The following is a 115,343-nucleotide window of genomic DNA, read 5'->3' on the forward strand; positions in this document are numbered from 1 at the left end:
AGGTTATAGGCGATAGCAGACCCCTGCCCCCTCTCTTCTGCCTGCAGTCCCGGATAAGCCCCGGGAGTGTCAAGCAAAGTCACAACGGGCATCGAAAACTTCTCGGCAATTTTCATCAACCTGATCGCCTTTCTGAATCCTTCTGGGCTTAACATGCCAAAATTGCGCTTAACCCGGCTTTCGGTATCAAACCCCTTTTCCTGGCCTATGATCACAAAGCTATTGCCCCCGATCTTGGCAATGCCTCCGACAACTGATTGATCGTCGCCATACAGACGGTCGCCGTGCAGTTCATGGAAGGTTTCCGTGATGTTGCTGATGCAATCGATGGAGTGGGGTCTTTGGGGATGCCTGGCTATCAGGACACGCTCCCAGGGAGTCAAATCCGAGTAAACTTTTTTCTTCAGAGTGAGAAGTTTTTGCTCCATCTTCTGTATTTCGGCATTGAAAAGCGGATTGCTTTGATTTTGCTTTTTGAGGTAGTCGATTGCCTTCACATATTCGCTAATCTGCTTTTCATGTGGAAGTATGTCCATCTAATACGCCTGCCTTACCCTTTTATAATAAAATTATTTAGCTTCTTTTCCCGGAAGCTTGGCATCAAAAAAATCTTTGACCAACACCGCATAGGTGGGTTTGGTGATTACGATAGCAAAAAGCTCCTCGACATCGTCCGACGCAAGCCGCACGCAGCCGTCGCTTTCATATTTGCCAATGCACTTTCTATCTTCAGCGAAAACCCCTTTTTCATTGACAGCCCAGGGCGCCCCATGGATTCCAAAGCCTTTGGCCGGCGCTGTTGCCCCGTCTATCTCCTTTTCAAACGGGATCCAGCGTGTGCCAAAGACACGCATCATTTCAATTTTATCACCGTTAAATGTACCTTGCTGCTTCGGTTTGTAGATCGCGACTTTTTCTCCGAGCTTATACGTTCCAAGCGGTGTTAAAAGTCCTGAAGGGTTTTGAGGAGCCACTCTGCCAAGCCCTACATCGTAGTTTTTGATCAGCACCCTCTCATCCAGACCCTTGTCGTAGTAATATAGCCACATTTTCGATCGCGACGTGTCGATCACAAGATAGAATGCGATATCTTTGTCTTTCCTAAACACATTAAAGCGGTCGCCGATTGCCACATCTTGTTTAAAATAGTCCGTTTTACCGTTTAAACTCCGGGCTATGAAGTGGCGGCTGGTCTTATAGTGAGAAGCGTAGTCTGAAATCCACGCAGGCCTGCCCTGCAGCCAATCAACCCGGCTCTTGTAAACGACCGTTTCTACGATCGGTAACTTAGGATCCCCTTTGCGGAAGAGCTCTTCAATCCGGTTTGCTGTCGGAAGCTGTTCGTCCGAACGCCTGGTCTCTTCCTTGATGGTTTCGGGTTTTACAATCTCCGAAGTCGGTGTTTCCTCTCCTGCACCTGAGAGGGAACGCACTTGCTCGCCCAGCTCGATCTCCATAACTTTTGCCGCTTGCAATTCTTGATCGGACTTGTCCTTGGCCTTCTTAAAAACAGCCACGACAGCAATGACTCCAAGCAAGGACACAGCTAAGAAAAAAAACAACTTAGGTAAATTCATGGATCAAAAGACCTATTTAATCGGCGTTATCGCTACCTGCTCTTTACGCTGACGAGAGCTATCACAGCCCTGGCAAGCGAAACAAGGTTCACCGAACCTCTCTTTGAAATGCCATCCCGCGCAAGCCAGCAGGTTTTAGAGACTTTCCACCGAGTGAAATTAGTAAGCTTTACTGCTGAATTAGGCTATAAGCTTCGAGAGAATTTTCAGAATATTAATCCACATTCTGAAAATTCTCTCGAAGCTTATCACCAAATTCGTCAAACGAATCATACGATTTCAGTAGGTGGGCAGTCTCTTAAAACTGCCTACTCTAATGCAGATGCCTCGACTCCCTGGGAGTTGCACCTATCTACTCCGGGCCCAGTATAGACTAAAAGAATAATTCGTCAGCGAAATTTTGCCAAGGACTTCGAGCTGCCCGCGTTGTTTCTTATACGCCTTAAACGGTGAGTCTTCGGATAAAACGCGCCTTTTGTACAAAGGGATTTTTAAATGAGGGAGAGACAGAATAAAAGCGCTAGGAATGGAAACGAGAGAAATGGCTCTTATTTAGGCGCTAAAACTTAAAAAAATTTACTTTATCTAGCGCCAGCACCCAGCCCTATACGCTACAGGCGCAAGGGTAGACAACCATAATTTGGTTGTCTGCCAAATTTTGACAGGCTTTCGGTATAAAGCAATACCCCTTTGCGATCGCTTGACCGCAGGATGTTACTTACTAGCGCTCTGTTTGATACGTTTTAGCCCGCTGCGAAAAGTAAAAGCCCCCGTGGCTGGAACACCGTGCGCGACATAGTATTAAATCAATACAATACCACTTACGATGTTTCACCCACGGGGCTTTTACTTACCTTCTATGACTAAAACTTATCAAACAGAGCACTAGTCTACCCCATCAAAATTTATAGGGTTGGGTACTAGTGGGCTCTACTGATATCAGCTTTGGCTTAGCGCTTGGAATGTGCCGGCTCGGTCTCGATCAGCTTGCGCATCTTCTTGCCGGGAGTGAATTTGACCGCTTGTCTTTCAGGGATGATGATGGGCACTGCAGCATTTTTGGGGTTTCTGCCGATTTTTTGCTTACGCTTGACAACTTCAAAAACTCCAAAGTCTCTGAATTCGAGACGATCTCCGTGAGAGAGACTATTTGTCATTTTATCTAAAAAAGCCTGGATCACATGACGCACATCGCTCGGATGAATCCCCTTCTCCTGCGCTATAGCATTGATCAGTTTTTTCTTAGTCATCGTACTCTTGTTGTCTATTGTCATGGTGTTAGAACTCCTTATCTTGAAGTTTTCAACTTCGTTGCTTGTTTTATTTGAAAATTGATTCGTAAATCTGCCGTGGATCAGGGAAGGCTACAGCCTGTCCCACTCCGGGGACCTTCGCTCAGTCATGAAGCAAAAGGACTCACTTTCCCGCTGGTACTTAGTTACCCTATAATAAACATCAACATTTTCGTTTCAAGCACATTGTTAAATTTGATGTTGAAAAACGGGTGTTTTCGCAGGATTTTGTCCGTTTATGTTTTCATTCGGACCAAGAGTTTTTGCTTTTTTCCTACCTGGATTAAGATGAAGCGCTCCCCGATAAGGTCTGATGCGCTGATCGAAAAATCAACATTGTCAATTTTTTGATTGTTCACGGAAACGCCGCCGCCCTGGATCAGACGTCTGGCAGCACCTTTGCTCTCTTGCAAGCCGGATTGAACGAGTAGATCGATCAATTTTTTCCCAAGCGTTTCCTCCAAGGCAGCTTCCATTGTCGGCATGTCGCCGGAGACTGCTTCCAAAGTTTCAAGAGAGATTTCGGAACCTTTTGCGTATGCCCCCTCGGTGGCGTGGAGGGCTTTCTTCACCCCCTCTTCACCGTGTACGAAACGGGTCACTTCAGCAGCTAAAATTTTCTGAGCGGTGTTCGGCACGTAGTCTTGTGCCCTCATGCTCTCCTCGATGCGCCCTATCTCTGCTACATCTAAAAACGTCAGCATCTTTAAAAGCCGAATAACATCTAAGTCGGGAACGCGGTAGAGATATTGATAAAATTCAAATTCGGAGAGTTTATCCTTCGAAAGCCAGATGGCCCCCTTTTCCGATTTACCGAATTTTTTTCCATCGGAACGGGTAAGCAGAGGAAAAGTCAGACCGGAGACCTGTTTACCCATTTCTTTACGGACAAGTTCTGTACCCTGAGTGATATTTCCCCACTGATCGCTGCCGCCGATCTGGATGGAGACACCCAACGTCTTGGCGAGATGGAGAAAATCGTAGGCCTGCAAAATCTGGTAGCTAAACTCCGTGTAGCTGATCCCTTCTTCGGAATTTAAACGCGCTTTTACAGATTCTTTGGCCAGCATGGAGCTTAAACGAAAATTTTTGCCTACATCGCGCAGGAAGTCTAGAAATGAAAATCCCTGGAACCAGTCGAGATTATTAACTATGATCGGCTTATTAGGAGCGTTGAAATCCAGCAACTTTTCCAAGACAGCTGTGATACCTTTCAGGTTCTCGACGACTTTTTCTTTAGTGAGAAGGTTCCTCTCTTCACTTTTCCCGGAAGGATCACCGATCATCCCAGTTGCTCCTCCGACCAAGACGACCGGAGTGTGGCCCATCTTCTGGAACCAGGCGAGGCCGATCACGGCAACTAAGTTTCCAAGATGGAGAGAGTCGCTTGTGGGATCAAAGCCGCAATACACCTTGCAGGGTGTCTTTACCAGATTTTTAACTTCTTCATGGGTGATAGCGTCGACAAAGCCGCGCTCTTGCAGAAGGTCGATTACAGATTTCATAGCTCATTTCAGTGTTGTCGGGTAAAAGTGCTCCTTATCCTTCTACAGATAGTGTAAGAATGACTCGGAGCGGGGTCTATTCTCGGCTTTAAGTGATTTTCTGTCAAATAAGTACGTTGGAAAATTTCACTGCTTTGCCTAATCGGAAGATTCAGGCCGCGGCCGGTCGCTTGACTATACATAAAACCGCTTCAACTTCAAAATAAATTTATAATATAGTAAAATGGAAGGAGCGGCCCTTGATGTCAAGGAGCGGCGCCCAGTGTGGGAATCGATCTTTTTGTATGGAGATATTATATGGTAGAGAGAGCAAAGGAGAGCAAGGCTGTCCAAAAGGTGAGACGCAAGCTCGAAAAGATCATTGAAACGGAAACCAAGTCCATCACACTGGATTCGCTGAGGGAAATGAGCAGAAATATCCAGAAGTGGATTACGCGCCACCAGGATCAGCGCATCAATCTTCAGGAAAAAAACATTAAAATGTTCGATGAAAATCAGAGCCCGGCTCAAGTTAAGAGCAAGTTTGTCCAGCAGCTGTTGTCACAGCTCCAGGACGATTTTAAAAAGCCCGGCACCTCTCCCCTGCTAAAAGACAGAGTCAAACAATCCAAACCGCCCATCAGCGAGCAAGATCTGTGATGAGAGGCTAAAAAGGGTTATCCTCTTCAACAAAAACACACGGAATTCCTAAGGTCGACTCTAAATGCTTCAGGAGCGCCTTTGGACCGACCCGCTCAGAGGCGTGGTGTCCCATGGCAAAAAAGTTGATTCCGCCTTCCCTAGCCTCATTCCAGGCGGGAAGATCGAAGCTTCCTGTGATAAATGCGTCTATGGATGTTCCCACAGCTTCGTGGAGCATCTTATAGGCGCCTCCTGAGATAATGGCAATCTCCTCTACTGTATCCCTCCCCCCAAACGCCGTATGGGCGGGATGCTGATAGTACTCTTCCAAAGACTTTTTAAACTGGGCGACACTCTCCGGCTTTCTTTTACCTCTGACGCCAATGAACATCTTGTCGTAGCAGCCAAACGGAGTGAGGTCAAACATACCCAAGTCGAGAGCTGCTTTCCAGTTGTTTCCGATACTTGCGTGGGCATCCATCGGCAGGTGATAGGCCAACAAAGAGATCTCATTTTTAAGCAACAGGGAAAGCTTCTCTTTTTTGGAGCCCGTGACCGGATAGGGATCGCGATTCCAAAAGAGGCCATGGTGAACAATCAGCGCCTGGCATTGATGACGCACAGCCTGCTGAATAGTCTCCAAAGTGGCAGAAACTGCAACAGCCACCCTTTCAATATAAGGGCAGCCTTCGACTTGAAGACCGTTCGGACAGGAGTCTTGAAACTGCTGGACGGCATAGAGTTCATTGAGGTGGCAAAGCAGCATCTGCCTGGTTATCATCGCGTTCTCCCTTCAGGCTCAAAAAGCCTTTCATACCGCTAAAATCGTATGATTTGCGTGCTGAATTTTCTTTAAAACGCAGATCCTGTTAATGGATTGGCACCCTGTTGATTTTAAGGATCAATATCAGCTCTCGAATCGGCGAAACCCACATCCATTAACAGTCTCGTAGCTAAACTACCAGCATAGTAATCCACTATTCTGAATTTTTTCGAGGATTATACCGAATGTGTCTCAAAATTTGGTTTTTAGCAAATAAAAAGCCCCATGCCAAATTTTGAGACACATTCGGGATAGCCCAATTTCTATTGGTTTTATTTCCGTCAGTTAGTTCAATGAATCCATGCACATAGCATTCAAACAGCGGAGAGTCCCACCATGGATCAAAAACCAATGGAGATAGCCAAAAGAGCAGCTGGCATCAAGGCCGCAGAATTCATCGAGCCGCACATGACTGTAGGACTTGGAACCGGCTCAACGACAAAGTACTTCATCGAGGCCCTCGCTGAACGATTCAAAAACGGACTCTCATTTCGTTGCGCAGCCACTTCTACCGCTTCCGAAAGTCTCGCAAAATCCCTGGGACTCCCCCTTGTGCCGATTGCGTCGGTGTCGTACTTCGACATCGATGTCGATGGCGCTGATCTGATTGACGATGAGAAGAATATGATCAAGGGAGGCGGTGGCGCGCTGCTTCGTGAGAAGATAATCGCAGGATCCAGCAGGGAAATGATAGTCCTTATCGACTCGACCAAAAGGAAAAAACATTTGGGGGGCTCTTTTTTGCCTGTTGAAATCCTTCCGTTTGGCTCCAATCTCACGATCAATAAGATCGAATCGATGAACCTGCGAGGGGCGATCCGGTTGAGGGAGGGGCGTGTTTACACAACCGATAATGGAAATTTCATCTACGATATTCAGCTTGAAGACCAACTTAGCGATCCCTGGGGCTTGGAACTCTCCCTCCTTAACATTCCCGGCGTGATTGAGACCGGGCTCTTTCTCGGCTACGCCGGAAGGGTCATCATGGGCGAGGAAAATGGCAGTGTCCACATCTACTGATACCGATATACCGAAACCGTCTCAAAACCCCAAAGTTCAAGAGGCTGTCGACATAACTTCGAAGTCACCCACTCACAACTCGCGATAACGAGAGACGAGAAGAGACGCCTCCCCTCCTTTTAGCCATGACAAAAATTTTGCATCCTGTCAATCTTCAGATATCCAGAACCAAGACTTTGTCTTCATGAGGCCCAGATGCTCAGCGAACTAGTCCAGCTCTCCTTTGATAAAATCATGCAAACACGCTCCTACACGGTCGTCATCTTAGGAGCTGAAGGGAAACGATTCGCCATCTACACAGACCCCAGTATCGGTAAAGCTTTGCAAATGTATTTAACCGGCCAGGAAAAGGCAAGGCCCCTCACCCACGATCTGATCGACACCATCTTTCAGGCACTTAAAATTCGCATCAAACAAGTTGTGATATCCGACTTGCAAGACACCGTCTATTTTGCGCGCCTCTATCTGGAGATGCGCCACGAAGATCTCCGCCATATCGTGGAAGTTGACTCAAGGCCGTCAGATTGCATCATCTTAGCCCTCATGAACAATGCGCCCGTGTTTTGCACACGAGACGTTTTAGATAGAACCATTCCGATCGAGGAATAGCTCGCGGCGTCAGTGGTTAAACTGAAATGCTTCATACCGAAAGCACCTCAGAATTTGACATGAGAGCCCTAAGAAAGCCAAACACATTTTAAGACACTTTCGGTATGACTGGGGATTTGTGGGCAATCTCTTAGTAATTGATATGAAATTGCTCACGCGCAAGAGTTTGCAAAGCTAAGACAGCCTCTTCGGCATCATCGCCTTGGGCATTCACCTCTATACGGGCCCCCTTCTCAGCAGCCAGCATCAGAATACCCATAAGTGAACGTCCATTCACCTTGGTCGTTTTATATTTCAGAATAACATCACTTTTAAAGCGGGTGAGACACTTGACTATCTCCGTGGAGGGTCTCGTGTGCAGTCCCCTGGCATTTTGGACTGTGAAAGATCCTTTATATTTTTTTATCATCGGAGATTCCTTCATCATAACCAAACAAAATTCATTGACTGCCTCGCACACGATGGGCGAAAACCATTTTAAATCATTACTTTTCAATCTACCAGAATTATAGAATAACTTACAAAAAAAACAACCCTCCGATTTTTCTTTATAATCTCAAAACCCAGCGACCATAATAAACCGATAGAATTGAAACCCAATAAACTGTCCACAAACTGAAATCGTATGATTTGTTTAAAGAAACTATCTCAAAATTTGGCATAGGGTCTTTATCAAACCTGTCACGCGTGAGGAAAATGCATCATAACTCACTGATTGATTGATGATGTGCTCACCACAAATTGATCTGAGAAGGCAAAGAGCGACATCTGCCTAACCGGTCGCTACTCACTTTCTCATCAATTCCCCGGGATCGCGTTCCGGAGGTGACTGGAATTGAAAGTTGCTTTCGTTAAAAATTGCCCCATTTTCTATACTGAACCGTACTTAAATACTGTCCAAAAATGCAAATCAGTATGTGGACAGCCTCTTAAATGCAACCCATAAAGGAACCTGTCATGATCTTGAAAAGAGAGGAAACGTCTCCTGCTGATCTTTGGAATGTCGAAGCACTCTACAGCTCCATCGAAGAGTGGAACAGAGAGTTCGACGAAGTCGCTGGAAACAAAAAGCATCCCCCGTTCAAGGAGCTCTCCGCTCTAAGCGGAACCCTTGGGAACTCCGCTGAGGCACTGCATCAATTTCTCATCGATTATTTTTCCGTGGATCGAAAACTCAGAAAACTCTACACCTACGCACACCTGCGCCACGATGAAGATGTCGCTCACGAGGAGCATAAAAAGATCGAATCGATGGCCAAAGACCTCTATCACGCCTTCTCTGAAGCAACCTCGTTTTTTGAAGCGGAAATACTTTCCATACCAGAGGAGAGATTTCAACAACTTAAAAACTCCCCTCTCCTAACCGATTACCGCTTCTTCCTGGAAAAGCTCTATCGCATGAGAGCCCATACACTATCGCCCAAAGAAGAAAAACTGCTCGCGATCGCCGAAAAACCCATGGAGCTGTCACACCGGGCATTTTCATCCCTCACCAACGCAGACTTTCATTTCGGCAAAGTCGAAGATTCCAAGGGCGAGCTGCATGAACTGACACACGGTTCATACCACCTCTATATCAGATCTCAAGACAGAACTTTGCGTATGAACGCATTCAAGGCAATGCATGGTCATTTTGGCAAGTTCAACAACACCCTATCCGAGTTGATCAAAGGAGCGGTTCAGAAACATGAGTTCACAGCCAAGACCAGAAATTTCCCCTCGTGTCTGGATGCTGCGCTCTACCCGCACAACATCGACACCTCAGTCTATTACTCTTTGATCGAGGCGGTCAACAATCGCTTACCTGACCTGCACCGTTACATTGCACTAAGGGAAAAGATCCTCAATGTCGGCCCCTTGCACCTCTATGACATGTACGTCCCCTTGGTGAAGAGCGTCAACATCAGCTTCAATTATGAAGAGGCGGAGGATCTGGTTATCGACTCAGTCAAACCCTTAGGCGCCTCCTACCAGGATCGGCTTTTGAAAGGGCTGAAAAACGACAGATGGGTAGACCGTTTTGAGAATAAAAACAAAAGGTCGGGCGCATACTCCTCCGGCTGCTATGACAGCCAGCCCTATATCCTGATGAACTACAAGGAGAGCATTCGGGACCTTTTCACCCTGGCGCATGAAGCCGGACACAGCATGCACAGCTACTTGGCCAACTCGCATCAGAAGTACCACGATGCGCCCTATCCGATTTTCCTGGCAGAGGTAGCCTCGACTTTCAATGAGGAGCTCCTGGCCCACAGCCTCCTCAAAAAACTCTCATCCAAAGAACAGAAGATCTTTCTGCTGAACGAGAAAATTGAGGACATCAGGGCAACGCTGTTTAGGCAGACCATGTTTGCCGAGTTTGAACTCATGATTCATGAAAAGGCTGAAAAGGGCATCCCCCTCACCCCGGGACTGCTCAACTACGAGTACATGGAGCTGAATAAGAAGTATTTTGGAGAGCGCGTTATCTTTGACGATGAGGCCAAGTACGAATGGTCCCGCATCCCCCACTTCTACGCCAATTTCTACGTCTATCAGTACGCCACGGGAATTTCAGCCGCCCTGACGCTTGCCGAACGCGTCATGGAAGGGGGCAGAAAAGAGCAGGAAGAGTACCTCGGTTTCTTGCAAAGCGGCTCCAGCAAGTACCCGTTGGATACACTTTTCCTCGCCGGAGTCGATATGCGGACTAGTGCCCCGATCGAAAAGGCGATCGACCACTTCACTCACCTCGTTGATGAGATGGAAGCCCTTATCACTCAAGAAAATGCACCGAGAGAAAGGGAGGTTTCCACTAAAAATTAGCAATTACAACCCAACTCTGCTAATTTTGATTGCAAAAAAACTATCCCGTGAGTACATTTTACCTTCAACAACTAACAGCATCAGAGCATCAAAGATCATCCAAAAAGGAGAAGAATAAACATGGCACAAGCGCAAACAGCAAAAAAAACCACCACGCGTCTTACTCCTCTCGGCAACAGAGTTCTCGTGAGGAGGCTTGAAGCGGAAGAAAAACTACCAGGCGGCATCATCCTCCCCGACACAGCAAAGAAAAAGCAGGAAAGGGCAGAAGTCATCGCTGTCGGCACAGGTAAAAAAGACAAGAGCGGCAACCTGATCCCGGTCGAAGTGAAAGTCGGCGACGTCATCCTGATGGAAAAATATTCCGGACAGGAGATCACTTTAGACGACGAAGAGTACGTAATCGTCCGCGCGGACGACATCATTGCCGTAATCCAAAAGTAACTGAACGATAAGGAGCTACTATAATGGCAGCAAAAGACATCAAGTTTAAGGAAGAAGCCCGGCAGAAAATTTTAAAGGGCGTACGTACGCTCGCCGAAGCAGTTAAAGTAACTCTCGGCCCCAAAGGCCGCAACGTCATCATCGACAAATCCTATGGCGCCCCCCACATCACAAAAGACGGTGTCACGGTAGCCAAAGAAATCGAGCTGGACGACAAGACAGAGAACATGGGCGCACAGATGGTCAAAGAAGTGGCCAGCAAAACCGCAGACAAGGCCGGAGACGGCACGACCACAGCGACAGTGCTCGCAGAGGCAATCTACAGCGAAGGTTTAAGAAACATCGCTGCCGGTGCAAACCCCATGGACCTGAAGCGCGGTATGGAAGAAGCTCTGAAAAATGTAAGAGAGCAGCTTGCCAAGATGAGCAAAAAGGTGCAGAACAAAAACGAGATCACGCAAGTGGCTACTATCTCTGCCAACAACGACAAAGAGATCGGCGACATCATCGCCGGTGCGATGGAAAAAGTCGGGAAAGACGGGACTATCACTGTTGAAGAAGCAAAAGGCTTTGAGACAACTTTGGATGTAGTTGAAGGGATGCACTTCGATCGCGGCTACCTCTCCGCCTACTTCATGACCAATCCTGAGACCCAGGAAGCTGTCATGGAAGATGCCTATCTGCTCATCTTCGACAAAAAGATCTCCGCCGTCAAGGACATGATCCCCATCCTGCAAGCCGTCGCCGAAACAGGCAAACCCCTCCTCATCATCGCAGAAGATGTCGAAGGCGAAGCCCTGGCAACTTTAGTAGTCAACAGACTGCGCGCAGGGCTTAAAGTCTGCGCCGTTAAATCCCCCGGCTTCGGCGACAGAAGAAAAGCAATGCTGGAAGACCTGGCAATCATCACCGGTGGCGAAGTCATCAGCGAAGAGCTCGGTCAGAAGCTGGATTCTGTCACGCTAAAGCAACTCGGCAGGGTGAAAAAAGCGGTCGTCAGCAAGGAAGAGACAGTCTTAGTAGACGGCAAAGGCGACAAGAAAAAGATCCAGGAGCGTGCAGGACAGATCCGCCGCCAGATCGAAGAATCTGAGTCCGACTATGACAGAGAGAAACTGCAGGAGCGCCTTGCGAAACTCGTGGGCGGCGTTGCAGTGATCCGAGTCGGCGCTGCGACAGAAGTCGAAATGAAAGAGAAGAAGGACCGTGTGGATGACGCTCAGCATGCAACGAAAGCAGCTGTCGAAGAAGGCATACTCCCCGGCGGAGGAACTGCCTTCATCCGTTGCATCCCGGGTGTACAGGCTCTTGCCAAGAAGCTCGAAGGAGACCAAAGGACAGGCGCACTCATCATTGCCAGAGCATTGTCCTCCCCTCTTCGCCAAATCGCGGAAAACGCAGGCAAAGAAGGCTCCATCATCTTGCAGGAAGTAGAGAAACTCACAGACGGCCATGGCTACAACGCCCTGACCGATGAGTTTGTCGACATGTACAAGGCCGGTATTTTGGATCCCACCAAAGTAGCCCGTTGCGCGCTTGAAAACGCTGTCTCTATCTCTGGTATGCTCCTGACAACAGAAGCGATCGTTGTCGAGATTCCGGAAGAGAAGTCGCAAGCGCCGATGCACGCTGGCATGGACTACTAATTAAAAGCGTCTTAAATCAGCTTTTAAAAAGCCCTCCCGGAAACGGGAGGGCTTTTTTTTGAGTTCGTTATCCGCCCTTAAGCAACCGGCATCAATGGCTCAGCCGATCTGATTAACACTCCTTCACTATTCCCCTAGCGTTGCCGCCCCACTATCCAAACTGCGCCAAAGATCCTCTCGTCATTTTCAAACCTACCGAAAGCTCAGCGAACCGATATCGGATAAAAGCGATATTGCACAGCCTCGTAAACATTCGCACCCGCTCAATCACCTTTTGTCGATAAGTCGGGGAAAAATGGGTGATAGGCCGACACTCATGCTGATCCGGACGATTGAATGCGCTTTCAGGGACGAAATAGCATTTTTAACGCCCTATGCCAACGATAGTTGCGATTCTGCTTCGATAGCTCAAGGCTGAATGATCATAGGTAACCTAATATTAGAAACATGGGGCAACATTCACTCATTTTGCCGCGAGACCTTCGGTTAGCAAAACAAAATTTTCAAGTCACTTTAGTATAGACGCACCCAATACGTGGATTCTCTCGAAAATTGGTTAAAGCACGTCTGACAAGCTTTTCCTTTAGCAAAAAAAATACATTTTTTTTGCACTATGTGTTGCAAATTAATCGACACACGCTTAAGATTAATTTTCCTTTTCCGGAATAGCTCAGCGGTAGAGCAGCGGACTGTTAATCCGTTGGTCGTAGGTTCGAATCCTACTTCCGGAGTTGAAAAACAAGGCAGTTATGACACCCGTCGTAACTGTCTTTTTTTTTGCATCAATTCAATCAGAGATTTTTATGCCAAAACGTAAGCCTAAGACTATATGGATCGATGCCGATGCCTGCCCCAAACCCGTCAAGGAGATCATTTACAAGACGAGTGTGCGTTTAAATATAAGCGTGGTGCTGGTTGCCAACGATTATCAAAACATCCCCACCAGCGATCTTATACGGTTGACTGTGGTGAGCAATGGCTTCGATGCGGCCGATAAGCATATAATTGACAACGTCGAACCCCACGACATCGTGATCACAGCCGATATTCCGCTGGCCGCAGAGGTTCTCAAAAAAAAAGCTGTCGCCCTTGACCCCAGAGGACAAATTTATCATGAAAACACCATTGCCTCCATCCTGTCGGTACGTGATTTTTTAAAAGAGATGCGCGATGCCGGTACGTTAACCGGTGGTCCGGCGGCTTTTGGTCCCAAAGATATTAAACAATTTGCCGACTCACTAAACAGGTTAACTTCATAAACCCTGGCGATCGAATAACACGCCCTTCATGTCAGTTTGCACTGACAACCTGATCGACACACAATCTTTTAAAATAGCAGGCGGGTTTCAAACTCTCAATAGGAAGCCAGCTCCGCCCTGTCAACTTTTTAGAAACTGCCGAAAAACTGAATTCAGTATCAAAGCACTCCGATTTCAATTTCTGAACACTCTCTAAGTACAACATTTCCGATTAGCGGGCGTCATCCAAAAGTTCGTTGTTTATGGCCTTTATATTGGAAAAGCAGCATCGAAACCTAAACACATTACAATGAGGGCAATGAATCAACTGAGACGCGCGCCGGAAGACTGTCCACTAACTGCAATGAAAAGGTTTTGCAAGTGCGGATCCATCTCGCTACGTTTCCAATAAAGGATGGTTCACTCCTGCAATAGCCTATTAAACAGTCTCAGGAGCTTTGCCGGCTTCGGCGAGCCACCGGAGGAGAAAGCGCTTTTTTGCCCATTCGACCGCCAGGGCATATAAGATGATCAAAACGAATACAAAGATATTCAACCGCATTGGCAGAGGAGTAAAACCCAAATAGGGGGCCAAAAGAGTATAAGGAAGGATAAATGTGAACGCGATCACGGAGAACACCGCAAGCATCAGCCCTCGACTCGGATGGCTCTGATAAAACGGTCTGAATGTACGGGCTATCAAAACGATGAGGGCCGCCGACACAACCGACTCGACAAACCATCCCGTTCTAAACTCTTCTACCGACGCGTTAAGCCAAATCAGCATTCCGAACGTGGCATAGTCGAAAAGGGAACTGATCAATCCAAAAGTGATCATAAATTTTCGAATAAATGCGATATCACATTTCAAAGGACTCTGTACCCGTTCTTCATCAACATGATCCGTAGCGATCATCATTTCAGGCAGATCTTCCATCAGATTAGTCAAAAGGATCTGCTTGGGAAGCAAGGGTAAGAAATCGATGAAAAGCGACACCCCCGCCATACTGAACATATTCCCGAAATTAGCGCTCGCAGCCATGAAAATATATTTGAGTGTGTTCGCAAACGTCACTCGGCCGGATTTAACTCCTTTTTGTAACACGGATAAATCCTTTTCAAGCAGAACAATATCCGCCACATCTTTTGCCACATCCGCCCCGGTATCGACAGCGATACTCACATCTGCGGAATGCAAAGCCGTTACATCATTGATCCCATCACCCAGATATCCCACGACATGGCCTGCGTTCTTTAATGCCAGCACAATCTGCTCTTTTTGGTTCGGCTCAATTTCAGCAAAGATGCACTTTTGTTTAACCTGTCCAACAAGGGCCCTATCGCTCATCTTGAGCATCTCCGTGCCGGTAAGAATGCTCCCTTCGGGTATTTTGAGCACCCGGGCCAAATGGATTGCTGCCTGCTTACTGTCCCCTGTAATGATCCTTAAGCCTATCCCGAGCTTTCGTAATTCCTCGATGTTCTCGTACACGTGAGGCTTTGGCGTGTCGGAAAAGATCAAGAATCCGGCAAAGGTCATTCCGCAATCATCTTCGGTGTCTATAGTGCGAAGATCCTTTTCCAGGCGATAGGAGATCCCGATAATTCTAAAGCCTTTACCGCTGTATTCCTCATACAGCCTTTTAAGCTCATTGGAGCACATAGTGATATCGACTTCTTTTCCTTCCGCTGTTTCAGCCTTTGTGCATAAGCTTAAAACTTGCTCGAAGGCACCTTTCGTAACTATCCATGACTCAGATCCGTTTTTCAACAGGATCGATAAGCGCTTTCGATGGAACGAATAGGGAATTTCATCGAGCTTTATCCATTGGTTGATATCAGGACTTGAAAATTGGAGAATCGCCTTGTCAATCGGATTTGAGTATCCGGTTTGAAAGTGGGCGTTAAGATAAGCCAAAAGCGATACCTTCTGACTGCTTGAGCCGGAGAGATCATAGGCTCCATTCAACTTAATATCACCACTCGTCAACGTGCCGGTTTTGTCGCAGCATAAAATGTCCATACTGCCCAAATCCTCGATAGAGGACAGTCGTTTGACGATCACCTTGCTTTTGGCCATTCTCTCGGCGCCTTTAGCAAGGTTGATGGAAATGATTGCCGGTAAAAGCTGCGGGGTAAGCCCGACAGCCAAAGCAAGGGAGAAAAGCAGGGACTCCATTAGAGGCCTCTGCTGATAAATGTTTAATGCGAAGATAGAGATTAGGATGACAACAGTTACTTTAAGCAGTAAGAAGCTAAACTGGCGAATCCCCCTCTCAAACTCAGTCTCGGGAGGTTGTTTTGATAGCCGACCGGAAATTTCACCGAATTCTGTTTCAAGGCCTGTTCGCACAACAAGTACCTTTGCGGTGCCGCTCACTACATGAGTACCCATGAATAGCGCATTGCTTCTCTTGGAAATCGTGATATCTGCCGCCAAAACCCCAGGACTCTTTTCCGACAAAAACGTCTCGCCCGTAAGCGCTGCCTCGTCAACGAACAGATCTTTACACTCCAATATATAGCAGTCGCCGGGAATCATATCTCCCGCTCCAAGTTGTATCAGATCTCCCGGCACTACATGATCGACAGGAACCTCTCTAACTTCGGAATCTCTGATTACCGTAGTCTTAATTTTGATCATATGGAGAAGCTTCTCCATCGCACCCAAAGCTCGCTTTTCCTGAAAAAAACTTAGCACGCAGCTTATGGCAATGATAGCTAATATGATCAACGCATCGGAACTATCGTAGAGGATTAGTGATAGGATGACGCACGTAAGGAGTATAAAAATCAGAGGATTGTCAAGCTGCTTAAGAAAAAGCCAGAAGTTTCCGGTCCGCGTTTTTTTCTGGATAACATTCTTTCCGAAACGCCTCAATCTCCTTTGCGCCTCTATATCAGAAAGCCCATCTTTAGGATTTGCCTTTGAAAAAGCGATGACTTGGTCGGGGGAAAACGACCAAAACGCACCCGCCGATTTACTGTCCAAAGAGCTTCTCATCATGGTTGATTAAGCGGGTTTATTAACGAGGCAAACTCTATATGCCGGAAGTGCATCAAATTCCCCCAATTTAGTGGAAGCTTTGGTGTATATATAATATTTTTTATTTTTTCTTTTTACAATCTTTCTCCTCACGTTGACAAACAGGTCGATTCGGCATCTTTAAAAGTCTGCACTATGTTGGAGGTAAGTTATTTGCATAACATCTTTCGTACCATTACTCCCTTGTTGCCACTCTGAATATTGGCGTGCGACCAACCGAGGCTCATTAATGGAGCCACATCGTCAATATCGCTTGATCTCGACTTGATTAATTTCCAACAAGATGAATAATGATATTTTTAATCTTCTAACACGAAACGGGGCTATGGGAGACGAACTCAAAGTTATCTGGCTGCTCGCTGTCGGACTAGGTTCGGCATGTCTATTTGGCTACATCGCGCAAAAGGTGAAGCAGTCGCCCACCATCGGATATTTGCTGGCAGGATTCATCATCGGGCCAAACTCTCCGGGCTTTTCTGCAGACTCTTACATCACCGATCAGCTGGCAACTATTGGCGTCACACTGCTTATGTTTGCAGTGGGGCTGAATTTTAACTGGAAAGATTTGCTCGCGGTGAAGGAGCTGGCTGTTCCGGGCGCCTTAATACTTTCCTGCATTTCCATCGCTGCCGGTGTCTTTTGCACCTACTACCTGGGGGGCACGCTACTGGCCGGATTAGTCATTGGCATTGCCATTTGCGTATCGAGTACAGTGGTGATCGTGCGCGTCTTATCCGATCGGGGGCTTCTCCATACAAAGCAAGGCCATATCGTTGTCGGTTGGACGATTGTTGAGGATTTAATCTCTGTATTCGGGCTGCTGCTGCTGCCTGCCTTCGCTTCGGCAAGCATGACATCTGCCGGCTCCGACGCCTCAATAATCTCTGCAATTCTTTTGGTGCTGGTGAAGATCGCCGCTCTTTGCGCCATCGTCTACTTATTCGGAGAGAAACTCATTGAGAAACTTTTAAAGATTGTGGCCCGAACAAGATCGCACGAACTGTTCACACTGGCGATTTTATCCTGCACCTTCATGATCGCCATTGGTAGCTCCTATCTTTTCGGAGTCTCTTTGGCTCTGGGAGCTTTCATCGCCGGTGTGATTGTTGGCAAGACAGACATGAGTTACCAGGCAGCAGCAAACGCTTTACCGATGCGGGACACTTTTGCGGTGATATTCTTCCTCTCTGTCGGTATGTTATTTAATCCGGTCGCAGTGATTGATAACTTACCGCTGTTCTTCGGCATACTCATCATACTGCTGGGACTGCGCCCCGTCGTTGCATTTATGATCGTTAAAATTGCCAAATACCCTTCTACGGTGGCATTAACGGTCGCGTTGGCCATTTCACAGATCGGTGAATATTCATTCATACTAGCTGAAGAAGGGAGCGTGCTGAAGATACTCCCCGACAATGGATATGACATCATTGTCGCTTGCGCATTCATTACGATCACACTCAACCCTATTTTGTTTAAATTATTCAACGTGACAGGAGGCAGAGACTCTCGTTACAGCAATGTGCCGGTAGAACTATCTTTGCAGAAACTGGGCGATAACCCCGAAGGCAAACTATCGTTCCTTCCAAGGGCAATTGTTGTCGGGTTCGGACCGGTAGGTCAAACAGCCGCCAGAGAGATTTTAAAAAGAGGATACCACGTCACCGTGGTAGACCAGAATATAGATGCCATATCCACTCTTAAAGGTGGGGAAGTAGAAACCATCTATGGAGATGCGGCTCAGTTTCATATTATGGAAAAAGCTCAGCCTGAAAATGCCCGTCTGCTGGTTATCGCTACGCCGGAATTCTCAGTAACTAAAGCCGTTGTGCAAACAGTGCAAAGCACAAATCCCCACCTTAAAATCATCGCTAGATCGCGCTACAGGGCAAATTTAGCCGATCTGTCCTTAGGAGATATTCCTATCATTTGCGACGAAGATGCATCTTCAGAAAAAATGATCTCTATTCTCCATGCCGAATTAGACAAAATGGGAAAACTTTCCTAAAAGAACTGTCCACAAACCAAATTCAGGACCAAAGCATACTGATTTGAGTTTGTGGACAGTCTCTAAGAGCACACATTAAAACTCAAATGCGCATGCTTTACCCTCGATAGCGTCTCAAAATTGATTTTTCGGCAAACAGCGAGCGCCTCACGATCGAGATACTTTCGGTATATGAGAGCCCGTCATAAATGAGAAACCGTCTGATAATTTTGAGACGTTTCCGGTATAATCGGCGCAAACCGGATATGAGACTGTATATGCGCAAAATTTTACTCTTCCTAACTCTCGCAACCTCCTCCCTGACCGCTGACGACCTTTTGATTCAAATACACCAAGAAACCGCAGACTTCATCGGCCATAAAATCTGGAAAAATGAGTGCGGCGGAAAAGTAGAGGGACTCACCTCCTGGAACAAAGGAGAAACGTTTGCATCGCTAGGAATCGGACATTTCATTTGGCATACTCAGGGGAAAAGCGAACGCTTCGAGGAAACTTTCCCACTCCTGGTAAAATATTTGGAAACCGAAAAGGTTACGCTGCCTTTATGGCTGAACAGCTCTTTACCATGCCCCTGGAACAGCAGGTTAGAATTTTATGATGACATTGATAGTGACCGAATGAAAGAGTTAAGAACTCTTTTACTTGAAACCAAACAGTATCAGGCGATCTTCATAGCAACCCGATTCCAAGCCCACCTGAGAGAAATTGCCGACAGCGTAAGCCCCGAACAACAGGACAAGGTTCGTAAGACGCTTACCGAACTCATCAAGACAAAAGAGGGCCTCTACTCCCTGATCGATTATTTCAATTTCAAAGGGTCGGGACTTTCGCCTGATGAAAGATACAACGGAAGAGGATGGGGTCTTTTACAAGTCATTTTGAACATGGATATTTCAGAACCTGATCTTTTGGGGGAGTTCGTCAAATCAGCTAAAGCGACCCTGAGGGCAAGAGTAGAAAACTCACCGCCGGAAAGAAATGAAAACAAATGGTTAAAGGGCTGGTTTAACCGGTTAGACACCTATCTAAAGAGCTGATCGTAAAATTTTGTAATCAGCCAGCGAGCTGAAGAGTGTCTATATGGGGTAAAGAGGAGATTTCTACATCCCTTCGTTGAAAGGCCCTACCCTCTTCCCGCCATCTCGAGATCCTTGATAATGATTCTTTTCATTTTAAGCATAGCCGGTGTGGTCTTTCTGGGATTTTTCTCCATGAGCTCTCTCATGTTAGCGGGGACGATCTGCCACGAGACTCCAAACTTATCTTTCAGCCATCCGCACCGCTCCGCTTGAGGATCAAATGAAAGCTTTGCCCAATGGTAGTCAATCTCTTGCTGGTTTCTGCAGTGAACTATGAATGAAATGGCTTCGTTGAATCCAAACTTATGTTCTTGAGCCGAGTCCATGGCTGCAAACCATTGATTCTCCAGCATGAAGTCGCAATATTTGACAGAGCCCTCCACATCAGGTTCAGAACCCTCGGAATAGTGAACAACCACCCCCTGCTTCGATCGGCTGAACACAGACCTGTAGAATGCCATGGCTTCTTCCGCCCTGCCGCACACCTCCCCTACAAACAAAAAAGTTGGAACAATAAAAGGACGCCCCTCTCCTTTTGCGTCGGTTAAAATGAGCTGCCAAGAAACTCCAAATTGATCTTCAACCCATCCATACCTATCACTGAAGGGATATTTACCAAGAGGCATCAGAGTCTTCCCTCCCTCAGATAAACTTTCCCAGAGAGTATCGAGGTTCTTTTTGGCGCTTTTGCTTTTGGATGGGTCGATGTTTACCATGAAGGAGATGGAAGGGTTGAATTTAAAGAGCGGACCGGCTGAGAGGGACATGAACTCATATCCTTTAATCTTAAAAGACACGATTTCACAGTCCCCCGAAGGGGTGTTTTTAATCACGGTTTGGTAGTTAATTTCACATTCAGGAAATACCGCCGTATAAAACTTGGCAGCTTCTACAGCCTCCTTGTCAAACCAAAGATGCGGTACAATTTTCTGCATATAATCGCCCTCACAAGATTTCTTAGCGGAAATATCGCCAAGAGGCTGTCCACAAAATGAAATCGTATGATTTTTAGCTGAATTGATTTCGAAGCGTATAACCCTATGGAGCGGCAAAGCATACGATTTCAATTTGTGGACTGTCTCTTATATACCGAAAGTGCCTTGAACAAAACCCCCAAGATTAAACCTTTATAAAATGCCTAATAGTAAGGCGAATAAAGTCCTGGATCTCTCGGTCGCGAGAGATGGTCTCGTGGCCCAACCCTAAAATTCGGGTCGCCTTCAGCATACATTTCCGGAGTATTGGATTAATATGTTAAAGCAATATTTTCAATAATTATAAGCAAATTCAGTGTACCAACTGTACTAATACAATTTTGTAGAAACGGACTGGGGAGCTGCTAATTTCAACCGAGATCGCATATGGGTTGCCGAAAGTGATTGAAAATTTGAGAGCGCTGCTTTCGATGCCTAAGAAAAAACAGCCTGAAGTGAAATATCTGATAACGAAAGGAATATTCTCCGCCCTCAAGGGGGAGTTTAAGCCAGTCAAGGCTCAAGAAGAACTTATCAAAGTTGCATTTAACCCCTTCTTCAAAGCAACAACTTCTTTTAAACCAATATGCGAGTCCTTAAACGAGAGAAACGCTTTCGTACTTGCAGGATCAAATTTTTCCCAAAACTTCTTTTTTCCGTTTAGATGATAGATAGTATTGGCCAAGCTATAAACTCTCCTGGAGAAATACCTGGATAACCCTCCAAGCCCCTGGATCTCACCGAGCTGAGTGGCCGGAACGGTACCAAAAGTCACATAGCGGCAGCCCTCTTTAGATAAGGCTTCCAGAGCCGTCACGACAAGCAATTCAGGGACCCCATGAGGCGCGTCGGGAACAAACATCAGATGATTCATCAGCCATCCCTGGTGACGTTCCAGGCGGCTTAAGATCACAACACCGACAATCCTTCCATTTTTTTCGGCATAAAACCACCTTTTTCCCTCCCGATGTTCAAAAGAACGCACATGCGAAAAATGAATCTGCGGCCCTTTTCTGGCCTTAAGCCAGCGCTCTCCCGCCTCGTTAATCCCCTCTTCTATCCGTGGATCGAAGGTTGTATACTCTTTAACGCTGACATCTTCGTGAAGGGCATGGCGCACTTTGCGCCGGACAAGACATGCGCGCACCCCCTCCTTTTTTCGGGGGTCGTCATGCGGGTCAATGATCAGCTCTTCGCCATATTCAATCATGGTTTTGCAGTATCCGTGATTAAACAGCCAGCGCGCAAATGTTTCACCGATGACGAGATAGATGACCCTTAGATTTTCTTTTGCACAGTGGTCATGAAACGCTTTGATCAGGCTTTCTGTCTGATCCGGGGGGCAGGCCGGGTCGCCATAGACAATCGCGCACCCATTTTCCTGCCGATACCCGATCAATCCCTCGGCTTCAGAAACCCGGAAAATGCGGCTTGACGGATCCAATATCGCATCGGTTGTCGATCCAGCCCACTTTCTGACACACGCCAAATCGGATTCAGAAACCTGCATTTAAAACCCTCTTTACTTAGACGTAGCAAACTTTTGCTACTACAATAAGAGAGCTATCACTGATTAGCGCTTGTGTCAACTAAAAAATTGGAGTTATTGGCAAGGGGCATATAGCTCGCCCTATTGCAGCAGTCGCCGAACACATAGGTGATTCCCACACAGACATTCGCAGCATAATTTCGGCTTTGGCTATCCCCCGATGATGTGCGTGCACGCATGTAGGAGCCATGTCCATCGAAATAAAGGCGGTCTGCCAGCGGAGCTCTCAAGGCAAACCCGGCGACAAACTGCCCCGCCGTCCGATTTGAAAAGCGTAAGCTGTCCTGATAGGGAGCGCCGAGCCATAAAGTGGACTCTGCATAATTTGAAAAGTAGTGTGTCCAATAGCCGCTGAGTTGGCTGATGGCACGATACGATACGGAAACCCCTTCAATATGTTTTCTAGCTTTGTCCATGTGAGCTGTTCCCCAAAGCCCCACTTCATCTTGGCAAAACTGATATCCACCCTGAAAGCGTATCTGACCGAAGCTTAGAGAGACATCGTACACGCTGAAATGCTTAACGAATTGATGGTCATAAGCCACGCCGAAATTCCACTGACAATAGGAGGAGGAGATTCCTGCGGTAAGAAACGCTTGCTGCTCAAGGGCCTTTGGGTTTTTAAATGCCAGATTGCCTCTGCCATCCCAATTGTAGAGGCCAAAGCTGCCTCCAAGTTGCCCACAGGCATAGCCAAACAAATCCATCCCGGCATTCACACCGGCGACAGCGCCCTGATTTCCGTTCCAACTACCTTCGGGAATCCCCCTGAAATAGTCATAGGATCCGTTGACTTCGACAGTTAATGATGAGAGCGATGAGGTTGCCAGCCCCAGTGCGATCAAACTTGTTGCAAAGAGTTTTTTCATTAAGTATGCTCCGCTTTTCCCTTTTTTTAAAAAAATTAATGTAGTTATGTTCGCACTAATTTTCAAACTTTTGTTTGCCCCCCTTGCCGCAAACGAGCCGATGCTCAGTAACATCGAACAGATCACATTCCATGAGATGGGGTTTGAAAGGGCGGGTGAAGCCTATTTCGCTCCCGACGGTGAAATGATCTCATTCCAGGCTGTCCCTGCAGGTGAAGAAAACTACCAGATCTATACGATGAATCTTAAAAGCCGCGAAATCAAGCGCGTCAGCCAAAATATGGGCGCCTGCACCTGCTCCTTTTTTAAACCGGATGGAACGAAGCTGATCTATGCCGGGAGCCCCCTCCAAGCGGAAAAACCGACTCCCGGCACATACAAGTGGGACTTGACCCCTTACATGAATATTTATGAAGTAAACATAGACGGCTCCGATCCGGTCGCATTAACAACCGGTCCTGCATATCATGCTGAATGCGCCTATTCGCCGGATGGAGAGCTGATTGTTTACGCCAGCGATGAAGACGGCAGCATGAACATCTACACGATGCGAAGCGATGGCAAAGAGAAACGTCAGTTGACCCATACCGCAGATTGCTATAATGGCGGCCCTTTTTTTTCGCCCGACGGCAATAAAATCGTCTTCCGTGCTGATCGAGAAGAAGCGCACATGCTGCAGGTTTACATGATGGACAAAGACGGCGGCAATCTTGTTCAGCTCACGGATAATGGCGCTGTCAACTGGGCCCCGTTTTGGCATCCATCTGGAAAAGCGATTGCCTACACCACTTCCATTCACGGCCATCGCAATTATGAAATCTATCTTCTGAATATTGAAACCGGAGCTCAATGCCGCGTCACCTGTCATGAAGGTTTCGATGGGTTACCCACCTTCAATAGGGAGGGGACAAAACTCTTGTGGACATCGAAGCGCGGCAAAGATAAAGCTTCTCACATTTTCATCGCTGATTTTGCGTACACGCCCTAATCCGGAGTAATTATGAAGCGTTTTTTCTGCCATCTCTTTTTTTCCCTCACCATCTTTTCTCTCCATGCTGATAACCAAACGACTGACCTCAGCCCGGTTGGAAACGAGACTTCTCTGCCTTTCAGCGTGGAAATTGAACTGGCTTCGTTTTCGCTCCCGACGGGCATTCAGGCGTTCGCAAGCGCTGTCTACAAGGATCAGTGGATCTTTGTGGCGGGCAGAACCAATGGATTGCACGCATTTGACGATGTCGGCAATAACTTCCCTCCCAATTTTCAGAATAAGATAATCTATGTTATCGATCCCTCAACGGGCGGGGTCTTATCCCGCTCTCTTGAAGATCCGACTGCCCGCTTGACACAAGAACAGATAGACATCCTCTCTGTAACCAAAAGTCAGTTTTTCCAAAAGGGCGATAAACTCTATATCGTGGGCGGTTACGGCATCAACACCACCTCCGGAGAGATGGAGACAAAAACAGCACTGACGGAAATCGACTTAAAAAAACTGGTCAAATGGGTTAAGTCCGGCAAACCTTCCCTTAGATCCTGCATCCGGCAGGCATTTCACCCCTATCTTCAGGTGACCGGGGGAGCTCTTTATCAGGATAGTGACCACAATCCGTTCCTTCTGGCACTGGGCCAAAATTTTGCCGGCCTCTACCATGATTCCAGCAACGGTGTATATACACAGCAAATCCGCGCTTTTAATCTGGTGGATAAAAACAATAAGCTGTCGATCATCCCCAAAGAGCTAAGCACAACCAACCCCGACTATCGCCGCAGGGATTTAAATGTTGTTCCGGTAATAATCAACAACAAGCCCGGCTATATAGCTCTCTCCGGAGTCTTCACGCTAACGGATGGTGTCTGGACAGTGCCGATCTTTATTTCGCCCGACGGAAAAAGCAGTGAGCCCGATCCACTGTCTGCCGGTACTTTCAAACAAGCCATGAACAACTACAACTGCCCCGTCATCGGGCTTTATTCGGCCCACTCGAAAGATATGTACATGCTACTCCCCGGTGGAATCAGTTATGGCTTTTTTTCAGGCGGCGTGTTTCAGACTGACAACGAATTCCCCTTTATCAACCAGGTGACAACCATCAAGATAGACAAGAAAAAACGTTGCAGCCAATACCTGATGAACAACGAATACCCCTATATTGTCTCCACCGGAACCAATCCGGGAAACCAACTTCTCTTCGGCGCGGAGGCGCAGTTTTTTCCGGCGGATGTGGACCTGTTCAGAAACGGAGTAATTCGTCTCGATAAAATTAAATCACCCACCGTCATCGGCTACATCGCAGGCGGAATCATGAGTACTCTGCCTAATACGAACACTCGCTTTGATACCACGGCTTCGCCTTACGTGTTCTTGGTGCGCCTGATACCAAGGCAATAGAGTTTACAAAGATATACCGAAAGTATCTCAAAAATTGAGATTTTAGCTTTGAGAAAGCCTCGGGATTGAAAGGGTGAGGCAGCAGCAATGTGGCCGCTGCCTCTACCCTGACTAGTTAGGGCGTGCAAGGACACTGAATCCTTGACTTAGGGCGTGCAGGATCAAAGGCCCAGTGCGCGACGCTGAAACCTTGGCTTATTGCCCAAGATCTAAACGCATCGGGGTCATAGGCATGCGCATCAAAATCATCGATGCCCACCGAAATGCGTGCCCGGTTGAACCCGTAGTTCGTGATCAGCCAGTTCGCCCAACCGCCATTGCCATCGCTTCCTGTGATCCACCCGATCTCCTCACTCATGGAGTTGTAGTAGGACATGATGTAGAATCTGTCCACTGCGCAGTTGCCGGGAGAGATCATCGCCGCATCCAATACGTTCTTTACCGCCTGTTGCCAGGGGTAGTTCGGACCGAATCCGGCGTTACTGCACAGGCTGGTTTGCAAGCTCGGATCAAGCAGTTTAAACTCTTTGATCAAAGCTCCCACCAGCGCTTCTTGCTCCGCAGACACAAAAGCCTCATAATCAAAGTCCACGCCTGCCAGCCCGAGATTATGGCAGAAATCAACCATCCCCTGGGCAAAGGCCTTAATATTGGCCGGAGTCAATATATCCCACGTCCTGTCATACATGCCTCCAGCACCGCCAATCGACACTTTTGCCTGGATCGACGGGTTTTGTGCTGCCAGATATTGCGTGAAGGATTTTATTTGCGATTCGGTAAAAGTGCCGAAACCACCCATCGTAGGTTTACCGTCCTGTCCATACCTTAACTCTCCCACAAAAATGTTAATCATGTTGACATCTTGCGGAATCACAAAAGGAGGGCCGTTAAACCAGCTGGTCCAGTCGATGTACCACACGGAATATTCGATGGCATCCCTGGGAGGTATCGGGTTGTCGTTGGTCACTGTGATGCTGACGACATTGCTATAGGGACTGTTTCCCGTGGCGTTGGAGGCGAGGGCACGATAATAATAAGTCCCCGAGGCGATGTTGGTGAACAGCTCCGATAAGATGTTCCCTTGGGCAACCACCCTGGGATGGAGAAAATCTCCTACGGTATCTTCTTCCAAAGTGTAGGAGGAAGCATTGACTACACTTTCCCATGATACGCTATAGCTACTTTGCGACGACGCGATTAGCGTGATTATTGGGGCCGATGGAACCGGAAGCGGCACTGTCGAATTTCCATTTCCTGAGGCTTGTAAATTGTCAATTCGTGGTTTTGCGCCCTTGGGCATCGTGATGATCATACCGAATGAAACACCGGCATTGGGTTGAATCGTTTCATTGGAAGCGAGGTTTTTTACAGTGATATTTTGTCCGCTTGCGGAGAAAATTCCTGAGTTGACATGACTGCTCAGCGAAAAGCCGGATGGCAACGAAAATGTCGCCGTCCACCCTTTGACGGGAACCGTTGTGCGGTTGGTCAGTGTCACGGTTGCCTGGAATGCCGTTGCCCATACGGTATCCACTTTATATACAGCACTTAAGGCCACGGGTGAGCCTGTCGCCGCTATCGTGATGCTCTCGATGTTACTGTATGGGCTTCTTCCGGAGCTGTTCGCCGCGGCTACACGATAGAAGTAAGTACCCGGGGGCTGATCGGTAAAATTCACTGTATTTGCACTGCTGACAGGGGTAACGATCGGGTTTGTAAAATTGATGGTGCTATCCATTTCGAGGAAATAGGTGGAGGATCCTGTCACAGCACTCCAAGTGACTGTGTAGTCGGTCGCCGAGCTGCTGGAAATGGGGTATAAAGCAGGAGCCGCAAGCCCTTCGCCTTGAGGAGGTGACGCTGTGCTGTACCCTGTGGCGACTAAATTTTCGATCGATGTTTTCCCAGATTGAGGCATATTAATGATGGCATTGAATGTAACGCTGCCAAAAGCTGCGATTGTGCCATTCGAAGAGGCATTTGTAACTGAAACCTCTTGCCCGCTGGTCGTAAATACTCCTCCCGAAGTGTGGGCACTGAGAACGTTCTGCTGTGGCAGGAAAAAACCTGCCTGCCAGCTTTGCACCTGCTGGTTTGTCGGGTTTGTCAATTTGACAGTGACTTGATAGGCCGTTGCCCACATTGTATCAACGCGGTATTCGGCATTTAAGGGCACGTCCGCTGCAGCGGCCTTTGATTCAAATAGCAATCCGGCAAAACAAAAAAACAAGAGCAACAATTTACCCATCCTTTTCTCCTTAAAATGGCGTTTTGGGAAGCCTATCAAACCGTCAAACGATTTATCGAAAATGTCTCAAAATCTAGAGGGCTTTGAGAAGGCCCCCCTGCCAAATTTTGATAAGCCTTCGGTATACAGGCCCTTCGGGGTAACTTTCCCCTCTTTGCAAGGCGTCATGAATTTTCACAATCTCCACTACCTAAAAAAAAACATTCGCGGAATACCAACAAGTCTTTTGTTATGTCACCTTGAGTACAAATGAATCTAGGTAACTTATATTAGGGATGATATCAAAGAGCTAGTCAGCTAAAAGAAACGGATTTTTGAAACTAGGGATATGCTGAAAAAAGAATTAAACCTAGGGGGTATTAACTAATTTTCAGCCGCTTGCAAATACCCCAAAGATAGCTAATCCACTTGCCAGGTATGCTTTGCGTTCTTTGGATCATAGGAGAGTCTTCGGTGAGGCAGGATGTGAAATGCTGAAGCACAATCTGATTGATATTATCGCGCGTTGCGCCGTCCCAATAATACTGATATTCAGATTCCTGCAAATCCATGTAAGCATAATAGAGAAGATACGAGTCTTGTAACTCCTGCAAAAAGCCGCCTTCAAAATAGAGAATTCGGAGAAGGTTGAGCGCGGAACCAACATCTTTCTCCCCTTTGATAGTCGCTTTCATCGTTTCTTTAGCGTAACCCCAAAGCGCCTCGGAAAGCTGTATATCCCCCAAATTCAGCGAGGAAAGGGCTTTATCGCGTAATTCAGCCATTTCGAAATGATTGTAGGGTGGAGACATACAGGCAAGTACGCAGAAAGCCTCTCCGTCGTGGCCTTGATCCAGCATACCGAGAGCCCAATCCACACACTCTTGACCACAGGTCCTCATGAGGGCTTTATCGGCTAGGATACGTGCGGTTGTGGGTGGAAGATCATCAACATCCGGCTGCATAAGAAATAAACACCAAAATCCAATTAAAAACTACAAATCAAAATGGTATCACAAACTAAATAAATAATAAATAAAGACTTAAAACAACCACTAGAAATAAACTAAATAACTTAATACACCTCAACTTTACTTTCCTGTTGGCAATCTCATTAAATATGCCCTCTCTGCAAAAGAGCGTTGAGAGGTCTGTCGAATCATCAGAAAAGTAACTCATGGGCCGTCCAAGAACTCTCAACGGCAGTGTCATTTCAACCGATAATAAAGTGTGCCAAGACTCGTGCCTAGGGGACACAAAACTCAGTTTTATTTATTAACCAGCTAAACCTAAGTATCTTATCCAAAAAAAACAGAAAGTAAACTATTTACTACAATCCTCATTGTAAATATAATTATAAAAAACAAGAATTCACGATAGGAATTACTTGTTTAAATCCGATTGTTTTTTAATCGCACTTTCTTGCATCAACTTGCAAGTAACACTCTATTGCTCCAGCGGACCTAAAACAGAGGGGAGATTTCGCTCCTCTTTTTCTTTGGGAATGCACTCTGGCGCTCAGTAGCCTTTTCAAGTCACTGTCGCGCCCTGTGTAATGTCACAAAGAAAAACCAAAAAACCAACCACCGCTCAGATAGCTGGCTGGAGCACTAGCGAAAGGCGAAATTTTGCAAAATTCTACAGTTTTTGCAATCAACAGTTTAATGCAGGTTTAATAAAGGTAGGTCATGGGGGTCAATTTTTTTACAAACCATCCCTTTTCCGTTGAATTTCACTCAAATGAATATAAATTAGAGAAAAGTGATATTGGCAAAATCATCGTAGCCACAGCGATTGGTTCCCTTCTATTTCTTGTGGGGGGCGTGTTCGCCTTCTTTGCTGCCTCGTACTATTTCAGGTCGAAAAAAATAGAGCAGCTAACTCAAGAAAGCAATCCACAAACAAAAAAGATAGCCGATCTCAAAAACAGGGTTTTACCGTCTGCTACGCAGGGCAATTTTGCAGTCAGCGCATGGACAGCCTCTCACGAATCATTAAAGAGCCTATTTGTAAAAAAGTGCGAAGCTGAGATGGGAGCTCATTTAAGCCCCGGTCAAAAGCATACGCTATCTTTATTCTTTGAAAAGGCTATAAGCACCGCAGAGCCGCAAGACGCTCTTAATGATCTGATCGCCAGCCAGATCAACCAAGCAGGCGGCTGGGGCGAAGAAAAAGCAGGGCATATTCGTTACCATCTGCTTCCCCTAATGCCCGCCACACAATCCCAGCTAGCCTTGAAGGCACAGTTTGTCAGCACTATGGATAGCACGATGGGCGGTAAATTGGACTACATCCAAACACACACTTTGTGCTCACTGTTTGATCAGGCTGTCGAGACAGCCCAGCCACGCGCGACTCTTGAGGAGTTAATCAATAAAAAAACCCAAAAGAATGACGGGTGGGGTGAACAAAAAGCGCTGCACATCTCTGCAAATCTTCTGCCCCTGATGCCTCAGCTTGGGGCGGGTTCGCAGATTTCTCCTGCTAAAGCCATAGCAGGAAAATACATCCATGAAATCGGAGCTAGGCTTGTTTGTTTTTATAAAACCGGTCCCACAGAATTTTTAGGGAACTTTGCACTATGCCCCAATGGTGTCAAAGTGTTTGGAGAAACCTTCAAATGCACCGAGGCGGCGTTTCAGTGGCGAAAATATTACCTTGCTGCTGTCAACAACAATCGTCAAGACCTGCTTAACGACCCTTTAATGAGACAATTTTTTTCCTGTGACGGTGAGAAGGCGTTTCAGATCAACAAGCAGCTGACAAACAAATATCCCAATGTATTTGCTTCGCAGTGGAAGAATGGAGTGCGAGATCAAGTGATGTGGCATGTGCTGCAGGCGAAATTTCAACAGAACCCGTCCCTCTTCAACCTTTTAAAAGACACTAAAGGAGCTTACCTGCTGGAGCACAACGAAGCGAAACGAGACGATTACTGGTCTGATAACAGCGATGGATCGGGGAAGAATATGCTAGGAAAAATGCTGATGGCGATCAGGGATGGAAAAGACGGTCCGCCTCCGAATGATTCGAGTGACCAGCAGAAAGTGAAGGCTTACGCCCTTTATGCCAATCAACCTGGTGCCCTAGGCTATAACATCTTTTGACTCCTCCCCCAAGTGAGTTAAGCCACTGCCTGCAACTTTAAACTGCGCTCACCCCTCTTCAAGATGCTTAGCAGCTAGCGACTGTCCACAAACTGAAAGCATATGATTGGTTTGTGGACAGGCTCTAAGAGCCTGGACCGACAGCCTGCCTTCGGCGGGCCGAATCGATGTTTCATAATGACCACCACTGAGGCAACTTGGAGGTCTAGTACGTGCGGTATGCTCCCATGGGGCAGCTATCCGCACTCGGTAAGACACCGAGCAAGTCTCAAATGAGCCATATCACTCGCCTGAAAAGGGGCCGGTCACCTCATCTTCAAGCTTTTTACACTTATTCACTCCCCCAAGCTCTCCTAAATCCAACCTATTTATTTTAGAACACTTGTGCAATAGACGCCTCGTGCACCCTATAAAACCAAAGAAACCACTTTAGATTAAATCAATCTAAAAACAAATCTCATAGTTAATATAAAATCACCGAAAAATCACAGTTGGTTGTATCATTAAATAAAAGAACCAAAGAGGTTTTTTATGTCTATCAGCGTTGGAACCTTTAACATGCTAGACCCCCAATTTGCACTCAATCACAACCAGAAGGAGGGACTCACTAAGACCGGGCAAAGCAACTGGCCGACAAGGAAGCAAGGGATCGTCAAACTGCTCAATGAATCCAAATTAGATGTGATCTGTTTGCAGGAAATCAGCCCAAAGTCTCTCAATGACATCAAAACGGATCTAAACGGCCAGTATGTCATCAAATACATCAAGCACGCAGAAAGATCCGATGGCGTAGCCATTCTTTATAAAAAAACATTTAAGGAAGTTAATTCGCAGACTCTGAGTTTGCATGGGCTGAATTCTGGATACGTTGATTTGAAAGACCAGCTATCAGGTCGAGTGATCCGGGTAGCCAATTGTCATCTCTTAGGCGGCAACAAGCAGAATCAGGGAAAAGAGCAAATCGAGAAACTCTTAGAGCGAGTTGACACCGATCCCTCTAAAGAAGGGGCGATTGCAGCCCGTATTATCACAGGCGATTTTAATGCCGACGAGAAGCAATTGAATAACCCGAACTCGAAATTCGACGCCTTGAAAAAGGCTAGCTATCAGTTTGATGGAGACTTAAGTGCCACTGAAATCGCCAATAACCGCCATATCGACTGGATCTGGATCCGCGGAGACTCCCGCCTCTCTCACCTCGATGTACCACAGCCCCAATTGGTCAGCGACCATGCGCTGCTTGCCACAAAAATCACCTTCAAAGCGTCAGCTATGACAGATCACGTGCCTTCCAAGGTAAAAGCTAAGCCCACCCTCTTTCAAAACGTGGGCCGTCAAGACAAAGCCACCTCTCCCAAAACGGTATCCCATGCTAAGCCTTTGCAATTCCAGAAGCCATCGCAAGCAAAAAAAGCGCTCCGGCCCAAACCCAATAGGGGCAACAAGGCTGTATCCTTCGGAGACCGCATCAAGGCATTCTTTGGAGGAATTATCAACTTCTTTGCTAAACTGTTCAGGCTGCGCTCTTAGAGACAGTTAAATTCCTAAAAGCAAGAGCGCACAACCCCACCATCCACACGAAGGGAAGCTCCCGTGATCGCAGAAGCCAGGGGGCTGCAGGCGAAAACCACTAACGCCGCCACCTCTTCGACTTTTGCAAAGCGCTGGATCAAGGAACTGGGACGCACCTTATTGATAAACTCTTTCTCCACCGCCTCAAACGACTTGCCGCCGGAGAGCTGCACAACAAAGTCTTCCACACCCTCCGACCGTGTCGGTCCCGGTAAGATGGCATTTACGGTAACTCCTGTTCCCATGCAGCGCTCTGCCAAACCGCGAGAGAGAGCCAGCTGCGCTGTCTTCGTCATGCCATAGTGGATCATCTCTACCGGGATCTGCACACCGCTTTCACTGCTGATGAACACGATGCGCCCCCATCCTTTCCTGATCATGCCACCAAGATATCCGCGGCTTAAACGGGCACCGCTGAGCACATTGATTTCAAAGTAGCGCCTCCAGTCATCGTCGGTGATCTCTTCGAAGGGTTTGGGTTCGTAAATGCCCAAATTATTAATTAAAATATCGACTTCAGGATATCGCTTAAAAAGTCTCTCCGCTCCCTCTTCATCAGCAAGATCCCCCGCAAAGCCCTCAATCTGGGCATGGGGAGTCTCTTTCTTGATCCGCAGGGCAGCTGCTGCAACAGCCTCCTCTTTACGTCCATTGACAATGACTTTAGCCCCTTCTTTGGCAAGCTGCTCGGCGATAGCAAAACCGATCCCCTTGGTCGAACCAGTCACCAAAGCTATCTTGTTCTCAAGGTCAAGTTGCATACAGTCTCCTTTGAATATATCACTTGTCGCAATGTATCCATAGCATATGCAAGGGAGAGTGTCTACGATTTGCAGGAGGCTTTTTAAACTTTGGTATGTTTACCGAAAATGTCTCATTAATTGGGTTTCGGAAAAGAACCTCTCAGGCAAAAGATTACCACTCACCTGATAGAAGAGACGTGATCCACTCGACAGCAACGCTTTTTTATATTGAAAAAGCACAGAAAATCCCTTATCACAATTTTAACCTTACCCAGGAGTTTGGAATGAAAATTTCTAGCCTATGGATGGCCGCCTTAGCGGCAAGTTTTACTTTTGCCTCGCCAGGGGAAGCATGCACAGGAATTAAGCTAACCACCCAAGACGGCTCTTTAGTACACGGACGCACCCTGGAGTTCGGGATTGATGTCGACATCTCGGTTGCTGTTGTCCCTCGAGGATATCCGTTTAAAGGAACTACTCCCAAAGGCGAGGGCATGTCTTACAAATCAAAATATGGCGCCGTTGGAGCAATCGCTTTTGGCAATCCGGCCCTGATGGATGGGATCAATGAAAAGGGACTCGCTGTCGGCACATTCTATTTTCCCGGCTACGCCGAGTATACCGAAACCGATAAGGAAAACCAGGAGCGCTCACTCTCGCCTGCCGAATTTTCCAACTGGATCCTGACCCAGTTTGAAAGCATTGAGGAAGTGAAGGCCGCACTTCCTAGCGTCGTGATAGCACCGACAGTAATTCCGGCATGGGGTAGCCAGCCACCTCCATTCCACTACATTGTCTACGACAAATCCGGCAACAGCTTAGTCATCGAGCCCGTTGGCGGCAACCTACTCACCTACGACAATAAATTAGGTACGTTAACCAACTCGCCCGAATTTGACTGGCATATGAGCAATCTAAGAAACTACATCAATTTAACTCCCTTCAATGTGCAGCCGATCACGCTCAACGGAGTAACGCTCAAGCCCTTCGGTGAAGGATCGGGCATGGTAGGGATGCCCGGGGATTTTACTCCCCCCTCACGCTTTGTACGCGCTGCCATCTACTCGACAACAGCTATTCCCTCAAAAAATGCCGAAGAAGGAATTCTTCAGGTCTTTCATATCCTCAATCAATTCGATATCCCGATTGGGGTGGCGAGGACTAAGGAAAATAACGTTGTCTACACCGATCAGACGCTAATGACAGCGGCAAGAGATCCCCAGACTCTCAAGTACTACTACAAAAGCTACAGGGATCAGTCTGTTAAAATGGTTGATCTAAAGAAATTCGATCTCGACGCTAAGGAGATCAAATCTCTGAAAGTCAGCGGCAATAGCATCGCTTCCGATGTATCGTCCAACCTGAAATAACACTCATGAAGGCGCTCTCAAACTCATGAGAGCGCCCATTCTCCTGATTGCTGCGCTGTCACTGTTCGATGGAGTAATGACGCCTCCTCTTGTGGCCAATAGCTTTCTAAGCGGTGAAGTCCTTTGTAAAGTAAAGAGACTGCCCATACCTATAAGAGGCTTAAATATAGAACTGCAAGGGCTACAGCGGCTGGCACCGCCTGATAATAGAGAATCTCCTTTTTTGCTGTTATCGCTCCAAAGAAGCCTGCTATCAAAACGCAACTTAAAAAAAACACCTTTAGATAAACCTGGAAGAGCGGATCAGAGCTTAGGAGGGACCAAAACAGTCCGGCCGCTAAAAATCCGTTGTAGAGCCCCTGATTCTTGGCTAAGACAGCCGTCACAGCTGCATTCTCTTTACTCATCCGGAACACAGCCCTCCCGAAGGGCGTCTCCCAAAGAAACATCTCCAGTACAAGAATATAGCAGTGCAGCAAGGCCACAAAGGCGGTTAAGAGAAAACTTGCGACAACCCAAAACTCGTGCATCATATGGCAACCCTACCCGACACGAGACCCAGAAGAGAAAGCAGAAGTAAAATCAGGAAGATAAAAAAGAGAATCTTGGCTATTTGGGCCGCCATCCCCTCCACACCGCGGAAACCAAGGAGCCCCGCGACAATGGCAATAATCAAAAAAATGACAACCCAGCTAAGCATCGTAAAACCTCCTTTGGATCGTTATATAGCGACCGTATCTTAAAAATTTGGAGCGATGTCTCTTTCAAAAGCCAAATTTTGAGATGCGTCCAGTACCCTAGGCAAACAGCGGCCTGGAATTTTGGCGAGAAGCAGGCCAAATCCGAGCTGCTGTCGATGAAGCCTGTCGTATCCCTTTTGCTTTAATCTGTCAAGGAGGCCAGTTCGAGCATCAAAACCTGGGATTATAAAAATTAAACTTGACTTTTGACGCTTGTGTTTTATGGTAGAGTTTTTCGTTCTCCACCAAGCGCTTAAAGAAAAAGGCGAAAAGCGATGGCAAAGCCCAAAAAACCCGTCTTTTACATGCTGCTCTTTTCAGGGATCATTCTTTTTATCACCCTGCTCATGCAGCCATTGCAAATACTTCATTTTAAAGACTTTATAACAGTACTATTCCCCAAGGGGCTTATCGCGTTAGAAGAGCGTAACTTATTGCTCATCATCCAGGCCCTGATGCTACTCATCATCATCCCAGTCTACATCCTCACCTTCGTCTTCTCCTGGCGCTACCGTGCAAAAAGCAGTAAAGAAATTTATGATCCCGATCTTGTGGATCACAAAGGTGCCGAAATCGTGTGGTGGACGCTTCCGCTTATAATGACTGCCATCATAGCCGTCCTCACGTTTATCAAGACCTACGAGCTAGACCCCTACAAACCCATTGCGTCTGATAAAAAAGAGATCAGAATCCAAGTGGTGGCTCTGCAGTGGAAATGGCTGTTCATCTACCCAGAAGAGAAAATTGCCAGCGTAAATTTCGTGCAGTTTCCAAAAGACACACCGGTTCGATTCGAAATCACGGCCGATGCCCCCATGAACTCATTCTGGATCCCGCAACTGGGCGGCCAAATCTATGCCATGCCCAGCATGATGACAAAGCTGCACCTGATCGCAAACGAAGAGGGTGACTTTAGAGGATCTTCGGCCAACATCAGCGGAGAGGGCTTTTCCGCCATGAATTTTGTCTCACGAGCCTCTTCCGATGAGGCTTACGGTCAATGGATCGAAAAAGCGAAAAGCTCCGGAAACGCTTTGAATATGGAGGAATACCAAAAGCTTGCCAAGCCAAGCATTGGTTATCCTGAAACAGTCTACCGTCTGGACGATGAAAATCTTTTCCATGAAATCATGATGAAGTTCATGAAACCCCCGAGCAGGAAGTGACGTATGCTGGGTAATTTAACCCTTGAAGCCTTTAAACACGACGAGACACAAAATGCCGCAGTCATCTCCATGGTGCTCGGCGGAATCGGTCTGATCGCACTCATCACCTATCTTAAGAGATGGAAATGGCTATGGAACGAGTGGCTCACAAGCGTTGACCACAAACGGATAGGGGTGATGTATATTGCCGTCGCCCTGATCATGTTCTTCAAAGGATTTGGCGATGCCATGATGATGCGCATTCAGCAGGTAACAGCAGTCGGTGATGCGACAGGCTTTTTAACCGCAGGCCACTTTCAGGAAGTATTCTCCGCTCACGGAACAACGATGATTTTTTTCGTGGCGATGGGCTTTGTTTTCGGCATCATGAATTTGATCGTTCCCCTGCAAATCGGCGCCCGGGATGTCGCTTTCCCTTTTCTTAACTCGGTCAGCTTTTGGCTATTTACAGCCGGCGCTATGCTGACGCTGGTTTCACTGGCAATCGGCAGCTTCTCAACATCGGGATGGCTTGCCTATCCTCCCCTGTCGGGATTGGAATATAGCCCCGGAGAAGGGGTGGATTACTGGATTTGGATGGTGCAGATATCGGGTATTGGCAGCACATTCACCGGCATCAATTTTATTGTGACGATTCTTAAGATGCGCTGCCCAGGCATGACCCTGATGAAAATGCCCATTTTCGTCTGGAGCTGCCTTTGCTCCATGATGTTGGTCATATTCGCCTTTCCCATACTCACGGCGACCCTTGCCATGCTGACACTGGACCGTTACCTCGGCATGCACTTTTTTACGGCGGGGGCCGGGGGCAATCCCATGATGTACATCAACCTCATCTGGGCATGGGGCCACCCCGAAGTGTACATCCTCATCCTGCCGGTATTCGGCATCTTTTCCGAAGTCGTCCCCACTTTTTCTGAAAAGCGTTTGTTCGGATATGTCTCGATGGTGTGGGCGCTCGCTCTCATTACCATATTGTCATTCATCGTGTGGCTGCATCACTTCTTCACAATGGGAGCGAGCGCGAGCGTCAATGCGTTCTTTGGTATCATGACCATGCTCATTGCCATACCGACGGGAGTGAAGATATTTAACTGGCTCTTTACTAAATTCAGAGGGCGGGTTCACTTTACCTCGCCGATGCTTTGGTTCTTCGCATTTGTCCTCAACTTCAGTATAGGCGGTATGACAGGCATCCTCCTTTCTTCTCCTCCTGTAGACTATCAGGTGCACAATAGCTTGTTCCTGATTGCACACTTCCACGGCATGGTGATCGGAGGGGTGGTCTTCGGACTCTTTTCCGGCTTTACCTACTGGTTTCCCAAATTCACCGGCTTCTTTCTCGATGAGAGACTGAACCGCTGGGCCTTCTGGTGCTGGTTCGGAGGGTTCTTACTAGCGTTCATGCCTCTTTATATGCTGGGATTCATGGGCGCAACCCGGCGCCTTGACCGCTACGACCCTTCGACAGGATGGCAACCTCTTTTCATCTTAGCGTTCATCGGTGCTCTGATAATCCTTATCGGAGCCACTATTCAGTTCGTTGGGCTTTTCTGGAGCATCTACAAAAGAAAGGAACTTAGAGACCCGACCGGAGGCGATCCCTGGAATGCGAGAACTCTTGAGTGGTCTATTCCCTCGCCCCCTCCATTCTATAACTTTGCAATCATTCCCACCGTCTCTGATGTCGACCCCTTCTGGGCGATAAAGAGGGGGCACGCTCCTAAGCAGGTTTTGGAATATGAAGATATCCACCTCCCCAAAAACACCGGGGTCGGTGTCTATATCGGCTCTTTAGCGCTCGTTTTAGGTTTTGCCATGACTTGGGATATCTTCTGGCTGGCCGGTATTGCGTTTCTTGGAATTTTAACCCTTATCATCACACGGCTCTCGTCAGAAGATGAGCATCAGCTGATCCCTGCGGCGGAGATCAAACGTTTGGAAGAAGAAAGAATAAAGAGGAAAGCCGAAGCATGAGCGACTCCATGACCGTCCACTACCATCACGATCCCCATGCCGACACCAGCGTTCCGGATCCCCACCAGGACGCCTACTCGAGAACTGTCCTCGGATTTTGGATCTACCTCATGACGGATTGCCTGCTGTTTGGCTCTCTTTTTGCGACGTATGCAGTCTTACACGAAAGCACCTTTGGCGGCCCGTCCTCAAGAGATCTCTTCAGCCTGCAGACAGCTTTCATTGAAACCATGATCCTGCTTCTCAGTAGCGTGACATGTGGTTTTGCGACTTTAGCCTCCTTAAGGGGAAGTAAAAAGGAAGTGATCAAGTGGCTTGCCGTCACCTTCCTCTTTGGCGCCTCCTTTATCGTGATGGAGTTTCAGGAATTCTCGCATCTTATCCATGAAGGCCACAGTTTTACCGAAAGCGCTTTTCTTTCGGCATTTTTCACACTTGTCGGGACTCACGGATTGCACGTTTCATTCGGCCTTCTGTGGCTATCGGTCATGATCGGCCAGCTTTATGTGAAGGGAGTGACGACGACCACATTCAGGCGCCTTGTCCTCTTTGGCATGTTCTGGCATTTCCTTGATCTGATCTGGATCTTTATTTTCACGTTTGTCTACCTGATGGGGGTGATCTGATATGAGCTCTGAACCGACCCTGAAAGAGATCCAAAAAGAGTGGCATGGCAGCTACCGCGCCTATGCAATCGGATTTATGTCATCGATCATTTTGACAATTCTCTCCTTTTCGATGGTATTGCTGAAGCTTTTGGAAGGAAAAGCCCTGATGGTTGTCATCACCGGTTTAGCCCTTATCCAGGCCGTGTTTCAACTTCGATTTTTCCTGCACCTTGGCGAAGAGCCGAAACCTAAGTGGGAAAGCCTGACATTCTATCTCATGCTCATCATTTTACTGATCGTAGCCATCGGCTCTCTATGGATCATGTTCGACTTGAACGACAGAATGATGCCGGCGATGGGCAAAGAGATGGGGCATGATTAACTACACCCTTCTGACAAAACCCGGAATTATCCTCGGCAACCTGATCACCGTCGCCGCGGGCTTTTACCTGGGATCTAGAGGTCATTTTGATCTTGAGCTTTTTCTTTTCACGATGCTTGGCCTGGCCCTGATCATCGCATCCGCCTGCGTCTTTAACAATTATATCGACCGCAGCTTAGACAGCAAAATGGAGAGAACCAAAGGAAGGGCCCTTGCCGCCGGACTGATCTCCGGCAAGGCTGCGCTCTCTTTTGGGGCAGCCCTGGGACTTGCCGGCTCGCTGGTGCTCGTCTACAAAACAAACTTTCTCACCTTCGCTGTATCGATCACGGGTTTTTTGGTCTATGTGCTTCTCTACAGCATATGGAAACCGCGCACAGTCTATGCCACGGCGATAGGCAGCATAGCGGGCGCTGTACCGCCTGTTGCGGGCTACGTCTCTGCCAGTGGGCAAATAGACATAGGCGCATCGATCCTATTTTTGGCGCTTATCTTTTGGCAAATGCCCCATTTCCATGCGATTGCACTCTATCGATTGAAAGATTATAAGAAAGCGGAAATTCCAGTTCTGCCTGTTGTCAAAGGCGTAGAGCGCACCAAAATCCATATGCTGCTTTTCATCCTTCTCTTCATTCCTACGGCGCTGGCGCTGACTTTATTCGGCTATACCGGGTGGCTATTTTTTGGCGTCACTTTGGTCATGGGGCTCGCCTGGCTTGCCCTCTGCCTGGCCGGCTTTTTTGACACCCGCGAGGGCTTATTTGGAAAACGGATGTTTATCGTCTCACTACTTGTGATCAACGCCCTTTGCCTGATGATTCCGATCGATATGCAGTCCTGAAAAGGTGCGTATCGCTTCAGAAAAATCTTCACTATCAGCTTACTTGAAGACGCGCCTACGTCTCCTTCGTTTGCAGAAGCAAGACTTCTCCCCTCTTTGAGGCGCGGGATGAGTACTGATCGTCGCCTTACAGGGAGCTTGCCAATCGATAGAAGCGGACATCGGTCGTTCTGAAAAGCTCGGCGCAATATCTGAGCTGCCGCTCGACAATCAATCCGGCTTTCTCTGGTTGAAGGCAACTCAAGCCGTCGTTGGGATCATAGAAAAGATGAAGTCCTCTCTCTTTGATGTAGACTAGGCTATGCCCCCGAGATTCCAATTTTTCATTGACCGCTGGCTTCAGTATCCGAACCCAATAGACCCCCTCGTCGAATCCGCTGAGATCGTGGGCTAAGTGGCCATATGGACACCCCTTTCTAGAAGAGGGTTGTTTTTTCAACCGGTAGCAATTAGAGCTCCAGGCCACCTCCAACCCTCTCCATTTTACCAACGACTCGACTTTGCTTCCGGAGGGATCCGGCGGCACTTCTTTTATCTCGATTGTATTGAGGGCCGCTTGAATCGCTCGATATTCAACGGAACTTCTCTCAAAGAGGTGGCTCTTTTTTGACAGCTTCGAGAGCAGGCGCTCTCGTGCCACTCCCTCATTTGCTGAAGCGGCTTTTGTTTTTGCTCGCAGGTAAATTTTGATTAACTTCAGTGCCATGGCGCTGCAAGTCCCTCCTTCGACTGAGCCATTCAGCTTCGATGGATTGAAGTAAATGCCGGGCGCGCTCTTGGCATTTAACCGCCGAACATACCTCTTAGCTTTCAGGAGCTGATACTTTCCATTGCACCGGCTCTGAGACCCTGTGAAAATGCACGGGTCGGAGGGCTGCCAGGCGCGATAGATCGCCTGGAAAATGGCTTCGACTAAAGAGACAATCAGACCAACCACCGGGATGAGTTCAATCGCCGCTATAAAGCGATGGCCGAAGGCGTATTTCGGCTCAAGGTTAGCTCTCTCAAGATGGCGGAGACCATACTCTGATATGAGCAGCGAACGGACGACTTGACCACCCGTTAATGCATAATCATCAAGTAAATATTTATTCATGACGTAAAGTGTATCATGAATAAACAATTGCAATAAACAGTTAACTGAAGCGAGAGTTTTCCAACTATTTCGCCCTACGCTTAACTGCGTATCCATATTGAATAGGCCAGGTCGGTTCCTTACCAAGCTCGTGCTGCGCTTTAATTGCCCAATAAGGATCGCGAAGCAACTCCCGCCCCAAAAACACAAGATCGGCATCCCCGCCCGTAATGATCTCATTAGCATGGCTCGCCTCGGTGATCAATCCGACAGCAGCAGTGAAAATTTTCGCCTCTTCCCGAATCTGCCTAGCGAAGGGAACCTGATACCCCTTACCCACCGGAATGCGTGCTTTGGGAACCATTCCCCCGGAAGATACATCGATCAAGTCAACCCCCGCTTTTTTTAAGTGTCTGGAAAGGAAGACTGCCTGTTCAATGTCAAATCCTCCTTCAACCCAGTCGGTCGCAGAGATGCGAGCGAAAAGAGGCATCCCTTCGGGCATCTCATCGCGCATGGTCTCTGCCACTTTCAACGGCAACCTAATTCTGTTTTCCAAACTTCCACCCCATTGATCTTTGCGGCGATTGCACAAGGGTGAGAGAAACTCATGCAGCAAGTAGCCATGGGCGGCATGCATCTCGATCACTTCAAAACCGGCTTTGACGGCCCTTTTGACCGCTTCTTTAAATCCGAGCCGCACTTTCTCAATTCCCTTGTCATCAAGCTCCTCGGGAACTGGATCGCTCTCGGCGAATGGCAAAGGACTCGGTGCGACGACGCTCCACCCCCCTTCAGCAGCCTCCCTCAAGACGGCGCCCCCTTTCCATGGGGCATCCGTGCTCCCTTTTCTACCGGAGTGGGCCAGCTGAATTCCGGCAATAGCTCCCTGAGATTTAATGAAGCTAGCAATGCGGGCTAAGGGTTCGATATGTTCATCGCCCCAGATGCCCATATCGCCGGGAGTGATGCGCCCTTCCCGAAGAACGGCTGTCGCTTCCACCATGATCAGGGAAACCCCGCCGACCGCGCGGCTGCCGAGATGGACTAGATGCCAGTCGCTCGCGAGCCCTTCATGGGAAGAGTATTGACACATCGGCGACATCGCGATCCGATTGGAGAAAGAAACGCTTCGAATCTTTAAGGGGCTGAGCAGATCGACTTCCGGAAATTCCCGGTCATGATCGGTATCCGCAGTACACCCATGTTCTTGTGTGTCCACTCTTAATCTCCGTAATTTACAAGAGTTATATTTTTTTGAATTAGGCGCTGCCTCATTATTCTTCCTTTATTCTCCTCAAGACGCAAACTGCCGTATCCAAGCAGATTTATCCAGGGGGCTGCCCGTCAGTTCCCTGACGAGGCTATCCCATCCTATCCGGTTTCCGGGTGAAAAGATCTTGTCGCGTAACAACTTGCCTGTTTCCGGAGAGGCAAAAGAAGGGCAGCGCTCTTCTATCGCCGAAGCCAAAACCTCACCAAGGAGGTAACTGAAATAGTAAACCGGCGCTAAGCCAATGTGGAATTTAGCCGCGAAATCGCACCCATGCCGGCTCCCTTTGCACTTAACCTTTTGGAACCGCTCTACTATCTCCCACCAAAGCTTTTGTAAATCTTGCTCAGGGTTTCGATAGAGTTCCCTTTCAAAATAGGTCATCACCAGCGCCCAGCGGCTGAATATAAGCTGCCGTCTTTTAAGGCTCTCTTCAGCCTTTTGCTTCAGGGCATCATCGCCTTCCCCCACCAAGAGATCCAGAGACTGTTTTCTGTAGGCTTGTCTGCCCGCTAAGAGCGCCATCGCCTCGGTAGTCAGCATGTGGGGCGGTTCCTTCAAAAGCCAGGGTAGATCTTCTGCAAACCCCATCTCATAAACGGCGTGGCCCAGCTCATGAAGAACCGTTTCGAGCCATTTGAGGGTGGGTGTTACATTATTCAGAGTCCTGACATCCCCTTCCCTGTCGATGTGTATGCAAAAGGCATGCTGGTTTTTTCCCGCCCGCTCGTAATTGTCGCTCCGCTTCAAAATTTCGGACACATCAAGACCCATTTTGGCATAGAAATTCTCAGACGCTTTGAGAATATCGACGCCTTCGACCAGAGAGTCCAGCTCTTTTGTGCCAACCGGATCCTCTTGGCAAAAAGGTTCTGCCCAGCACCAAGGGCCGAGATCCACATCGGACGCGTTGAATCGGCTCTTGGCATCCGAGTGGATCTGGTCGAGCACTTTCTGATAGGCCGATTCCGACTGCTTTGCGCACTGATCCAAAAAGGAAAAAAGCCAATCGGTCTCAACCTCCTGCAACGACAGCTGCATCTCAAAAAAATCAGGATATCCCAGGCTCTTGGCTGCTTCGTTGCGGAGCCTGACCAGATTTAAAATGGCGGGAGCGAGCTCTTTACCGATCTCTTTGGATGCCTCCCAAGCTTCCCTTCTTTTGACAAGGGAAGTCTCGGTCTTAAGAATTTCCCGGATATCGTTTTCCGTCCGGGGACTGCCCTCCAGAAGAGGCCTGAAATTGGAGTACTTGACGGCTAACGCAGCCTCTTGCCGGGCTATTTTTTCCACCAAAGACCTATCGATCTGGTTTGGGATAAACTGCCTCAAAAGGACGTTGACCTGCCTTTTTAGCAAAGGATCTGCGATGGCTGTGTCTTTATCCCACTCTGCCAGCTTGTGATACGCTTCCTTGTCATTGAAGAGAAGGCGCAGCTCCGTTTCGAGCTCTGCTTTCAGATGAGCGGCGTCTTTGCTGCCGGTGGTTTCTAAAATCCAGGAGGCCAAATTGACCTGACGGCTTTTAGCCTTTACTTCGGGAATGAACGTGTGAAGAAACTGATTTGCCGGCATTTTCGTTTGTCCTCAAGTTTTGTATACACCGAAAGGGCCTCAAAATTTGACATGGGGCTTTGGGACACTTTCGGTAGAAATAGTCACCGGATAAAACAGAACATCCAAAAAAATTGGAGCCGGCGGTATAAAAAAACATACTTACACGGAAATTATCCCTAAACCAAATTTTTCAACACTTTCGGGACACGTCAAGACAACAAAAAAATGTTTGATTTAAATAATTAGAAGTGTGAAAATTTTTTCCGAGTGGGATTAAAACTGAAATTCCTCTTAAGTAAGGCATAAAAACGAGCAATGTTCCAACAAGCTATTTTATCACTCCTTTCCTTCGGTTACACTACAGGTACCGGCTCCAGCCGGTAACATTTCCCCCTGCACTCATTTTTATACGCCCCTTAATCAACAGAAAATCCTCAACGGAGAACTTCCATGTTCAGTAAAATGCCTGTCCTGCTGATAGGACTCATCCTTTTTTCGGGAGTGATAGAACCCTTTCTCCCCCTCTCATCCTTAGAAACGCTCTATGCGGTGAGCTTAACGATCAAATCCTTAATCGCATTCGCCCTACCCTTCATTATCTTCGGACTTCTGTTCAAGACTGCCATCCAACTGTCTAAAAAAGCGTCCTATATGGTGCTTGGCCTCGTTGCGCTGGTGTGTCTCTCAAACTATCTTTCGACAACGATCAGCTATGGCGTGGGCTCGCTGATCTACCACCTCGACTTTTCCATTCAATTCCCAAGCGAAGCCAACTCCCTGAAGGCTGCCTGGGACTTCTCACTGCCGAAACTGATTCCCAATGACGCCGCCATGTTCGTCGGGATGTTTTCAGGTCTGATTCTGGCACGTGTAGCTTCTGTGCAGGCGGAAAAACTGGCAGGAATCTTGGACCAGGCAGTATCGGTTCTTTTGAAAGCCATACTCTATGTCATCCCCTTTTTCATTTTCGGCTTCATACTCAAAATGCAGCACGATAAAATCCTTCTGCATATCCTGCGCAATTTCACAGTCATCTTCGCTGCGGTGGCGATCGCTGTCTTCAGCTACATCACGCTCCTCTATTTTGCCGCGGGAAGGTTTCAGAAAGAGAGGCTAGTCACAAGCATTAAAAACATGCTTCCTGCCGCTATCGCCGGATTCGGCAGCATGTCAAGCGCCGCAGTTATGCCCCTGACATTGATCGCCGCGGAGAAAAACTCCAAAAATCCAACAATCGCGCGTTCGATCATTCCCGCCACAGTGAACATTCACTTGATCGGCGACTGCTTTGCTATCCCCATTTTTGCCTTTGCCGTCATGAAAAATTTTGGCATGGCAGAACCCGCTCTTATGACTTACGCGGTTTTTGCAGCCTACTTTGTGCTGGCCAAATTCTCCGTCGCCGCAGTTCCCGGAGGTGGTATACTCGTCATGCTGCCTATTTTGGAAAGTCAGCTTGGGTTTACCGGCGAAATGCTCTCTTTGATTACAGCGCTCTACATCCTATTTGATCCGGTCATCACATCCGCCAACGTCCTCGGCAACGGTGCCTTTGCGATGGGATTGTCCGAAGTAATCGAAGCGGAAGAGACGCCACTGGCGAATATCGCCTAAACTTCCGAAGAGGCAAGTGGAGTGCCTGGCCTCAAAATACAAACAGCCGCAGTTTGATCTGCTTGATATTTTGAGGACAGGCTCTCAGATTCTTCCTGAAAACCTTGGCAACAGGTTACACTAAAGCCCCCGATCACGTTTATCGCCCCTCTCTAATCACTTGAGATTTTAACGGGCGAAGCTTAAAATACCTCTTCCGAAATCAACTATTTTCAAGGAATTATGAGCATCTGGAAGGGCGATAGAATCAGGCTGCGTTCGATAGAACCCTCGGACTGGGAAACCTTCCACGCTCTCAGCGAAGATACGGAGACAGCCCGCTTCTACGATAAGATCCTTATCCCCACATCGAAAGAAAAAATGAAGAAGTGGTGCGAGGAAATGTCTTGCGCACCGCACGACAATGACGAAATCGTATTGGTGATCGAAACCCTCGACGGCCAGATGGCAGGGTTGATGGACATATTTGACTGCGACCGCCGCTACGGTATCTTCAAGTATGGGATCGGCATCCACAAGAATTTTCAACGCAAGGGCTATGCCTCAATGGCCGTACGCCTGCTTCTCCGTTACTACTTTTTTGAGTTGCGCTACCAGAAGGTGAACGTCCATATCTACTCGTTCAACGAGCCTTCGATAGAGCTGCACAGGCGTCTTGGCTTTGTGCAGGAGGGGTGCCTGCGCAACATGGCATTCACCAAAGGCGGGTTCCACGATGAGCTGGTTTTCGGTTTGCTGCGCAGCGAATTTGAAATGCTTCACCACCCCAAGCCTTAGAGGCCATCTCTCAATAAGCTTTTCCCGCTGGGGCGAGAGAAGAATCCTGGATATGAACAGGTGTCCTGACGACCAGATCGCAACGCGGGAATGGAATTTCTATCCCATGCTTCGTTAGCGCGGTCTCAATTTCCCAAAGATAACTCGACTGCAAAGACCCATGCGCTCCCTTGGCCGTGAACATGTTCACCCACACGACAAGTTCGAAATCGAGCGAACTCTCCCCCAATCCTTTGAGCCACACCCTGGGACCCTCCAGATGGGGGTGGTTGGTGATCGTCGCGGAGATTTTTCCGGCAGCTTCCTTCGCAACCTTCTCGACAAAGTCTTTATCTGTTCCGTAAGCGACACCAAAGGGGATGTGGAGCCGCTTGTAGGGGTCGTGCATTGTCCAGTTCATGAACTTATTCGATATCAGCTCGGAATTGGGAATGACAATCTCTATGCCGTCGGAGGTTCTCACAATGGTGTTTTGAACCGAGATATCCATCACCTGTCCCCACTCCCCAGACTGCAGTTGGATGTAGTCTTGCACCTTGACGCTTCTGGAAAAAAGAAGAATCAAACTACTCGCGAAGTTATTGACAATGGTCTGAAGTCCAAACCCGATACCGACGCTAAGAGCCCCCAGAACCCAAAAGACGGAACTGATCTCAAGGCCCGCAGACAAAAGCGCCAACACCCCTCCGATAACAAGTAATAGGTAATGGAGCAACCTGTCGAGGATGAAGAGGCTGGACTGAGCCACGCTTCCTTTATCCCAAAGAGCTCTTCGAATTCCAAACCGAATAAGAAAGGAAAAAAGGTAAGCTCCCCCCAATATCATGAGACCTTCCAGGAGTCCCATGAGAGTTACTGGGACTCCGGCAACCTTGAACAAACTCTCGTGAAGCCACCCCTGCAAGGTCGAGCAGCAGCCGCTCCAGATCCCCCCGATATACCCTTTCGTAATCTCCCAGTAGGACATGGAACGTTCCAGGTGCGCTTCCGCCCACCCGGCAAGGGAAAGGGTAAAAAACTGCTTTCTCTTCAAGAGATCCAGGTCGTTCAAGCTGGTTTGAACTTCGCTATAGCGTTGTCTGGCAAGCGCAATAAGAGGACTCGATGCCTTGGCTCCCTCTTCTTTTTCATCCAGCAAAAGCCCCAAGTGCCCTACCCTATCCAGCTCCTGCTCGGTCTTGGCTTCATAGATGCCTGCCTGATAACCGATATCCTGAATGTCGCGGATCCACCCTTGAATTTCCTCGAGAGTCAAAGACGAGGCCTTGCCGTCTGCTTCCGCGACAATTGCCCTCTTGGCTTCGAGCTCCAAGATGGCTAGCCGGATCGAGGCTTGCGAGATCTGCGACCTGATCGATTTTTGGGTGTAGAGGAAGCTCTCTGAAATTTCCTTTTCACTCGCCCCAAACATTCCCGACGCACTGAGCTCAGCATGCAAAGACCCCAGCTCCGCCATGCTAAGGACCTCTTTTTGCCCCTCGATCTGTTTGCTCAGCGCCGCTTCGCTGATCACACTTAAATCCAGGTGGTTGAAGGCGTAACCTGCCTCCTCGCTCAGATGGGCAATCTCTGCGGATTCTTCCGCAATTTTCTCTTTGGTAAGACGCTCTTTTTCCTCCATGACTGCCAGAGAGGACATGTGGGCGAAAATCTGCAATCCCAAGAGCAGCTTATCGGATGTATTGGCGCTCTCTTTCAGGTAGGCAGCCATCTGGGAGTCAATATGCCGCCGCATCTTTTTCAAAAGAGAGGTCAGCGAGACCCTCTCTTTTTCAAGCTCGCTCAGCTCATCCTGCAGTGCTACCTCCTGATTGAGTAAGCTTTCAATATTTTCAAACGTGTAGCGGTTTTTGTAGAGCCTTGCTTTGTGGGAAGAGCCTTTTTCGCTCCTGAGTTTGGGTAACGCTTCTAAATTGATCGCTATTTTATTGACGTAGACAAGCATCTGATTTTGTAGATTCGGAGCGAGCGACGCATACATCGCAGTAAGCGCTGCCTCTGTCATCTCAATTTTCCTGAGCAGGGTGACCGGATCCGGTTCATGGTAGTAATCAAAAAAATCCGTAGTCAAGTCCAGTGGGTTTGGCGGATTAGCTATCTCTACTTTGTCTTCGGCGAGGCTCGCGCAAGCGGGGAATTTACCCACGATTGTAATAATGAGCAAAACGAGGGAAAGAATTTGAGATGTCATCGCAATCTTTACTTTTAACTAATTTACTTAAGTCTGCCTGCGTATAAAACATAGGCTGGCAAACTAGATTTATCAATAATTTTACAGATCGGTAATTTTGAGATATACCGAAACAACTTGAAGAATTGGTCTTTGGCTTCGTCGGGTTTATACCGAAATTGTCTCAAAATTTGGCATGGGGGCTTTGAGAAAGCCTCGGGATTGAAAGGATACAAGCCACCTCATATTTCTAATATTAGGTGGCTTACGATCATTCAATCGCGGAGCTTTCTCTTTGCCAAAATCCAAATTTTTAGACAATTTCGGTATACTTCCGGTTTATTTTTTTTTGGCCTGCGCCTGGCTGAACGCTCTTGCCGGAAACGTTTTTCGGTTGACTTCTGTTAAAAAAATATTTTATCCATTTCCCTAGATTGCCTTTTTCATATCATTCTTTTCAACAGGCAATACCGCAGAGGAAGGTTTCTGAAAGCTACGGAAACTCATCACTTTTGCACTTCGTCACAGTAAGGAAGCAAAACGACCGGAAGGAGGCTGACGCATGACAAAATCTTTGGAGACCGTCGAACACGCCCTAATAGCTCTTCGCAAGGGCAAACCCATTATTTTAGTCGATGATGAATCAAGGGAAAACGAGAGCGATTTTGTACTCGCCGCCGAAAGGGCCACACCCGAAACGATCAACCTTCTCGCCTCTTGCGGCCGCGGGCTGATCTGCCTGGCGCTCGAATCAAAGCGGGTCGAGTCGCTGGGGTTGCCGATGATGGCAGAGACAAACCGATCCCCTTTCAATACTGCCTATACAATCTCCATCGATGCAAAAGAGGGCATTTCAACCGGCAGCTCTGTCCAAGACAGAGCAAGAACCATTCAGGTTGCTATCGATCCTGCCAAAAAAGGGTCGGATCTAATCACTCCCGGCCATGTCTTTCCGGTGAAGGCTAAGCCCGGCGGGGTGCTGGAAAGACCCGGACACACTGAAGGAGCTGTTGACTTAGCAAGACTGGCAGGCCTAAATCCTTCGGCTGTCTTGTGCGAAATATTAAGCGATGACGGCTCGATGGCAAGAGGGGAGGATCTTAAAAAGTTGCAGGCGAGGCTGAACATCCCGCTTTTGACCATCAAAGACCTCATCCACTACCGGCTCTATTATGAAAAGATCGTGCAGCCGATTTCCAAAATTCCTTTCGTGAGCCAGTATGGCTCCTTCACCCTGCACACGTTTGTCAACTCCATCACAGGGAAAAGATTCTCCGCTTTGATCAAGGGGAAGGTAAGAAACGAGTCCCTCGTCCGCCTCCATGAAGGATGCATGCCGTCAGAGTCTTTTGGCTTCATGGGTTGCGACTGCGCGTCAAAACTTGAATTTTCCCTTAACTCCATTGAGGAGAGCGGAAGCGGAATTTTCATGCACTTCCATGACGACTCACAACTGATGCGCCACTTTGAAAAGAAGATTGCCTCCGACCACACAGGTGCTCTCTCAGAAGATGCCTGCCGCTATACGGCAGATGCTGCGCAAATCTTAAAGTCGCTCGACATTTTTGCGATCCGCCTGATCACCAACGATCCCAAAAAATGCGAGAAGCTCTCGTCGTTCGGCATCCAGGTGGTCGAGCGGGTGCCCATACCCGATTCCCTAAACAGTAAAGTTAGTCACGCCCTCTTCGGCAGAAACCACCCTCTGGAGGCGTTAAGCGATTGCCGCTGAGATTGGCATTAAGCTAAGGATGAGGGGGAATCTCTTAAGCATCATATCTAAAAACTTTCAATCTGCGCCCTAGCTCCAGCATCGAAGATGGCACTATCTTATAGCTGTTGTTCTGGAGTGTGGCTCGCTCCAGACTATTCCAGAATTTACCAAAATCCTCAGAAAGGCTCTCTATATTGTTATTTTCAAGTCTTATGTTTTTAAGACGGGGCCAGCGCGTGCTAAAATGGGCAGGCAATGTCTTTATGTCATTCCCTGAAAGGGTAAGGGATTCGAGCTGCTGCCAATTGTCCCCAAATCCTTCAGGGAGCCTCTCAAGGGAGGTGTTTGCCATCGAAAAGCTTTTGATCTTGTCCCAGACCCGCAGCAGCTTCGCTGAAATCCGATGCAGGGGGTTATGATCCAACTTTAAGTCTTCAAGGGACGTAAAGAGTGCCATTTCGGGAGGCAGTTTCGAGATGTTTTTATCCCTCAAGTCCAGACTTTTCACCTTGGAAAGCTCGTTTTGGTGCTTTTTCATCCCCTCGCGGACAAGCAATGCCTGCTCACGTAGCGGAACATCAGGCAATTGCTGGTCGCTAACCAGATTGCTCTCAAGCAAAATATTCCAAAGAGCCACAAGACTCTTCCAACCTTCGAAACAGCTCCAAAATTGCAAGACTTTAAGCGGACGGGATGCGGCAGAGACGAGCATCTTCTGATCCATTGGGGATAATGAGTGTGTTCCCTCCTCGACTGAGCACCTGCTCATCACCGAGCGCTTAATGATCTCAATTCGCCTGGCGGCATTTGCATCCGTCTCTTTAGCCATGAGAGCGTCAGCCGCAGCAACGTCACGGTCGATTCCCCATTTTTTTGACGATCGGCGGATTTTCTCCAGGGAAAAATAACTATCTCTTTCAAAAGCAAGCCAGCGTTTGCACACGAGCGACGTACTCGATTCCGGGACAAACAGGAGAATATTCTGCACAATTTCAACGGGTAGTAGTTGGATCAAACCTTGATCGCCTCCAGCTTCCTCGCCCGTTGCTGGCGATTGAGTCAAGGATGAATAGGGGAATTGTCGATCTACTGCATATGACACAATCTAACCTCTCTAATAAATTACAAAACCAAACGAACACGTCAGTTTAAATAAAAACAAATTACAAATCAACAAACCAACGCATCAACACGAACTATATCGTCAGCATTTCAAAAACATTCATGTGTTTTCTCTACCCACACAACAAAATCGAACTCGCTAAAACACATCTTAACATAAAAACAACGAAACATTTATTGGCCATAAAAAAACATCGATTACAATTTACGTAATTAAAAATTTTAAAACAAAATAACAAGGAAGTTTTATGCAAACCCCAATCCACGGTCCCTACCACGGAACATACTCCATCACAACCCATCAACCCACGGAACAACCGACTCATCTAGTACTCCATCTTCATGGCGTTGATGGGCAAAAGGAGAATTCAGGCGACCAAAACGCAAACAACACGACAGGGGAAAATCAGCAGCGATCCTACGCACAGACCTACTGGGAAAATGTGGCGAACACAACGGTAGTCTTAGACAAAATCTTAGAAGAAATCCGCAATACCAGAAAAGCGCACGTCGTCAATTTAACGGCGAGACTCGCCGAAGGCGTCGGTTACACGGCAGTCGGCACGATGAACGCCCTAGGCAACGGCGACCTCTACGGCGGCGCAACAAACATCATGCTTGGTGTGTATAATTTAGCATTAGGCGCTTATGGCGCAAAAGCAGTTTATGACGGCGCGATGGAAAGCAATACTTTGAGCAAGTCGCTTGAAGAAATTCAGCAAGGTATCTCGATGATGAAACAGCTCAACGAAGCCAACATCGAAGATGCCAATCAGCTGGCCGACTACCTTGCCAGCGTCGAAAAGAAATTAAAAGAGGAAAAGGCTGCACTCGGTCAAATAAAGCTGGATCTCTTAAAACAGGCACATAATAAAGATTTAGAAATGATGTCTTTGCAGGCCAAGACAGAGTCCAACATTGAACGTCTCTCTAATATTCACAAATTGTTATCAGATGCAATCGTGCAAAACACCTCCGGTACCGAACTGATCGAGCAAGGGTTGGCCACGCTCGAAAAGACAACGGAAGCGCTTCAGAGCGAAAGCCTCTCTCAAGAAGATATAAAACTGTATATTAACGACTTAAAAGCAGCGGCAGATGACTTCATCAAAGGTGTAAGATTGACAAAAGGTGCCAGCAGCGACATGCACAAGAGCATGGCCGATGTGAATGAGATGTGCGGCGAACTTATGAAAGACAACCGCCATGCGATGAGAGATCTAGCTCATGAGAAAAAGCTGAAATTGGAGATGGCTGAAAGATTGGAGGCTATCGAAAATGATAAACAAAAAATGCTGATAGAGAATAAAAAAGCGGCCCATGATGTGCGCAACATGCAAAAAAGGATGTTCAAGCAGCAGATTATCGCCCAAAAAGCGTCGCAAAGCGTACAAAACGCCAAGCAGCGTCAACAAAACTCGGAGACGGAGTGGGGTGTCGTCGAATACCTCTCCGGCGCAGCGCTTGGATTCGGTACGGGTGTCGCCGGTCTCTTCACTGGAGGAGTGTTTGGGATGTTCGGTGGCGCTATTACAGGCTTTAAAGTCGCTGGTTCCTCTGTCCATGAGCTGAGGAAAAAATCAGAAGCTGCAAAAAAGGCCTTCGTGGCATCGGTACCGGTCACCGATCCAACCCCCATGAACCCGGTCCAAATTAAATTTGCACCCTCAACCACATGCCTTAACTGGATGCCCTACACAGAAGCTTGGAAAGATTCTGAAACGATGGGCGGTTTTAAAGTTCAGATTGGAAGCGAAGTGTATGAAGGAACTTTCAACACCAAGACAGCAGGCGCTGGCTCTTTAAGCTTTGAAGAAGAGTTAAAACTCTACTTTGCCCTAAGCGACGCGCTAGCCGATGGTAAAATCACGGGCGCAGAGTGCCGTCGTGTTCTGCAAACACTGGATCACGTATTCACAGTCCAGTGCGAAAGAACGGAGGGTAAGTTGAAAAATGTGGCGGTAAGGCTCATCGATCTCAATAGCGAGCTGTTCCTTGATTTGACCCGGCGCGTTGATGAAATCAGCCAGCACAACATGGAAAACTCCCTGCTGATGTCCACCGTGTTTTCCTCCGGTTTCGAAGGAAATATGTAATCTTGCCTTCAAATACTTGATTGAATCTAGCTATCTTAGCATCCCGGGGCAAAAAACCCCGGGATGCTTTTTTTTTGAACCTTCGATCAACAATAATAAAATTCAAACCATCCAGCGCGTTCCACCAGACTTGAGAAGCTCTCTCGTTGCCAAATCAAAATTTAGAGACACTTTCGGTATAGGACAATTCAGCGGCAAAGCATCATGGTTTGATTCTAGCACAAGTTCTTACGGGTACCCCCCTTCTTGCTCCCTGATGGTTGCGGCCCGTCCCTTTCCGATCGTAAAAAAGGTTGATGCATCTTGTGAATATTCCACAAAAGCTGGAAAATAGTTATTTTCGGTAGTCCGAATTGAACTAATCCTTAAAACGAGCGGCCAGCCTATGACAACAACGACAGAGACAGAAACAGCTAAAACCTCTCCCATGATGGCACAATGGCATGCCTGTAAGGAAACGGCGAAGGACGCTCTCCTCTTATTTCGGATGGGAGACTTTTATGAGGCATTCTACGAAGATGCCGCCTTATTATCCAAAGAGCTGGATCTGGCGCTCACCAAAAGGCAGGATATCCCGATGGCGGGGGTACCTTTCCACAGCGCCGAAGGATATATCGACCGGCTCATCCAGAAAGGGATAAAAATCGCAGTCGCCGAGCAGATGGAAGACCCGAAAAAGACCAAGGGATTGGTCAAAAGGGAAGTTGTCCGTTTCATCACTCCGGGAACTGTCATCAGTTCGTCTCTTCTCTCCGACAAATGCAACAATTTTTTCGCCTCCGTTTCAAATTCGGGAAAAAACTACGGACTGGCTGTGCTCGATATTTCAACCGGCGAGCTCATTGCCCTGGAGTGCGCAAGCCTTCATGAACTCAAGACAGAACTCTTCCGGTTTAAACCCAAAGAACTTTTAGCTCCGAAAAAGTTTATTCAGAAATACCAGGATATCATGGATGAGATCAAGATTGCCTTCTCTCCCTTGATCAATCCGCATGATGACTGGCGCTTTGAAGGAGGAGCCGCCAAAGAGTTTCTTTTGTCCCATCTTCAGGTCAAGACGCTGGAAGGGTATGGATTGCAAGAGGAGGGAGCCTGCGTCTCTTCTGCCGGCGCTCTTCTCGCCTATCTGCAAGATTTCTTAAGACTTCCCATCCAACACATCCAGACGGTTAAAACCTACTCGCTGAGCGACCACATGGTTCTCGATCCGTCCGCGCAGAGAAATTTGGAGCTGACAGAGTCGATGCGATCTGTGCAGCAAAAGCTCACGCTGTACGATGTCTTAGACAACACCTCTACCCCCATGGGAGGCAGACTTCTCATGCACTGGGTGAAACACCCTCTGCTTTCGATCGATGCCATCAGAGGCAGGCAGGATGCCATTGACAACGTGCTCCAGAAACTTTCGCTAGCGGAGAAACTGAGAGCTCACCTCAATTACGTGAAAGACTTAGAGCGCCTGATGACGAAAGTCTGCAGCGGATTCGCTCTTCCAAGGGATATTGCCAACTTAAAAGCGTCGCTATACCCGCTCGCGGAGATCAAAGCGGATCTAATGGCCAGCTGCCACACCTCCCCTTTTCTTTTCGACGCAGCAGCCAAGATTGGCACACATCGGGAGCTGCATCAACTGATCGACAACTCGCTTGTCGATGAGCCGCCCTTCAGGATCGGTGACAGCCGTCTCTTCAAAGAGGGATTCCATAAGGAGCTCGACGAGCTAAGACTCATCGGACAGGATGGAAAAAAATGGCTGGCCGATTATCAGGAGTCTTTAAGGGCGAGCACGGGCATAAAAACAATCAAAGTCGGCTACAACCGCATGTTTGGCTACTACATAGAAGTGTCCAAAGGACAGGCAGGCAACATGCCGCCCTCCTTCACAAGACGCCAGACGCTTGTCAATGCCGAGCGCTTCATCTCCGAAGAACTGAAAGCGTTCGAGGACAAAGTGCTATCGGCCAGCGACAGAATAGAAGCGATGGAACAAGAGCTGTTTGCCGAGCTCCGCAGAGAGGTATCCCTGCATAAGACGGCAGTGCTTGAAACGGCCGGGGCCATCGCTAAGGTCGACTGCATTCTTTCCCTTGCCCTTTCGGCCAAACAGCACGGCTGGGTCAAACCGGTTGTGGACGGGAGCCGCAAACTCGTGATCGTCGAAGGAAAGCATCCAGTGCTTGATGCGTACCAAAAAATGGAGCGTTTTGTTCCAAACGACACCTTCTTAGATGATGAGAAAAACAGACTGATGCTGATCACCGGGCCTAACATGGCGGGAAAATCAACATACATCCGTCAGGTGGCCCTGATCGCAATCATGGCCCACATAGGATCTTTTGTGCCGGCCAAATCAGCCCACATCGGACTGATCGACCGCGTATTCACCCGAATAGGAGCCCACGACGACCTAGCCAGGGGCCAGTCTACTTTTATGGTGGAGATGACGGAGACAGCAAATATCTTAAACAACGCCACTGATCGCTCCCTTGTTATTTTAGATGAGATTGGCAGAGGGACCAGCACCTACGACGGCATCGCGATAGCCTGGTCTGCGGCAGAGTGGCTTCTGACCCAGGAAGGAAAAAGGGCCAAAACACTTTTTGCCACGCACTTTTTCGAGCTGACTAAAATGGAAGAAGTCATCGACGGGGCCGTCAACTACAACGTCTCTGTCCTTGAGCAGCGAGGAGAGGTGGTATTCACCCATAAAATCCTTAAGGGATCGGCAGACAAAAGTTATGGCATCCACGTCGCCAAGCTTGCGGGTCTTCCCTCCTATGCCATCGACAGAAGCAAAGAAATCCTTTCCCACCTGGAAGAGACCGGATCCAAAAAGGGCATCTTCGAGCCAGCAAGACCTAAGAGAGCCCCCAAAAAGGTCAGCGACCTGCAAACAATGCAGCTTACGTTTTTGAACCCCAATGGTAGGTAACCAATGTCCAACTCACTGCCGATTGTGGCAAAGCAGCTGCCCGCTTACCATAAGGAAGATGGGCTAGTCTTCCAGTTTATCTTAAGCGAGTGGCTTTTGGCCGAAAAGACCAGCTTCTTGCTTTTGTGCCATATCGACAAACTGCTTGAAAAGCCCTCCTCGAAAAAAATCTACCAGGACATGGAAGCCTGTCTCAAACAGCTGTCGGGAATAGGGCATGATTTCATACGTTTCATCTCCCCAGGTGACGACGGCATCTTAAAGAAACTATCGCACTTTACAGCGATCTTAGCCCGCGACATCCTCGAAGACCATGCGGCGGAGAGGATTCTGCGCAGATCCGCAAACCAGGCGTGGGGATTTGCCATCGAAATGGAGAGTCTTGTCCAAAACCTGCAAAAAGGGCCGCGCGCATCGACTCCGGAAAACGTCGAGCAGATCAAGCGTCAGGGTGAAAAAATCGCACTTGAGCTTAAAAAAATGGGGCGGACGATACCCGGCCTGTTCGCTAAATTTGCAAAAGATGAAAATGTTCTCTTTTTCTTGGTAAGGCATAAAAAAGACTTCGACAAATTCCAAGGGGCAGGGTTCGTAAAGCGCCTGCTGATCAAGACCTATCCCAAAGGGATTGCCGAAGCGGAGGAGTATCTCATCTACCGCTACAAAAAACGCGGTTTTGACGATCTTATTCCGGCAATCGGGATGTTCATGAAGGACTTAAGTCCCGCCAAATCCAAAACAAAAAGTGTGGTCAAGACTAAGCAATGAGCAGCATCGAAAGAGAGTGGCTCTCCCTAATCGGAGAAGTGCAAAAGCTGGTACTGAAAGAAGAAGCTGGAAGCGTGCTTTTCGCCGAAGAAGAGGCCTATAACTTCTTTCACCAAAAACATCCTGCAAAGCAAGTCCCCGCCCGTCTCGAATCTCCCGCTCTTCCTCAAAAAACGCAGCCCTTCCCCCCCCCAAGGGTGGCTCCCGCAGCGGAGCCGAAAGAACCCTTCAGGCCACAAGTGAGTGCGCCAAGGCAAGAAGCGGTTAAAGAGAGCTTAAGCGAAGATCCCCGGCCGGCCGGCCCTCCCCCTCCCTCGTTTGACTACAAGATGATGAGAGAGACGATCTCTAAGCTCAAACCTTCTCTCAAGATCTTAGAGGAGATCAAAGAAGGCACCCTCGCAAAAAAGGATCCGCCGCCGGCATGCCTGCTTGTCGGAGGCTTAAATGATCAAGAACAGCAGATGATGGACAGCATACAAGGGGCCATTGGAGATGTGCTAAAACAAACAGCTAAAACATATCCTGTCCATGACAAGGCAAGCGTGGAAGCGCTTCTTGCAACCCTTTCTTCCCCTCACCTGAAACTGATTATTATCTCGGAAGAGTCTTTGAAAGAGAACGATGCCCTACAAAGCTTCTACAAACCTGCTGAAGAGGGAAAACCGGCCTGGTTTGGCGACATCCCGGCAGCACCCATTCCTTCATTTAGATCGCTAAAGGACTCCCCTGCAGCCAAAAGAGCTCTCTGGAATTTAATCAAATCGACACTTAAAGAGGCTGCTTTTTAAAGGGTATGAAAAACGCCATCGCGCTTGTTGCGCTCGACACCCCCCTACAGGAAGCACTTGATTACTCCATCCCCGCCGAACTGAATGAGAGTATCGAATTTGGAACGTTGGTCGAGGTGCCCCTAAGAGGACGCAAATGCTCAGGATGGGTCATCGGCTTTAAAGAAAAGAGCCAATTCAAAGGGGTTAAAGCGATTGCAAAGGTTCTCTCGAGCGAACCGGCTCTCACAGAAGAGGTATACAAACTGGCTGAATGGGTGGCCAGATACTACGTCACTCCCCTGCCCAAAGTCTTAAAAACGATTATTCCGTCTTCGCTTCGAAAGATCACCAAGCCTAAACTAATCTCCTTTGTGCAAAAAGCGGTTTCCAAAGAGGAGCTGCGCGACTTGGCCGCCTCCCTCCGAGGCAAGTCCAAAGCGAAAACCGCGGTCTTGGACGTTTTACTGCTTGCCGGCAAGGAAATTCTCCTCTCCGAGCTTCTCGAAAAGGCAGGGACAGCTAAAGCAACTGTCGATGCCCTGGAAAAGATGGGCTGCCTCAAAGTCATCAAGCTGCCGATGGATCGCTCCCCCCTGAAAGATGAAGAGTTTTTCAAAACAAAACCCAAGGTTTTAAACGGAGAGCAACTGCAAGCTCTCAACAACATCACCCAAGATATCGACGCGGCAAAATTCACTGTCCACCTACTCCATGGCATCACGGGAAGCGGCAAAACAGAAATCTACATGCAAGCCATCGAAAAAGTACTGGAGAGAGGAGGCGGCGTCTTGGTCTTGGTACCGGAAATTTCTCTCACCGCACAGGCAATCGACCGTTTCAAAAGTCGCTTCAGCGAGCAGATCGCCATTTTACATCATCGCCTAAGCGATGGGGAGCGCTTCGATGCGTGGCACAACTTGAAGAAAGGAAAATCCAAAATTGCTCTGGGGGCCCGATCAGCTGTTTTCGCTCCCGTCAAAAACCTTAAGCTCATCATCGTCGACGAAGAGCATGAACCGTCCTACAAGCAGACAGATGAGATGCCCTGCTATCACGCTCGCGATGTGGCGGTGCTCCGAGGCAGTTTTGAGAAGGTTCCGGTCATCTTGGGAAGCGCCACACCCAGCCTTGAAAGTTACTACAACGCCTCGCTGGGTAAATACTCCCTCTCCACCCTCTCTGTCAGGGCGGGCAAGAGTTCGCTGCCGGAAGTAACCGTCATCGACATGCGAAAGGAGTACGAAAGAGCCAAGGGATACACCATCTTTTCCGAAATTCTCCTCTCTAAAATCAGGGAACGCAAAGAAAAGGGCGAGCAGACCATCCTGTTTTTGAACAGACGCGGATTCCACACCTCCTGCATGTGCCAAAGCTGCGGCGCTTTTGTGAAGTGTAAAAGCTGCGATCAGGCGATGACCTACCACAAAAAGGAACTTTCGCTCAACTGCCATCTGTGCGGGTTTTCCCTCTCTCCGCCTCCCACATCATGCCCCTCGTGCGGCCGTCCTTCGGAGATGAAGTTTAAAGGGGTGGGGACAGAACAGGTCGAGCGCGCATTAAAAGCCCTCTTTCCGGATATAAGAACGCTGCGTATCGATGCCGACACGACAAGGCACAAAGGCAGCCATGAAAAATTGTTCAAAGAATTCGCCACCCATAAAGCCGATGTGCTGATCGGCACCCAAATGGTCGCCAAAGGGCTCCACTTTCCATTAGTGACTCTAGTCGGAGTGCTCAACTGCGATCAAACCCTGCAGTTTCCCGATTTTAAAGCCCAGGAAACCACCTTCCAGCTAATCACCCAGGTATCTGGAAGGGCCGGGCGCTCATTCCACCGGGGCGAGGTCATCTTGCAAAGCTGCCTCGTTGACCATCCGATTTTAAAACTGGCTCAAACGCAAGATTTTAAAGCATTCTACCAAGAAGAGATCGCTATCAGGGAAATGTTTTCCTTCCCCCCTTTAAGAAGCATGGCTAAAGTCCGCCTGTCCGGCACCGATGACAGAAAGACTGAGGAGATGCTCAACCGCTACCGGGATCTGCTGCTCGCCTTGCTCCCTAAAGAATACACCGTGATGCCGGTGGCGCCCTCAGGCCATCTTAAGGTCAAAGACCGCTACTACTATCAGTTTTTTCTGCTGGGACCCCAACTAAACGCATTCCGGGAATCAGTGAAGAAACTCAAAGAGATGCTGGAAATACCGACAGGGTACAGGCTTCATCTGGATATCAACCCCTACTCCACCTATTTTTAAGAAACGCATCGATTGAATTGATTGGGCGGATTATTTATATATGAAATCAGGATTATATCTGGAGTTCGTATGCTGAAAGCTTTGCGTCTGTTCCTTCAGTCAGACCCCAAAACCAAGAGTTTTATTCTTTCGTGGGCTATCTATATGTCCGTGCTCTTGGGATCGGCTGTTTATTGTTATGTGAGGCTGGATGCTGTAAGGAGCGGGCCAAAAGCCGCTCCTGAAACAGAGAATGTTTCTCAATAGGCTTAGAGACTATCCACAGCCCAAATTTTGAGACGCTTTCGAGATAGCACCCTCTCTTAGACGATATAGTCTAAAAGGTCGTTGCGATCCCTCTGCAAATGGTGGGCGGCGTCGGAGTATACTCCAATCACCCCGTCCTTTGAACTGGCACCTTCCGTCTCAATGTTCTGTCCGAACGCGTCGCTGTTGTTATGCTCGACTAGAGCATACGCTTTTTCAAAGCTATACTTTCCACCTGCTCCGGCGAAAAGAGAAGTTTTAGAGACGACTTCCTTATCTTCAAACACCACTTTATAAAGGTCCAGGCATTTAGGATCGGCGTAACCGTTAAATCCTATCACCTTTAGGTGGACAAGAGGAGATTTTTTATTCAGCTCCTTCAGAGCTAAAAGCTGCAGCCGGTTCAATAGCGCGACGTTCTCGACACCGATCACGGCCGCAAAGATCGAAGGCGGGTCGATGGTGTAGACATAACCCTGTGGAAGAGTCGCTTCAAGAGCGCTGAACTCATTGATCACCTGTTGCAGGTAAAGCGAGTAGAGAGCCTCTAAAGAGAGAATATGAGATCCCAGATTGACATACACACCATTGAACCGATCAGAAATGGAGCCTGATTCACCCTTTTCATCCGCTTCAGCCATTGCATGCGAAGCGTCATCGCAAATCAGTGCATCGAGAAGCTGATTTGCCTCCTCAGGACCTAGCGCGATACCTTCTGCCGCTTCCCTTGCCGGCAAGCGGTGTTCCTTTGTCAAGTGATACACCATATGCCTCTTAAGCGCCTCCTCATAGGCAGAAAGAGCTTCGCTGAATTGTTTGGAAGAGGGCGGGAATCTTTCGGCTAATGGAATGAAATCTTCGGTAAGCTCTTCTCCTTCGATAGCGGTATCCCCTAAAGCGACAATAGGCAGTACAACGGCATGCACTCCTTGTCTTTCAAAATCAGGATGAATCGCCGCACTTAAAATCACCTCGCGACCGCCATTGAGCTTGGCTGCTCCATGAGACCCGCTCCAGCGATAATCACCTGTCATCACGATTTTGGTGATCGGTGTCACGAAGGTGTGCATAGCTCCTTCCATGTTGGTGATAGAATCTCCGGGAACATATTTGACACCGAGTGCAGAGTCTTTTTTATTGCGCATCAAGTGGCCTGCCAGGACGGCTGGAACAAAGGGGCTCTTGGAGATGACCGGTGGAGTGGAGCGGTATTCTGCGTCGGTCATAAAATGGTCTCTTTCACTTTTGCCTCCGAGATCGACCAGCTTTGCAGAACCAATAAACTGGAAAAGGTGCTGCAGCGAGGAGGGTAGGGTCTTTAAAACAGCTTCCGTCTTGATCACTTCTGGGTGTTTCTCTTTATCTTTGTTGCTGATCGGATCAATTTTTCTCCCCCTCAGCGATGCAGTCAAGGGAAACACCAATCCTACAGTCAAAATTGCCAACGCCACAAGAGAAATAGTGGCTAAAATCTGTTCTCCGAGGGAGAGTTCAGGAGACCACGGCTGTGTGATGTACTTCGAAAATAGCGTTTCTAAGTTAAGCTTCATAAACTCCTCGGCGAAAAATTAATTCGATTACAATATAAAACGACATGTTAATTGTCAATTTACATACCCTAATTACCGGTAATTCACTCCACCTAAAACGCACCGAAATCATCGCAAAGTGCGGTGAACAAATCCTACGATTTCAGTTTACGAGCAATCTCTTAGGCAGCTAGCTCTTTGCCCCAACCAAATTGCGAGACACTTTCGGTGGGAGGGAGTTGACCAATCTGGGCTTGAGAAATTATGGGGGATCACTCATTATTTAAGGGTGAAACGACTCAGCTTATGCCGAAGTGGACTCAAAATTTAGCTTTTATCCCTGAGAGGTCTTCCGTAGGTTGGAAGGCCGCTGCCGCCGAAATACTGATAAGATATTGCAGCTCAATCTCATTCAATATTAAGGATTTGTTCTTCCCAAAACCCAATTTTGAGCCCACTTCGGTATAATTGAATATGAATCAGACCTTGGAGCTTAAAGAGACTGCCCACAGACTCAAATCAGTAGGCTTTGCTGCTGAATTTGGTCACACCGAAAGGGTCTCGGGATTTAGCAAACTCATCCTGCGATTTCAGTTTGTGGACAGTCTCTAAGAACCGCCAGGCAAAAAAATGAAGAAGAAAGTAAAATCATGACAAAAAAACCCGAATACCACGACCACGATGAATTTCAGATCCGCTTCCGAAAGATCGAAGAGTTAAAAACCCTCGGGATCGATCCTTACCCTCACCACTTCACCCCAACGGCCTCGGCAGAAAAGCTTCAGGAGCAATTCGGAGCCAAGCAGATTGGCGGCAGCGAAGAGGCAGCGGCCGGATCTACAGAATCAGCTGCTATCGCCGGGAGACTCGTTCTTTTCCGTCCGATGGGAAAAAACATCTTCGCCCAGATCCAAGATGAGTCGGGACGCTTTCAGGTCATGTTCAACCGCGACCTTACCACTCTGACCGGGTTGAATATGGAAGCTGCAGAAGGGCAAACGCCTCTGAAAATACTGGAAAAGAAGCTCGACATCGGCGATATCATCGGCGTGAAGGGCCACCTCTTCCACACACAGAAAGGCGAGCTGACCCTTTTCGTGAAAGAGGCGACCATTCTCTGCAAAACCCTTCTTCCCCTGCCGGAAAAACACTCGGGCCTGCACGACAAGGAACTCCGCTACAGAAAGCGCTGGCTCGACCTGATCGCCAACTCTGAGGTAAAAGATACTTTCCTAAAGCGCTCCCAGATATTCAAAACCATCCGCTCCTTCATGGATGCCCATGAGTTCACCGAAGTGGAAACCCCGATTCTGCAATCAGTTTACGGAGGTGCTGAAGCGAGGCCTTTCGTGACGAAACTTAATGCTTTGGATCAAGAGATGTTCATGCGCATATCGCTTGAAATCCCTTTGAAGAAGCTAATCATCGGCGGTATCAAGCGTGTCTTCGAAATCGGCAAATGCTTTAGAAATGAAGGAATAGACCGCAGCCACAATCCGGAATTCACCCTGATGGAGGCCTATGCGGCCTATTGGGACTACAACGACATGATGGATTTCGTGGAGAAGCTCTATGAAAAAATCGCCCTTGAAATTCATGGCACTACCAAACTCCGCGTTCAGCGTTATGACACGAAAGAAGAGATCGATATCGATGTGAAGGCACCTTGGATTCGCCTGACCATGAAAGAGAGTATCCTCAAATACGGCTCCATCGACGTCAACAACAAGACTGACGACGAACTCAGGGAGATGCTTAAGAAGAGCGGACATATCGATGAGAAGAAGCTTCCGAAGCTCGCGCGCGGACTCCTCATCCAGGCAATGTTTGAGGTATTTGCCGAGCCCCACCTCATCCAGCCGCACCACATCATCGACCATCCGATAGAAACAACCGTTCTTTGCAAACCGCATCGACACCCGGCTCACCGGGAAGACGGAATGATCGAAAGATTTGAAAGCTTCATCTTGGGTGGCGAGATCTGCAACGCGTATACCGAACTGAACGACCCTGTACTGCAACGGACCTTACTCGAAGGTCAGCAAGATCGTCGCGACAAAGGGGACGAAGAGGCAGCACCTCTTGATGAAGAGTTCATTGAAGCGATATGCCAGGGCATGCCCCCGACAGCAGGTGTTGGAATCGGTTTGGACAGACTGGTGATGCTCTTCACCAATTCCCACTCAATCAGGGATGTTCTCTACTTCCCCTGGATGAAGCCGCAAAGCTAGTTTGGGTTGAAGGGGCGCTTCAATCAAGCGCCCCGCATTATCCTGATAGTTTTTTTAGAAGACATCCCACTATTTGCTAAGAGCCTGTTAAAGAATTCTAACCCTGTTGAATTTTTGGGGTCAGCAAAAGCTCGCACCTGTTGAGCCAAAAAGCGCATCGAAAGCGATCAAAACAATCCCCGGAATCGACCAAATCGAAATCCGTTCACATTCCCTTAGAAAGCACACTATAATGAAAGATTGCAAGTCGCCTCATAGGGGAAATCCAAGGCAGCTTACAATCTCTCAATCTTGGGAGCTTTTTTTTACAAAAGTCCGAATATCTTAGGAGAGCTTTCTTAAGTTTTTAACTAGGGAAAAACCGTGCTCTGTCAAATAGACAAGTTCTTCATCCTCTTTTCGGATGAAATTTGCCTGAACGAGCAGCTTACAGATGGCGTTCACTCCCCTGTCTTGAAGCGCGATCTTCTTGCCAACTTCATAGCGGCTGATCGGCATGTAGATATCCCCGCGCTCGTTTGCCATATCATAGAGAGCCAGCATAAACTTTGTATCTTTAGTGTCCTTACCCATGAGCAGCCTCGACCTTTTTTAACTTCGCGCCTTTAGGGCTATCTTCAATGATATACCCCTTGGAATGTATAAAATCGCGGATTTCATCCGCTCTCTTCCAGTCTTTGTTCTGACGTGCCTTAGCCCTGTTTTCCAAAGCCTCTTCCAGCTCCTTCGGCACCTCGGCTTTCAACTGAAACTTCAGCACACCAAGAGCTCCATCAAAAAGCTTCAGAAGAGACAGAGTATTTTGCGCCTCTTTCAAACCGATCTTACCTTGATCGATAAGAGCGTTGATCTCCCGTACGAGATCGAAAAGCGTGGCGAGAGCCGCGGAAATATTGAGGTCGTCAGCCAGATGGTTTTTAAACTCCAGCTCAGCCTTCCCAAGCAGTTCTTCAACAGCATAGCCGGAGTCCTTTTCATCAATCGACTCAAGACGGTCCACAAAAGCATCCAGCCTTGCCAGGCTGTGCTGGGCAGCATCCAGTCCCTGCATTGTAAAATTGAGCTGGGTCCGATAGTGTGTTTGCATCAAAAGATAGCGAATTTGCCGCCCGCTGTATCCTTTTTCCAAAAGGTCTCGCAAAGTAAAGAAGTTGCCAAGGCTTTTGGACATCTTTTTGCCATCGACAATCAGGTGCTCGGCATGGAGCCACATGCCTGCAAAAGAGCACCCTGTGCACGCTTCAGACTGGGCGATTTCATTTTCATGGTGAGGAAACATATTGTCGACCCCGCCACAATGAATGTCGATGCTATCACCGAGAAGCTTCATCGCCATGGCGCTGCATTCGATATGCCAGCCCGGCCTTCCCTTACCGAAGGGGCTATCCCAATAAAGGGGCCCATCCCGCTCTTCATCGTAAGCTTTCCAGAGCACAAAGTCCGCCGCATGATCTTTTTCATACTCGTCGTGGTGGACGCGGTCGGAAGCGCCCGCCTTGAGCTCATCTAAATGCAGGTGTGATAGTTTGCCATAGCCGGGAAACTTCTCAATTGCGAAGTAGATGCTTCCATCTCCGCCCTTATAGGCGACTTGCTTTTCAATCAAGATCTCTATCAAGCGCACCATCTCGTCGATATAGGCCGTCGCTTTGGGATAGGCGTCCGCCCTTTCGATATTGAGGGCGTCTAAGTCGTTAAAAAACGCATTCGTGTATTTTTCTGTATACTGTTCAAGAGAAACCCCTTCCTTAATCGCGCCCTTGATTGTCTTGTCATCGACGTCGGTAATGTTCATGACGTGTTTGAGCCGATAACCGCACAGCTTGATCGTACGTCGCAGGGTGTCTTCAAACATGTAGCAGCGGAAATTACCGATATGCGCATAGTTGTAAACGGTCGGGCCGCAGGTGTAGAGCGTTACTTCTCCTTCCTTCACAGTCTTCAGCGGTTCTTTTTTTCGAGTCAGCGTATTGAAAAAAGAAAGGGGGGTCTTCATGAAATTTTCTTTTTTTAAAAGGTTGCCAAAAGTTTTCGCGTGTAAGAGAGAACCCGCAAACAGCAATCAAATGATTTGTTTGCTGCATACTGATTTGAGTTTGCGGGCAATCTATAAAACACAGGTAATCGATTTGCTGTCACCCTCAAAACACTCATAGCCAATGACGAGCTCTCTAAACGACTTGAGGGAAATAACAACATGGCATAGAGTTTACAGCATTGATGAAATCATGCCAACACAAGAGAAAAACAAACTTTATGAACTGGTTAGTTCTTTTATTAGCAGGACTTTTTGAAGTGGGGTTTACAACCTGCCTGAAGCTCTCGGAGCAGTTCACCAAACCGCTTCCAACCATCGGGTTTATCCTTTTCGCGGGAGCAAGCTTCTATGCGCTATCCTATAGCATCAAGACAATTCCCATCGGAACGGCCTACGCCATCTGGACGGGAATCGGCGCTTTCGGAACCGCAATCATCGGAATCAATTGCTTCGGCGAGCCGATGGATGCGGCCCGCCTGTTTTTTTTGTTCCTGCTTATCTTCTCGCTGGTCGGGCTTAAGCTGGTTTCTTAAAGCCCGGGGCAACGCACACTCAGGCAAGGTACTTATTCTCGAGCTCGCGGTAATAGATCTTCCCTGATCCCATAATGGGAATCTCCGGCAGCACTTTGACCTCAGACACTTTAACCAGATTGCTAAAGCCTTTCTCCTTGAGCGTCTGGTTCACCTCGTCGGTCGTTGTCTCAAAGTCGGTGAACAGATAGATCTTGGTTTTGAGGCTCGGATCTTCCTTGGCACAAACGGCAAGGCTCGGTTTCTCATCTGAAATCGGCCAACCCTTCGTGTGGGCGGCCTCTAATAGAGCATCTTCGATGGAAGCTAAGCTGATCATCTCGCCTCCGATCTTGACAAAGCGCTTCTGACGGCCTGAAATGATCAGGTTACCCTTCGCGTCTATGTGTCCAAGGTCGCCGGTTTTATACCACTGCTTCCCTTGCACTTCTACGAACGGTGATGCCTGGGCAGGGTTTAAGTAACCGGAGAAGACATTAGGCCCTCTTGCCAAAATCAAACCTTGCGTTGCCTGATCGATCACCTCGTACGTTTCCGGATGCACAACGAGCAGCTCAACACTGTCGAGGGGGCGACCGACACCAACGTGCTCCTCACCCATCCTGTTGGCTGTCAGGATAGGCGAACACTCCGTGATACCATACCCTTCCACGACAGCATCTCTTTTACCGATCTTCTCAGACAGCCGAAATAACTCCGGCGGTGCTTTCTCGGCACCGGTCACACAAATACGCAGCGATTCGAAATGCTCCGGCGTGCCCGACTTGAGGATCCCCTTTAAAAAGGTAGGTGCTCCGCAGAGAAGGGTCGCTTTCCACTCTTTGCTCAAACGCGCCAACTTCGACCCGTCGGTCGGATCAGGCGAATAGAACACCTTAAATCCGGCAAGCAGCGGGAAAAGCCCGGATGCGGTAAAGCCAAATGCGTGGAATGGAGGCAGGATGCTTAAAAAGATGTCATCGGAATAGAAGTCCAAAACAGTCGGCGCATCCCTTAAGTTGGAAAGAATGTTGTTATGGGTAAGAGGGACTCCCTTGGGCAGATTCTCCGTGCCCGACGTAAAAAGGAGTACCGCTTTGTCATCTTTGGTTCTTTTATCCGAGCCGATTGACTTTATCACAGTTTTTGCCGAAAGCTTCGAAAGAAAGAGAGCTTTCAGTTTATCTTTCAGTGAAAACTTCCTCCGGACGTCTTCCAGCATGACAAGCCTGTCTTCGACCGCATGAAGATCGACGTTCTCCAGCCTGTCGAGAAAGGTCCATGACGAGAGGACAACCTGCACGTTTGACAAGTTGACCACCGCATCGAGATGCCTTGGCCCCACTGTCCAATTGACAAGCAGCGGAACCTTGCCGGCTAGCTGCGTCGCCAAGATCGTGGCCATAGCGGCAACGGAGGCAGGAAGCATAATCCCCACATATTCGCCTGGTAGTGTTTTAATGTATTCTGCAAGCAAAATGACACGCATACGAAGGTCTTTATAGGTAAGAATACCCGCCCTTTCGTCAGCACAGATCACACGGGAGCCTTTCTCCTTGGATATGTTGAGAAATGCCTCGGGAATGGTCTGCCCCTCGGGGATCCGAAGTTTTTCACGGGGTACTTTTTTGAACCACTTCTTGCTATCGGCCCCAACCACCTGGGGAGGCTCTTCTTGACAGACGTAGATTTTTGCGGCAATGGCCATCGCCCTGCCAACGGTTGTCATCTCAAGAGGGTTGACGCTCTTGAGGTCGTAGTAGTCCTGGATGAACGAAATCAGTTCAGCCACATCAAGGGAGTCCATACCGAGATCTGTATCAAACGCCATCTCCGGCTTGATGTCCCCGGCTTTCATCTCGGTAATTTTGGCGATCTCCAAGATAATTTTTTCCTGAATTTCAACCGGAATTTTTTCGATGTCAAACTCTTTGCTGAGCTCTTTGTCTTGCTTCCAGGGCTCGGGCAGCTTCTTGCTCCAAATGGTATAAGGGATCAAAACTAACGAGTCGCCTGGATAAGCCCCCACTTGCGTGGTTAGACCATCGGGTTTGTTATACCAACGCTCAAGCCATCGATTGAACTCAAGACGGCTCGCCTTATAGGGAAAATCCGCGGGCGGTAATTCAAACTCAACGATGATTTCCCGTCTTGGGGTGAAGAAAATCAAATTCATCAGAACATATTTAACCCCCTGAAGCAAGGTGGGGAAAAGAGGCGGTGCTTTGCCGATAAAGGCTCGTGAGAACATGCTTCCCCACAGCCCCTTTGTTCTCACAAGAACGATATTGGCCTCGGGCGCCTCCTGCACAATACGGTGGACGGCTGACGCGCCGCCGATCGCTTCAAAGGCAGTTTGCTTTGTTCTGCCTGCCGGATAGATCAGAAAGTTGTCGCCTTTCTTTAAGTCTTTGATCACTTCCTGGACAACCTCTTCGCTTTTTTTCCGCTTTAAGCTGTTGCTACCCACATCAAAGTTGGGTACAGGAAGAGCCCGCACAAACTTCATCAGCACGTGGACGATCGGTTGATAGTAGAAGTACTCAACGATCATGGGGCGGATCGGAAATCGGGGCCATATGCCCAATGCGACGGAAATCGGATCGACAAAAACGGAAGGGTGATTCGGAAGAAACAGCACCCCACCCGGTTTTTTCAGAGCCTCTTTACTCAGTTTATCCAGCCCTTTGAAACGAATGCGGTATCGGAAAGAGAGGATCAGGCGAAAAAATACGATAAAAAAATACTCGATTAACTTTCTCACAATCTTGCTTAGTCTCCCTTTAATTCATTATCGCTTTGAAACTTCTTCGTAGACTCCCTCAAGAATTGCGGTAAGTCTCATGGATTTTGTTTATACCGAAAGCATCTTAAAATTGGGAATTCAGCTTCGGACAAGCCAAATTCTGAGATGTTTTCGGTATAAACCCTTCCGGGGAACGAAGCCGAACAAAGAGCCTCTGATCTTTGAAAATTCTTTTTTTAACCTCTCATTATCCGAAATTCCCTTTTTTGTGGATAGCTCTAATCCACCTTCTAATGAAAGCATGGGTCCAGCCAAACGATACAACTAATGCCAAAATTTCTTCTCTTCTCACATTCAGCCTGTTATCAAACCGATTTTTGAAACTTTAGTTGACAGAAAGAGGAACAATTCTCAAGATCGCATACAGGCACGACGTCCTGACGGGACGCCCCACACCGGAAGTGTCTCAGAAATTGGTAAAGAGAAAGCTCCCCCATTAGGAAAGATTGCAGGTCACATCCCCTCTCTAATATTAGGTGACTTACAATCTTCCACCCGTGGAGGCTTTCGCAAAGCAAAAAACCCAAATTTCGAGATACTCCCGGTATACAGAGATTGAAAAACTGGACATAAATCACTTAGGATAAACGTGGATAAAAAATCGATCTCATTAAGAACTTTTGACGGCTGGTTTTTCTGGATCGCGCTCTTTGCTCTTCTGGCTGCGCTTATCCTGACCGTTCTCTCTGTCATGGACCTCTGCACATCTGCCTGCGTTGAAGGCCAGAAATGGCGATTTTTTGGCTTCAAGTTCGAGGTATTAGGCCTTGGTGTGTTCCCCTTACTCATCCTTTTTCATATCTTATCGATTTCAAAGCCCCTTTTCCGAATGCTCGCTTCACTGATGATCGCAGCGAGCGTGGGGGCTGAAGCTTGGTTTCTCTATGTACAAAAAGTTTTAATCGGCGGTTTTTGCCCGATCTGCGTCAGCATCGCATTTTCTATTTTCGTGGCAGGAATGGCCTACTTTATCCGTTTCGTCAAAGAATCGATTCAATCCAGCAATGAGGGCAGTATGCATACATGGATCAAAATTTTCCCCTCGATGGGAACTATTTTTTTGGGATTTTTGGCAGCATTCATCGGGGTATCAAAAATCAATCCCCTTGAAGCCAAACAAGTTTCATTAAAAGAGAGTATCCGTTTCGGGTCTAACGAAGGCCCTATCGAAGTGTATGTGTTCACCGACTGGTTCTGTCCGGCCTGCCGCCGTGTTGAGCCCGTGTTTGAAGCGATGATTCCCGATTTGAAAGATAAGGCTCCCGTTTTCTTCGTCGATGCAACGGTACATCCTGAATCTCTCAACTTCACCCCTTATAACCTCTCGTTCATGATCAACAACAAGAACGACTACTTCAAGCTGCGTAAAGCCTTGGAACAACTCGCCGACAAAAACGACTCTCCTTCCGACACCGACATCCAGGAAGCGATCAATCCGCATGGCGTCCAGTTAAAAGAATTGGCATATAGTGATGTTGCCCTCGGCGTGAAACTCTTTAAAAAGCTGGTTAAACAGTTTGACATCACCCAAACTCCCACGGTGGTCATCGTGAATATGGATTCAAAAAAGGGCAAAAAACTCTCTGGTTATGGGGAAATCACAAAGGAGAATGTCCTCAAAGCCGTCGATTCACTCCAGTAGAATACTGTGGCGACAGTCCTGTCGTTAAAGTAAGGAGCCCACGCGGTTGATTTTATAGGGCGGGGTAGCTTTGCCTCCCCCGCTAATGAATAAAGCACTACGGCTGCGAAAGACAGGTTCATTATGAATTCAATGATTCCTGACAGCTCCTCGTAAAAATTGAGTCTACTAATCAGCTGATTATTTCGAGCTTTAAAGCCAAATTCAGCAAATGAATCCCACTATTTCAGTTTGTAGACAATCTCTTGAAAACAGTTGAAGGATGTGAGAGGAGATCAAGATGGCTTAAGACGCCGCTATCTACTCTTCTTGACGCGGTTTTGCCCCGTATTTCTCTCGCAGCTCTTCAAGATAGAGAAATACCACCGGAGTGACAAATAGCGTCACGAGCTGTGAAAAGATCAATCCTCCGATGATAACAAGACCTAAAGGACGGCGACTGACAAGGCCCGGACCAAAAGCATAGGCGATCGGGATCGCTCCGCAGATTGCAGCGAGCGTTGTCATCATGATGGGCCTAAAGCGCACAACACAGGCATCGACTATAGCCGTGCGGGCATCTTCCCCCTTTTTAAGATATTCAAGAGCATAGTCCACAACCATGATCCCGTTTTTCTTCACTATGCCAATAAGCAAAATGATACCTAAAAAGCCATAGAGCGATAACGGCATCCCGAGCAGCCACAGTGTCGCAAGACCGCCGAATATGGCTGGAGGCAGAGTCGATAAAATCGTGAAAGGGTGGATGAAGCTCTCATACAAAATTCCCAAGATGATATAGATCGCGATCAATGAAAAGACAAGGAGCAAACCTGCCGAGTCCACTGCCTCTTCAAAAGTTTGCCCTATCCCCTTGACCATACCATCGATCTCGCCTTTGACTGTCTCGTCTGCCAATTCGTTAAGCAAAGCTAAAGCATCCCCGAGAGCTACTCCCGGCACGACATTGAATGAAATGGTAACAGAAGGAAACTGCATATAGTGGTTGACGCTGTTGAAACCCGCTCCCTCTTCCCAGGTAGCTACAGACCCCATGGGTACCAACTGGTTCGCGTTGGCGATGCTGGCTGGATTTGCGCTGGGGTTTGCGATGGTATTGCGCAGGTAGGTGTAAGCAAGGGTCGATGAGTCATATTGATCTTTGCGGAACACCTCGACGATAAGATCGAACTGGTCCGTCGGCGTGTCGATCAGCGAAATGCGGTTAGCGGAAAATGATCTGGAAAGAGCGTTTTCTATCCCCTCGACGCTGACGCCATACCGAGCTGCCTGGTCTCTTAATACATTGACAAATAGCTGAGGCGTTCTGTTCTCCAAGTCGCTCGAAATGGATTGAAAAACATCCGGGTGTGCACTCATCTTGCTAAGCAACTGCTCCGCCTGGCTGTATAGCTCCTCAATATTCAAACCGCTGAGGATATATTGATACCCCCCCTTTGTTTGCGTGCCTATCGATAAATCGATTAGAGGGACATTCTTGAAATAGACGCGCAGACCCGGTATCTCCGCCACTTTAGGCATTAACTTTTGGATAACCCGCGTCGAAGACTCCCTTTCCTCCTGCGGGACGAGCCTGATGAAATTCAACCCCTGCCGATAATCCCTGTTTGACGCGATCGAAATGAAACTTTCGATCTCCGGCTGCTCTCGAAGCACATCGATCAACTCCCGCTGATATCCATGCATGCGATCCGAAGAAGTGCCTTGCATACCTTCCATGTATGCGACAACAAATCCGATATCGTCATCAGGGATAAAATCGAGAGGTAATATTTTAAAGAATAGGACGGTTAAAACAATGCTGGCAGAAGCCGTGGCAACTGACAACCAGCGGTTATCTAAAGCCCAGAGCAAAAGTGGCTTGTACCAACCCACCAGACGTTCGTTGAGGCGAGCTGAAAAGCGCCCCAGCGTCCCTTCATGCTGCTCTTTGCGCGGAGGCATAAATAGGCTGCATAGCATCGGCGTCAAGGAAAGTGAGATGACTCCGGACATCAAGGTCACAACCGTCAGCGTCACAGAAAATTCCTGGAACAGTTTCCCGATAATTCCGGCCATGAAAAGCATGGGGATAAAAACAGCGACGAGAGACAGTGTCATGGATATGATTGTAAAACAGATCTGCCGGGATCCCTCAAGCGCTCCCTCCAACGGACTCATTCCTTCCTCTACCATGCGTTCGATATTTTCCAAGACAACAATCGCATCGTCAACGATGAATCCCATCGCAAGCGTGAGAGCAAGTAGGGAGAGGTTATCGAGACTATATCCCATTAGGTACATGATCGGAAACGTCCCGAGGATCGACATCGGCATAGCGATCGACGGAATGATGGTGTTCTTAAGCTTGCCCAGGTAGAGAAAAATCACGAGCACCACCATGATAAAGGCTAGGATAAGCGTGATTTCGACGTCATTGATAGAGTGTTTTATCGACTCTGACCTGTCGAAGACGACGCGCATGGTAACATTGCCGGGTATCAACTTCTCCAGCTTTGGCAGATAGGAGGCGATCGCGTCGGCCACACGTACGGTATTGGCGCCTGGTTGACGCAGTACGGCCAAAACCACAGCCGCCTCTTTAGTTTCTCCATCGACAAAATACTCCGATTCGCGGTCGTTTTGACGGCTATCTTGAGCGCGCCCTATGTCACGCACACGTACCGGACCTTCATCATTGAAAGAAACGATGACATTTTCATACTCGGATGCGCGAGTGAGTTGCCCATTGGTTTGTATAATAGAAGAAAGCTCCAGGCCATCGAGCTGACCTGTGGGCTGATTTTGGTTGGCCGCCTGCAATGCCTTGGATACGTCCTGCAGAGTAAGCCCCAGCATGGAGATGATCTTAGGGTCTACCTGAACGCGCACCGCTGATGGAGAGCCATAAACAGTCACTTGCGCCACACCCTCGACCGTGGAGATGCGCTGGCCGATGATCGTGTTTGCCAAATTGTAGAGCTCACCCTGAGCCACCGTAGATGAGGTTAAAGCAATATAGATTATAGGCGTATCGGACGGGTTTGCTTTTTTAAAAACGGGATCCTGAGGCAGGTTTGGGGGTAGCTTAGGCTTGGCCTGCGTGATGGCCGACTGCACGTCGATGGCTGCCAGGTCGATATCTTTAGAGACATCGAATTGAATGGTTATATTGCTGTTGCCAAGGGTATTGGTTGAAGTGACGTCAAGAACCCCGGGTATGGTCATGAACTGTTTTTCCAGCGGCGTCGCAACGGTATTTGCCATCGTCTCGGGGCTCGCACCGGGAAGGCGCGTCGTTACAGAAATGGTAGGAAAGTTGACGTCGGGTAAGTTGCTGATCGGCAGGAGGCGGTAAGAGAGAATCCCCACCAATAGGATCGCCAGCATTACCAGCGTCGTCATCACAGGTCGTCTGATAAAGGGTTCTGAAATATTCATCGATTGGGGTTTCCACTGGTGGCTGAGAGTATCATAAAATGGGCGATTCAAGACCTCTGAAAGCCAAATTTTGAAGCACTTCCATTATCAATTAAGCCAAACCTATCGAGTATTGGCTGTCTTCTTTTCAGGCACAATCACAACTTTGCTGCCAGGCTTAAGGTTAATCTGTCCCTCAGTGACAACTTTTTCACCGGGAGCTAAGCCGCTCTCAACAGCAAAATACTCCTCTGCACTTGTGACGATTGCTATCGGGCGCACCTCAACGGTCATGTCATCTTTAATCACAAAAACAAACGATCCCTGTTGTCCAAATTGCAATGCCGATTTGGGAATAAGCTTGGCTCTCTCAAGCTCTTTTAGCAACACCTTGATCGTGACAAAGTCACCCGGCCAAAGCAACCTTTTGGGATTATCGATCTTAGCCTTAAACAAGATAGTCCCGTTGTTCGTCATCAATGTGTTATCGATAAAATAGACTGTTCCTTCATAGAGGAGCTCCTCCTCCGGAAGACTGACGAAGACCTGCAGAGTTTTCGGCGACTCCCTAATGATTTTTTGATAATCGGGTTGCGGAAGATGAAACCGCACATCGATGGGATCTAGCTGTCTTATGGTGTTGATCGGTTTTGACTGTCCCGGGGAGACGATATTGCCGACATTGAAAAGAACTTCACTGATCTTGCCCCCGATCGGTGCATGAATAAAAGCGTAATTATAATTAAGTTCGGCATTATCGACGTCGGCTTGGTCAATGAGTATCTGAGCTTTCAGCGTTTCGACATTGGTTTTATAGGTGTCGTAGTTCAGTCTAGACACATAGTCTTCCGAGACAAGCTGCTCATATCTTTTTAAAGTAGTTTCCGCCAAATCCAAAGCCGCTTTATCCTTTAGAAGGGTAGCTTTTGCCTTATCCAAAGCCGCCTTGAAAGGACGCGGATCTATGCTGTAGAGCAACTGATCCTTTTCGACAAAGTCGCCATCTTGCACAAACTCCTCGACAATCATACCGGTGACCTGAGGGAACACCTCGACAGTAGCGGGGGCGGCAATATTGCCAATCGCACTCAGGAATAGAGGAACTGTACGCTCTTCTACCGCTGCAGCGGAAACAGCCACAGGAGGCCGCTCCGCTTTCATTTTCTTCCCCTCATTGCAGCCGGTCATCAGAGATAGGGCTAAGGCAAAGGGGAATAGGCGATATATACATCTCATCATAATTGGATATCCATCATCTATAGAGAATCCCTGTCGAATAAGCCATCCCCGCCAAGGAGACCGCCAGACTTGTACGAGCCTGAATAATTTCAGAGCGGGCGTTGGCCAGCGCTGCCTGTGCCTGGAGCACGTCTAAAATTGTGGCAACTCCCCTTTCATAACTATTATAGGCGACATCATAAGCTTCTTGCGTATAGCGAAGATACTCTTCGCTCGATGCGACGTTGGCTATGGCCGTCTCATAGTTATAATAACTTGTCACCACATCCAGCAATGCGGACTGCTCAACAAGCCTGTATTGTGCCCATGATACGTTGACAAGTTCCCGGGCGCTTTTTGTGTTGTAGTAGTCCGAAAAGCCTGTGAACAGAGGCGCGTTCAGTACCAACTGACCTTGCCATAAACGATTATTCTGCGACGATTGCGTGAAGTTTGTCACGTTCTCAAAGAGTCCCTGAGCTGCCAGGGTAGGCATGCCATTCGACCACACTCCTTTTAAGTTGGCCCAGGATTGAACGAGAGAGGCATAAGCCGCTTGCAGGTCTGGTCTCATGGCTTTGGCGACAGACAGAAAATAGTAGAGATCATCGGACATTTTATCAGTTGGAGGCTCGAGCGGCGGCTCTGCCACATTAAGAACCGTGTCTGCAGCAAGTCCCATCGCCGTGGCAAGCTGGGCCATTGCAATCTTTTCCAGACCTTTCTGGCTCTGTAGGTTCAACTGTGCATTGACATAGGCAGACCGCGCCTGAAGAACGTCCTTTTTAGCCACAATTCCGGCTTCAAACTGTTTTTCCGACGCTTCTCTTCCCTTGCTCGTGTCTTCAAGATCTTTTTTGCGAGCCTCGACTAAAGCCCTCTGACTCATATAGTTATACATAGCTGTCAATGCATTGACGATGACGGTCTGTATCTCCCTACTATGACTCCAGTCAGATGCTATCAACCCCTGCTTGGCAACTTCTATCGCGGCGCTCCGCCCCCCGAAGTCGAGCAGGAGATATGACAGGGTAAGGTCTGTAATGAGCTGTGTCTCCTCGCTATTGCCGGATCCTCCAATCCCTACACCCCCTTCGACATCAACTTCACCTCCTCCACCGGTCGAGCCGCTGATGAAATGTGAATAGTTGAGCCTCTCTTGCAAATTGAGTTGTGGGTATAGGGCCCCCTTTGCGCTCTGATAGAGAAAAGCGTTAGACCGCGCCTGAAACCATGTGATTTGCGTACTGGGGTTATTGCTGAGGGCAATGTCTACAATTTCTGCCGCTTCCAGCTGCTTCGAGCTGTCCGGGATCCCACGGGCAGTTTGCTCATCGGCTCGGAGAGCCACTGAAGGAGGCGCCACTCCCCCTTTCCAGCTTTTGTTGTAGCAAGGCGATGTATAGCGGCAAAGGCTTGAATCCTCAAAGGCGCTGCAGCCTGAGAGCATCAGCCCCGTCAGGGGCAGTGATAAGAAAGCGAGCGAGATGCGATACATGAATGCTTTTTTCTGTACTGATAAGATGACTGACTATAAAAATTTTTACTATTTATAGAACATCTCAAATTGTAAATCCTAAGCGCTCATTCGACATGGGGTTGACCTCAGTTCACATGCTGAGGGGGACGACCCTCTCGCAGAATCGAAATTGCCTGCCGGCGGGTGGATTTCAATCGATCGACAATCCCCTCCCCGGTTTGCCCTGAAAACTTAGGGTTTTCAGAGTGATTCCAACTTTCAAAAACAGAGGAGGATAGATTCGTGACCTGCCCTCCTTAACAATTCCTTAATGTAAATATTTTTTTTATTTAAAGTGAGGGTGTCATGATCTCCCTCTCCCGCTTCAATGAAGGAGAATCGGGAAGGTCTCTTCAACGCACTACAACATGCAGGAGGAGCCTATGTCTTTGTCGTCTGTCGCACCCTCAGTTTCAACTGATACCACCGTCGCCTACCACCACCAGCCAAGCCACGGTATCATCCCGGCGGAGCTTATTGATAAAGTTAAAAACTACTATGAGCACAAAGGCCACACCCACATCGCCGATGATTTGAGCCGCCAGACGCACCAACAAGGCCATACGCGCGCCCAAAGGACAATCAGGCAAGCATCGAGAGATGTTCCCTCGCTGCTCCCCGATGGCCAGACCGTCAAGGTATACTCCGCCAGAAATACGGAAAGACTGCGTTTGAAATTGATGCGCAGCAGCTCTACAGTCTCCTCCGATAAGAGTGTAAACGAAGCGTATGACGGCTCCAAGGCTACCTATGATTTTTTAAAAAAGCGCTACAACTGGAGATCGGTCGACAACCATAAAATGCCGCTCTATTCCACAGTCCACTACGACCGCAACTACTGCAACGCTTTCTGGGATGGCGATGAGATGGTTTACGGAGACGGCGACGGAAAGTTTTTCAACCGGTTTACCAAATCGATTGACGTCGCAGGACATGAGATGGGCCATGGTGTGACGCAAGAGCGCTGCGGCATCGCCGTCAGCCGCGATGGAAAACCCACGGGTGTCGACTACGAAAAGGAAGCGGGAGGCATCAACGAGGGTTTATCAGACATATTAGGCATCCAAATTAAGCAAAACGCTCTTGGCCTCACATCCGCCCAGTCAGACTGGCTGATCGGCTCCGAAATCATCGCCGAGTACAAAGGTAAAAAATACGCCCTCCGCTCTATGGCAAATCCAGGTACGGGATTTGTAGACCACCCCTATCTCGGTACCGACAGCCAGGTGTGGCGCTACTCCGATTATCTGACGCGCGCCCAAACCGACGAAGTCGATCCACACGACTCTTCGGGTATTGTCAACAAAGCGTTCTGGCATGCCTCCATGAAACTGGGGGGAAACTCCTGGGAGAAGGCGGGCAGGGTTTATTTTGAAACGATGCCCCTCATCAAATTTGATGAAACGTTTGGGGGGATTGCTGATAAAACCATAGCCACCGCCCAAAAGCTCTTCGGACAGGGCAGCGCCGAAGAGGCTGCGATCATCGAAAGCTGGAAGATCGTGGAAGTTAAACTATAAGCCCCGCTTGGTGCCTGTAATTTAACTGAAATCATATGATTGGCTTGCTGAATTGGCCGACATACCGAAAGCGTCTCAACATTTGGGATTTAAAGATGCTTTTGGCATATCGGCCAGTTCAGCCGCAAAGCATACATTCTTCAACTTTTGCTACAGGCTCGTGAGGCACAGGGTATTTCGTCTGCTACCCTTCCTTCACGCCTGAATCTAAAAATTCAGGAATTTTCAATTCCTGGCGGTACAAATTTCCTTCCAATCTTCCCTCAAATAATGTAAACTTCTCTTTTTAAACCAATTATGTGTACCCCGATATGCGAATCCTTGGGATTGAAAGTACTTGCGATGAAACAGCGGCGGCCGTCGTCGAGAATGGATCGGACATCCTGTCCAATATCGTCGCCTCACAGCAGGATCTACACGAGCGTTTCGGCGGAGTAGTTCCTGAGCTTGCCTGCAGGAGGCACATCGAAGTGATGCTGCCCGTGATCAAAAAAGCGCTCTCCGAAGCGGGAACGACCCTGGATGGGATCGACCTGATCGCCGCCTCTTTTGCGCCCGGACTGATCGGCGCCATCATGATCGGCCTGAGCTGCGCCAAGGCGCTTTCTTTAGCCACCGGAATCCCCTTCATCGGCGTCAATCATGTGGAAGCACACCTCTACGCTGCACTGATGGGGAATGCAAACCCAAAGTTCCCCTGCATCGGCGTCGTTCTGTCCGGAGGCCATACATCGATCCTCTTAATGGAAGAGATCGGCCGTTACCGGCTAATTGGCGAGACGCAAGATGATGCGGTAGGAGAAGCCTTCGACAAGGTCGCCAAAATGATGGGATTGCCCTACCCCGGCGGGCCATTGATTGAAAAACTGGCCGAAGAAGGAGATCCCAACGCCTACCCCCTTAAAATCGGCAGAGTCAAAGACAAACCTTTCGATTTTTCACTCTCCGGCCTCAAAACGGGAGTTCTCTACACATTAAAGGGACAAAACAAGTCCGGTATCGCGGAGATGCTGACGCTGAAAGAGAAGCAGAATGTCGCAGCCTCTTTCCAGAGGGTCGTCTTTGAAGACATCCGGCAAAAAGTCCAGAAGGCCGCCGAGGATTACGGCGCTTCAACCCTTCTTTTTGGCGGAGGAGTCACCAATAACTTAGCGCTCCGCAATTACTTGACCGCCAAAATGCCCCATTACAACCTTATTTTCCCCCCTGCGGCCCTTACACTGGACAACGCCGCCATGATCGCCGGGCTGGCCTATCATCAGTGGCAAAGAAAGAAGCAGGGAGATCCGTTCCACCTAGAGCCTGTCTCGCGCCTTGCTTTTCACCTTGCAACTTAAGCAGCAAAGCGGGTATGATGGGCTAAAATTTTTAGAAAACCACTACTTGAACCTATTAAAGACTAAGCGGTAAAACCAGTATGGCAAGCAAAAGAGAAAAAATTAAACTGAAAAGCTCCAAGAGCAACTTCCACTATTACACAATGAAAAACAAAACCCAAACACCGGATCGCTTGACTCTAAAGAAGTACGATCCTATCGTTAGGGAACACGTAGAATTTAAAGAGACAAAATAAGCAGACCATGCGCTTCTTTGAGCTGTCGGTTGCCCTGAAATACATCAAACCGGATATCAGACAGCTCTCGGTGTCCATTATCAGCATGATATCAGTGCTGGTGATCTCTCTTGTCGTATGGCTTGTCGTCGTCTTTCTATCTATATCCTGGGGGCTGGAAAAAGGTTGGGTCGCCAAACTGATCACCCTCTCTGCCCCTGTAAGAGTAGTCCCCACAGACGCCTACTATCAAAGTTACTATTACCTGGCCGACTCCATCAGCTCCGGTTCAAACTACGCACCCAAGACGCTAGGAGAAAAGCTGATCGCTGAGAAGGCAGATCCCTACGACCCCGAATGGGATCAGGAGATCCCCGCCCACTTCCCCAAACCAGACCTCGATGCCTCCGGCTCGTTAAAAGATCTCATCCAAATCGCCTTCCGGGAAATCGACAAAGTTCGGGAAGCCACGCCCTATGAGTATCAAAAAGCTGTCTCAGCAATGTCCCTGAAGATGTTTCGGAGGGGAGCTAGCGAAGACGAGGATACGGTTGCTTTTCTCAATCAAAACGTCTATGTCGGCTCTCTTGAAGGGAGCGGCGTAGAAAACACCCAGGTCATTCTTAAGCCCAAAGAAGATGACATCAGAGCCCTGATGACCTCTTTCTCCTACGGTTTTGAAACACCAGACGGTGCATGGCTGCACGCGAACCAGCCGCTTATCGAAAAGCGCTTGAGCAGCTGGGAAGAGCTCTTAGAAAAGCAAAAATCCGGCACTTCAGGTACCCTGGCCAATCCCTTCTTTTTCGAACTCTCCAAAGAACACTCCATCTTAAGGGACAGCCTGGCAACCTACGGAGAAAGAGCGCCCGAGGCCATACTAGTACCTAAAATTTTTAAGGAAAGCGGCGTCCGAATGGGCGACAGGGGCCACCTAAACTACTTTGCCCCCAGTGCCGACGGACCGCGCGAGCTAAAAATGCCTGTGATCGTGGCCGGCTTTTACGATCCGGGAATCATCCCGCTAGGCGGGCGCTTCATCTTAACCCGCAAAGAAGTCGTCTCCCTGCTTCAGGCAAGCGTGCCCGATGATATGCGGCACGAGGCGACCGGCATCGGGGTCAACTTAACCGACATCGCAGTAGCAGATCACGTCAAAGAAGAAATCTTAGCCCGATTTCAGGCCCAGGGCATCACCCCCTATTTCCGGGTCGAGACCTATAAAGAATATGACTACGCCAAAGACATTATCCTGCAGCTCCAGAGTGAAAAAAATTTATTCACCATGCTTGCAGTGATCATATTAATTGTGGCCTGCTCCAATATCGTCTCCATGCTGATCATCTTGGTCAACGACAAAAAGACAGAGATCGGTATCTTGAGATCCATGGGAGCGACATCTTTAAGCATAGCCTCCATCTTCGGTGCGACAGGAATTTTTCTGGGGATCAGCGGCTCGATAATCGGCATCTCACTTGCCATCCTGACATTGAACAATCTCGATTCCCTGATTGCCCTGATCACAAGAATGCAGGGGTATGAGATGTTCAACCCTCAAATCTACGGAGAAGCACTGCCCAGTGAACTCAGTGTTGAAGCTCTTCTCTTTGTCGTTTTCTCCACAGCCTTTATCTCGCTGATCGCAGGCACCGTTCCCGCCTGCAAGGCCTGCCTGCTTAAACCGTCGGAAATCCTCAAGGCGGAGTAACTGCATGAGCATACAAACACCGCTGCTAAAAGCCTGCGAGATCCACAAAACCTTTGCGAAGCCAAGACGTCTGGAAGTTTTAAAAGGAATCAACCTTGAAGTCTATCCAGGTGAGACCATAGCGATCGTGGGAAAGTCAGGAGAGGGCAAAAGCACTTTACTGAATATCTTAGGCACTCTCGAAAAACCCACCTCAGGCTCCCTTTTCATCGACGACGAAGCGGTTTCGTTGATGAATGTATCGCGCATCCGAGGCCAAAAGCTGGGCTTTGTCTTTCAGTCGTTCCATCTTCTTGAAGATTATACAGTCATGGAAAACATCCTTTTTCCCGCCGCCATTGCACGAGTGGCGACTGGCCGCGGGACAGATGCCTACAAAAGGGCGGAAGAGCTTCTTGAACTTGTCGGGCTTACCGAGCGAAAGGACTACAGCGCAAAGCTCCTATCGGGAGGTGAAAAGCAGCGTGTCGCTATTGCCCGCGCCTTCCTAAACAACCCCTCGATCATCCTCGCGGATGAACCCACCGGCAACTTAGATGAAGAGACTTCTGCAGCCATACACCGTATGCTCTTCAATTTCGCCGCACAAGGCAAAGCCTGCATCATAGTGACCCACAGCACCAAGCTTGCTAACGAGTGTTCGAGGACGATCACTTTAAAAGGCGGCTCCCTTGCCGCCGATTCGATGCAAATTACCGAAATCGACAGAATCCAAATCCGTTAACAGGCTCTTAGAGCCTGTCCTAAAATGAAATCGTATGATTTGTTTGCCGAATTAGGTTATAAGCTTCGAAAAAAATTTCAGCATATTAATCCAATATGGTGAAAGTTTTTTAGGAGCTTATAACCTAATTCGGCAGCAAAGCATACTGATTTGAGTTTTAGGACAGGCCCTTAAAATTAAACAAGCCTATAACTTCTCCAAAAGGCAACTATATGAACATTGCTCAACTCTTATTTATCTTCGCGCTAGGAATCGCCATTGCCCTTTTTCCAGTTCCCGACGGACTCGCGTTAGAAACGTGGCGCTTATTCGCCGTCTTTGTCGCCACCATCGTTGGAGTCATCCTGCAGCCTTTGCCCATGGGCTGCATCGCCCTGCTCAGCCTCTCGAGCTTGATCGTCACTAAAACACTCTCTTTTGAATCGGCCTTCTCGGGCTTCAGCTCGGAGTCTGCCTGGCTGATCGTACTTGCCTATTTCATCGCCCGCGGATTCATCAAGACCGGTCTTGGTCAGCGCATCAGCTACCTCTTCATGTCTCTCCTGGGGGGGCACCCGATTGGACTCGGCTTCGGCATCTTGGCAACCGATCTTGTCCTCGCGCCTGCCATTCCGTCCAACACGGCCCGCACCGGAGGCGTCGTTCTTCCGATATTGGAGTCTCTCGCAGAGATTTTTCATAGCAAACCAAAGGACCCTTCCTCAAAGCGCATCGGAGCCTATCTGACTCAAGTTGCCATTCAGGGCTCTTGCATCACATCAGCCATGTTTTTAACAAGCATGTCGGCCAACCCCCTGATTGCCGACCTGTCACGTGATTTTGGAGTTGAAATCACTTGGAGCGGATGGGCGATAGCGGCCGCCGTTCCCGGACTCGTTTCACTGGCTGTTTGCCCCTTTCTGATGTATCTGCTGATGCCTCCTGAGATCCAGGATTCAAAAAACGCCCCTGCTTTGGCCCGAGAGAAACTGAAAGCAATCGGGCGCATGAAAAGAGATGAGTGGACAATGCTCGGGGTTTTCATATCGACCATTATTCTTTGGGCTTTTGCCAAAGAGATCGGTATCAAGCCTGCTGCTTCCGCTCTAACGGGTGTCGCCCTGTTGCTTTTAACACGGGTACTCACCTGGGATGACGTAAAAAAAGAGTCAAGCGCCTGGGAAACTCTCGTCTGGTTTGCCACCATTTTAATGCTTGCCTCCCAGCTTTCCAAGCAGGGATTTACCGATTGGATGGGAGAAAAGCTGTCGCACCTGGTCATCGGCTATGACTGGAAAATGGGATTTTTATTCCTTTCACTGTCCTACTTCTATACCCACTACTTCTTCGCAAGCAACCTGGCCCATGTGACGGCGCTTTACGCCACTTTCCTAAGCATTGCACTGACCATCGGGACTCCCCCGCTTTTTGCCGCGCTCGTTCTGGGCTTTTTCAGCAGCCTCTTCGGCGCCCTGACACACTACACCTCGGGACCTGCAGCGCTGCTTTTCGGAGCAGGTTTTGTCGATGTTAAAGCATGGTGGAGAGCAGGAATCATCGCCAGCGTCGTCAATCTTGCCATCTGGATGGGCCTCGGCGCTATCTGGTGGGGTATTCTGGGAATACTATAGGATTTGCTGTGAGGTAAGAGTCGCTTGCAGGTCCTGCACTCGAGGAACTTTTCGGATAGTTGATTACTATTTACCGAAAGCTTAACTAGATTTGGGATATAGCCAAATTCAGTTTGTGGACAGTCGTTAAGTAAGACATGAAGACAAAAAAAAAGGCGCCGCTTGTTTTACAAAGCGGCGCCCTATCAGCTAAAGAAACTAGTTCTTTTGGAAAACGTTTCTGTAGAGAAGATACCCTCCACCTGCAAAAGCAAGCGCCGAGATCCCGCCGGATACAAGAACAGTCCAGAAGATTGTTCCTAAGATAGCCGTGCTAGTCGCATAAGCAACACCGGCAAAGACTGTGCCGAGGATGCCCAAGACGATTAAAGCAACAGAGCTGATCGTTCCAATGAGCGATACCTTCTCCTGTGCGGCATCGTCAGCACCTTTGCCTGCCTTTGGCGATTCGATTTCATCAGTCCCATCTGTCGAATCGGTGCCATCGACATCATCAACATCGTCGCTGTCAACATCTGAGTCATCTTCTGTCTCAGAAAGCGAACTCTTCGCATTTTTGCCATGAGGGGCAGAGGTCGTGATGTTTTCTTCTGAATCCGAATCTTCCGAAGATGTTGAATCCGGCGTTTTGGCCAATTTGGCTGAATTGGTAGTGGACTTGGAATCCACCTTCTCCGCATCATGTTCGCTGCCGCCCTCTTCAACCAATTCTTCATCGGTAGCCGAAGCTGATGACGATTTTGGGGTCTCTATCTTCTTCGTCGATTCAGTAGTGCTTGCAGCAGTTTTGTCTAGGGCTTTCGTGCTGGCTGTCAACTCGATTTCCGGGGTTTCATCCAGCTCATCGTCAGAACCGGACAAAGCACCATGCTCTTCGATTTTTGCAGGTTCCAATCCTGCCAAGGCATCGGTCGATGATTTAGTCGCACCGGAGGATTCTTCGGCGACAACCAACTTATCGGTTTTCTTTTCCTCTTTCTTCGCAGCGACAGGAATTGTTAATGAGGCGGTCAATTCAACTGAATCCTCTTCCGAAACGCTAACGGTATCGGACTTGCTCGTTGTTTTACCGGAAGATTTCTTCTCCAGTTTCAATTCACCGGAGAGAGACTCAGGTTCTACCTCGACATCAAAGGAGCTGGTGATCTCGATTTCGTCCGTACCCAATTTCGATTTCTCTGTCTTTTTAGACTCCTGATCTGCTGTTTTTGAAGGAGGAGTAAAGTCAGTTGGCTTGGTGGAGTCGGATCCTGCCCTCACCCGGGTCGCTGTAGGCGCGGTGGATTTGGGTTCAGGGAATGAAACTCTTTTCGATTTCTTTTGAGAAGCTATCGATTCTTTTAAAGTCTTCACCGGTACTTCCTCATTATCAGAATCAGAGGAGATATCTCCGAAAAGAGGGGTAAGAGCACTCCAATCCTCGACCGTATCAACTCGGCCGGACAGATTTGCTGTGGAAGTCTGATTTGGAGCGCCAAGAACTTCGGATGCGGTGGTTATTGCCGCGATTGTACCCTCGGGAACGAAGGCATGTTCCGAAGTTAATTCGGGGAGTCCATGGGTTTCTCTTGGTGATACGGCAGGCGATATTCTTGTGTCTGTACTCATATTGCTCCTATCAGCAAAGTGTTTTTTTAACCGCACATTCTATTGTATAGATAATTTATCCACAATAAATTACACTCACCTTCTTTCAGTACATAAAAAGCAAAGAAAAGGAAAGTATCGTTTTTGAGAATTGAACAATTAATAGAGTTGTGGTAAAATATTTTATTTGACTTACAATTAACCCCGAAAAACAATGACTTTCTCGATAAAGACATTTTATTTTCCCCTCGCGGGAGCGCTGCTTGCCGCTCTGACGATGAATATCCTTACCTTGGGCATGCCCGAATCGATCCTCTACCTCTGCGAAAACTCCTCCCCGGATCTGCTGCTTTGGTGCAAGGGATGGGGCCGCCTGCTCTTCTCTTCATTTGCGACAATCGTGCTGATCATGCTGAGTACACGCTTTGACCTGCAGAATGTCACCAGGATCATGTTTGGAATTGCTCTTACGGGCGCCATTCTCTACTTTTTCTACCTCATCCCGCTCTACCTACATAGCCCCAAAGCGGGAGAGAGGATCGCTGACAAAACACTCTCTTGGATCCCCGTCAGCTTCTATCTGACGCTGTCATACTGGCCTTCGACGATCATCCTTTTTCTCTACAGCTTCATGAACCGGTTCATCAGCCTAAAAGAGGCATTTTTAGCCTATCCGCTCTTCGCAATTGCCGGTATCATCATTCCGATCCTTTTTGTCCCGGCAAGGCAAATTCAAGCTCCGCTGCCGACTGATGAGGAAATCTTTTTCGCGGGAGTCGCAACCGTGGTGCTCTCTCTTCTCTCTCTCGGACTATTCGAATGGCTCTGGAGGAGCCGTGCGGAAGAGCTGTCGCATGAAAGCAAGGAAACTGGCAAAACGACTCTCCCACGAGGTCTCTTTTGGCAGGGAGGGCTCGTTTTGGCGACCGCTTTCATCTATCAGCTGAATAAATCGGTTTGGTTCTCCAAGGGATCCCTGGAATATCCGGCACCGCAGGAGTACACACACTTTTTGACCGCCTTCGAAGGCCTGCGCTCACTCGGTATGCTGCTCGATGTTGTGTTCCTGCTCTTTGTCTTGATCGCCCTGGAAAAAAGAGGCGGCCGGGCTTGGAAAAACATCTTTTCCGGTGTCGTATTTGTCTCGCTCATCATCGGGTTCAGCTTGATCTTTTTTAACCTGTTCAGCAACCCCCATTTCTCCCACTCCCTCCGGGAGCTAGGATCTATTCAGGCTTTTTTTGAGAGCGCTGCGGTCGGTTCGGGCTACCAGATTTTTTTCACCGCCGTATCCTATCCGATTTTGCTCTGCCTGAAAGAGATGATTTTCATGCTCTATGAACCAAAAAAGCGGTTCACCGCCAAGCTTTGGGTCGATCTCGTCTACGCCAAGATCGGACTGGTTTTAGCAACAGTCGCATCGTTTATGGGGTCTTCGCTAACCCTTTCGGTACGTGTCTATCTCTTTGCTACAGTCTTTGTTGCCGCAGGCCTCATCTGGCTGTACCTGGCTCTAAGAATGGGTAGCCAGATCGAAAAGAAAAGCCCTGCCCCTCAAGATGAATGGGAAGTATCCCAAAACGCTTAAGAGCCTCGCTCAAAACTCAAATCAGCATGCTTTGCTGCTTCACAAGGTGATATACCGCAATTCCCTCAAAAATTGGTTTTGGCAAAGAGAAAGCCTCTCGCGATTGAAAGATACAAAGTCATCTAATATTAGAAATATGAGGTGACTTGCGATCATTCAATCCCGAGGCTTTCTCAAAGCCCACATCCCAAATTTTGAGACAATTTCGGTATAAACCCGACGAAGCCAAAGACCAATTCTTCAAGTTGTTTCGGTATAGATCTAAATGCGGACTTGTTGTTGAATTAAGTCATTCATTAATTGGTGACGCGCCTTGATTCAACACCACAGAGATAGCATGATTTGGAAATCGAAAATTGACCTGGAAGAGCTCAACCGATCCTATAAAAACACGATGGTAGGCCACCTCTCCATCTTACTCACGGAGGTAGGAGACGATTTTTTAAGGGGAACAATGCCGGTTGTCGACTTCACCAAACAGCCCTATGGCATCATGCATGGGGGCGCATCAGCCAGCCTTGCCGAATCTGTCGGCAGCATCGCCGCAAACTACACCGTAGACCGCGAAAAAAAATTTGCAGTCGGCCTCGACTTAAACACCAGCCACCTCAAAATGGCACGCGATGGCCTGGTGACAGCAACGGCCAAGCCGCTTCATTTGGGCGGCACCGTCCAGGTTTGGCAGATCCAAATTCACAACGAACAAGACGAACTCGTTTCCTTCAGCCGCCTGACGATGGCTGTTTTAGACAGAAGATAGAAGGGGGCAGGGTTCCGCCCCTTCTATCCAACCTTTTAAGGGCTGTAGAAACCCTTGCCTGATTTTGCCATTTCCGAAAGGAGGGGACTTGGCTGAAATCGCCGTCCGAGATCTATCTCGAAACGCCGCAGCTTGTCGACAATCTCTTTCGAGCCTATTGTGTCGGCATATTTTAAAAGCCCCCCACGGAAAGGAGGAAAACCGATTCCGTAGAGCAGGGCCATATCGAGATGCCTGCTGGAGGGAACAATTCCCTCTTCCAGACAGCGCGAGGCCTCGTTAACCATGGCTAACACAAAGCGCTCCTCGATCTCTTTCTTGCTCGACTCTCTTTTTTTACCCCCCGCTTTGACAAGAAGTTCCTGCACTTTGGGGTTTTCCTTCTTGCCGCTGCCATTGGTCCAGATGTAGTAGCCCTCGCCCGTTTTCTTGCCAAGGAGCTTATTCTCATCCATGAGCTGCGCCATCTGCGGCTGCTTCATCCGTTCACCGTAGGCATTTTCAATGACATGGAAGGCTTTGTAGGCAATGTCATTGCCCACTTCATCGGCGAGGGTGAATGGGCCCATCGGCATGCCGAAGGAGAGAATTGCCTCTTCGATTTCCTTCATCGGAACCCCTTCCTGCAAAAGCCATCCGGCTTCGTTGGCGGCAGCGGCGAATATGCGGTTGACCAAGAAACCGGGGCAGTCTTTCACCACAAGCGGAGTTTTCCCCAGTTTCTTGCAAAATTCAACGGCCGGCGAGACAACAACGGGAGCCGTTTTTTCGCCTTTAATAATCTCGACCAGCGGCATCTTTTCAGGAGGATTGAAAAAGTGCATGCCGATAAGCCGCTCCGGGTGGCGCATCCCTTCGGCCAGCTTATCGATCATCAGGGTAGAGGTATTTGTTGCGATGATCGCATCGGGCCTTAGCACACTCTCCAGCTCGGCATAAATTTTCTTTTTGATGTCGATGTTTTCGAGGGCCGCTTCGATGACAATATCCACCTGGTTAAATCCTGACAGATCCAACCCGCCCGATACATGATGAAACTGGCGCACCCCCAACTCTTTCGTCAGCTTCTTTTTTTTCACTTCCTTGTGGATCAGCTGAGAAACATGGGCGTAGCCTTTTCCCATCGCCTCCAGGTTGATCTCGCGGAATCTGACCGGAATATCCTTTTTAGTGATGACATAAGCAATTCCTGCCCCCATTGTCCCTGCACCGATAAGACCGGCTCTTTTAATGGGCATTGCCTCAACTTTTTCGTAGGCCCCCGCATTCTTCTTGATCTCTTCTTGGGCAAAAAAGATGTCGATCAGGTTTTTAGCAATCTGCTGATTATCTCTCAGTGACGCTTTGAAGGTGCGAACTTCCTCTTCCAGCCCTCTTTTTAAAGGCACTGTCGCCGTTTTCTTCATCAGGTCAAGAGCGATCAGAGGGGCCGGATAGAACCCTTTGGTCTTCTCCATGATCCCCTTTTTAGCCTGATCAAAGAAAAAGACCCTGCCGAAGGGGTTTTTTTCCAGCAAAAAGCTACGGAAAGTTGTCGCTCCCCTCTTAGATAAAATGTCATCCCTGCCCTTTTTCGCAGATACCTTTTCGACAAACCGGTTTAAATACTCATCCAGGAACTCTTTGGGAACAAGGCTGTCGACAAGCTTCAGCTTAAAAGCCTTCTTGGCATCGACAGATCTTCCGGTGATGATCATCATCACCCCTTGCTCAAGCCCTATAATGCGCGGTAGACGCTGTGTTCCTCCCCAGCCTGGGAATATGCCCAGATTGACTTCCGGCAGTCCGATCTGCACCTTGGGATTATCGGTTGCGATACGGAAAGTGCAGGCGAGCGCAAGCTCCGTGCCTCCCCCTAAAGTAACGCCGTCGATCACGGCTACTGTGGGAAAAGGGAGTGCCTCCAACTTGTTGAAAACAGCGTGTCCTCTCTCAATGAGGTTTTCTGCAATCTCCATTTTTCCAAAAGCCGCCTCGAAGGTTTTCAGGTCGGCCCCGGCGATAAAAATATCCTCCTTTTTGCTCCGGATAACGAGGGCTTTCAACTTCTCTCCGGAACACTCTCCGATCAGTGTGTCAAGCTCCTCCAGCACCTCAGGGGAGATTTTATTGACCTTTTCTCCCGGGTAGTCGAACCAAAGCGTCGCCACGTCCGCTTTCACGGACTTTTCAAAATACTTTCCCATTATTCAACCTCCAGAATGCAAGCCTGTCCCTGTCCCCCGCCAATGCAGAGAGAGGCAAGTCCCAGCTTTTTGTTTTGGCGCTTAAGTTCCCTAAGTAAGGTGATGATCAACCTAGCCCCGGAAGCTCCCAAGGGGTGACCGATCGCCACAGCCCCACCATTGACGTTCAGACGTGACCTGTCGATGACGCCGACAGCCTTATCCTGTTTAAGCTGCTTTCTGGCAAATTCCTCTGACGCAAGCGCCTTCTCAACGGCGACGACCTGGGCTGCAAAAGCTTCATTGATTTCGATCAGGTCAAACTCTTCAAGACGCCTTCCTGAATTCTTAAGAAGTTTGGCGATTGCAAAGGCGGGACCGAGCCCCATCCTTCTTGGATCCAGTCCTACTTCCGTAAAGCAGCTAATGTAACCGAGAGGTTTCCTACCCAACTTTTGCAACTCAGATTCCTTACAGAGCAAAAGCATGGCAGCGCCATCGGTCACCTGGCTTGACGTGCCGGCAGTGACGGATCCGGTCAGCTTATTAAAGGCAGGTTTGAGTTTTTCCAGATCGGCCAGAGTCTGGCCTTCCCGGACGCCATCATCTTGATCCAACATCTTATCAAACTTGGGAGGCAGAGGGATCGGAACGATCTCGTCCTTAAATTTTCCGGCTTTCCTAGCCTCCGAGGCCCTTTGATGACTCATCAAAGCAAACTCATCCTGCTCCTTTCTGGTGACCTTGAAATCGCGAGATAACAATTCGGCCGTCTCACCCATCGTCATGCTGCACAAAGGATCGGCGATCTTGGGTGTATCGGGAGCCAGGAAATGGGGCCTGAATTTTAGGAGCAGAAGCAGCTTATCTTTAATTGTCCTGGCTTTGCCAAGAGCCGAAAGCCAGTCGCGGTACTGCTTGGAGATGAGTACCGGAAAGTTGCTCATCGACTCAACGCCGCCCGCCACAAAAATAGATCCCATATCCAGCTGCATCTTTTGATATGCCGATGCCGCCGCTTCCATTCCCGATGCACAATTCCTGTTCACCGTATAAGCAGGAACGCTTTCGGGAACACCGGCTTTCACTGAAATAACCCGCGCAATGTTGGTTGCGTGCGGTGGCTGCAAGACATTTCCTATAATCACTTCATCTATAAGAGCCGGATCAATGCCCGAACGCGCTATCAATTCCTTTAAGGCAAATGCCCCAAGATCGTCGGCCTCCATGTCCTTTAATTTTCCGCCCCCCTTGCAAAAGGGGGTTCGCACACCCTCGACTACTGCTATACGCTCCATAAATCGTTACCCTCCATAATCTCCGTCTACCGCTCCCGGCTCTACCTGATACATGCTTTCAATCGCATCTTTATATTTTAAGCTAACAAAGTCCCTTCTCAATTTCATCGTCGGAGTGAGTTCTCCCGTTTCGATGGCAGGCGGTTGCGTAATGAATCGAAAGTCACGCACCTCTTCCCAGTGGTTGACATGTTTATTCAACTCTTCAAGAAGCCTTTTCATCTCCTGCTTCACAAAATCGGAGCTTAAAAACTCCTCGTCTGATGCACTCTCCTTTCCATGAGCCTTCTTCAAAGCGTTCAACACTTCATGGTCGGGGAAAAGAAGCGCTGTAGCAAAGCTTCTTCCTTCCGCTACCACCATCGCCATGTCGATCAATGGAGCTTTTGTCAAGATCTGCTCGATGGGAACCGGTGCGATGAATTTCCCGGTTGAAAGTTTGAAAAGCTCCTTCATCCGACCGATAATATAGACAAATCCCTCGTCATCGATTTTCCCCTTGTCACCAGTGTGTAACCAGCCTTCGCTGTCAAGCGCCCTCTTGGTGGCTTCAGGATTTTTGTAATAGCCCAGCATTTTGCAAGGCCCCTTCACAAGGATCTCCCCTTCGGGACTTAGCTTCACTTCCATCCCCTGCAGGCTTTTGCCGACCGAGCCGATTTTCAAATAGCCCGGAAGATTCAACCCTACAGGACACGCTTCCGTCATTCCCCACCCTTCGTAGATAGGCAATCCGATGTCTAAAAAGAAGTGGTAGAGGTGTGGGTTTAGTGCGGCGCCCCCTGTCAAAATCACGCGGAACTTGCCTCCTAGTGCCTCCCTTAGGGCCGAATAGACAATTTTATCGGCGATAGGATGCATCAACTGCTTATAGAGGCTGCTGTCATCTTCACTGTTGGCAAGATCAAAAGCCCACTGCCCCAAGGTTCTCTTCAAAAAACCCGCGTTCTGAACATTGGCAAGCATTTTGGCGTAAATTTTTTCCAGTAAGCGCGGCACTAACACGCTCATCGTCGGATGGAGCTCCTTGCAGACTTTCCCCACAGTTTTGATATCCCGCAAGTAAAAGGTCGAGATGCCTTTGGCTAAAACAATATAATTGACAGTTCTCCCAAAGATGTGCGCAAGGGGCAAAATATTGAGGTAGAGGTCGGAATCCCTGTCAAAGGAGAAGGGGTCAAAATGCGCGTGGGCCAGAAGATTTTTCTGGGTCAGCATCGCCCCTTTGGGCATCCCTGTCGATCCGCTTGTGTAGACGATGGAGGCCAAATCGTTGGGGTTGACCATATCCAGCATCTCCTCGAATAGCTGGGGCTGCTTTTCCTCGAGGGCCTTACCCTGCTCAATGATTTCCGAGAAGCGATGCGCCTCATGACGAACTTCTTCGTCATAGAGGTTGATTGTCGTTTCGATCAGCTCTTTGTGCTTTTCGTACATCTCCCACTGCTCTTTACCTGCGACAATCAGGTACTTCATCTCCGTCTGCCGCATTTCAAATTCGTAATTCTCGTGAGAAATATTGGCAAAAAGCGGAATCGAGACGGCTCCTGAGATAGCTATCGCGATATCGGCTATGGTCCATCTGGGTGACGAACCGGCTAATATGCCGATCATATCCCCTTTTTTTATCCCTAACTGTTTTAAACCCAGAGCAAAATACTTGATCGAATCCAGCATTTCACTGCTGGAGACAGGCTCAAAGCCACTATCAGTCTGATAAGCCAAAAGCTTTGGATTCTCTTTGTACCCCTTTAATACCCTGTATAGCTCGGCGAAGGAATTGATCGGCTCCATATGCATCCTCTCTAGATTTCAAATCTTCTCTCTTCAAGTTTTCTAAGAACGGAAAAAGCTCACTCTGCTGCCCGCCACCGGCCGAAAAGACTGGCAGGGTTGGCTTCAAGTTCTTGGTAAGCAATATTTTTCAGCCAATGCTCCCGGGCTTTGAATGAAAAATAATGCTTAATTTGTCCCCTGAGGCTCAGTAAATTGACTGATTTTTTTATTGGAATGGACTCTTGTATCAAAATTTCCCTGAAAAGCTTCCTTTTCCCGCTTAATTTTAGTTATAGACTTTACCTTCATTTTTCCGTAAAAAAAATATTGATAATGTTTCATCCATCCAGGTCGCCATGCAATTTATTTTTGAACAGATCGATACGGCAGGAGATCGCAATTTCGGATATCTGATCGGAGACAGAAAAGCCAAGGAAGCGGTGATTGTCGATCCTTCCTTCCGTCCGGAATTTATCGTCAGACGTGCGGAAGCGCAAGAGCTTAAGGTTCTCTTTATCATCAACACCCACAGCCACTACGATCACACTTTCGGTAACACCATCGCCAAACGGCTGACCGGCGCAGAAATTATTGCCTGGCAAGGATCAGACTCTCAAAAAGACATCGGAATCAAAGACTTAACTCAAATCGCAGTCGGTGATTTCACCCTCCAGGCGCTCCACACACCCGGCCACAGTGAAGATCACCTGGTCTACTTCATTCCACACTACAACGTCTTACTCACAGGTGATCATCTTTTTGTCGGAAAAATTGGAGGAACCAAAGACAAGGAAAGCGCTCAAAAACAGTACGATAGCTTTCAAAAAATGCTGCATCTCCTCCCCCCTGAAGCCACGGTCTGGCCAGGGCACGATTATGGCTGCCGTCCAAGCAGCACACTCTATATGGAATCGAAGACCAATCCGTTCCTGATGGCGCGCTCGCTAGAAGAGTTTTATGAAGTCAAGGACGCCTGGAAGGCGATCAAGTTAAGAAATGGGCTGGTCTAGGGAAGGACTTTCTGAAGAGCGCTAAGGGCACCGGCCCACACTCTTTTTGCTTCTTTATAGGTGAGAAACCCGTCGACCTCGTCAGGCGCAAGCCAGACATAACCAAATAGTTCATCCTCACAAAGTTTAACTTCTCCACCGACTTCTGCTAAAAAATAGCCCACGGATTTTTCGATAGGTTCACCTTTTTTTTGAATCAGATAGCTCTCTTGGTACATCTCCTCGGAAAGATACTTCTTAACGAACAGGCCGGCTTCCTCCATTAGCTCGCGCTCCGCGGTCGCTTTGGGGTCTTCACCCACTTCCTCATGCCCCTTAGGGAAAGCCCAGTGTCCGCCCGACTTGTGGTGCACCAAGAGAATCTTGATTCTCTCTCGGATGATCAAAACAGGTATAATTCCAAAGGATCTCTCAGACCTCATTTCCCCAATCCTCCCTTTTCAGCAGGTCTTCTGAAAATTAGATAAAACAATATGAATGCGGAAGCCAAATCCAACACTGCCTTCAGCCTCATGGAAAAGAGCCCTTCCCCTTTGACCACCAACACCTCGACACTATAGGCGATGACCGAGAGAATGAGGTAAAGAGCGTACCCTCCACCAATGGCAACCCAAAAAGATCCGCGCAGCCAATACGTCATAATCCCGCCGACCCCAAACGAGAGGTTCATCATCCCCACCTCCATAAGATAAGGGCTCCAGCATCTATCCATGCTCCGGCACTCCCCCTCTCCCCAAAATATCTGGATTAATCCCGTGCAGATCGCCTGAATGCCAACCTGAAAAAAAAGAAAATAGACGAGGAGAGTGTTTAGAAAATAGTTCCTGGAAACGCTCTTTTTTTGGAGTTGGATGTTAAGGAGGGTTAAAAGAAAAGGGAGAGCGAATAGCGTAATATACAAGAGGCTTTTCATCGGTACTCCAAATGGCAAAAACCCCCTCAAGTGCAGAAAGGATTGATTGTGCGGCAAACAACCTGGCTACCGGATGACCGGCTTGTTAGGCATAAGAGACTGCCCGCAAACTAAAATCGCATGATTTGAGTTTGCGGGCAGTCTCTAAGAGCCAGTACTATAGGTTATGGATAGTTTGCTACTGAATTGCGACCCATACACCCGGAAAAAAATTTCAGCATAGTGGATTAATACGCTGAAAATATTTCCGGGTAAACAGGCCAATTCAGCGAACGAAGCATACAACTTCAGCTTAGAGCCGACGCTGCCCAAAAACCAATCCATTCACGCTTGTTCGCCTATTGATTCCTACCGGAGGAAGGAACCGGGTGTCTTAGCGATAGCGCCCGAAGACAAGCGAGGCGTTATGCCCGCCAAATCCAAAGGAGTTGGAGAGCGCGATATTTACATCCCATTCTTCCGCAGTTCTAGGAATATGGAATTCTATACCATCTTCCGGATCGACAAGATTCAAGCTAGGATGAATTTTTTTCTTGTGGATAGCAAGAACGGACGTCACCGCCTCCAATCCTCCTGCCGCGCCAAGCGCGTGGCCGATCAGGGATTTGGTGGAGTTGACGGCTATTTTGCCGGGATTTGTAAATATACGCTTCATCGCCCCGATCTCAGCCATGTCGCCAAGAGGTGTTGATGTGCCATGGGCATTGATATAATCCACCTCATCGGGTGTCACGTGAGCCTCTTTAAGTGCATGGAGGATGCAGTGCTTTACTCCCAGCCCGTCGGGTTTCGGTTCTGTAATGTGGTGGGCGTCACAAGACATCCCGCCCCCTAAGAATTCCGCCAGGATAGGCGCTCCCCTCTTCAGGGCATGCTCCAAACTTTCCAGAACAAGCACTCCTGCACCTTCGCCCAAGACAAAGCCATCCCTCCCCTTGTCCCAAGGGCGCGATGCCTTCTCCGGCTCATCGTTTCTTTCAGAGAGCGCTTTACAGGCGCAAAATCCAGCCAGAGAAATCGGCAAAACCGCCGCTTCAGCGCCCCCGGCAAGCATGATATCCGCTTCGCCATTGCGTATGTGATTGGCCGCCGCGATGATGGAATGGTTACCGGTCGCGCAAGCTGTCGAAATGGAGTAGTTTGGACCCATAAACCCAAGGTCAATGGCGAGCATCCCCGAACCCATATTCGTAATCACATACGGGATAAAGAAGGGCGATACTCTCTTCCAGCCCCTATTGATCAGCGAATCGACACCTTCATGGAACCTTTCCATTCCTCCCATTCCAGAGCCGATGATGACGCCGGCCCTCTCTTTGTCTAAGCGATCCAGCCTCTCGTGGGAAATTCCAGCGGACATGAGTGCTTTTTTTCCGGCAACAATCGCGTAGGCAATGAATTTGTCAATTCGTCGTGCCTGCTTTTTGTCAATCAGGTCGCCGGGATCAAATCCCGTAATTTCTGCGGCAATCTGGGTCGGAAACGAAGAAGCATCAAACCCTGAGATCTTCTTCACCCCGCTCTTTCCTTCGAGCAGGCTGTTATAGAACTGCTCAGTATCGTTTCCATGACATGAGACTACTCCTAGTCCGGTCACGACGATCCTTTTTTTTGTCATTATATACCTCTAATTAAATGAATTTTAGAGGGTGTTTTTAACGTTGCCCATGGCTAAAAACACCTTCTTAAACTCATTTAAACCGAAACCGTCTCAAAATTCCGCTTCAGAAAGCCTCGCGTCCGGAAGAGAAGAATCAACTCCGCATCGCATTTATTTAGCAACAAAAGAGCATTTAATCCTGGGAGATCTCTTGGTGCCAACACTCAACTTTTTAAGACACTTTTGGTAGCGATTCGATCTTAAGATCGACGATTTTCCCTTCAGACCAAAGCTCTTCCAGCGCATATTTCAGGCGCTGCTGGGGGACGAAGAGATGAACTATCACCTCGCCAAAATCCAGCACGCACCAGTCACCAGATTCTTCCCCCTCGACCATAATCGGATGGATACCCACTTTAAGCGCCTCTTCCCTGACCGTGTTGGCAATGGCCTTGACGTGACGATCCACTCCCCCTTCTGCGATGATGAAAAAATCGGTAAGAGACGAGAGTCCTCTAATATCTAACCCTAAGATATTAGCGCCCTTTTTATCATATACTGTCTGTGCGATCAAGTTGAGAAACTCAATTGAATCCATGCACCTTTTGCCCTTCATAATGAATCTTCAAAAGAACCCGGCTCCTGTGGGAAATCCCCTTCGGAGTTAAGTAAAATATTACCACTCCCCCACCTTTTAGTCATCCAAATCCATGTCTAAACCCCTGTACTAAAACTGAAATTACATCCCGAAAACGTCTCAAAATTGGGCATGGGGTCTTTGAGAAAGCCTCCAAGATTAAATGGGTATGAGTCTCCTAACAGCAAAAACAATCTTTCAATCTTAGAGACTTTCTCTTTGCCAAGAGCCAAATTTCGGGACGGTCTCGGTAAGATTCGCTCCCTGAATTTGAGAGATGAGGCCCCTCTGCCTGTTCAATCCCGAGGCTTTACCTCGATGCCGGAGTACAGGTTGTGATGGCGTATATATTCTGATACTTCCGGAGTAAGGAAGCGGGAAAAATCTCCCTTTTCCCTAACCAACTTCCGAATACTCGTACTCGACGCCGGGTAAAGGGAAGTTTTTAAATATCCATTTTTAACTGCGGCTAAAACTTGCGGGCTAGATTGCAGAAAGGAGATATCTTCCAACGCCCCTCTTCTGACGATGGCGAGGCGGGCAAGCTTAACAATCTCTTCGGGATCTTTCCATCTCAAAAACCCCTGCACCGCATCATCTCCCATGATGAGGTAAAAATCAAAATGGGGATAGTGTTGCTTGAGCTGTCTCAGCGTATCGATCGTATAAGAGGGCGGCTGCTTTTTCAGTTCGATATCGAGGACTTTGAATCCCCGCCTCCCTTCAAGCATCAAAGAGAGCATCCGCATCCTGTGTGTTGGATCGACAGGGGGTGCGTCTAACTTGTGGGGAGAGGTATTGGCAGGAATAAACCACACCTCATCAAGATTGAGACGCTCCATCACCTCTTCAGCGATCGATAAATGTCCAAGATGTGGGGGATCGAACGATCCCCCAAATACCCCAACGCGCACTCTTTTCTACACCATATACAGAATTTCACGGTACTTCGGCAGCCGCCAATGCCTGTCATCCACCAAAGCTTCCAAACTATCGGAGATCCCTCGGAGTTCAAGGCAAAGGGGGAACACCTCTTCCAAAAGCTCCTTACTTCTTTCAAAGCCGGCAAGAGAATCGGCATCCTCCCGGAGGATCTTAATCCTGTCGACCAGATTGATTCCTTTCTCGACAAGATCGTGGATCTCTTTCAACCTAGCCATTTGCCTGGAAGCCGCTTTCTTGCCGAGAAGATCTTTTTGCTCTTCAATGGCTTCGGCGAGATCCCTAATCGTTGCAAAGACTGCCGGCAGCACTTCGGTATCAAAAAGGTCGACAATTGTTTTTGCTTCGATGTTGAGGGTGTGCCCGTAGATTTCCGTCAGAATTTCGTAGCGGGAATTAAGCTCTTCTTTGCGAAGAATATCTGTGAAAGCTTTTTGCGTTGCTTTTTCGGTCAACGCATCAAAGGCGTAAAGGGACTTGGCGATATTGGGCAAACCCCGTTTTTTAGCCTCCTTAGCCCAGGCGAGGCTATAATTATCTCCTTCAAAACGTACGGCTTTTGATGCCTTGATGTATTTTCGCAGCACCGGCATCACGCTCTCGAGCAGCTCCTTTGGATTGAGTTTTCTCTTGTTGCTGCTTCCTCTTTCGATCTCGTCCATGATCTCATTGATGCTGTCGGCGACACAGGCATTTAAGACAGTGATCGGCAGGGAACCGTTAAACGAAGAGCCGACCGCTCTGAACTCAAATTTGTTTCCTGTAAAGGCGAAGGGAGAGGTGCGGTTGCGGTCGGTATTGTCCTGCTTGAGTTCCGGTATCACATGGAGGCCAAGATCGTAGCTGTCGCTTCCCTTAGAGCTTTTGTGCCACCCCTTCTCTTCAATATTTTTCAGTAAAGCTTCCAGTTCCCTGCCGACATATGCGGACAAAATCGCAGGGGGGGCTTCATGCCCGCCCAGGCGGAAGTCGTTTGAAACCGACCCGATAGCAGCTCTCAGCAACTTTCCATGGCGGTGGATAGCGTGCAGAATAGCTGTCAGAATGATCAGAAAGTGCAGGTTATTTTCCGGAGTATCCGTAGGATCCAGCAGGTTGATTCCGGTGTCTGTTGAGAGCGACCAGTTGCAGTGCTTACCGGAACCGTTGATATTATGGAACGGCTTCTCGTGCAGGAGGCAACAAAGCCCGTGCTTGGTGGCCACCTGCCGCATGATCTCCATAAGAAGGATATTATGATCGATGGCTAGAGAGGCTTTTTCAAATACCGGCGCCACTTCATGCTGCGCGGGAGCCACCTCATTATGGCGAGTTTTAACGGGGATGCCGAGCTCGAACGCGGCCTGCTCAAAATCACGCATGAACCTTAATATCCGGTCCTTAACAGCACCGAAGTAGTGGTCCTGAAGCTCCTGTCCCTTGGGCGAAGGAGCCCCTAAAACAGTACGGCCGAGCAAAACTAGATCTGGCCTTAGGTTGCGAAAGTTCCTGTCGATGACGAAGTATTCCTGCTCCATTCCAAGGGTTGAAAAAACAAACCCCGCTTCAATTCCCGTCAATTTCAAAACCCTGAGCACCGCATCGTTAATTTTTCTATCAGAGCGCAGGAGCGGGATTTTGCTGTCTAAGACGGCGCCCGTCCATGAAAAAAAGACAGAAGGGATCGACAAGGTAATTCCGTCCCCTGCTTTCCAAAGAAAAACCGGGGATGTCGGATCCCAACCGGTATATCCTCTTGCTTCAAACGTTGTACGCAAGCCTCCGCTTGGAAAGGAGGAGGCATCGGGCTCTCCCTGGATGAGCTGTTTTGCCGAAAACTTCTCGATGACAACGCCGGGTTCGGCCCATTCGATGAAGGAATCATGCTTTTCCGCTCCAAGTCCTGTCAGGGGCTGAAACCAGTGGGAAAAATGGGTCGCGCCATGACTTAGGGCCCACTCTTTCATCGCGACTGCAATCGTATCAGCGAACTCCTTTTTAATTTTCTCGCGGCCCTCTTGGGCTGCGATGACATTCTGAAAAACCTCTTTCGGCAGCATTTTCTGCATGACGGAACGGTTAAAAACCCGTTTACCAAAACTTTCGGAAGGAAGTTGTCCCGGAGGGAGTTCTTTAGTGGCGGCGATGATGTCGCCATGCCTGAGAATAGCCTTGAAGCGTGGATTAGTCATGGAGCCTCCCTGATTCTATAGCTGATCGTGCTAAAATTAAGGGGGCGGAAAAATAAAAACAAGAAATAGAGAGCGATTTATACCGAAAGCCTATCAAAATTTTGGCCTTTAGTTAGGAATACTTCGGTATCGGTAGACTGCAAGTCACCAACCATCCGAGTCTATTAACAGATTCAGATGCGTGAAAAGAAAAAATTTTAAAGCACAGAGAGAATATCAACCCTTTATGGGTCAAGTATTTGCCAACTCCGCTTCAGAGCCTCACGACGTAAACGGGAGGATGGATTGACAGCGATTGGGTGATTGACGGCCCGGAGCAAGCTTAGATCGTGGAGCGAGTCGCTTAGAGCGTACGTCTTCTTTGGGGAAGCCTCGCGCGAGGCGATTGTTTCGGCCTTCTCCGCCTTCTGCTCACCGTCCAGCACTTCTCCTACTTTCTCAAATACACCATCGGCAGAGGTAAGGAATTCTGTTCCGAAGCTGGAATCGAAACCTAACCGACGGGCACAGATATCCACTAAGAAATCAGGGGATGTCGACAAGAGGTGCAGAGTACCGCCCTCTTCTTTCAGGCGCGTTAAAACTTCAACGACTCTAGGGAAAACATGCTGCAGGAGCTCGGTCTCTATATAGTCCTCAGCCAGTTTGACAATCTGCATTTTACGCTTACCCCGGAAGAGCAGCGCAAAACTTTTTTGATGGAGCGATCTGGCCGAAAGAAAGCCGATTGAAAAGGAGGCATAGTGCAAAGTTAAAAGAAAAGCTTTGGGCAGGGTGAGAATTCCTCTTTTAAAGAGATAAACTCCGAACCCAAAGCTGCAGTTTTTTGAGATTAGCGTTTTGTCTAAGTCGCAAAAAACAACATTCAGCACTCCTGCCCCCTGATTGGAAACGCACTCAAGCCGAGAAATCGCTACTTAGCCTTGTCTTGCCTAAGTTTGGCTTTGAGACCTTCGATCTTCTCTTCCAGCTCCTCGATAGCTCTGTCCGCTTTTTCAAGACGCTCTTTCTCGATATGAATCTGCTCTTGCTGGGCAAGTGCTTTTTCGATATCGAAACCGGAGACGCCCGCTTCTTTACGGAGCTTTTCCATTCCGGCCTTAATCTCAGAACGTCTTTTTCGTTTCTGTTCAAGGACTTCGCGAAGCGCTTTTAAAGAATCGCCGCCCTCTCCAGACAACTGCAGGAGGGAATCTTCTTCCATTTCGCTGATGTAGTCGCCGAGCATTCTCAGCTTCTTCATGGCATCTTGGGCCTCTTTTTGAGAAGCACCGATCACATCCTTGACTTGTTCTTTTAACATTTCGACAGCAGTCTTAAGCTCTTCCGTAGTTTGAGTCTCTTTTGTCTCAAACGCATTCTGCACAGCTTTGACCACTTCGGAAACAGCTTCTTGATGCTTAAGAGCTTTCTCTCTTTCATGCCGCATCTTCTCATCTTGCTTCTCTCGGATTTTGTCCTGAGCTTCTTTCTTAAGGGATGAGAGCTTTTCCTTGATCATTTTAAGTTCGTCTTTTCCGAGGTCTAAAGAACGAAGCTCTTTAAACACCTCTTCTGCCTTATCGAGGCACTCGGCCGGAGAGATCTGGCTTTCTTTGAATGTAAGAGAAATTGCTTCAATTTTGCTGAGCGACTCTTCGGTAGATTTCTTTACAGACTCCCGCTTGGACTGAATTTCCTTCTTCCTGTCCTTGTCCATTTTTTTCAAATGATCCCAGCACTGGCTCAGCTTATTGCGCGTTTCGGAGAAAGCCTGAGAGTTCAGAGTGAGAATTTTAGCCAGGTTTTGCAGGTGCTTGATATCATCCCTGAGATAATAGGTAGGAATGTGTTCTTTCTTGCCTCCGAAAAACATATCCACGAAAGCAGACACATCTTCCTCAAACTTATCGCTCACTTCCTTAATGAGTTCTTTTCTCTGAGGGAAAATCTTATCCCCCACTTTGGAGAGTCTTTCAAAGAAGTTATTTTTGTGCTTGATCCTCATCTCAGTTTTGATCAGCTCTTTCCGGAGCGTATTAACACGGGCGGCATGCGCATTTAACAGTGACAGCTTCTTCTGGATAGAGGCATAGGCATCCCTTTTGGACTCAAAACTCTTTGGTATAGCTCCCAAATCAACTTCTGCCGTTTTTTCCACATGTTCTGCAAATGTGTCGAGATCTGCTTCCAGAGCTTTAACAGCGATGTCAATCTGCTCTACCGCAAATGCACTTTGCTCATCAAAAAGGTCTTTCAGCTTCTTTGCCTCTTTGGATAACTCCCTGTACCTTGCCCAGGAAACCGCACGCTGCGCCGGAGTGACATTTTCTTTAAAAATTTCGAGACAAATCTTCCTAAGATCCCAGAACAGCTTAAAATTGGGGGTCCCCCCTTGAGAAAGGGCGGCTTCCATTTTCTCGATGATAACCTGAAGCTTTTGATCGGGTGATTCCAGAGAAGCTAAAGCTGCCTGCTCTTTCTTTGCAGCCTCGCAAAGTTGACCGCCTTCCGCCTTGTGATGATCTTCTTGCTCTTTCATGGGACATTCTTCAGGGTCTGAGTTTAACTCTTCTTGCTCTTTCGTGTGAGATTCAGTTGCACTTTCCTCTCTTTTAAGCTCTTCTTGCGACGAAGAGTCAAGCTTTTTAGCTTGGCAAGCTTGTTCTGCTGCAAGTTTTTCTCTATCTTCTATTTCTAAATGATCCAGATGCGTCATTGCTTCAACTTTTGTATATTTTTTGAAAAACTTTACAGAATACCGAGCCTTCGGCACCCGGCAGTGTATAGTTGTTTAAATCCTGGCGCCTTGGCCACAACTTGAATTCATGTAAAAAAATAAACTTACGCTCTGCCGTTCGCATTAGTTAACAGAGTTTACGGCACTGCGTTTATACCGAATGCGTCTCTAAATTTGATTTTGGATAGAGAGTAATTTCTCGTGATAGACAGATCGCAAACCACCTATTATTAAAAATATAAGGCAACTTACAACCTCAATCCCAAGGCTTTCTTAAAGACAAAACCCCAAATTTCGAGACGCATTCGGTATATTTTTCACTCCAAGATAGAAATAGCATAGACGATCACTGCTTTTCGGTAAAGAGATATGCAGGCAGGGAACCATCCTCGACTCCCCCTTAGATCCATGCCAAAGCGCCATGCAAAAGAGCTCCCGCACGAAGTCGCGGCATATACACAATACCACCTGAGACCGCCCACAAACCGTTAAAAAGTGGACACCCTTGTCCAAGCACATTGTGGCAGAAACCTGCGAACATCGCACAGAAATTTAACACAAGATCATTATAGTCAATCACATTTGATCGATCGACTTTTTCCTTGACCCTCAACATTAATTTCAGCTATAAACGTGCCTTCTTTTTCGGTGGTATAGCCAAGTGGTAAGGCAGAAGCCTGCAAAGCTTCCATCCCCAGTTCGAATCTGGGTACCACCTAATGACCTGCCTTTCATCTCTGATGAACGCGCTCTTCCTAATCAGAAACACCTCAAAGGCAACCCTCCTTCAATGCTTTATCTGATAGCGACACCCATAGGCAATCTGAAGGATATTACCCTTAGGGCTATTGAAACACTCAAAGAGTGCGATCTTATCCTTTGCGAAGACACTCGCCACTCCTCTCACTTGCTTGAGCATCTTGAGATTAAAAAACCCCTGATCAGTTTTCACCAGTTTAATGAAGCAAAACGGGAAGAAGAGGTTCTTTCGCTACTCCGCCAAGGAAAGAAAATTGCGCTAATCAGCGACGCAGGGACTCCTGCGATCTCCGATCCGGGTGAGGCCTTGGTCAAGAGGCTGAGACTTGAAGGAGTTCCGGTATCACCCATCCCCGGCCCCTCCTCCGTCATAACAGCCCTCGCAGCTTCAGGACTTGGCACCATCCCCTTCCAATTCCTCGGATTTTTTCCAAGAACCCAGCTTGAAACAAGAAAAACACTCGCTGCCATTGCTCTTTTTGAGGGCACCTCCCTGTTTTTTGAATCTCCGGAAAGATTATTGCAAACGCTGGAAATCCTGTCACATGTTGGAAGCGACTGGGAAATCGTCATCGCCCGCGAGCTAACCAAAACTTTTGAGGAGTTCGTGAGAGGAACCCCCTCAGAAGTGCTGGAGAAATTCAAAGGCCGCAAGATCCTGGGAGAAATCGTTGTCCTGGCTCGGCCAGCGCAGACGCTTTTACAGAAAGAGCTCGAAACAATGGACGCCAAAGCTCTTGCCGAACAATTGCAGGAACTCTTTGACTTGCCTTTGAAAGACGCCATCAAGATAGCCGCTTCCTGGAAAGGCATCTCCAAGCAAAACGTCTACAGGGAGTTTACTTAAAAACACCTCTCCGGAAGAGAAGATGTCGCACCCAAATTCACATTGATGTGGACTTTTCACATTCTTTAGCGCCATCGAACACTTGAAAAACAGTGCTTTTTTTCTAAATTTCATTTACAAAATCACATATGTTTCTGTATGTGTAAAACGAACAGCGGTATAGAAAGATTTTATCGATAGCAACTATAGGAGAAAATGAATGAAGATACGTAAACTTGGCTACTTCCTGCTAGGGGCTGTAGCCACATTGACGCCGCCGGCGCTTGACGCTGCCGGCGCAGCAATCTGAAGCGCTGCTTGCAGGCGTCAAAACAACCGGAATGGCCGCTACAAGCGTGTCCTATCCGGTAGACGCATTTGCCGGGGCATATAACCCTGCAGCCATCAACCTTCTTCCAGATAGACTTGACTTGGGCATCAGCTGGGTTCAATTCTATCAGCGCACCAACGTCCACGACAACGCCAGCGTACTGAACATCCTGTACCCAGACAACCCGTTGAACGGCTCCCGCAATGCCGCAAAGACTCCAAACGTCTATGTACCCGAATTCGGTATCAACAAGCACTTCTGCTTCGACTGGTGCGGTAAACCCATCCACCTCACGACAGGACTTGTTAGCTACAACAGAAACTACCTGAAAACGACCTACGGAAAAACGATCACACTGTTTGGCACAAGCAAACCAGGTCTTGAGTACATCCACCAAACAGTCGCTCCTATGCTGGCAGTCAACTTCTGCGAACAGCATAATATCGGCGTTTCGTTGAACATCAACGTTCAGCGCATCAAACTCAACGGCTTGCAGAACTTTGATAACGCGAACTCCTCCAGCTCACCAGGCAACGTAACCAACAGAGGCTACAACTGGTCAACAGGTGTAGGCGTAACACTTGGTTACCTGTGGCAACCTACAGATTGCTTCCGCGTAGGCGCATCCTGGACGCCAAAAACCAGCAATCCTCGCTTCAAAAAATACAAAGGATTCCTGGCAGACAAGGGCAACTTCCCCACTCCGATGCGTTTCCAGGCCGGCCTCTCCTACAACATCTGGAGCTGCCTGGCTGTTGCGTTTGACTACGAATATGTCAAATGGCAAGACGTTCAGCACTTGAAGAACCACTTCCTACCCAACCTGTTCGAAGCTCACTTAGGTGACAAGGGTGGCGCCGGACTTGGATTTAAGAACCAGCACTTCTATCGCTTTGGTGTAGACTACACACTGAACGAATGCTGGGATTTCAGAGCAGGATTCCGTCACGCCAACTGCGTCATCCCCTCTTCGGATACAGGACCAAACCTCTTGACATGCGACTTAGTTCAAAATGTCTTGACGCTGGGAACAACCTACCACATCAACGCTTGCAACGAAATCTCAGTACTTTACGCTCATGGATTTGAGAAAAAAGTTAAGGGCAAGGACTCGATTCCTGAAAACCAGCCATTTGGCGGAGGAGAAGTCGACCTGAAGCAATCGCTCAACGTATGGGGCGTTTCCTGGGGTATGAAGTTCTAACCTGAAGACAGGTAGAACGAATGAGGAGCCATGCTCTCCGCCAAGGAGAACCATGGCTCTTTTTTTCCCTGCAAACCTGTAGATCAAATGAAGCTCAAAAAGCAGCTATAACTCAGCAAGACGAACGCTCTTGCAATCTTTCACATCTGAGGGGCTCCCAGCACCTCCCCTTTCTAGATACTTTCGATGTACAACAATACTCTTTCTGTTTATGCTTTAGGCTTTCCTCATTAAGCAAGACCAGGCATGAAAAGCATTAAACACCTAATCCACCCCTACATTTTTGTCCTGAAAGAGGGTGCTGAAATCGAGCAAAATCGGCTAGATTACACTTTAGTCATGCTGAAAATCACACCCGCAGAGCACTTCCCCTCTCCGGCAGACACCTCCGCTGCGCCTGAGTCTTTGAGCGTCAGCAGCAAAACACTGCCACCCCCCCTAAAAAGAAGAAAAAAAGAGCCTGTTGCGAAATAACGCTCCCACAGCCTACGGCCACAGGCGGCAACTCCTAACATTCGGAGTGCAGAGAGCTAAAATAGCCTCATTTCCGAAAATTAGCAAAAGACTTTAGAGATTGCTAATTCAGCAAGAAAATCCCTTGCCTCTTTAGCTCTTTTTAGCCTACAATGCCTCTATTGCCTGACCCTATAAATTTTCAAGGCGCGCCATGCCGATGCCCCGTGTTTAAGAGACAACTGACGACTCCGTATTGCACCGCCTCTGACTCTGAACTGCGGCAGCTTTCACAGCGGCCAAATCCCTGAAGATCTATAAGGCCCGGCAGGCAGCCGATGCAAGACGTTGCCAGGCAATGCAAGTGAAAAGTGGAACTCCAGCAATTTTCAGTTCCATAAAGGGTTAAAATTTCTATTCGTACCGGAAAAGTTACATAAAACCAGGAGAATGAGCATGTCGACCACTGCGAAAGACATCATCTTTGAAGAAGAAGCGCGAGAGAATCTCTTGAAAGGGATTAAAAAACTGACAGACGCGGTTGCGTGCACCCTTGGACCGAAAGGGCGTAACGTCGGCCTCGAAAGAAGCTGGGGCGCCCCATTGATCACTTCGGACGGCCGCAGCATCATCAAGGATATCACGCTGAAAGACCGTTATGAAGACATCGGCGCCTCCATGGCAAAAGAAGTCGTTGAAAAAATTAAAGAAAAAAGCGGTGACGGGACAACGACAGGCACCATTTTACTGCTCGCCATGGTTGAAAACGGGATGAAACACATCAGCTCCGGCTTAAGCCCCATCACTCTGAAGAGAGGAATGGATAAAGCGACAGAGGCGATCATCAAGCACATTGAGAAAAAAGCCATCGCTGTCAAGAGCAGCAAAGAAACAAAGAATATCGCGACTGTCTCCGCCAGCGGCAACGAAGAGATTGGCGCCATGATCGCAGACGCCATCGAGAAAGTGGGCAAATCCGGAGTCATCACGATTGAAGAGGGAAAAGGAACTGAAACCACGATTGAGCTGGTTGAAGGGATGGAATTCGACCGCGGCTACATCAGCCCCTATTTCTGCACCAACTTAGAAAAGATGATCGTTGAGATGGAAAATGCCGAAATCCTGATCAGCGACAAAAAAATTTCCAACATCCATGAGATCCTCCCCCTACTGCAGCATACAGCAGCCACAGGAAAGGAATTGCTGATCATTGCCGAGGACATCGATGGAGACGCTCTCTCCACTTTAGTCGTGAACAAAATCCGCGGCACATTGAAAGTTGCGGCCATCAAAGCTCCGGGATTTGGGGACAGAAGAAAAGCGATGCTGCAAGATATCGCCACTCTCACCGGCGGAACGCTAATCGCGGAAGATGCCGGACTCACCCTCGACAAAGCAACTCCTGAGCAGCTTGGAAAAGCCGACAAAATCACCATCAGCAAGGATAGAACAATCATCATTGATGGCAAGGGCCAGCCAAAGCAAATTGAAGCCCGCGTTAAACAGATCGAAGGAGAGTTGGAAAAAACAACCAACACTTACGACAAAGAAAAACTCGAAGAGCGAAGAGCCAAGCTTTCAGGTGGCGTGGCCGTTATCCGGGTCGGTGCGATGACAGAGCCGGAAATGAAGCAGAAAAAGCAGCTCTTTGAAGACAGCTTGAGCTCCACTAAGGCCGCTCTCGCCATGGGTGTCGTTCCCGGTGGTGGCGTAGCTCTCCTTGCAGCCGCCGAGGCAATCAAAGCCCTCAATCTGCAAGGCGAGGAAGCCATTGGCGCCGACATTATCGTCAAGGCATGTCAGGCCCCCCTCAAGCAGATCGCTGAAAACACCGGTTTTGACGGCTCTGTGGTTCTCTCCGATGTGCTTAAGGCCGGAAAGAATTACGGGTTCAATGCGCTGACGGAAAAGGTGGAAGACCTCCTTCAGGCTGGTGTCATCGATCCGGTTAAAGTTGTCATCAACGCTTTAACCCATGCCAACAGTGCGGCCGGCATCATCCTCATCTCCGAGGCTCTGATCGTCGACGCCGAAGATGATAAGGACGCTTAAGCCACCGCCTAAGCCAACAGAAGAAAAGCCGCTTTTCAAGCAACTGTCTTGAAAGCGGCTTCTTTGCTGAAACGCTCTTTTTTAGTGATTGGCAGCCTGTAGTCAGAATCTAAGAAGAGATCATCCTCACCCACCCTCAATGTCAAAGAGCATAGAGGCCAGACCCAAAATTTTACTCGGATAAGATTCGGGATGAGTCTTTCCTCGCAAGAAGCAGCGGATGTTCACAAGACCTATAGCCACTTACACGATAGCCTTCCTATTGATCTTTTCATGGTGGATGCTCGCCTTTCGCCTGCACGAAGCGGATGAACCCAAGTCCATCATTCACAAAGGGAGTGCGGCGCACTCGAGAGAGCTTTTGATCCATGAGGAGACAACCTGCCAACTGGTGGAAAAAGAGGTGCTGAAGAGGGCTCTTTTTGGCGACACTAACCTAATGGCCGAGCTGATTCTTCGCTGGGACATCGAAGCTAAGATCCTGGAGAAGGATGGGGTTAAAGGAATTAAGAGACTTTCAGATGATAAACTGATCGAAAGCCAGAAAATAGCACGTCTCCTCCATGTCGGCCGCACGGAAACCTCTTCCTTCAGTTACCGATCCGATGAAATGTCTGTCGTTATCGACGATATGGGATCGCCCTTTGATCTGACCTTAAAAAGAGAAAAAATTCTGCCTCAGACATACATGGCGGCAAGCATCCTGCTGGCACTGAAAGGACAAGAGAGTATCATTGCCCTCCCCAAAGGCCTAAAAAAGCAAAACCACATCTATCCGAGCGAACTCACAGACAGCATTCCTCTTGAGTTTGACAGATATGCCAGCGAAGCGATCTGCACCCAGCAGCCGGATATAGCGTTTGTATCGAAATACTACTCCAATCCCTCCTCGATCGATCTCTTACGCTCTCAGGAGGTGGACCTCTTTTTCGTCAGAGATATCAGTTCCGTGGAGGATCTGCAAGAGGCGATCAACGACATCAGCGACGTCATTGGAGAGCCTATGAAAGGGCGCCTACTGAAGACATTTGTCGAAGCTGTATTTATCGCAATCGACAACTGGAGAACCGGCTGCGGATTTTCTCTGCAAGGGAAGAAAGTGATGGCTCTGACTTACTACAACCGCTTTTTTCTTCCAGGAAAGAAAACCCTGACCGATCACCTTCTCAAAAGGATGGGCGTTGATAACTACGCAGCCCTCCTCCCGCAAGACCCGCGCCTTGAGAGCTTCTCTGTACCCATTACGGAAGAGGAAATTGCCTACTTCAATCCGGATTTGATGATCGTTTTAACAGACAAGCCGTCCGAGATGGAGAAGCTGCTTTCAGCGCGTCCCTTCTTAGATGAGATCACGGCAAAAATTCAAAATACCATCTCCTACATTTCCGAAGACATCCAGCTGACGCCTTCGCAAGTGATCGCCCTGGCATACCTCGACCTCAACGCATCTGTCGTTAAACTTTTTCAAAGAGAGACGTCTGCAAAGACGGGACAGCATTGAGTAAGTCATCCCTATATTGCCTAATTTTAGCGCTCATGCTCCTTCCGGTAGCCCTCTTCTCCCTCTATCACGGAGACATTCCCTGGAAGTTTGTAATGGAAGGGGTTCAAAGGCGCTTCGCCGAGTCCTCTTCACAATGGAATCCGCTCCTTGACGAGAGAATTCCAAGGCTTATTGTGCTTTTATCTACTGGCGCCTCTCTTGCCCTCTCTGGCCTCGTCATGCAAGCGTTGTTTCAAAACCCGTTAGCTTCTCCGAGCGTTCTGGGTATTTCGTGCGGCGGAAGCCTGCTTGTCGTTGTGGTGTTCGCTCTGGACTGGCACCTCTACTACCCCTATGCGGTGCCTGTAGGAGCGGTTATTGGATCTTTCGCAACACTGATGGCCGTCTATTTTTTCTCTTACCTAAAAAGAGAGGATATCATCCCCAACCTGATTCTGACAGGCATATCCATATCCACGCTCCTGATTGCCATTCAAGGAGTCATCCTTTATGCTTTAAGAGACCACTGGAGGCTCATGCAGACGATCACCGAATGGGAGGCGGGATCTTCGGTGGATAAGACATGGCAACACGTCCACATGCAGTTGCCGCTGACTGTCGTCGGCCTGCTGATCGCTTACAACTACAGGAAAGAGCTGGACATACTCTCTTTAGGTGATGAAGAGGCACTGAACCTTGGAGTCGATGTCCAAAAAGTACGCTTCAGGCTCTTCGTATCGGTCGCCCTGCTGACCGGCGGCGCCCTTGCCGGAGTCGGTATCATCGCATTCTTCGGATTGGTTCTTCCCCACTTGACCCGGCGCCTGATTGGACCAATGAATGCCGACTTGGTGCCCATCAATATCATGGGAGGAGCTTTTGCTCTCCTTGTGATGGATATGCTGCTGCGCTACTTCCACATCCAGTCGCTATCCATCGGGAATGTGTCGGCCATATTAGGAGGATTCTTTTTCCTAGCCCTCCTCTTTGGCCAAAGGAGAGCCTATGCCTGAGTCTACCCCCCTCTTAGACATCCGCAACTTAAGCTACACAGCGAAGAAAAAAAAGATCATCAAATCCATCACATTCGCTGTCCACCATGGAGAAACCCTCACCGTTTTAGGACCCAACGGATCGGGAAAGTCCACCTTGCTGAGACTGATCGGGGGCCTCATTACGCCCTCTGCCGGCGACCTCTTCTACCGGGGAGGTGATTTGCATGCCATGCCGCGGAAAGAGCTCAGCAAAACAGTCTCCCTAGTCCCGCAAACTCCTTCTGTCCAATTTGAATTTTCAGCCGCTGAAATCGTTTCGATGGGAGCTTTCGCCAGTTCAAAAAAGCTCGATCCCATTCAGCTGGAAGATGTGATGACACGGCTAAAAATCTATCATTTAAAAGACATGCCGATTCAAAGCCTGTCGGCCGGCGAAAGACAACGCTGCTATATTGCCAGGACCCTGCTGGCAGACAGCCCCTTGATGATGCTTGATGAACCGATGTCTTTCCAGGATGTTTTGGGACGCAATGTTCTAAAGGAAGAAATCAAGAGGCTCAAAACCGCTTGCAAAACCCTGATCATCACCTCGCACGACTTCAATTTCGTAAAAGCCTTAAGCGACCGTTGCTTGCTGCTAGACAAAGGAGACGTCAAATACCTAGGCCGCCACGAACCCCTGTTCGCGGGAGACCTCATTGCAGAAACCTTTGGTATCGACTCTTAGAAGCCTGTCCTAAACTGCAATCGGATGATTTACCTGCCGAATTGAGTCATACGCCTCGAAAAATTTTCAGCATACCAATCCAATATGATATTTTTTTTCGAAGCGTATATACCGAAAGTGTCTCAAAATTTGGTTTTTGGCAAAGAGAAAGCTCTCGCGATTGAATGATCGTAAGCCACCTAATATTAGAAATATGAGGTGGCTTACGATCTTTCAATCCCGAGGCTTTCTCAAAGCCCCCATGCCAAGTTTTGAGATACTTTCGGTATAACTCCATGGAACAGCAAAGCATACTGAGATAAATTGTGGGCAACCTCTTACTGAGAGCTTGCGACAGCCGGAGGGTGCCAGCTGTTCTCGAGCACTTGTTTCTGAGGTAAATAAAGCCGCAGCATCACAAAAAATTTCCCTTCGGGCACCGGAAGCCAGTTACCTTCCTTATCAGTGCCAGGATATCTCTGCGAAAGGATAAGATCCAAGGAGCCATCGAAGTTGTAGCGTATATCATCTTTCGATGAATAGGAATGGCGATTGATCTTATTGCGGACAAGTTTTCCCTGCTCATCGTACACCGTGATCGACCACATCCCTTTGACGGGGGGCAGGCGCTCTTTGGAGAAGTGAAGGATGTAGGTGTCTTTACCCGTCAGTTTTCGACGCAGCTGATCTTGATCTGTGATCAGATAAATCGACTCTCTTGGTAAATTCGCCCCAAGACCCACTTTGGCCATGTGGGCCCTTTGTAGATAGTCGTCGCCAAATGATCCTGTACTTAGGGTATATGTCCAGGTATTGTCCCAAGCCTCCGTCTCATGACTTCTGGCAGCGATTTTATCAAATGCCGTCTTCTTCGCGCCTTCGATGGCTGCGATAATCCTGGTTTTGAAAGGAGGAGTGGTGTAGTCCTTTCCTGGTACGATCCCTATCCTTTTAAACCTGGAGAGGTAGGTGTTCTTCTCTCTTACGGGGGGATTGGACTGAAGAAGCCCGGCCAAAATTTTAAAATACTCGTCGGCTTTCATCTTCTCGACACCCGCCACTGCATCGGCCATCTCCTGCGGTGAGTAAACGATATCGACCGAGGGAAGAGGAGCCTCTCCTATGTGGGACAGGGGTTTCAACTCAATCTGGTCCTGAAGGGCCCTCACATGCTTTAAATCCTCCTCTGTACCGCTAGTGAAGAGCCTACCGGGAATGAAGACAAGGTTTGTCGGCGACTTCACCTCCACAACGCCTTCTGGAAGTTTTCCATGCCACTCGGGACCGGTGATCAGAAACTGACCTCCCTCCCCGCCGACTCCTGCGATCGCAAAAAACTCCTCATTCCAGGCGCCGATCAAGGGGAAAAGAAATAGGCGCCCTTCAATTTTTGGAATTTTCAACAGATAGGGCTCATCTTTGAGGTCTACCCATGCGATTGAATAGAGAAGATCGAGGTTGGAAAACGGTCTCTGCGGAGTATCTGCGTCAGGCAGGGTACGCATGTGCGATAGCTGACCCATGGTTGGCTTATCTACTCCTGCTTCACCGGATGCGGTCATCGCTCTCCTCGCCATTTCCATCATCACAAGGGGATAACCTAAGATGTATGCTTCTTCGGCATAGACGGCGGCCTCCTTCTCGTTAATCGTTTCCATGGGCTCGGCAAATCCCACGCCCGTCATCAAAAGGGCAAGCATAACTCCAGTGGCTTTGAACATCGAACGCCTCCTATATGTAATAATTTTTTTATATAGCACGAGAGCCCCGCCGATCTCAACAACTACAGATCAGGCAACCGCCTTGTCGAGGTAAATGGTTGCCACACATGTTTAAAAATTTTTGTTTTGCACTTAAACAGATAGCAACACAAAACAAACAAAGTTTTGAAATAAAACAAAAAAATGATATTATATTCATTTAAATAATCATTCTAACGCAATAAATACCCGAAATTTATGACAATTAGTTTTGACCGCTCCCTTTGCCAGGATAAAGCTGACGTTATGGAAGATTTGTCCGGGGCTTTACTGCTGCCGCTTCGCGTTGCTTTCGGTCGGGTCTTTACAATAAGCAAAGACATGACGGAATTCAGTCAGAAGAAATTCAATCTAGTTACCCGAGTTGTCACTGGAATTTTGTTTACAGCGCTGCTCCCTGTCAGCATCCCGCTGGCGTTTATTGGCTTTGCCCTATCCAAACTCTCCTCTTCTTATTCTTCGATCTATGGAATCTATATGTCTTCCCTAAAGCAAAAAGAGGCTGCCCGGTTGATTCAACCTGAGGAACGTTTTGTTTTGGAAGCGTTGCACAAAGGACCTTTGACAAAGCAACAAGCAGCCTTCGCCCTAAGCGCAAAGACACTCGCCCTGGAACTTCAGGGTGGAGACGAGACGAAAAAACTCTTCTGCGTCAGCCGTTTCATCAAAAAATCCAAAAAATTGGAGAACGAAAGAGCCCTCTTGGACCTGAAGAAAGCCCTTACAAAAATTGTGGGAGAGGAATTGGCCGAAGAGTGCTCTAAAGACCCCGGTATCGTCGGCCAAGATGTCCTCGAAAACAGAATCCTTCTGACAAAAGCGCGGCACAATCTGGTCATTCAAAAAGTAAAGGAGATGCACAAGGATGTCGCATCCATCAAAGAAGCGCTTCCGCAACTTCGAAGCGAACTCAAAGCTCATCTTCCCTGCAGCGAAGAGGTCGTACAGAAAATGCACCCTGAATTTTCCGGTTTGCCCCTGATTGCTGGTAAGACTGG

At 48.3% G+C, this 115,343-nt stretch carries 88 protein-coding genes and 2 tRNA genes (2 of these 90 cut by a window edge); 50 read left to right on the forward strand and 40 right to left on the reverse strand.

Annotation, left to right across the window (positions count from 1 at the left end; genetic code table 11):
• From ELAC_RS05545 to tyrS, 4 genes are all read right to left on the reverse strand, one after another.
• Positions 1-536 carry the 5' portion of an acetyl-CoA carboxylase carboxyltransferase subunit alpha gene (locus ELAC_RS05545; RefSeq protein ID WP_098038295.1) on the reverse strand. Its footprint begins 427 nt before the window's first position, so 536 of the gene's 963 nt are visible here — the first part of the coding sequence; its start codon is at positions 534-536; its stop codon lies off the left edge, out of view.
• 33 nt (positions 537-569) lie between these two features.
• Positions 570-1,577 carry a L,D-transpeptidase gene (locus ELAC_RS05550; protein ID WP_098038296.1) on the reverse strand — a complete coding sequence of 336 codons (1,008 nt, stop codon included), beginning with the start codon at positions 1,575-1,577 and terminating at the stop codon, positions 570-572.
• A 950-nt stretch (positions 1,578-2,527) separates the two neighbouring features.
• Complete coding sequence (locus ELAC_RS05555) at positions 2,528-2,851, reverse strand: HU family DNA-binding protein (protein ID WP_098038297.1); 324 nt, start codon at positions 2,849-2,851, stop codon at positions 2,528-2,530.
• A 254-nt stretch (positions 2,852-3,105) separates the two neighbouring features.
• Complete coding sequence (tyrS, locus tag ELAC_RS05560; protein ID WP_098038298.1) at positions 3,106-4,374, reverse strand: tyrosine--tRNA ligase; 1,269 nt, start codon at positions 4,372-4,374, stop codon at positions 3,106-3,108.
• Positions 4,375-4,671: 297 nt separating this feature from the next.
• On the opposite strand from tyrS, the gene ELAC_RS05565 reads away from it, so the two are divergent.
• Positions 4,672-5,013 carry a hypothetical protein gene (locus ELAC_RS05565; protein WP_098038299.1) on the forward strand — a complete coding sequence of 114 codons (342 nt, stop codon included), beginning with the start codon at positions 4,672-4,674 and terminating at the stop codon, positions 5,011-5,013.
• A gap of 7 nt (positions 5,014-5,020) precedes the next feature.
• Here the strand turns inward: ELAC_RS05565 and ELAC_RS05570 are convergent, their stop codons facing one another.
• Positions 5,021-5,776: a Nif3-like dinuclear metal center hexameric protein gene (locus ELAC_RS05570; RefSeq protein ID WP_098038300.1), complete on the reverse strand. Its 756-nt coding sequence runs from the start codon at positions 5,774-5,776 to the stop codon at positions 5,021-5,023.
• Between the two features lie 378 nt (positions 5,777-6,154).
• On the opposite strand from ELAC_RS05570, the gene rpiA reads away from it, so the two are divergent.
• Positions 6,155-6,838, forward strand: a complete 684-nt coding sequence (gene rpiA, locus ELAC_RS05575; RefSeq protein WP_098038301.1) for a ribose 5-phosphate isomerase A — start codon at positions 6,155-6,157, stop codon at positions 6,836-6,838.
• Positions 6,839-7,033: 195 nt separating this feature from the next.
• Positions 7,034-7,447, forward strand: coding sequence for a bifunctional nuclease family protein (locus ELAC_RS05580; protein WP_098038302.1), 414 nt, complete (start codon positions 7,034-7,036; stop codon positions 7,445-7,447).
• A gap of 130 nt (positions 7,448-7,577) precedes the next feature.
• Here the strand turns inward: ELAC_RS05580 and ELAC_RS05585 are convergent, their stop codons facing one another.
• The gene (locus ELAC_RS05585) at positions 7,578-7,856 is read right to left on the reverse strand and encodes an HPr family phosphocarrier protein (protein ID WP_098038303.1); all 279 of its coding nucleotides are present in this window, start codon (positions 7,854-7,856) and stop codon (positions 7,578-7,580) included.
• A gap of 548 nt (positions 7,857-8,404) precedes the next feature.
• Between ELAC_RS05585 and pepF the strand changes: the two genes are divergently transcribed.
• The 5 genes from pepF (at position 8,405) to ELAC_RS05610 (ending at position 13,601) form a co-directional block, all read left to right on the forward strand.
• Positions 8,405-10,252, forward strand: coding sequence for an oligoendopeptidase F (pepF, locus tag ELAC_RS05590; RefSeq protein WP_098038304.1), 1,848 nt, complete (start codon positions 8,405-8,407; stop codon positions 10,250-10,252).
• 120 nt (positions 10,253-10,372) lie between these two features.
• Positions 10,373-10,696: a co-chaperone GroES gene (locus tag ELAC_RS05595; RefSeq protein ID WP_098038305.1), complete on the forward strand. Its 324-nt coding sequence runs from the start codon at positions 10,373-10,375 to the stop codon at positions 10,694-10,696.
• Between the two features lie 23 nt (positions 10,697-10,719).
• Positions 10,720-12,342: a chaperonin GroEL gene (gene groL, locus ELAC_RS05600; RefSeq protein ID WP_098038306.1), complete on the forward strand. Its 1,623-nt coding sequence runs from the start codon at positions 10,720-10,722 to the stop codon at positions 12,340-12,342.
• Positions 12,343-13,001: 659 nt separating this feature from the next.
• Positions 13,002-13,073, forward strand: a tRNA-Asn gene (locus tag ELAC_RS05605).
• 18 nt (positions 13,074-13,091) lie between these two features.
• Positions 13,092-13,601 (forward strand): YaiI/YqxD family protein, encoded by a 510-nt coding sequence (locus tag ELAC_RS05610; protein ID WP_204250537.1) that lies wholly within the window; start codon positions 13,092-13,094, stop codon positions 13,599-13,601.
• Positions 13,602-14,019: 418 nt separating this feature from the next.
• Here the strand turns inward: ELAC_RS05610 and mgtA are convergent, their stop codons facing one another.
• A complete protein-coding gene (gene mgtA / locus ELAC_RS05615; protein ID WP_239414393.1) occupies positions 14,020-16,572 on the reverse strand; it encodes a magnesium-translocating P-type ATPase in 2,553 nt (850 codons plus the stop codon).
• Positions 16,573-16,951: 379 nt separating this feature from the next.
• On the opposite strand from mgtA, the gene ELAC_RS05620 reads away from it, so the two are divergent.
• Both ELAC_RS05620 and ELAC_RS05625 read left to right on the forward strand, forming a co-directional pair.
• On the forward strand, positions 16,952-18,634 hold the full coding sequence (locus ELAC_RS05620; RefSeq protein WP_098038307.1) for a cation:proton antiporter: 1,683 nt from the start codon (positions 16,952-16,954) through the stop codon (positions 18,632-18,634).
• 257 nt (positions 18,635-18,891) lie between these two features.
• Entirely contained in the window at positions 18,892-19,671 is a 780-nt protein-coding gene (locus ELAC_RS05625) for a hypothetical protein (protein ID WP_098038308.1), read from the forward strand.
• An 86-nt stretch (positions 19,672-19,757) separates the two neighbouring features.
• On the opposite strand, the gene ELAC_RS05630 is transcribed toward ELAC_RS05625, so the two are convergent.
• The 3 genes from ELAC_RS05630 to ELAC_RS05640 all read right to left on the reverse strand — a co-directional run bounded on the left by ELAC_RS05630 (position 19,758) and on the right by ELAC_RS05640 (position 23,105).
• The gene (locus tag ELAC_RS05630; protein ID WP_098038309.1) at positions 19,758-20,648 is read right to left on the reverse strand and encodes a VOC family protein; all 891 of its coding nucleotides are present in this window, start codon (positions 20,646-20,648) and stop codon (positions 19,758-19,760) included.
• Positions 20,649-21,207: 559 nt separating this feature from the next.
• Positions 21,208-22,197 carry a DUF2156 domain-containing protein gene (locus tag ELAC_RS05635; RefSeq protein WP_098038310.1) on the reverse strand — a complete coding sequence of 330 codons (990 nt, stop codon included), beginning with the start codon at positions 22,195-22,197 and terminating at the stop codon, positions 21,208-21,210.
• 56 nt (positions 22,198-22,253) lie between these two features.
• On the reverse strand, positions 22,254-23,105 hold the full coding sequence (locus tag ELAC_RS05640) for a DUF6666 family protein (RefSeq protein ID WP_098038311.1): 852 nt from the start codon (positions 23,103-23,105) through the stop codon (positions 22,254-22,256).
• A 46-nt stretch (positions 23,106-23,151) separates the two neighbouring features.
• Here ELAC_RS05640 and ELAC_RS05645 point away from each other — a divergent pair, with 46 nt between their 5' ends.
• Both ELAC_RS05645 and ELAC_RS05650 read left to right on the forward strand, forming a co-directional pair.
• Entirely contained in the window at positions 23,152-24,093 is a 942-nt protein-coding gene (locus tag ELAC_RS05645; protein WP_098038312.1) for a TolB family protein, read from the forward strand.
• Positions 24,094-24,105: 12 nt separating this feature from the next.
• Complete coding sequence (locus tag ELAC_RS05650) at positions 24,106-25,497, forward strand: hypothetical protein (protein ID WP_239414395.1); 1,392 nt, start codon at positions 24,106-24,108, stop codon at positions 25,495-25,497.
• Positions 25,498-25,612: 115 nt separating this feature from the next.
• On the opposite strand, the gene ELAC_RS05655 is transcribed toward ELAC_RS05650, so the two are convergent.
• Together ELAC_RS05655 and ELAC_RS05660 are read right to left on the reverse strand one after the other, a co-directional pair.
• Positions 25,613-27,745 carry a cellulose binding domain-containing protein gene (locus ELAC_RS05655; RefSeq protein ID WP_098038313.1) on the reverse strand — a complete coding sequence of 711 codons (2,133 nt, stop codon included), beginning with the start codon at positions 27,743-27,745 and terminating at the stop codon, positions 25,613-25,615.
• Positions 27,746-28,104: 359 nt separating this feature from the next.
• Positions 28,105-28,689 carry a hypothetical protein gene (locus tag ELAC_RS05660; protein WP_098038314.1) on the reverse strand — a complete coding sequence of 195 codons (585 nt, stop codon included), beginning with the start codon at positions 28,687-28,689 and terminating at the stop codon, positions 28,105-28,107.
• 723 nt (positions 28,690-29,412) lie between these two features.
• Between ELAC_RS05660 and ELAC_RS05665 the strand changes: the two genes are divergently transcribed.
• Together ELAC_RS05665 and ELAC_RS05670 are read left to right on the forward strand one after the other, a co-directional pair.
• Positions 29,413-30,831 (forward strand): NADAR family protein, encoded by a 1,419-nt coding sequence (locus ELAC_RS05665; protein WP_098038315.1) that lies wholly within the window; start codon positions 29,413-29,415, stop codon positions 30,829-30,831.
• Between the two features lie 531 nt (positions 30,832-31,362).
• Positions 31,363-32,361: an endonuclease/exonuclease/phosphatase family protein gene (locus tag ELAC_RS05670; protein WP_098038316.1), complete on the forward strand. Its 999-nt coding sequence runs from the start codon at positions 31,363-31,365 to the stop codon at positions 32,359-32,361.
• Positions 32,362-32,375: 14 nt separating this feature from the next.
• Here the strand turns inward: ELAC_RS05670 and ELAC_RS05675 are convergent, their stop codons facing one another.
• Complete coding sequence (locus tag ELAC_RS05675) at positions 32,376-33,164, reverse strand: SDR family NAD(P)-dependent oxidoreductase (RefSeq protein ID WP_098038317.1); 789 nt, start codon at positions 33,162-33,164, stop codon at positions 32,376-32,378.
• A 266-nt stretch (positions 33,165-33,430) separates the two neighbouring features.
• Here ELAC_RS05675 and ELAC_RS05680 point away from each other — a divergent pair, with 266 nt between their 5' ends.
• The gene (locus ELAC_RS05680; RefSeq protein ID WP_098038448.1) at positions 33,431-34,516 is read left to right on the forward strand and encodes a linear amide C-N hydrolase; all 1,086 of its coding nucleotides are present in this window, start codon (positions 33,431-33,433) and stop codon (positions 34,514-34,516) included.
• Between the two features lie 149 nt (positions 34,517-34,665).
• On the opposite strand, the gene ELAC_RS05685 is transcribed toward ELAC_RS05680, so the two are convergent.
• Positions 34,666-35,049 carry a DUF1304 domain-containing protein gene (locus tag ELAC_RS05685; protein WP_239414397.1) on the reverse strand — a complete coding sequence of 128 codons (384 nt, stop codon included), beginning with the start codon at positions 35,047-35,049 and terminating at the stop codon, positions 34,666-34,668.
• Complete coding sequence (locus ELAC_RS05690) at positions 35,046-35,216, reverse strand: DUF1328 domain-containing protein (protein ID WP_098038318.1); 171 nt, start codon at positions 35,214-35,216, stop codon at positions 35,046-35,048. The genes ELAC_RS05685 and ELAC_RS05690 overlap by 4 nt, the downstream gene beginning before the upstream one ends.
• A 315-nt stretch (positions 35,217-35,531) precedes the next feature.
• Between ELAC_RS05690 and cyoA the strand changes: the two genes are divergently transcribed.
• Genes cyoA through cyoE form a run of 5 tightly spaced genes read left to right on the forward strand, consistent with a single transcriptional unit; the run spans position 35,532 to position 40,230 of the window.
• Positions 35,532-36,422: a ubiquinol oxidase subunit II gene (gene cyoA / locus ELAC_RS05695; protein WP_098038319.1), complete on the forward strand. Its 891-nt coding sequence runs from the start codon at positions 35,532-35,534 to the stop codon at positions 36,420-36,422.
• Positions 36,423-36,425: 3 nt separating this feature from the next.
• Positions 36,426-38,399, forward strand: coding sequence for a cytochrome o ubiquinol oxidase subunit I (gene cyoB, locus ELAC_RS05700; protein WP_098038320.1), 1,974 nt, complete (start codon positions 36,426-36,428; stop codon positions 38,397-38,399).
• Entirely contained in the window at positions 38,396-39,025 is a 630-nt protein-coding gene (gene cyoC / locus ELAC_RS05705) for a cytochrome o ubiquinol oxidase subunit III (protein ID WP_098038321.1), read from the forward strand. Before cyoB ends, cyoC begins: the two co-directional genes overlap by 4 nt.
• A gap of 1 nt (position 39,026) precedes the next feature.
• A complete protein-coding gene (cyoD, locus tag ELAC_RS05710) occupies positions 39,027-39,389 on the forward strand; it encodes a cytochrome o ubiquinol oxidase subunit IV (protein WP_098038322.1) in 363 nt (120 codons plus the stop codon).
• Entirely contained in the window at positions 39,382-40,230 is an 849-nt protein-coding gene (cyoE, locus tag ELAC_RS05715; protein ID WP_098038323.1) for a heme o synthase, read from the forward strand. The genes cyoD and cyoE overlap by 8 nt, the downstream gene beginning before the upstream one ends.
• A gap of 127 nt (positions 40,231-40,357) precedes the next feature.
• Here the strand turns inward: cyoE and ELAC_RS05720 are convergent, their stop codons facing one another.
• From ELAC_RS05720 to ELAC_RS05730, 3 genes are all read right to left on the reverse strand, one after another.
• Complete coding sequence (locus ELAC_RS05720; RefSeq protein ID WP_098038324.1) at positions 40,358-41,326, reverse strand: hypothetical protein; 969 nt, start codon at positions 41,324-41,326, stop codon at positions 40,358-40,360.
• Between the two features lie 64 nt (positions 41,327-41,390).
• Positions 41,391-42,527 (reverse strand): NADH:flavin oxidoreductase/NADH oxidase, encoded by a 1,137-nt coding sequence (locus ELAC_RS05725; RefSeq protein ID WP_098038325.1) that lies wholly within the window; start codon positions 42,525-42,527, stop codon positions 41,391-41,393.
• 75 nt (positions 42,528-42,602) lie between these two features.
• Positions 42,603-44,153: a M2 family metallopeptidase gene (locus tag ELAC_RS05730; protein ID WP_098038326.1), complete on the reverse strand. Its 1,551-nt coding sequence runs from the start codon at positions 44,151-44,153 to the stop codon at positions 42,603-42,605.
• Between the two features lie 432 nt (positions 44,154-44,585).
• Between ELAC_RS05730 and ELAC_RS05735 the strand changes: the two genes are divergently transcribed.
• Both ELAC_RS05735 and ELAC_RS05740 read left to right on the forward strand, forming a co-directional pair.
• Complete coding sequence (locus tag ELAC_RS05735) at positions 44,586-45,749, forward strand: cation:dicarboxylate symporter family transporter (protein WP_098038327.1); 1,164 nt, start codon at positions 44,586-44,588, stop codon at positions 45,747-45,749.
• Positions 45,750-45,971: 222 nt separating this feature from the next.
• Entirely contained in the window at positions 45,972-46,526 is a 555-nt protein-coding gene (locus ELAC_RS05740) for a GNAT family N-acetyltransferase (RefSeq protein WP_098038328.1), read from the forward strand.
• Between the two features lie 10 nt (positions 46,527-46,536).
• Here the strand turns inward: ELAC_RS05740 and ELAC_RS05745 are convergent, their stop codons facing one another.
• Positions 46,537-48,717 carry a mechanosensitive ion channel domain-containing protein gene (locus tag ELAC_RS05745; RefSeq protein WP_098038329.1) on the reverse strand — a complete coding sequence of 727 codons (2,181 nt, stop codon included), beginning with the start codon at positions 48,715-48,717 and terminating at the stop codon, positions 46,537-46,539.
• 541 nt (positions 48,718-49,258) lie between these two features.
• On the opposite strand from ELAC_RS05745, the gene ribB reads away from it, so the two are divergent.
• Positions 49,259-50,428 carry a 3,4-dihydroxy-2-butanone-4-phosphate synthase gene (gene ribB, locus ELAC_RS05750; RefSeq protein WP_098038330.1) on the forward strand — a complete coding sequence of 390 codons (1,170 nt, stop codon included), beginning with the start codon at positions 49,259-49,261 and terminating at the stop codon, positions 50,426-50,428.
• 34 nt (positions 50,429-50,462) lie between these two features.
• Here the strand turns inward: ribB and ELAC_RS05755 are convergent, their stop codons facing one another.
• Entirely contained in the window at positions 50,463-51,512 is a 1,050-nt protein-coding gene (locus tag ELAC_RS05755) for an F-box/LRR-repeat protein (RefSeq protein ID WP_143406451.1), read from the reverse strand.
• Between the two features lie 268 nt (positions 51,513-51,780).
• Between ELAC_RS05755 and ELAC_RS05760 the strand changes: the two genes are divergently transcribed.
• The 6 genes from ELAC_RS05760 to ELAC_RS11735 all read left to right on the forward strand — a co-directional run bounded on the left by ELAC_RS05760 (position 51,781) and on the right by ELAC_RS11735 (position 60,602).
• The gene (locus tag ELAC_RS05760) at positions 51,781-53,628 is read left to right on the forward strand and encodes a coiled-coil domain-containing protein (protein WP_098038332.1); all 1,848 of its coding nucleotides are present in this window, start codon (positions 51,781-51,783) and stop codon (positions 53,626-53,628) included.
• A 385-nt stretch (positions 53,629-54,013) separates the two neighbouring features.
• Positions 54,014-56,560 carry a DNA mismatch repair protein MutS gene (mutS, locus tag ELAC_RS05770; protein ID WP_098038334.1) on the forward strand — a complete coding sequence of 849 codons (2,547 nt, stop codon included), beginning with the start codon at positions 54,014-54,016 and terminating at the stop codon, positions 56,558-56,560.
• 3 nt (positions 56,561-56,563) lie between these two features.
• Positions 56,564-57,328: a hypothetical protein gene (locus ELAC_RS05775; RefSeq protein ID WP_098038335.1), complete on the forward strand. Its 765-nt coding sequence runs from the start codon at positions 56,564-56,566 to the stop codon at positions 57,326-57,328.
• Positions 57,325-58,119 carry a hypothetical protein gene (locus tag ELAC_RS05780; protein ID WP_098038336.1) on the forward strand — a complete coding sequence of 265 codons (795 nt, stop codon included), beginning with the start codon at positions 57,325-57,327 and terminating at the stop codon, positions 58,117-58,119. Before ELAC_RS05775 ends, ELAC_RS05780 begins: the two co-directional genes overlap by 4 nt.
• Before the next feature lie 5 nt (positions 58,120-58,124).
• On the forward strand, positions 58,125-60,356 hold the full coding sequence (priA, locus tag ELAC_RS05785; protein WP_098038337.1) for a replication restart helicase PriA: 2,232 nt from the start codon (positions 58,125-58,127) through the stop codon (positions 60,354-60,356).
• A 69-nt stretch (positions 60,357-60,425) separates the two neighbouring features.
• On the forward strand, positions 60,426-60,602 hold the full coding sequence (locus ELAC_RS11735; RefSeq protein WP_158227816.1) for a hypothetical protein: 177 nt from the start codon (positions 60,426-60,428) through the stop codon (positions 60,600-60,602).
• Between the two features lie 56 nt (positions 60,603-60,658).
• Here the strand turns inward: ELAC_RS11735 and ELAC_RS05790 are convergent, their stop codons facing one another.
• Entirely contained in the window at positions 60,659-62,152 is a 1,494-nt protein-coding gene (locus tag ELAC_RS05790; protein ID WP_098038338.1) for a hypothetical protein, read from the reverse strand.
• A 629-nt stretch (positions 62,153-62,781) separates the two neighbouring features.
• On the opposite strand from ELAC_RS05790, the gene lysS reads away from it, so the two are divergent.
• Complete coding sequence (gene lysS, locus ELAC_RS05800; protein ID WP_098038340.1) at positions 62,782-64,362, forward strand: lysine--tRNA ligase; 1,581 nt, start codon at positions 62,782-62,784, stop codon at positions 64,360-64,362.
• A 324-nt stretch (positions 64,363-64,686) separates the two neighbouring features.
• Here the strand turns inward: lysS and ELAC_RS05810 are convergent, their stop codons facing one another.
• Together ELAC_RS05810 and cysS are read right to left on the reverse strand one after the other, a co-directional pair.
• The gene (locus tag ELAC_RS05810) at positions 64,687-64,935 is read right to left on the reverse strand and encodes a hypothetical protein (RefSeq protein WP_098038342.1); all 249 of its coding nucleotides are present in this window, start codon (positions 64,933-64,935) and stop codon (positions 64,687-64,689) included.
• Positions 64,928-66,358 carry a cysteine--tRNA ligase gene (gene cysS / locus ELAC_RS05815; protein ID WP_098038343.1) on the reverse strand — a complete coding sequence of 477 codons (1,431 nt, stop codon included), beginning with the start codon at positions 66,356-66,358 and terminating at the stop codon, positions 64,928-64,930. The genes ELAC_RS05810 and cysS overlap by 8 nt, the downstream gene beginning before the upstream one ends.
• Positions 66,359-66,618: 260 nt before the next feature.
• Here cysS and ELAC_RS05820 point away from each other — a divergent pair, with 260 nt between their 5' ends.
• Positions 66,619-66,933 (forward strand): DMT family transporter, encoded by a 315-nt coding sequence (locus ELAC_RS05820; protein WP_098038344.1) that lies wholly within the window; start codon positions 66,619-66,621, stop codon positions 66,931-66,933.
• 19 nt (positions 66,934-66,952) lie between these two features.
• On the opposite strand, the gene ELAC_RS05825 is transcribed toward ELAC_RS05820, so the two are convergent.
• Positions 66,953-69,676 (reverse strand): AMP-binding protein, encoded by a 2,724-nt coding sequence (locus ELAC_RS05825; protein ID WP_098038345.1) that lies wholly within the window; start codon positions 69,674-69,676, stop codon positions 66,953-66,955.
• A 631-nt stretch (positions 69,677-70,307) separates the two neighbouring features.
• On the opposite strand from ELAC_RS05825, the gene ELAC_RS05835 reads away from it, so the two are divergent.
• Positions 70,308-71,360, forward strand: coding sequence for a thioredoxin domain-containing protein (locus tag ELAC_RS05835; RefSeq protein WP_098038347.1), 1,053 nt, complete (start codon positions 70,308-70,310; stop codon positions 71,358-71,360).
• A gap of 300 nt (positions 71,361-71,660) precedes the next feature.
• On the opposite strand, the gene ELAC_RS05840 is transcribed toward ELAC_RS05835, so the two are convergent.
• The 3 genes from ELAC_RS05840 to ELAC_RS05850 form a co-directional block, all read right to left on the reverse strand.
• Positions 71,661-74,780 carry an efflux RND transporter permease subunit gene (locus ELAC_RS05840; protein ID WP_098038348.1) on the reverse strand — a complete coding sequence of 1,040 codons (3,120 nt, stop codon included), beginning with the start codon at positions 74,778-74,780 and terminating at the stop codon, positions 71,661-71,663.
• Positions 74,781-74,882: 102 nt separating this feature from the next.
• Positions 74,883-75,998, reverse strand: a complete 1,116-nt coding sequence (locus ELAC_RS05845; RefSeq protein WP_098038349.1) for an efflux RND transporter periplasmic adaptor subunit — start codon at positions 75,996-75,998, stop codon at positions 74,883-74,885.
• A gap of 13 nt (positions 75,999-76,011) precedes the next feature.
• Positions 76,012-77,475 carry a TolC family protein gene (locus ELAC_RS05850; RefSeq protein ID WP_098038350.1) on the reverse strand — a complete coding sequence of 488 codons (1,464 nt, stop codon included), beginning with the start codon at positions 77,473-77,475 and terminating at the stop codon, positions 76,012-76,014.
• A gap of 404 nt (positions 77,476-77,879) precedes the next feature.
• Between ELAC_RS05850 and ELAC_RS05855 the strand changes: the two genes are divergently transcribed.
• From ELAC_RS05855 to ELAC_RS05880, 6 genes are all read left to right on the forward strand, one after another.
• On the forward strand, positions 77,880-79,016 hold the full coding sequence (locus ELAC_RS05855; protein ID WP_158227817.1) for a M4 family metallopeptidase: 1,137 nt from the start codon (positions 77,880-77,882) through the stop codon (positions 79,014-79,016).
• A gap of 311 nt (positions 79,017-79,327) precedes the next feature.
• Complete coding sequence (tsaD, locus tag ELAC_RS05860) at positions 79,328-80,353, forward strand: tRNA (adenosine(37)-N6)-threonylcarbamoyltransferase complex transferase subunit TsaD (RefSeq protein ID WP_098038352.1); 1,026 nt, start codon at positions 79,328-79,330, stop codon at positions 80,351-80,353.
• An 80-nt stretch (positions 80,354-80,433) separates the two neighbouring features.
• Complete coding sequence (rpmG, locus tag ELAC_RS05865; RefSeq protein WP_098038353.1) at positions 80,434-80,589, forward strand: 50S ribosomal protein L33; 156 nt, start codon at positions 80,434-80,436, stop codon at positions 80,587-80,589.
• 7 nt (positions 80,590-80,596) lie between these two features.
• Complete coding sequence (locus ELAC_RS05870; RefSeq protein WP_098038354.1) at positions 80,597-82,276, forward strand: ABC transporter permease; 1,680 nt, start codon at positions 80,597-80,599, stop codon at positions 82,274-82,276.
• Between the two features lie 4 nt (positions 82,277-82,280).
• Positions 82,281-83,000 carry an ABC transporter ATP-binding protein gene (locus ELAC_RS05875; RefSeq protein ID WP_098038355.1) on the forward strand — a complete coding sequence of 240 codons (720 nt, stop codon included), beginning with the start codon at positions 82,281-82,283 and terminating at the stop codon, positions 82,998-83,000.
• 212 nt (positions 83,001-83,212) lie between these two features.
• Positions 83,213-84,610 (forward strand): anion permease, encoded by a 1,398-nt coding sequence (locus ELAC_RS05880; protein ID WP_098038356.1) that lies wholly within the window; start codon positions 83,213-83,215, stop codon positions 84,608-84,610.
• A 198-nt stretch (positions 84,611-84,808) separates the two neighbouring features.
• Here the strand turns inward: ELAC_RS05880 and ELAC_RS05885 are convergent, their stop codons facing one another.
• Positions 84,809-86,218, reverse strand: a complete 1,410-nt coding sequence (locus ELAC_RS05885; RefSeq protein WP_098038357.1) for a DUF308 domain-containing protein — start codon at positions 86,216-86,218, stop codon at positions 84,809-84,811.
• Between the two features lie 193 nt (positions 86,219-86,411).
• Here ELAC_RS05885 and ELAC_RS05890 point away from each other — a divergent pair, with 193 nt between their 5' ends.
• Positions 86,412-87,785: a hypothetical protein gene (locus ELAC_RS05890; RefSeq protein WP_098038358.1), complete on the forward strand. Its 1,374-nt coding sequence runs from the start codon at positions 86,412-86,414 to the stop codon at positions 87,783-87,785.
• A gap of 337 nt (positions 87,786-88,122) precedes the next feature.
• On the forward strand, positions 88,123-88,545 hold the full coding sequence (locus ELAC_RS05895; RefSeq protein WP_098038359.1) for a hotdog fold thioesterase: 423 nt from the start codon (positions 88,123-88,125) through the stop codon (positions 88,543-88,545).
• Between the two features lie 35 nt (positions 88,546-88,580).
• On the opposite strand, the gene ELAC_RS05900 is transcribed toward ELAC_RS05895, so the two are convergent.
• From ELAC_RS05900 to ELAC_RS05910, 3 genes are read right to left on the reverse strand one after another with little or no spacing between them, the layout of a single operon-like run.
• A complete protein-coding gene (locus tag ELAC_RS05900) occupies positions 88,581-90,731 on the reverse strand; it encodes a 3-hydroxyacyl-CoA dehydrogenase NAD-binding domain-containing protein (RefSeq protein ID WP_098038360.1) in 2,151 nt (716 codons plus the stop codon).
• Positions 90,731-92,008 carry a thiolase family protein gene (locus tag ELAC_RS05905; RefSeq protein ID WP_098038361.1) on the reverse strand — a complete coding sequence of 426 codons (1,278 nt, stop codon included), beginning with the start codon at positions 92,006-92,008 and terminating at the stop codon, positions 90,731-90,733. The genes ELAC_RS05900 and ELAC_RS05905 overlap by 1 nt, the downstream gene beginning before the upstream one ends.
• Positions 92,009-92,014: 6 nt before the next feature.
• The gene (locus ELAC_RS05910; protein WP_158227818.1) at positions 92,015-93,802 is read right to left on the reverse strand and encodes an AMP-dependent synthetase/ligase; all 1,788 of its coding nucleotides are present in this window, start codon (positions 93,800-93,802) and stop codon (positions 92,015-92,017) included.
• A 338-nt stretch (positions 93,803-94,140) separates the two neighbouring features.
• Between ELAC_RS05910 and ELAC_RS05915 the strand changes: the two genes are divergently transcribed.
• Positions 94,141-94,794, forward strand: a complete 654-nt coding sequence (locus tag ELAC_RS05915) for a hydroxyacylglutathione hydrolase family protein (RefSeq protein WP_098038363.1) — start codon at positions 94,141-94,143, stop codon at positions 94,792-94,794.
• Here ELAC_RS05915 and ELAC_RS05920 read toward each other — a convergent pair.
• From ELAC_RS05920 to ELAC_RS05955, 8 genes are all read right to left on the reverse strand, one after another.
• The gene (locus ELAC_RS05920) at positions 94,791-95,216 is read right to left on the reverse strand and encodes an NUDIX domain-containing protein (RefSeq protein WP_098038364.1); all 426 of its coding nucleotides are present in this window, start codon (positions 95,214-95,216) and stop codon (positions 94,791-94,793) included. The genes ELAC_RS05915 and ELAC_RS05920 overlap by 4 nt on opposite strands.
• Positions 95,213-95,707 carry a DUF6790 family protein gene (locus ELAC_RS05925; RefSeq protein WP_098038365.1) on the reverse strand — a complete coding sequence of 165 codons (495 nt, stop codon included), beginning with the start codon at positions 95,705-95,707 and terminating at the stop codon, positions 95,213-95,215. The genes ELAC_RS05920 and ELAC_RS05925 overlap by 4 nt, the downstream gene beginning before the upstream one ends.
• A gap of 373 nt (positions 95,708-96,080) precedes the next feature.
• The gene (fabF, locus tag ELAC_RS05930; RefSeq protein ID WP_098038366.1) at positions 96,081-97,325 is read right to left on the reverse strand and encodes a beta-ketoacyl-ACP synthase II; all 1,245 of its coding nucleotides are present in this window, start codon (positions 97,323-97,325) and stop codon (positions 96,081-96,083) included.
• 214 nt (positions 97,326-97,539) lie between these two features.
• The gene (gene rsfS, locus ELAC_RS05935; protein WP_098038450.1) at positions 97,540-97,905 is read right to left on the reverse strand and encodes a ribosome silencing factor; all 366 of its coding nucleotides are present in this window, start codon (positions 97,903-97,905) and stop codon (positions 97,540-97,542) included.
• A gap of 335 nt (positions 97,906-98,240) precedes the next feature.
• Positions 98,241-98,858 carry a nicotinate (nicotinamide) nucleotide adenylyltransferase gene (gene nadD / locus ELAC_RS05940; RefSeq protein WP_098038367.1) on the reverse strand — a complete coding sequence of 206 codons (618 nt, stop codon included), beginning with the start codon at positions 98,856-98,858 and terminating at the stop codon, positions 98,241-98,243.
• Positions 98,859-98,864: 6 nt separating this feature from the next.
• Positions 98,865-101,057, reverse strand: a complete 2,193-nt coding sequence (locus tag ELAC_RS05945; protein ID WP_098038368.1) for a glutamine synthetase III family protein — start codon at positions 101,055-101,057, stop codon at positions 98,865-98,867.
• Between the two features lie 224 nt (positions 101,058-101,281).
• Positions 101,282-101,929 carry an HAD family hydrolase gene (locus ELAC_RS05950; protein WP_158227819.1) on the reverse strand — a complete coding sequence of 216 codons (648 nt, stop codon included), beginning with the start codon at positions 101,927-101,929 and terminating at the stop codon, positions 101,282-101,284.
• 41 nt (positions 101,930-101,970) lie between these two features.
• Positions 101,971-103,755, reverse strand: a complete 1,785-nt coding sequence (locus ELAC_RS05955; protein ID WP_143406452.1) for a hypothetical protein — start codon at positions 103,753-103,755, stop codon at positions 101,971-101,973.
• 668 nt (positions 103,756-104,423) lie between these two features.
• Here ELAC_RS05955 and ELAC_RS05965 point away from each other — a divergent pair.
• The 8 genes from ELAC_RS05965 to ELAC_RS06000 all read left to right on the forward strand — a co-directional run bounded on the left by ELAC_RS05965 (position 104,424) and on the right by ELAC_RS06000 (position 112,606).
• Positions 104,424-104,494, forward strand: a tRNA-Cys gene (locus ELAC_RS05965).
• A gap of 72 nt (positions 104,495-104,566) precedes the next feature.
• On the forward strand, positions 104,567-105,382 hold the full coding sequence (gene rsmI, locus ELAC_RS05970) for a 16S rRNA (cytidine(1402)-2'-O)-methyltransferase (RefSeq protein ID WP_098038372.1): 816 nt from the start codon (positions 104,567-104,569) through the stop codon (positions 105,380-105,382).
• A 263-nt stretch (positions 105,383-105,645) separates the two neighbouring features.
• Positions 105,646-106,896, forward strand: coding sequence for an OmpP1/FadL family transporter (locus tag ELAC_RS05975; RefSeq protein ID WP_098038373.1), 1,251 nt, complete (start codon positions 105,646-105,648; stop codon positions 106,894-106,896).
• A gap of 246 nt (positions 106,897-107,142) precedes the next feature.
• A complete protein-coding gene (locus ELAC_RS05980) occupies positions 107,143-107,370 on the forward strand; it encodes a hypothetical protein (RefSeq protein WP_098038374.1) in 228 nt (75 codons plus the stop codon).
• A 435-nt stretch (positions 107,371-107,805) separates the two neighbouring features.
• Positions 107,806-109,401 (forward strand): chaperonin GroEL, encoded by a 1,596-nt coding sequence (gene groL, locus ELAC_RS05985; RefSeq protein WP_098038375.1) that lies wholly within the window; start codon positions 107,806-107,808, stop codon positions 109,399-109,401.
• Positions 109,402-109,621: 220 nt separating this feature from the next.
• Positions 109,622-110,902, forward strand: a complete 1,281-nt coding sequence (locus ELAC_RS05990) for an ABC transporter substrate-binding protein (protein WP_098038376.1) — start codon at positions 109,622-109,624, stop codon at positions 110,900-110,902.
• Complete coding sequence (locus ELAC_RS05995; protein WP_143406453.1) at positions 110,899-111,897, forward strand: FecCD family ABC transporter permease; 999 nt, start codon at positions 110,899-110,901, stop codon at positions 111,895-111,897. The genes ELAC_RS05990 and ELAC_RS05995 overlap by 4 nt, the downstream gene beginning before the upstream one ends.
• On the forward strand, positions 111,890-112,606 hold the full coding sequence (locus ELAC_RS06000) for an ABC transporter ATP-binding protein (RefSeq protein ID WP_098038378.1): 717 nt from the start codon (positions 111,890-111,892) through the stop codon (positions 112,604-112,606). The genes ELAC_RS05995 and ELAC_RS06000 overlap by 8 nt, the downstream gene beginning before the upstream one ends.
• A gap of 317 nt (positions 112,607-112,923) precedes the next feature.
• Here the strand turns inward: ELAC_RS06000 and ELAC_RS06005 are convergent, their stop codons facing one another.
• Entirely contained in the window at positions 112,924-114,306 is a 1,383-nt protein-coding gene (locus ELAC_RS06005; protein WP_098038379.1) for a DUF1254 domain-containing protein, read from the reverse strand.
• 237 nt (positions 114,307-114,543) lie between these two features.
• Here ELAC_RS06005 and ELAC_RS06010 point away from each other — a divergent pair, with 237 nt between their 5' ends.
• Positions 114,544-115,343 carry the 5' end (the start) of a hypothetical protein gene (locus tag ELAC_RS06010; RefSeq protein WP_143406454.1) on the forward strand. Its footprint extends 1,279 nt past the window's final position, so 800 of the gene's 2,079 nt are visible here — the first part of the coding sequence; the start codon lies at positions 114,544-114,546; its stop codon lies off the right edge, out of view.

This window comes from Estrella lausannensis (assembly GCF_900000175.1).
In the GTDB taxonomy this organism is placed as follows: Bacteria; Chlamydiota; Chlamydiia; order Chlamydiales; family Criblamydiaceae; genus Estrella; species Estrella lausannensis.

Coding starts and splice junctions, on each gene's coding strand:
- ELAC_RS05550 (WP_098038296.1), bottom strand. CDS start 1,577: ATGAATTTACCTAAGTTGTTTTTTTTCTTAGCTGTGTCCTTGCTTGGA.
- ELAC_RS05555 (WP_098038297.1), bottom strand. CDS start 2,851: ATGACAATAGACAACAAGAGTACGATGACTAAGAAAAAACTGATCAAT.
- tyrS (WP_098038298.1), bottom strand. CDS start 4,374: ATGAAATCTGTAATCGACCTTCTGCAAGAGCGCGGCTTTGTCGACGCT.
- ELAC_RS05565 (WP_098038299.1), top strand. CDS start 4,672: ATGGTAGAGAGAGCAAAGGAGAGCAAGGCTGTCCAAAAGGTGAGACGC.
- ELAC_RS05570 (WP_098038300.1), bottom strand. CDS start 5,776: ATGATAACCAGGCAGATGCTGCTTTGCCACCTCAATGAACTCTATGCC.
- rpiA (WP_098038301.1), top strand. CDS start 6,155: ATGGATCAAAAACCAATGGAGATAGCCAAAAGAGCAGCTGGCATCAAG.
- ELAC_RS05580 (WP_098038302.1), top strand. CDS start 7,034: ATGCTCAGCGAACTAGTCCAGCTCTCCTTTGATAAAATCATGCAAACA.
- ELAC_RS05585 (WP_098038303.1), bottom strand. CDS start 7,856: ATGATAAAAAAATATAAAGGATCTTTCACAGTCCAAAATGCCAGGGGA.
- pepF (WP_098038304.1), top strand. CDS start 8,405: ATGATCTTGAAAAGAGAGGAAACGTCTCCTGCTGATCTTTGGAATGTC.
- ELAC_RS05595 (WP_098038305.1), top strand. CDS start 10,373: ATGGCACAAGCGCAAACAGCAAAAAAAACCACCACGCGTCTTACTCCT.
- groL (WP_098038306.1), top strand. CDS start 10,720: ATGGCAGCAAAAGACATCAAGTTTAAGGAAGAAGCCCGGCAGAAAATT.
- ELAC_RS05610 (WP_204250537.1), top strand. CDS start 13,092: ATGACACCCGTCGTAACTGTCTTTTTTTTTGCATCAATTCAATCAGAG.
- ELAC_RS05620 (WP_098038307.1), top strand. CDS start 16,952: ATGGGAGACGAACTCAAAGTTATCTGGCTGCTCGCTGTCGGACTAGGT.
- ELAC_RS05625 (WP_098038308.1), top strand. CDS start 18,892: ATGCGCAAAATTTTACTCTTCCTAACTCTCGCAACCTCCTCCCTGACC.
- ELAC_RS05630 (WP_098038309.1), bottom strand. CDS start 20,648: ATGCAGAAAATTGTACCGCATCTTTGGTTTGACAAGGAGGCTGTAGAA.
- ELAC_RS05635 (WP_098038310.1), bottom strand. CDS start 22,197: ATGCAGGTTTCTGAATCCGATTTGGCGTGTGTCAGAAAGTGGGCTGGA.
- ELAC_RS05640 (WP_098038311.1), bottom strand. CDS start 23,105: ATGAAAAAACTCTTTGCAACAAGTTTGATCGCACTGGGGCTGGCAACC.
- ELAC_RS05645 (WP_098038312.1), top strand. CDS start 23,152: ATGTTCGCACTAATTTTCAAACTTTTGTTTGCCCCCCTTGCCGCAAAC.
- ELAC_RS05650 (WP_239414395.1), top strand. CDS start 24,106: ATGAAGCGTTTTTTCTGCCATCTCTTTTTTTCCCTCACCATCTTTTCT.
- ELAC_RS05655 (WP_098038313.1), bottom strand. CDS start 27,745: ATGGGTAAATTGTTGCTCTTGTTTTTTTGTTTTGCCGGATTGCTATTT.
- ELAC_RS05660 (WP_098038314.1), bottom strand. CDS start 28,689: ATGCAGCCGGATGTTGATGATCTTCCACCCACAACCGCACGTATCCTA.
- ELAC_RS05665 (WP_098038315.1), top strand. CDS start 29,413: ATGGGGGTCAATTTTTTTACAAACCATCCCTTTTCCGTTGAATTTCAC.
- ELAC_RS05670 (WP_098038316.1), top strand. CDS start 31,363: ATGTCTATCAGCGTTGGAACCTTTAACATGCTAGACCCCCAATTTGCA.
- ELAC_RS05675 (WP_098038317.1), bottom strand. CDS start 33,164: ATGCAACTTGACCTTGAGAACAAGATAGCTTTGGTGACTGGTTCGACC.
- ELAC_RS05680 (WP_098038448.1), top strand. CDS start 33,431: ATGAAAATTTCTAGCCTATGGATGGCCGCCTTAGCGGCAAGTTTTACT.
- ELAC_RS05685 (WP_239414397.1), bottom strand. CDS start 35,049: ATGATGCACGAGTTTTGGGTTGTCGCAAGTTTTCTCTTAACCGCCTTT.
- ELAC_RS05690 (WP_098038318.1), bottom strand. CDS start 35,216: ATGCTTAGCTGGGTTGTCATTTTTTTGATTATTGCCATTGTCGCGGGG.
- cyoA (WP_098038319.1), top strand. CDS start 35,532: ATGGCAAAGCCCAAAAAACCCGTCTTTTACATGCTGCTCTTTTCAGGG.
- cyoB (WP_098038320.1), top strand. CDS start 36,426: ATGCTGGGTAATTTAACCCTTGAAGCCTTTAAACACGACGAGACACAA.
- cyoC (WP_098038321.1), top strand. CDS start 38,396: ATGAGCGACTCCATGACCGTCCACTACCATCACGATCCCCATGCCGAC.
- cyoD (WP_098038322.1), top strand. CDS start 39,027: ATGAGCTCTGAACCGACCCTGAAAGAGATCCAAAAAGAGTGGCATGGC.
- cyoE (WP_098038323.1), top strand. CDS start 39,382: ATGATTAACTACACCCTTCTGACAAAACCCGGAATTATCCTCGGCAAC.
- ELAC_RS05720 (WP_098038324.1), bottom strand. CDS start 41,326: ATGAATAAATATTTACTTGATGATTATGCATTAACGGGTGGTCAAGTC.
- ELAC_RS05730 (WP_098038326.1), bottom strand. CDS start 44,153: ATGCCGGCAAATCAGTTTCTTCACACGTTCATTCCCGAAGTAAAGGCT.
- ELAC_RS05735 (WP_098038327.1), top strand. CDS start 44,586: ATGTTCAGTAAAATGCCTGTCCTGCTGATAGGACTCATCCTTTTTTCG.
- ELAC_RS05740 (WP_098038328.1), top strand. CDS start 45,972: ATGAGCATCTGGAAGGGCGATAGAATCAGGCTGCGTTCGATAGAACCC.
- ELAC_RS05745 (WP_098038329.1), bottom strand. CDS start 48,717: ATGACATCTCAAATTCTTTCCCTCGTTTTGCTCATTATTACAATCGTG.
- ribB (WP_098038330.1), top strand. CDS start 49,259: ATGACAAAATCTTTGGAGACCGTCGAACACGCCCTAATAGCTCTTCGC.
- ELAC_RS05760 (WP_098038332.1), top strand. CDS start 51,781: ATGCAAACCCCAATCCACGGTCCCTACCACGGAACATACTCCATCACA.
- mutS (WP_098038334.1), top strand. CDS start 54,014: ATGACAACAACGACAGAGACAGAAACAGCTAAAACCTCTCCCATGATG.
- ELAC_RS05775 (WP_098038335.1), top strand. CDS start 56,564: ATGTCCAACTCACTGCCGATTGTGGCAAAGCAGCTGCCCGCTTACCAT.
- ELAC_RS05780 (WP_098038336.1), top strand. CDS start 57,325: ATGAGCAGCATCGAAAGAGAGTGGCTCTCCCTAATCGGAGAAGTGCAA.
- priA (WP_098038337.1), top strand. CDS start 58,125: ATGAAAAACGCCATCGCGCTTGTTGCGCTCGACACCCCCCTACAGGAA.
- ELAC_RS11735 (WP_158227816.1), top strand. CDS start 60,426: ATGCTGAAAGCTTTGCGTCTGTTCCTTCAGTCAGACCCCAAAACCAAG.
- ELAC_RS05790 (WP_098038338.1), bottom strand. CDS start 62,152: ATGAAGCTTAACTTAGAAACGCTATTTTCGAAGTACATCACACAGCCG.
- lysS (WP_098038340.1), top strand. CDS start 62,782: ATGACAAAAAAACCCGAATACCACGACCACGATGAATTTCAGATCCGC.
- ELAC_RS05810 (WP_098038342.1), bottom strand. CDS start 64,935: ATGGGTAAGGACACTAAAGATACAAAGTTTATGCTGGCTCTCTATGAT.
- cysS (WP_098038343.1), bottom strand. CDS start 66,358: ATGAAGACCCCCCTTTCTTTTTTCAATACGCTGACTCGAAAAAAAGAA.
- ELAC_RS05820 (WP_098038344.1), top strand. CDS start 66,619: ATGAACTGGTTAGTTCTTTTATTAGCAGGACTTTTTGAAGTGGGGTTT.
- ELAC_RS05840 (WP_098038348.1), bottom strand. CDS start 74,780: ATGAATATTTCAGAACCCTTTATCAGACGACCTGTGATGACGACGCTG.
- ELAC_RS05845 (WP_098038349.1), bottom strand. CDS start 75,998: ATGATGAGATGTATATATCGCCTATTCCCCTTTGCCTTAGCCCTATCT.
- ELAC_RS05850 (WP_098038350.1), bottom strand. CDS start 77,475: ATGTATCGCATCTCGCTCGCTTTCTTATCACTGCCCCTGACGGGGCTG.
- ELAC_RS05855 (WP_158227817.1), top strand. CDS start 77,880: ATGTCTTTGTCGTCTGTCGCACCCTCAGTTTCAACTGATACCACCGTC.
- tsaD (WP_098038352.1), top strand. CDS start 79,328: ATGCGAATCCTTGGGATTGAAAGTACTTGCGATGAAACAGCGGCGGCC.
- rpmG (WP_098038353.1), top strand. CDS start 80,434: ATGGCAAGCAAAAGAGAAAAAATTAAACTGAAAAGCTCCAAGAGCAAC.
- ELAC_RS05870 (WP_098038354.1), top strand. CDS start 80,597: ATGCGCTTCTTTGAGCTGTCGGTTGCCCTGAAATACATCAAACCGGAT.
- ELAC_RS05875 (WP_098038355.1), top strand. CDS start 82,281: ATGAGCATACAAACACCGCTGCTAAAAGCCTGCGAGATCCACAAAACC.
- ELAC_RS05880 (WP_098038356.1), top strand. CDS start 83,213: ATGAACATTGCTCAACTCTTATTTATCTTCGCGCTAGGAATCGCCATT.
- ELAC_RS05885 (WP_098038357.1), bottom strand. CDS start 86,218: ATGAGTACAGACACAAGAATATCGCCTGCCGTATCACCAAGAGAAACC.
- ELAC_RS05890 (WP_098038358.1), top strand. CDS start 86,412: ATGACTTTCTCGATAAAGACATTTTATTTTCCCCTCGCGGGAGCGCTG.
- ELAC_RS05895 (WP_098038359.1), top strand. CDS start 88,123: ATGATTTGGAAATCGAAAATTGACCTGGAAGAGCTCAACCGATCCTAT.
- ELAC_RS05900 (WP_098038360.1), bottom strand. CDS start 90,731: ATGGGAAAGTATTTTGAAAAGTCCGTGAAAGCGGACGTGGCGACGCTT.
- ELAC_RS05905 (WP_098038361.1), bottom strand. CDS start 92,008: ATGGAGCGTATAGCAGTAGTCGAGGGTGTGCGAACCCCCTTTTGCAAG.
- ELAC_RS05910 (WP_158227818.1), bottom strand. CDS start 93,802: ATGGAGCCGATCAATTCCTTCGCCGAGCTATACAGGGTATTAAAGGGG.
- ELAC_RS05915 (WP_098038363.1), top strand. CDS start 94,141: ATGCAATTTATTTTTGAACAGATCGATACGGCAGGAGATCGCAATTTC.
- ELAC_RS05920 (WP_098038364.1), bottom strand. CDS start 95,216: ATGAGGTCTGAGAGATCCTTTGGAATTATACCTGTTTTGATCATCCGA.
- ELAC_RS05925 (WP_098038365.1), bottom strand. CDS start 95,707: ATGAAAAGCCTCTTGTATATTACGCTATTCGCTCTCCCTTTTCTTTTA.
- fabF (WP_098038366.1), bottom strand. CDS start 97,325: ATGACAAAAAAAAGGATCGTCGTGACCGGACTAGGAGTAGTCTCATGT.
- rsfS (WP_098038450.1), bottom strand. CDS start 97,905: ATGGATTCAATTGAGTTTCTCAACTTGATCGCACAGACAGTATATGAT.
- ELAC_RS05945 (WP_098038368.1), bottom strand. CDS start 101,057: ATGACTAATCCACGCTTCAAGGCTATTCTCAGGCATGGCGACATCATC.
- ELAC_RS05955 (WP_143406452.1), bottom strand. CDS start 103,755: ATGACGCATCTGGATCATTTAGAAATAGAAGATAGAGAAAAACTTGCA.
- rsmI (WP_098038372.1), top strand. CDS start 104,567: ATGCTTTATCTGATAGCGACACCCATAGGCAATCTGAAGGATATTACC.
- ELAC_RS05980 (WP_098038374.1), top strand. CDS start 107,143: ATGAAAAGCATTAAACACCTAATCCACCCCTACATTTTTGTCCTGAAA.
- groL (WP_098038375.1), top strand. CDS start 107,806: ATGTCGACCACTGCGAAAGACATCATCTTTGAAGAAGAAGCGCGAGAG.
- ELAC_RS05990 (WP_098038376.1), top strand. CDS start 109,622: ATGTTCACAAGACCTATAGCCACTTACACGATAGCCTTCCTATTGATC.
- ELAC_RS06000 (WP_098038378.1), top strand. CDS start 111,890: ATGCCTGAGTCTACCCCCCTCTTAGACATCCGCAACTTAAGCTACACA.
- ELAC_RS06005 (WP_098038379.1), bottom strand. CDS start 114,306: ATGTTCAAAGCCACTGGAGTTATGCTTGCCCTTTTGATGACGGGCGTG.